55 protein-coding genes and 1 pseudogene (2 of these 56 only partly in view) are annotated in these 115,343 nt (G+C 73.6%); 19 read left to right on the top strand and 37 right to left on the bottom strand.

Features of this window, described 5'->3' with window-relative positions:
* From Q2K16_RS30335 to Q2K16_RS30325, 3 genes are all read right to left on the bottom strand, one after another.
* Positions 1 to 19,935: the 5' portion of an SDR family NAD(P)-dependent oxidoreductase gene (locus tag Q2K16_RS30335; protein WP_489671943.1), read on the bottom strand. Its footprint begins 1,161 nt before the window's first position; only the first 19,935 of its 21,096 coding nucleotides appear in the window; its start codon is at positions 19,933 to 19,935; the stop codon falls past the left edge of the window.
* Positions 19,936 to 20,217: 282 nt separating this feature from the next.
* Complete coding sequence (locus Q2K16_RS30330; protein WP_088642118.1) at positions 20,218 to 20,454, bottom strand: ferredoxin; 237 nt, start codon at positions 20,452 to 20,454, stop codon at positions 20,218 to 20,220.
* The gene (locus tag Q2K16_RS30325) at positions 20,451 to 21,638 is read right to left on the bottom strand and encodes a cytochrome P450 (RefSeq protein ID WP_302741829.1); all 1,188 of its coding nucleotides are present in this window, start codon (positions 21,636 to 21,638) and stop codon (positions 20,451 to 20,453) included. The genes Q2K16_RS30330 and Q2K16_RS30325 overlap by 4 nt, the downstream gene beginning before the upstream one ends.
* 357 nt (positions 21,639 to 21,995) lie before the next feature.
* On the opposite strand from Q2K16_RS30325, the gene Q2K16_RS30320 reads away from it, so the two are divergent.
* The 4 genes from Q2K16_RS30320 to Q2K16_RS30305 all read left to right on the top strand — a co-directional run bounded on the left by Q2K16_RS30320 (position 21,996) and on the right by Q2K16_RS30305 (position 27,191).
* Complete coding sequence (locus Q2K16_RS30320; protein WP_302741828.1) at positions 21,996 to 23,342, top strand: KamA family radical SAM protein; 1,347 nt, start codon at positions 21,996 to 21,998, stop codon at positions 23,340 to 23,342.
* Between the two features lie 28 nt (positions 23,343 to 23,370).
* Positions 23,371 to 24,627 (top strand): pyridoxal phosphate-dependent aminotransferase, encoded by a 1,257-nt coding sequence (locus Q2K16_RS30315; RefSeq protein ID WP_302741826.1) that lies wholly within the window; start codon positions 23,371 to 23,373, stop codon positions 24,625 to 24,627.
* A 64-nt stretch (positions 24,628 to 24,691) separates the two neighbouring features.
* A complete protein-coding gene (locus Q2K16_RS30310; protein WP_302741824.1) occupies positions 24,692 to 25,621 on the top strand; it encodes an ACP S-malonyltransferase in 930 nt (309 codons plus the stop codon).
* A gap of 25 nt (positions 25,622 to 25,646) precedes the next feature.
* On the top strand, positions 25,647 to 27,191 hold the full coding sequence (locus Q2K16_RS30305) for an AMP-binding protein (RefSeq protein WP_302741822.1): 1,545 nt from the start codon (positions 25,647 to 25,649) through the stop codon (positions 27,189 to 27,191).
* 144 nt (positions 27,192 to 27,335) lie between these two features.
* On the opposite strand, the gene Q2K16_RS30300 is transcribed toward Q2K16_RS30305, so the two are convergent.
* The gene (locus tag Q2K16_RS30300; protein WP_302741820.1) at positions 27,336 to 28,931 is read right to left on the bottom strand and encodes a D-alanine--poly(phosphoribitol) ligase; all 1,596 of its coding nucleotides are present in this window, start codon (positions 28,929 to 28,931) and stop codon (positions 27,336 to 27,338) included.
* A 158-nt stretch (positions 28,932 to 29,089) separates the two neighbouring features.
* Here Q2K16_RS30300 and Q2K16_RS30295 point away from each other — a divergent pair, with 158 nt between their 5' ends.
* Positions 29,090 to 29,344, top strand: a complete 255-nt coding sequence (locus Q2K16_RS30295) for a phosphopantetheine-binding protein (RefSeq protein ID WP_302741818.1) — start codon at positions 29,090 to 29,092, stop codon at positions 29,342 to 29,344.
* Between the two features lie 65 nt (positions 29,345 to 29,409).
* Here the strand turns inward: Q2K16_RS30295 and Q2K16_RS30290 are convergent, their stop codons facing one another.
* Entirely contained in the window at positions 29,410 to 30,276 is an 867-nt protein-coding gene (locus Q2K16_RS30290; protein ID WP_302741817.1) for an oxidoreductase, read from the bottom strand.
* Between Q2K16_RS30290 and Q2K16_RS30285 the strand changes: the two genes are divergently transcribed.
* Complete coding sequence (locus tag Q2K16_RS30285; protein ID WP_302746667.1) at positions 30,275 to 30,547, top strand: winged helix-turn-helix transcriptional regulator; 273 nt, start codon at positions 30,275 to 30,277, stop codon at positions 30,545 to 30,547. The two genes, Q2K16_RS30290 and Q2K16_RS30285, sit on opposite strands and share 2 nt — an antisense overlap.
* 23 nt (positions 30,548 to 30,570) lie before the next feature.
* On the opposite strand, the gene Q2K16_RS30280 is transcribed toward Q2K16_RS30285, so the two are convergent.
* The 11 genes and pseudogenes from Q2K16_RS30280 to Q2K16_RS30230 form a co-directional block, all read right to left on the bottom strand.
* Positions 30,571 to 31,476: a proline iminopeptidase-family hydrolase gene (locus tag Q2K16_RS30280; RefSeq protein ID WP_302746666.1), complete on the bottom strand. Its 906-nt coding sequence runs from the start codon at positions 31,474 to 31,476 to the stop codon at positions 30,571 to 30,573.
* A gap of 11 nt (positions 31,477 to 31,487) precedes the next feature.
* Complete coding sequence (locus Q2K16_RS30275; RefSeq protein ID WP_302741816.1) at positions 31,488 to 47,504, bottom strand: type I polyketide synthase; 16,017 nt, start codon at positions 47,502 to 47,504, stop codon at positions 31,488 to 31,490.
* 59 nt (positions 47,505 to 47,563) lie between these two features.
* The gene (locus Q2K16_RS30270) at positions 47,564 to 52,324 is read right to left on the bottom strand and encodes a type I polyketide synthase (protein WP_302741814.1); all 4,761 of its coding nucleotides are present in this window, start codon (positions 52,322 to 52,324) and stop codon (positions 47,564 to 47,566) included.
* A gap of 40 nt (positions 52,325 to 52,364) precedes the next feature.
* Entirely contained in the window at positions 52,365 to 61,391 is a 9,027-nt protein-coding gene (locus Q2K16_RS30265; RefSeq protein WP_302741812.1) for a type I polyketide synthase, read from the bottom strand.
* 47 nt (positions 61,392 to 61,438) lie between these two features.
* A pseudogene (locus tag Q2K16_RS30260) lies at positions 61,439 to 66,862 on the bottom strand (type I polyketide synthase); the annotation flags it as partial.
* 336 nt (positions 66,863 to 67,198) lie between these two features.
* The gene (locus Q2K16_RS30255; RefSeq protein WP_302741810.1) at positions 67,199 to 68,464 is read right to left on the bottom strand and encodes a family 16 glycosylhydrolase; all 1,266 of its coding nucleotides are present in this window, start codon (positions 68,462 to 68,464) and stop codon (positions 67,199 to 67,201) included.
* Positions 68,465 to 68,744: 280 nt separating this feature from the next.
* Positions 68,745 to 68,963 (bottom strand): hypothetical protein, encoded by a 219-nt coding sequence (locus tag Q2K16_RS30250; RefSeq protein WP_088642133.1) that lies wholly within the window; start codon positions 68,961 to 68,963, stop codon positions 68,745 to 68,747.
* A gap of 75 nt (positions 68,964 to 69,038) precedes the next feature.
* A complete protein-coding gene (locus Q2K16_RS30245) occupies positions 69,039 to 70,133 on the bottom strand; it encodes an NYN domain-containing protein (protein ID WP_302741808.1) in 1,095 nt (364 codons plus the stop codon).
* Between the two features lie 201 nt (positions 70,134 to 70,334).
* Complete coding sequence (locus Q2K16_RS30240; RefSeq protein WP_302741807.1) at positions 70,335 to 70,856, bottom strand: SRPBCC family protein; 522 nt, start codon at positions 70,854 to 70,856, stop codon at positions 70,335 to 70,337.
* A gap of 119 nt (positions 70,857 to 70,975) precedes the next feature.
* Positions 70,976 to 71,989, bottom strand: coding sequence for a cupin-like domain-containing protein (locus Q2K16_RS30235; protein WP_302741805.1), 1,014 nt, complete (start codon positions 71,987 to 71,989; stop codon positions 70,976 to 70,978).
* Entirely contained in the window at positions 71,986 to 72,264 is a 279-nt protein-coding gene (locus tag Q2K16_RS30230) for a hypothetical protein (RefSeq protein WP_302741803.1), read from the bottom strand. Before Q2K16_RS30230 ends, Q2K16_RS30235 begins: the two co-directional genes overlap by 4 nt.
* Positions 72,265 to 72,380: 116 nt before the next feature.
* Between Q2K16_RS30230 and Q2K16_RS30225 the strand changes: the two genes are divergently transcribed.
* Positions 72,381 to 73,079 carry a YoaK family protein gene (locus Q2K16_RS30225; RefSeq protein WP_302741801.1) on the top strand — a complete coding sequence of 233 codons (699 nt, stop codon included), beginning with the start codon at positions 72,381 to 72,383 and terminating at the stop codon, positions 73,077 to 73,079.
* A gap of 130 nt (positions 73,080 to 73,209) precedes the next feature.
* Here Q2K16_RS30225 and Q2K16_RS30220 read toward each other — a convergent pair whose 3' ends face one another.
* Positions 73,210 to 73,776, bottom strand: coding sequence for a TetR/AcrR family transcriptional regulator (locus Q2K16_RS30220; protein ID WP_302741799.1), 567 nt, complete (start codon positions 73,774 to 73,776; stop codon positions 73,210 to 73,212).
* Between the two features lie 91 nt (positions 73,777 to 73,867).
* On the opposite strand from Q2K16_RS30220, the gene Q2K16_RS30215 reads away from it, so the two are divergent.
* The gene (locus Q2K16_RS30215; protein ID WP_302741798.1) at positions 73,868 to 74,791 is read left to right on the top strand and encodes an NmrA/HSCARG family protein; all 924 of its coding nucleotides are present in this window, start codon (positions 73,868 to 73,870) and stop codon (positions 74,789 to 74,791) included.
* Between the two features lie 203 nt (positions 74,792 to 74,994).
* Positions 74,995 to 80,460, top strand: a complete 5,466-nt coding sequence (locus tag Q2K16_RS30210; protein ID WP_302741796.1) for an ATP-binding protein — start codon at positions 74,995 to 74,997, stop codon at positions 80,458 to 80,460.
* A gap of 61 nt (positions 80,461 to 80,521) precedes the next feature.
* On the opposite strand, the gene Q2K16_RS30205 is transcribed toward Q2K16_RS30210, so the two are convergent.
* The 4 genes from Q2K16_RS30205 to Q2K16_RS30190 form a co-directional block, all read right to left on the bottom strand.
* The gene (locus tag Q2K16_RS30205) at positions 80,522 to 82,174 is read right to left on the bottom strand and encodes a class I adenylate-forming enzyme family protein (protein ID WP_489671830.1); all 1,653 of its coding nucleotides are present in this window, start codon (positions 82,172 to 82,174) and stop codon (positions 80,522 to 80,524) included.
* 150 nt (positions 82,175 to 82,324) lie between these two features.
* Positions 82,325 to 83,089, bottom strand: a complete 765-nt coding sequence (locus Q2K16_RS30200) for an ABC transporter permease (protein ID WP_302741794.1) — start codon at positions 83,087 to 83,089, stop codon at positions 82,325 to 82,327.
* A 25-nt stretch (positions 83,090 to 83,114) separates the two neighbouring features.
* On the bottom strand, positions 83,115 to 84,095 hold the full coding sequence (locus Q2K16_RS30195) for an ATP-binding cassette domain-containing protein (RefSeq protein WP_302741792.1): 981 nt from the start codon (positions 84,093 to 84,095) through the stop codon (positions 83,115 to 83,117).
* 79 nt (positions 84,096 to 84,174) lie between these two features.
* On the bottom strand, positions 84,175 to 85,356 hold the full coding sequence (locus tag Q2K16_RS30190) for a glycosyltransferase (RefSeq protein ID WP_302741791.1): 1,182 nt from the start codon (positions 85,354 to 85,356) through the stop codon (positions 84,175 to 84,177).
* Between the two features lie 168 nt (positions 85,357 to 85,524).
* Between Q2K16_RS30190 and Q2K16_RS30185 the strand changes: the two genes are divergently transcribed.
* Positions 85,525 to 86,469, top strand: a complete 945-nt coding sequence (locus tag Q2K16_RS30185) for a 3-oxoacyl-[acyl-carrier-protein] synthase III C-terminal domain-containing protein (RefSeq protein ID WP_302741790.1) — start codon at positions 85,525 to 85,527, stop codon at positions 86,467 to 86,469.
* Between the two features lie 39 nt (positions 86,470 to 86,508).
* The gene (locus Q2K16_RS30180; RefSeq protein WP_302741789.1) at positions 86,509 to 87,426 is read left to right on the top strand and encodes a 2-hydroxy-acid oxidase; all 918 of its coding nucleotides are present in this window, start codon (positions 86,509 to 86,511) and stop codon (positions 87,424 to 87,426) included.
* Positions 87,427 to 87,497: 71 nt separating this feature from the next.
* On the opposite strand, the gene Q2K16_RS30175 is transcribed toward Q2K16_RS30180, so the two are convergent.
* The 6 genes from Q2K16_RS30175 to Q2K16_RS30150 form a co-directional block, all read right to left on the bottom strand.
* On the bottom strand, positions 87,498 to 88,523 hold the full coding sequence (locus tag Q2K16_RS30175; protein ID WP_302741788.1) for a histidinol-phosphate transaminase: 1,026 nt from the start codon (positions 88,521 to 88,523) through the stop codon (positions 87,498 to 87,500).
* 6 nt (positions 88,524 to 88,529) lie between these two features.
* Complete coding sequence (locus tag Q2K16_RS30170) at positions 88,530 to 89,804, bottom strand: FAD-dependent oxidoreductase (protein WP_302741787.1); 1,275 nt, start codon at positions 89,802 to 89,804, stop codon at positions 88,530 to 88,532.
* Entirely contained in the window at positions 89,801 to 91,501 is a 1,701-nt protein-coding gene (locus Q2K16_RS30165; protein WP_302741785.1) for a prenyltransferase/squalene oxidase repeat-containing protein, read from the bottom strand. The genes Q2K16_RS30170 and Q2K16_RS30165 overlap by 4 nt, the downstream gene beginning before the upstream one ends.
* Positions 91,498 to 92,535: a UbiA family prenyltransferase gene (locus tag Q2K16_RS30160; RefSeq protein ID WP_302741783.1), complete on the bottom strand. Its 1,038-nt coding sequence runs from the start codon at positions 92,533 to 92,535 to the stop codon at positions 91,498 to 91,500. The genes Q2K16_RS30165 and Q2K16_RS30160 overlap by 4 nt, the downstream gene beginning before the upstream one ends.
* Positions 92,532 to 93,551 carry a polyprenyl synthetase family protein gene (locus tag Q2K16_RS30155; protein ID WP_302741782.1) on the bottom strand — a complete coding sequence of 340 codons (1,020 nt, stop codon included), beginning with the start codon at positions 93,549 to 93,551 and terminating at the stop codon, positions 92,532 to 92,534. The genes Q2K16_RS30160 and Q2K16_RS30155 overlap by 4 nt, the downstream gene beginning before the upstream one ends.
* Positions 93,552 to 93,781: 230 nt before the next feature.
* Entirely contained in the window at positions 93,782 to 94,807 is a 1,026-nt protein-coding gene (locus Q2K16_RS30150) for a methyltransferase (RefSeq protein ID WP_302741780.1), read from the bottom strand.
* Positions 94,808 to 94,974: 167 nt separating this feature from the next.
* Between Q2K16_RS30150 and Q2K16_RS30145 the strand changes: the two genes are divergently transcribed.
* Entirely contained in the window at positions 94,975 to 95,838 is an 864-nt protein-coding gene (locus Q2K16_RS30145) for a TauD/TfdA dioxygenase family protein (protein ID WP_302741778.1), read from the top strand.
* A 52-nt stretch (positions 95,839 to 95,890) separates the two neighbouring features.
* Here Q2K16_RS30145 and Q2K16_RS30140 read toward each other — a convergent pair whose 3' ends face one another.
* Entirely contained in the window at positions 95,891 to 97,063 is a 1,173-nt protein-coding gene (locus Q2K16_RS30140) for a cytochrome P450 (protein WP_302741776.1), read from the bottom strand.
* Positions 97,064 to 97,250: 187 nt separating this feature from the next.
* Here Q2K16_RS30140 and Q2K16_RS30135 point away from each other — a divergent pair, with 187 nt between their 5' ends.
* Together Q2K16_RS30135 and Q2K16_RS30130 are read left to right on the top strand one after the other, a co-directional pair.
* On the top strand, positions 97,251 to 98,438 hold the full coding sequence (locus Q2K16_RS30135) for a nucleotide disphospho-sugar-binding domain-containing protein (RefSeq protein ID WP_302741774.1): 1,188 nt from the start codon (positions 97,251 to 97,253) through the stop codon (positions 98,436 to 98,438).
* A gap of 31 nt (positions 98,439 to 98,469) precedes the next feature.
* Positions 98,470 to 99,675 carry a cytochrome P450 gene (locus Q2K16_RS30130; protein ID WP_302741773.1) on the top strand — a complete coding sequence of 402 codons (1,206 nt, stop codon included), beginning with the start codon at positions 98,470 to 98,472 and terminating at the stop codon, positions 99,673 to 99,675.
* Positions 99,676 to 99,752: 77 nt separating this feature from the next.
* Here Q2K16_RS30130 and Q2K16_RS30125 read toward each other — a convergent pair whose 3' ends face one another.
* Entirely contained in the window at positions 99,753 to 101,150 is a 1,398-nt protein-coding gene (locus Q2K16_RS30125) for a condensation domain-containing protein (protein ID WP_302741771.1), read from the bottom strand.
* Between the two features lie 97 nt (positions 101,151 to 101,247).
* Between Q2K16_RS30125 and Q2K16_RS30120 the strand changes: the two genes are divergently transcribed.
* The 3 genes from Q2K16_RS30120 (at position 101,248) to Q2K16_RS30110 (ending at position 103,663) form a co-directional block, all read left to right on the top strand.
* On the top strand, positions 101,248 to 101,952 hold the full coding sequence (locus tag Q2K16_RS30120; protein WP_302741769.1) for a 4'-phosphopantetheinyl transferase family protein: 705 nt from the start codon (positions 101,248 to 101,250) through the stop codon (positions 101,950 to 101,952).
* A 71-nt stretch (positions 101,953 to 102,023) separates the two neighbouring features.
* Entirely contained in the window at positions 102,024 to 102,305 is a 282-nt protein-coding gene (locus tag Q2K16_RS30115; protein ID WP_302741767.1) for a phosphopantetheine-binding protein, read from the top strand.
* Positions 102,306 to 102,349: 44 nt separating this feature from the next.
* Positions 102,350 to 103,663, top strand: a complete 1,314-nt coding sequence (locus Q2K16_RS30110; RefSeq protein ID WP_302741766.1) for a glycosyltransferase family 2 protein — start codon at positions 102,350 to 102,352, stop codon at positions 103,661 to 103,663.
* A 45-nt stretch (positions 103,664 to 103,708) separates the two neighbouring features.
* Here Q2K16_RS30110 and Q2K16_RS30105 read toward each other — a convergent pair whose 3' ends face one another.
* From Q2K16_RS30105 to Q2K16_RS30085, 5 genes are all read right to left on the bottom strand, one after another.
* On the bottom strand, positions 103,709 to 104,944 hold the full coding sequence (locus Q2K16_RS30105; protein WP_302741765.1) for a beta-ketoacyl-[acyl-carrier-protein] synthase family protein: 1,236 nt from the start codon (positions 104,942 to 104,944) through the stop codon (positions 103,709 to 103,711).
* Positions 104,945 to 105,014: 70 nt separating this feature from the next.
* On the bottom strand, positions 105,015 to 105,275 hold the full coding sequence (locus tag Q2K16_RS30100) for an acyl carrier protein (RefSeq protein ID WP_302741764.1): 261 nt from the start codon (positions 105,273 to 105,275) through the stop codon (positions 105,015 to 105,017).
* A gap of 168 nt (positions 105,276 to 105,443) precedes the next feature.
* Positions 105,444 to 106,727, bottom strand: a complete 1,284-nt coding sequence (locus Q2K16_RS30095) for a cytochrome P450 (RefSeq protein ID WP_302741763.1) — start codon at positions 106,725 to 106,727, stop codon at positions 105,444 to 105,446.
* A gap of 76 nt (positions 106,728 to 106,803) precedes the next feature.
* Entirely contained in the window at positions 106,804 to 107,046 is a 243-nt protein-coding gene (locus Q2K16_RS30090) for a hypothetical protein (RefSeq protein ID WP_302741762.1), read from the bottom strand.
* Between the two features lie 79 nt (positions 107,047 to 107,125).
* Positions 107,126 to 108,427: a glycosyltransferase family 4 protein gene (locus Q2K16_RS30085; RefSeq protein WP_302741761.1), complete on the bottom strand. Its 1,302-nt coding sequence runs from the start codon at positions 108,425 to 108,427 to the stop codon at positions 107,126 to 107,128.
* Between the two features lie 157 nt (positions 108,428 to 108,584).
* On the opposite strand from Q2K16_RS30085, the gene Q2K16_RS30080 reads away from it, so the two are divergent.
* Positions 108,585 to 110,948 (top strand): ATP-binding protein, encoded by a 2,364-nt coding sequence (locus Q2K16_RS30080; protein ID WP_302741760.1) that lies wholly within the window; start codon positions 108,585 to 108,587, stop codon positions 110,946 to 110,948.
* Here the strand turns inward: Q2K16_RS30080 and Q2K16_RS30075 are convergent.
* The 3 genes from Q2K16_RS30075 to Q2K16_RS30065 all read right to left on the bottom strand — a co-directional run bounded on the left by Q2K16_RS30075 (position 110,905) and on the right by Q2K16_RS30065 (position 114,932).
* Entirely contained in the window at positions 110,905 to 113,739 is a 2,835-nt protein-coding gene (locus Q2K16_RS30075) for a tetratricopeptide repeat protein (protein ID WP_302741758.1), read from the bottom strand. The genes Q2K16_RS30080 and Q2K16_RS30075 overlap by 44 nt on opposite strands.
* Entirely contained in the window at positions 113,736 to 114,482 is a 747-nt protein-coding gene (locus tag Q2K16_RS30070) for a helix-turn-helix domain-containing protein (protein WP_302741756.1), read from the bottom strand. The genes Q2K16_RS30075 and Q2K16_RS30070 overlap by 4 nt, the downstream gene beginning before the upstream one ends.
* Before the next feature lie 96 nt (positions 114,483 to 114,578).
* Positions 114,579 to 114,932 (bottom strand): hypothetical protein, encoded by a 354-nt coding sequence (locus Q2K16_RS30065; RefSeq protein ID WP_302741755.1) that lies wholly within the window; start codon positions 114,930 to 114,932, stop codon positions 114,579 to 114,581.
* Between the two features lie 384 nt (positions 114,933 to 115,316).
* On the opposite strand from Q2K16_RS30065, the gene Q2K16_RS30060 reads away from it, so the two are divergent.
* On the top strand, positions 115,317 to 115,343 hold the start of the coding sequence (locus Q2K16_RS30060) for an iron chaperone (RefSeq protein ID WP_302746664.1). It continues 363 nt past the right edge of the window; the window shows 27 of its 390 coding nt (coding positions 1–27); the start codon lies at positions 115,317 to 115,319; the stop codon falls past the right edge of the window.

The following is a 115,343-nucleotide window of genomic DNA, read 5'->3' as shown; positions in this document are numbered from 1 at the left end:
GGCCGCCGTCAGGCGGGACACCAGTTCGTCGACGCCGGGTGCGGCCGGGCCACGCCGGCTGGCCAGGAGCAGCCGCCGGACGCCGTGCCGGGTCACGAGGTGTTCGGCGACGAGCCGGCCCAGCCCACCGGTGCCGCCGGTGACCAGCACGGTGCCGTCCGGGTCCGGGCCGGCGGGCAGCTCACCGGCAGCCGCCGGCAGCGGCGCGAGCCGGGGCACGAACAGCCCGCCGGAACGTACCGCCAGTTGCGGCTCGGCAGCGGCGGCGAGGGCCGTCCGCAGCCCGGCCGGGTCAACCCCGTCGACGTCGACCAGGACGAACCGGCCCGGGTTCTCCTCCTGCGCGGCCCGGACCAGACCCCAGACCGTGGCGTCGGCGGGCCGGGGCACGTCCTCCCCGTCGCCGGTGGCGATCGCGCGGGTCGTCACCAGGGCCAGCCGGGCACCGCCGAACCGGTCGTCGGCGAGCCACCGCTGGACCAGATCCAGCGCCCCGGCGGCGGCCGGCACCGGCGAGTCCGACGTGGCCCGCCAGGGCAGCACGACGGTCTGCGGCACGATGCCGGTCCGCGCGACGTCGGCCGCGAGCGCGGCCAGGTCCGGGTGGTGGGGCACCCCGAGGCCGAGGTCACCGTCACCGACCACCACCGTCGCGTCGGCCGGCCCGGCGTCCCCGGCCGGTACCGGGACCCAGTCGAGCTGGTACAGCGCCGAACGGTGGGCGGCACCCGCCACACCCAGCTGGTCGGTCGCGAGCGGCCGGACCACCAGCGCGGCGACCGAGGCGACCGGGGCGCCACCGGCATCGGCAAGATCGAAGGCGACCTCCTCCGGGCCGGTGCGGGTCAGCCGGACCCGCAGCGCCGTGGCGCCGGTGGCGTGCAGGGCGACACCGCGCCAGGCGAACGGCACCTGGAGCCGCCCGTCGTCGGGCTGGTCCGCCTCGGCCAGATCGAGGGCGTGCAGCACCGCGTCGAAGAGCGCCGGGTGCAGACCGAACCGGGCCGCCGAGGACCAGGCGTCCTCGGGGAGCGCCACCTCGGCGTACACCTCGTCGCCGCGTTGCCAGGCGGCCCGCAGCCCCTGGAACAGCGGGCCGTAGTGGTAGCCGGCATCGGCGAGCCGGTCGTAGCGCCCGTCCAGGTCGACCGGTTTGGCGTCGGCCGGCGGCCAGGTGTCGCCGGCGGCCACGGCCGGGACGGTGGCCGCCGCCGGAGCCAGCACGCCTGTGGCGTGCCGGGTCCACCCGTCACCGCCGTCCGCCGGGCGGGAGTGAACGGTGACCGAGCAACGGCCGGTCCCGTCGGGCGCCCCGACCACCACCTGCAGATCCACCCCGCCGCGCGGGGGCACGGTCAGCGGGGCCTCCAGGGTCAGCTCCTCCACCAGGCCACAGCCGACCTGGTCGCCGGCGCGGACGGCCAGCTCCACGAAGGCCGTCCCGGGCAGCAGCACCGTTCCGGCGAGGGCGTGGTCGGCCAGCCACGGATGGGTCCGCAGGGAGAGCCGGCCGGTCAGCACGGTGCCGTCGACGCCGGCCAACCCGACCACCGCGCCGAGCAGCGGGTGGGCGGCCGGACGCTGGCCGAGGCCGGGCACGTCGCCGTCGACCTCCGCCGGGGCGTCCAACCAGAGCCGGCGACGCTGGAACGGGTACGTCGGCAGTTCGGTGACCCGGGCGCCGGTCGGCGCGAACCAGGCCCGCCAGTCCACAGGCACGCCCCGGGTGTGCAGGGTCGCCAGGGCGGTGAGCAGGGTCATCGCCTCGTCCCGGCCGCTGCGCAGCACCGGCACCAGGGCGACGCCGTCGGTGGTGGTGACACACTCCCGGGCCAGCGCGGTGAGCACCGCGTCCGGGCCGACCTCCAGGTACGTGGTGACGCCCTCGGCCTCCAGGGTGGTGATCCCGTCGCTGAACCGGACCGCCTCCCGGACGTGCCGCACCCAGTAGCCGGGGTCGCGGATCTCGTCGGGGTCGGCGAGCCGGCCGGTCAGGTTGGACACCACGGGCACCCGCGGCGGGCTGAAGGTCAGGCCGGCGAGAACCTCGTGGAACTCGGCCAGCATCGGTTCCATGTGCGGCGAGTGGAAGGCGTGACTGACCCGCAGCCGCTTGATCCGGCGGCCCCGGGCCCGCCAACCGTCGGCGATCGCGCCCACGGCGTCGTGGTCACCGGAGACCACCACCGCCTGCGGACCGTTGACCGCGGCGATGCCCAGTTCGGCCTCGCGGCCGGCCAGTTCCCCGCGTACCTCCGCCTCGGACGCCTCGACGGCCACCATCGCGCCGTCCTCGCGCATGCTCTGCATCAGCCGGCCCCGCGCGGTGACCAGGGTGGCCGCGTCGGGCAGCGACAGCACCCCGGCGACGTGCGCCGCGGTGACCTCTCCGATGGAGTGCCCGGCGACCAGATCGGGTCGGATCCCCCACGAGTCGAGCAACCGGAACAGGGCCACCTCGATGGCGAACAGCGCGCTCTGGCTGTAGACGGTCTGGTCGAGCAGGGCGGCGTCGGCCACGTCCGGCTCGGTGTAGAGCACCTCGCGCAGCGGCCGGTCGAGCTTCGCGTCCAGGTGGGCGCTGACCTCCGCGAGCGCCTCGGCGAAGGCCGGGTACGCGGCGGCCAGTTCGCGGCCCATGCCGAGTCGCTGGGCACCCTGACCGGTGAAGAGCATGGCGAGTTTGCCGCCGACGGGGGTACCCCGGACCACCTCGCTGCCCTCGCCGCCCCGGGCCGTCTCCCGCAGCGCGCGCACCGCGTCGTCCCCGGCGGCGGCGACCACGACGGCCCGACGTTCCAGCGCCGCCCGGGTGGTGGCCAGCGAGTACGCCACGTCGAGGCTGGCGCCGGTGGCGGCGACCAGGTCGGCCTGGGCGCGCAGCGCCTCGTCCGAGCGGGCCGCGAGCAGCCACGGCAGGACGGGCGGGTCGACCGTCACGGCGACCTCGACCGGCGCGTCCTGCTCCGGGGGTGCCTGTTCGATGATGACGTGGGCGTTGGTGCCGCTGATGCCGAACGACGACACCCCGGCCCGCCGCGGCCGGTCCACCGCCGGCCACCGCTGCGGCTCGGTCAGCAGCCGCACCGCCCCGGCCGACCAGTCCACCTGCGGGGACGGCTCGTCCACGTGCAGGGTGCGGGGCAGCAGACCGTTCCGCATGGCCAGCACCATCTTGATCACGCCAGCCACACCCGCCGCACCCTGGGTGTGCCCGATGTTCGACTTGATCGACCCCAGCCACAACGGCCGGTCACCGGGCCGGCCCTGCCCGTACGTGGCCAGCAGGGCCTGCGCCTCGATCGGGTCGCCCAGGGTGGTCCCCGTGCCGTGCGCCTCGACCAGGTCCACCTGGTCGGGGGCGACGTTCGCGACAGCCAGCGCCTGCCGGATCACCCGCTGCTGGGAGGGACCGTTCGGCGCGGTCAACCCGTTGGACGCGCCGTCCTGGTTGATCGCCGAACCCCGCACCACGGCGAGCACGTGGTGACCGTTGCGCTCGGCGTCGGACAACCGCTCCAACAACAGCATGCCGACACCCTCGGACATCGCCGTGCCGTCCGCGCCGGCCGCGAAGGACCGGCACCGGCCGCCCGCGGCCAGCCCGCGTTGGAGGCTGAACTCGACGAAGGTGCTCGGAGTGGACATCACGGTGACGCCGCCGGCCAGGGCGAGGGAGCACTCCCCGGCCCGCAACGCCTGCACCGCCAGGTGGATCGCCACCAACGACGACGAACAGGCCGTGTCGACACTGACCGCCGGACCCTCCAACCCCAACGTGTACGAGATCCGCCCCGACGCGACACTGGACATGCTGCCGTTGCTCAGGTAACCAGCCACCTCGTCCGGCACGGAGGGCAGCCGGCTGCCGTAGTCGTGGTACATCACGCCGGTGAAGACGCCGGTCGGGCTGCCCTTGAGCGACGTCGGGTCGATGCCCGCCCGCTCCAGCGCCTCCCAGGAGCTCTCCAACAGCAGCCGCTGCTGCGGGTCCATCGCGACCGCCTCACGCGGGCTGATCCCGAAGAAGTCGGGGTCGAAGTCGGCCGCGTCGTAGAGGAAACCGCCCTCCAACGAGTACGTCCGGCCGGGCTTGCCGGGCTCCGGGTCGTAGAGGCTGTCGAGGTCCCAGCCCCGGTCGGTGGGGAACGCCGAGATGGCGTCCCCGCCGTCGACGAGGAGCTGCCACAGCTCCTCCGGGCTGCGGACCCCGCCGGGGAACCGGCAGCTCATCGCGACGATCGCGACGGGTTCGTCGGCCACCGGGCGGGACGGCTCGTCCGTCCGGGCCTCGGCCGGACCGCCGACGATGGTGTGGTGCAGATGGTCGGCGAGCGCGGCCGGGTTCGGGTAGTCGAAGACGAGTGTGGCGGGCAGCCGCAACCCGGTGGCGGTGTTCAGCCTGTTCCGCAGCTCCACGGCGGCAAGCGAGTCGAAGCCGAGTTCCTTGAACGCCCGGGCCGGTTCGACGGCGGTGCCGCTGTCGTGCCCGAGGACCGCCGCGACGCTGGCCCGGACCAGATCGAGCAGCATCCGGCGCTGGTCGTCCACGCCGAGGGTGGCGAGTTGCCGCTGTAGTCCGGAGCCGGTGACCGGGGCGGCCCCGGCACCGGCCGCCCGACGGGCGGGCAACCGGACCAGACCCCGGAACAGCGCCGGCATCTGCTGCCCCTGGGCGCGCAGCGCGGCGGTGTCCAACCGGATCGGCACCAGCGCCGGCTCGCCCGCCGCGACCGCCACGTCGAGCAGGGCCAGGCCCTGCTCGGAGTCGATCGGCAGGACACCGGAGCGGGCCATCCGGGCCACGTCGGCGTCGCCGAGGTGGGACGTCATCCCGCTGCGCTGCTCCCAGAACCCCCAGGCCAACGACGTGGCGGGCAGGCCGAGGGCATGCCGGTGGGCGGCCAGGGCGTCCACGAAGACGTTCGCGGCGGCGTAGTTGCCCTGCCCGGCCCCGTCGACGGCCCCGGCGGCGGAGGAGAACAGCACGAACGCGTCGAGGTTCCGGTCGAGGGTCAGCTCGTGCAGGTGCCAGGCCGGTTCGGCCTTGGCCCGCCAGACCGAGTCGAGCTGCGCCGGGGTCAGGGTGGCCAGCAGCCCGTCGTCGAGGACACCTGTGGTGTGCACGACCGCGGTCAGCGTGGGGATGCCGTCGAGCAGGGCGGCGACGGCGTCCCGGTCCGCCATGTCACAGGCGACGATCCGGACGGTCGCACCCAGGGCGGTCAGCTCGTCGAGCAGCTCCGTCGCGCCGGGGGCGGCGAGCCCCCGCCGCGAGGTGAGCACCAGGTCACGGACGCCGTGGCCGGCGACCAGGTGACGGGCCACCAGCGCACCCAGCACACCGGTGCCACCGGTCACCAGCACGCTGCCGTCGGCCCGCCACACCTCGCCGGAGCCGGCGAACCGGGTCAGCCGTGGCACCCGTACCTGGCCGTCCCGCAGGGACAACTCCGGCTCGCCGGTGCCCACCGCCGCCAGGATGTCTTCCACAGGCGTCTCCGGGTCGGCGTCCACCAGCACGAACTGGCCCGGGTTCTCCGCCTGCGCGGCCCGCACCAGGCCCCACACCGGGGCGTGGGCGAGGTCGGCACCGCCGTCGACGGCACCGTGGGTGACCACCACCAGTCGGGCGGCAGCCTGCGCCGGGTCGGCCAGCCAGGACTGGAGCAGGGCGAGGGTCTCCCCCACCGCCGTCCGGGCGGCGGTGGCCGGGTCGGTGTCGTCGCCGACCGGGGTGAGCGGGGCGAGCACGACGTCGGGGACACCGAAGCCGATCCCCTCCAGGTAGCCCCACGACTCGGTGGGGGTGCCGGTGGGGACCGTCGTCCAGTCGATGCGGTAGAGGTCGCCGTCGGTCGGGGCGGCGGTGGTGAGCTGGACCGGACGGGAGACGAGGGCACCGACGACGGCCACCGGGACCCCGTCGGGGTCGGCGAGGTGCAGGGTGGCGGACTCCGGCCCGGTGGCGGTGATCCGCACCCGCAGGGCGGTCGCCCCGGTGGCGTACAGGGTGACGTCGGTCCACGCGAACGGCAGGTACGGCGGCCGACCGGCGGGCACCGGCTCACCGATCCCCACCGCCTGGAGCGCGGCGTCCCACAGCGCCGGGTGCAGCCCGAAGCGGGCCGCGTCCGCGTTCGCCTCCTCCGGCAGGGCCACCTCGGCGTACACCACGTCGCCGGCCCGCCACGCCGCCTGCACGCCCTGGAACATCGGCCCGTACTCGTAGCCCTGGGCCATCAGGTCGTCGTACAGGCCCGCCGTCGGCACCGGCACCGCACCCGGCGGCGGCCACGCGGTCAGCGTGAACGCGGGGTCGGGGGTGTCGGCCGAGAGGATGCCGGAGCCGTGCCGGACCCAGCTCTCGGTGTGCTCCGGGCGGGAGTGCACAGTGACCGCGCGTCGGCCGGCCTCGTCGGGGGCTGCCAGCAGGAGTTGCACCTGGACGGCGCCCTGCGCGGGCAGGACCAGCGGAGCGTGCAGGGTCAGCTCGTCGAGGTGACCGACGCCGGCGTGCTCACCGGCGTGCAGCACCAGCTCGACGAGGCCCGTACCGGGCAGCAGCACCGTGCCGTTGACGGCGTGGTCGGCCAACCACGGATGGGTGTCCAGGGAGATCCGCCCGGTGAAGAGCACCTCACCGGACTCGGCCATGCCTACCGCGGCACCCCACAGCGGGTGGCCGGCGGAACCGAGCCCGGCGGCGGCGAGGTCGGCGGTGCTGCCGGTGGCGTTGATCCAGTACCTGCGGCGCTGGAACGGGTAGGTCGGCAGCGGCACCTCGCCACGGGGACGCGCCGGCAGCACCGGCGTCCAGTCCACCGCGACGCCCCTGCTGAACGCCTCACCCAGCGAGGTCAGCCAGCGGCGCAGACCACCCTCGCCACGGCGCAGCGAGCCGACGGCGGCGACCTCGACGCCCCCGTCGGCGGCGGTCTCCTCGATGCCCATGGTCAGCACCGGGTGGGCGCTGCACTCCAGGAACACCCGCATGCCGGCGGCCAGCAGGACCCGGGTGGTCTCCTCGAACCGCACCGTCTGCCGCAGGTTGGTGTACCAGTACCGGGCGTCCAGGCCGGCGGTGTCGAGCACACCCGCGGTGACCGTCGAGTAGAACGGCACGCGGGAGGCGCGGGGGGTGATCCCGGCGAGGACGTCGAGCAGCCGCTGTTCGATCAGCTCGACCTGGGCGGAGTGCGAGGCGTAGTCCACGTTGACCCGCTTGGCCCGGTGGCCCTCGGCGGTGAGGGTGGCGACCAGGTCGTCGACCGCGTCGGGATCGCCGGAGACGACCACGGAGGAGGTGCCGTTGACGGTGGCGACGGAGATCCGCCCGGCGTAGCCGGTCAGCCGCTCGGCCGCCTCCCGCTGGGGCAGGCCGACGGAGGCCATCGCGCCCCGCCCCGCCAGCTCCTCCGCGATGGCCAGGCTGCGCAACGCCACCACGGCGGCGCCGTCGCGCAACGACAGGCCACCCGCCACGACGGCGGCGGCGATCTCACCCTGCGAGTGACCGATCACCGCGTCCGGCTCCACGCCGTACGCGCGCCACAGCCCGGCCAGCGACACCATGACCGCCCAGAGCACCGGCTGCACCACGTCCACCCGGTCCACCGGTGGACTGCCCTCCACCCCACGCAGCACGTCGGTCAACCGCCACGGCACGAACTCCGACAACGCCGCGCCGCACTCGTTGATCCGCTCGGCGAACACCGGCGACGAGTCGAGCAACTCCACCGCCATGCCCAGCCACTGCGCGCCCTGCCCGGGGAAGACGAAGACGGTGCCGCCCTGGAGCACCCCGGGGGCGGTGCCGCTCTCGGCGAAGGCCCGCGCCCCGGCGACGAACTCGGCCCGGTCGCCGACGATCACCGTCCGCCGGTCCAGCAGCGCCCGCCCGGTCGCCAGCGCGTACGCGAGGTCACCCGGCCGTGCGGTGTCGCTCCCGGCGACGGCGGCCACCCGTCCGGCCTGCTCCCGCAGGGCCTGGTCGGTACGGGCGGACAGCGCCCAGGGCAGGATCTCCGGCTCCGGGGCGTCGGCCGGTGGCTCCTCGACCGGGGGTGCCTGTTCGAGGATGACGTGGGCGTTGGTGCCGCTGATGCCGAACGACGACACCCCGGCCCGCCGCGGCCGGTCCACCGCCGGCCACCGCTGCGGCTCGGTCAGCAACTGCACGTCCCCGGCCGTCCAGTCGATCTGCGGGGACGGCTCGGTCACGTGCAGGGTGCGGGGCAGCAGACCGTTCCGCATGGCCAGCACCATCTTGATCACGCCGGCCACACCCGCCGCACCCTGGGTGTGCCCGATGTTCGACTTGATCGACCCCAGCCACAACGGCCGGTCACCGGGCCGGCCCTGCCCGTAGGTGGCCAGCAGGGCCTGGGCCTCGATGGGGTCGCCGAGGGAGGTGCCGGTGCCGTGCGCCTCCACCACGTCCACCTCGGTCGCCGGGATGCCCCCGGCGGCCGCGAGTGCCTGCCGGATGACCCGCTGCTGGGAGGGGCCGTTCGGCGCGGTCAACCCGTTGGACGCGCCGTCCTGGTTGATCGCCGAACCCCGCACCACGGCGAGCACGTGGTGACCGTTGCGCTCGGCGTCGGACAACCGCTCCAACAACAGCATGCCGACACCCTCGGACATCACGGTGCCGTCCGCGCCCGCCGAGAAGGACTTGACCCGGCTGTCGGCGGCCAGCCCGCGTTGGAGGCTGAACTCGACGAAGGTGTCCGGGGCGGACATCACGGTGACGCCGCCGGCCAGGGCGAGGGAGCACTCCCCGGCCCGCAACGCCTGCACCGCCAGGTGGATCGCCACCAACGACGACGAACAGGCCGTGTCGACACTGACCGCCGGACCCTCCAACCCCAACGTGTACGAGATCCGCCCCGAGGCCACGCTGGCCATGCTGCCGTTGCCCAGGTAACCCACCAGGTCCTCGGGGACCTCCGGCAGCCGGCTGGCGTAGTCGTGGTACATCACCCCGGCGAAGACGCCGGTGAGGCTGCCGCGCAGCGAGGTGGGGTTGATGCCGGCCCGCTCCAGCGCCTCCCACGAGGTCTCCAGCAGCAGCCGCTGCTGCGGGTCCATCGCGACCGCCTCGCGCGGGCTGATCCCGAAGAAGTCGGGGTCGAAGTCGGCCGCGTCGTAGAGGAAACCGGCTTCCATCGAGTACGTCTTGCCGGGCTTGCCGGGCTCCGGGTCGTAGAGGTTGTCGAGGTCCCAGCCCCGGTCGGTGGGGAACGGCGTGATCGCGTCCGTCCCGTCGACGAGGAGCTGCCACAGCTCCTCCGGGCTGCGGACCCCGCCGGGGAACCGGCAGCTCATCGCGACGATCGCGACGGGTTCGTCGTCGGCGATCGCGGTGGCGACGGTGGGGGCGGCCGGGGCGACCGCGCCGAGGAGCCGGGTGTGCAGGTAGTCGGCAAGCACCGTGGGGTTCGGGTAGTCGAAGACCAGGCTGGCCGGCAGCCGCAGCCCGGTGGCGGTGTTGAGCCGGTTGCGCAGTTCCACGGCGGCCAACGAGTCGAAGCCGATCTCCCGGAACGCGCGGGCCGGTTCCACGGTGGCCGGGCTGTCGTGGCCGAGGACCGCTGCCACGTCGGCCCGGACCAGGTCGAGCAGCAGACGCCGCTGTTCGGTGTCGGTCAGCCCGGTCAGTCGCCGTTGCAGCGCCGATCCGCCGACCGGCGTCCGACCCGCCTCGGCGGCCCGCCGGGCCGGGAGCCGGACCAGGCCCCGGAACAGGGCCGGCATCGACTGGCCCTGGGCGCGCAGCGCGGCGGTGTCCAACCGGATCGGCACGAACGCCGGCTCGCCGGTGGCCACCGTCGCGTCGAGCAGCGCGAGGCCCTGCGCGGAACTGATGGGCAGGATGCCGGAGCGGGCCATCCGGGCCAGGTCGGCCTCGCCGAGGTGCGCGGTCATCCCGCTGCGCTCCTCCCACAGACCCCAGGCCAGGGAGGTCGCCGCGAGGCCGAGCCCACGTCGGTGCGCGGCCAGGGCGTCGAGGAACACGTTCGCCGCCGCGTAGTTGCCCTGCCCGGAGCCGTCCACCACACCGGCGGCCGAGGAGAAGAGCACGAACGCCGACAGGTTCCGGTCCCGGGTCACCTCGTGCAGGTGCCAGGCGGGGGTGGCCTTCGCCCGCCACACCCCGTCGAACTGCGCCGCGGTCAGCGAGGTCACCAACCCGTCGTCGAGGACACCCGTGGTGTGCACCACCGCCGTCAACCCCGCAATCCCGGCCACCAGGGCGGCGACGGCCTCCCGGTCGGCCAGGTCACACGCGGTCACCTCGACGGTGGCGCCGAGACCTGTCAGTTCCTCGCGCAGCTCCACCGCACCCGGCGCCGCCGGCCCCCGCCGGGAGGCCAGGACCAGGTCACGGACGCCGTGCACGGCGACCAGGTGCCGGGCGACCAGCGCGCCCAGCACACCCGTGCCGCCGGTCACCAGGACGGTGCCCTCCGCCCGCCAGCCGGCGTCGTCGGTGGCGGCGCGGGCCAGCCGTGGCACCCGTACCCGCCCGTCGCGCAACGACAGCTCCGGCTCGCCGGTGCCCACCGCCGTGACGATCTCCTCGACCGGCGTCTGTGGGGCGGCGTCCACCAGCACGAACTGGCCGGGGTTCTCCGCCTGCGCGGCCCGTACCAGACCCCAGACCGGGGCCTGGACCAGGTCGGTGACCCCGTCGGCCGCCCCACTGGTCAGCACCACCAGCCGGGACTCCGCCGACCGGGGGTCGGCCAGCCAGCGTTGGAGCAGCCCGAGCGTCGTCGCGGCGACGGTCCTCGCCGCCGACTCGACGTCGTCGGCCTGCGGGGTGGTGAGGCGGGTCAGGACCAGTTCCGGACGTTCGTCGCCGAGGTCCTCGAGGTACGCCCAGGAGGTGATCGGCGCGGTGGGCGTCGGCAGGGTGGTCCAGTCGACGCGGTAGAGGTTGCCGTCGGTGGCGGTCCCGGCGGCGAGCTGCACCGGCCGGGACACCAACGCACCGACCTCGGCCACCGGTGCGCCCGTCGGATCGGCCAGGTGCAGGGCCACCGCATCGGTGCCCGCCGGGGTGATCCGCACCCGCAGGGCGGTGGCACCGGCGGCGTGCAGCGTCACGTCCGTCCACGCGAACGGCACCGACGGCGGCTGGTCCGCGGGCACCTGTTCGCCGATGCCCACGGCGTGCAGCGCCGCGTCGAGCAACGCCGGGTGCAGACCGAAGCGCGCCGCGTCGGCGTGGGCATCCGCCGGCAACGACACCTCCGCGTACACCGTCTCGCCGGCCCGCCACACGGCCTGCACGCCCTGGAACACCGGACCGTACTCGTACCCCTGGGCCACCAGGTCGTCGTAGAACCCGTCCACCGGCACGGACACCGCGCCCGGCGGCGGCCAGGCGGTCAGGTCGAAGCTGGCCACGGCCGGGGTGGCGGCGAGCACCGCGGTGGCGTGCCGGGTCCACGGCAGATCCGGGTCGGCGTGCTCGGGCCGCGAGTGCACGGTGACGGTACGCCGGTCCGCCTCGTCGGCGGCCGTCATCAGCAGTTGCACCTGCATCGCGCCGCCGTCGGGCAGCAGCAGCGGAGCGTGCAGGGTCAGCTCTTCGAGATGCCCGAGGCCCACGTGGCCCCCGGCGTGCAGGACGAGCTCGACGAAGCCGGTACCGGGCAGCAGCACCGCGCCGGAGACCGCGTGATCGGCCAACCACGGCTGGGCGTCCACGGAGAACCGGCCGGTGAACAGCACCTCGCCGGACTCGGCCATCGACACCGACGCCCCCCACAGCGGGTGGCCCGCCGTCCCGAGGCCCACCGACGCCACATCGGTCGCCGCCGTGGTGGCGTTGATCCAGTAGCGGCGACGCTGGAAGGGGTAGGTCGGCAGCGCCGTGGTGCGGGCGCCGGTGGGCGCGAACCAGGCCCGCCAGTCCACCGCCACGCCCCGGGTGTGCAGGGTCGCCAGGGCGGTCAGCAGGGTCGTCGGCTCGTCCCGGCCGGCGCGGAGCGCCGGCACCAGGGCCACCGCGTCCTCGTCGGTGACACAGTCCCGACCCATCGCCGTCAGCACCGCGTCCGGACCCACCTCCAGGAACGTGGTGACGCCCGCTGCCTGGAGAGCGGCCACGCCGTCACTGAAGCGCACCGACTCCCGCACGTGCCGCACCCAGTAGTCCGGGTCGCGCAGCTCCTCCGGGTCGGCCACCGCACCGGTCACGTTGGACACCACCGGCAGCTGGGGCCGCTCGAACGTCAGACCGGAGAGGACCTCGTGGAACTGCGCCAGCATCGGCTCCATGTGCGGCGAGTGGAAGGCGTGGCTGACCCGCAGCCGCTTCGTCCGCCGGCCCTGACCCCGCAGACCCGCCGCGACCGACTCCACCGCGTCGGCGTCACCGGAGACGACCACCGCCCGGGGACCGTTCACCGCCGCGATGCCCACCCGCGCCTCCAGGCCGGTCAGCGCGGCCCGCACCTCCGCCTCGGACGCCTCGACGGCGACCATCGCACCGTCCTCGCGCATCGACTGCATCAGCCGGCCCCGCGCCGCGACCAGGGTCGCCGCGTCAGCCAGCGACAACACCCCGGCCACGTGGGCGGCCGAAACCTCGCCGATCGAATGCCCGGCCACCATGTCGGGCCTGACCCCCCACGACTCCAGCAGGCGGAACAACGCCACCTCGACGGCGAACAACGCCGCCTGGCTGTACATCGTCTGATCCAGCGGCGCCGCGTCGGCCGCCTCCGGCCCGGTGTAGAGCACCTCCCGCAGCGGCCGGTCGAGCTTCGCGTCCAGGTGGGCGCTGACCTCATCGAACGCCTCGGCGAACGCCGGGTACGCCGCCGCCAGCTCACGGCCCATCCCCCACCGCTGCGCTCCCTGGCCGGTGAACAGCACCGCCAACTTCCCGACCGACGGCGACCCGTACACCACGTCGGACGAGTCGCTTCCCTCCGCCACGCACCGCAGGGCACGGGCCGCGTCCTCGCCCGCCGCGGCCACCACCACGGCCCGGCGTTCCAGCGCCGCCCGCGTCGTCGCCAACGAGTACGCCACGTCCAGGCCGGCACCCGTCGCGGCGACCCCGTCGGCCTGCGCCCGCAGCGCCTCGACCGACCGCGCGGACAGCAGCCACGGCAACACCGCCGGGGCCGTCACCTCGGCCGGTGCAGGCTCCTGCTCCGGGGGTGCCTGTTCGAGGATGACGTGGGCGTTGGTGCCACTGATGCCGAACGACGACACCCCGGCCCGCCGCGGCCGGTCCACCGCCGGCCACCGCTGCGGCTCGTTGAGCAGCCGTACCTCCCCGGCCGACCAGTCGATCTGCGGCGAGGGCTCGTCGGCGTGCAGGGTGCGCGGCAGCAGGTCGTTGCGCATCGCGAGCACCATCTTGATCACTCCGGCCACACCCGCCGCGCCCTGGGTGTGCCCGATGTTCGACTTGATCGACCCCAACCACAACGGCCGGTCCGCCGGTCGGTCCTGCCCGTACGTGGCCAGCAGGGCCTGCGCCTCGATCGGGTCGCCGAGCGCCGTGCCGGTGCCGTGCGCCTCCACCGCGTCCACCTCGGTCGCCGGGATGCCCCCGGCCGAGGCCAGGGCCTGCCGGATGACCCGCTGCTGGGAGGGGCCGTTCGGCGCGGTCAGACCGTTGGACGCGCCGTCCTGGTTGGTCGCCGAACCCCGGATGACAGCCAGCACCTGGTGCCCGTTGGCCCGGGCGTCGGAGAGGCGCTCCAGCAGCAGCATGCCCGCGCCCTCGCCCCAGCCGGTGCCGTCCGCACCGGCGGCGAAGGACTTCGACCGGCCGTCCCGGGCCAGGCCACGCTGGAGGCTGAAGTCGAGGAACGTGTCCGGGGTGGACATCACGGTGACACCACCGGCCAGCGCCAGGGAGCACTCCCCGGCCCGCAACGCCTGCACCGCCAGGTGGATGGCGACCAGGGACGACGAGCAGGCCGTGTCGATCGACACCGCAGGCCCCTCCAGCCCGAGGGTGTAGGCGACCCGGCCGGAGACGATGCTGGCGAGGCTGCCGTTACCCAGGTAGCCGGCCAGGTCCTCGGGCACCTGGTGCAGCCGCAGCGCGTAGTCGTGGTACATGACGCCGGCGAAGACGCCGGTCGGGCTGCCCTTGAGCGACGTCGGGTCGATCCCGGCCCGCTCCAGCACCTCCCACGAGGTCTCCAGCATCAACCGTTGCTGCGGGTCCATCGCGACCGCCTCGCGCGGGCTGATCCCGAAGAAGTCCGCGTCGAAGTCGGCCGCGTCGTAGAGGAAACCGCCCTCCATCGAGTACGTCTTGCCGGGCTTGCCGGGCTCCGGGTCGTACATGCCGGCCAGGTCCCAGCCCCGGTCGGCGGGGAACGGCGAGACCGCGTCGACGCCGCCGTCGAGCAGTTCCCACAGCTGCTCCGGGGTGGCCACCCCGCCGGGGAAGCGGCAGCTCATCGAGACGATCGCGATCGGCTCCTGGGTGAACGAGGCTGCGGCGGGTTCCGGCGTCGCCACGTCCGCGCCCGTGCCCAGCACGGTGGAGACCACGAACTCGGCCAGCGCCGCCGGGGTCGGGTAGTCGAACGCCAGGGTCGCCGGCAGTCGCAGCCCGGTGGCCGCCTTGAGCCGGTTGCGCAGCTCGACCGCGGCCAGCGAGTCGAAGCCCAACTCGTTGAAGGCCCGGCGCGGCTCGATCGCCTCCGCGCCGTCGTGGCCGAGCACGGCGGCGACGTGCTCGCGGACCAGGTCCAGGGTGAAGCGGTCCCGCTCGGCCTGGCTGAACGCGGCGAACTGCCGGGCCAGCCCCTGCGTGGCGTCGGCCGGGCCGGCGGCCTGGGCGCTGCGGCGCGCCGGCACTGGCACCAGGCCGCGCAGCAGCGCCGGCACCCCGTCCGGCCGGTTGCGCAGCGCGGTCAGGTCGACCCGGATCGGGGCGAGCACCGGCTCGTCGACGCCGAGCGCCGCGTCGAGCAGGGCCAGGTTCTCCGCCGGGCTGAGCCCGGGCATGCCGGAACGCTCGATGCGCTGCAACGCGGCGGCGTCCAGTTGGCCGCCCATGCCGCTGTCACCGGTCCACAGACCCCAGGTGAGGGCGACGGCGGGCCGGCCCTGCGCCCGGCGGGTGGCGGCCAACGCGTTGAGGGTGGCGTTCGCGGCGGCGTAGTTGCCCTGCCCGGCGCAGTCGAGCAGGCTCGCCAGGGAGGAGAAGAGCACGAACGCGGTCAGGTCGGCGTCGCGGGTCAACCGGTCGAGGTTGACCGCGCCGTCCAGCTTGGCCTTCAGCACCGCGTCGAGCCGCTGCGGGGTGAGCGAACCGATAGTCCCGTCGTCGACGATGCCGGCGGCGTGCACCACCGCCCGCAGCGGCCGGTCGGCCGGGACGGCGGCGAGCAGCGCGGCCAGGGCGTCGGCGTCGGCCGCGTCGCAGGCGGCCACGTCGACGGTCGCGCCTGCCGCTTCCAGCTCGGCGCGCAGCTCCGCCACGCCGGCCGCCGCCGGGCCGCTGCGGCTGGTCAACAGCAGGTGGCGTACGCCGTGCCGGCCGGCCAGGTGCCGGGCGACGTGCGCGCCGAGCCCACCGGTGCCGCCGGTGACCAGCACCGTGCCGTCGGTCGGCCAACCGGCCTCGCCGGTGCCGTCGGGGGTGGTGGCGACCCGGGCCAGCCGGGGCACACTGATCTCCCCGTCGCGTACCCGCAGCTCCGGTTCGCCGGTGGCCAGGGCGGCGGCCAGCAGCGGCGTGGGGGCGTCGGCGAGCCGGACGGTGACGAACCGGTCCGGGTTCTCCGTCTGCGCGGCCCGCAGCAGACCCCAGACCGCCTCGGTGGCGAGGTCGTCGGCGCGGCTGACGAAGACCAGCCGGGTGCCGGCCAGCCGCGCGTCGGCCAGCCACTGCTGCAGCAGCGTCAACGCCCCTGCGGTGGCGGCCCGGACGTCACCGGCCCCGACCCCGACGAACGCCCACTCGGGGGTGGTGGCGCCGGCGTCGATCGCGGCGCCCAGCGCGGCCGGGTCGGCGTGCCGGGCGGCCGTGCCGATCCGCTCGTCGCCGAGCACCACCCAGCGGGGGGTGCCCGCCGGGGCGGGCCGGTGACCGAGCTTCGTCCACTCCAGCCGGAACAGCCGCTCGTGGTAGCCGCCCCGGGCGGCGGTGAGCTGGGCGGTGGAGACCGGCCGGGAGACGAACGACCGCACCGAGGCCACCGGTGCGCCGGTGGCGTCGGCGAGGGTCACCGAGACGCTGTCCCCGGCGGCCGGGGCGATCCGCACCCGCACCTCGGCCGCACCGGCGGCGTGCAGGGTGACGTCGTTCCAGGCGAACGGGATGCGCACCTCGTCGTCGGTGGGCTCGCCCCGGCGGGCCGCGTCGATGGCGTGCAGGGCGGCGTCCAGCACCGCCGGGTGCAGGCCAAAGCGGGCCGCCTCGGCCCGGCTGTCGGCGGGGAGCGCGACCTCGGCGTACACCTCCTGGCCGCGTCGCCAGACGGCCTTGAGGCCCTGGAAGACCGGGCCGTAGCCGTAGCCCTGGTCGGCGAGTTCGGTGTAGATGCCGGTCAGGTCGACAGGCCGGGCGTCGCGCGGCGGCCACTGGGTGAGCGGCTGCCCGGCGTCGGCGGCCTCCGGGGTGAGGAAGCCGCTGACGTGCCGAGTCCAGAGCTGGTCGTCCGGGTCGGACCCGTCGGGGCGGGAGTAGACGGCCACCGGGCAGCGGCCGGCCGGGTCGGCGGCGCCGACGACCACCTGGAGGGCGACGCCGCGCTCGTCCAGCGCCAGCGGGGCCTGGAGGGTCAGCTCCTCGACGGTGGGACAGCCGACCTGGTCGCCGGCCCGCACGGCCAGTTCGACGAAGGCGGTGCCGGGCAGCAGCGCCACCCCGGAGATGGTGTGGTCGGCCAGCCACGGGTGGCTGCGCAGCGACACCCGACCGGTGAGCACCACGCCGTCGCCGCCGGCCAGGCCGACGACCGCGCCGACCAGCGGGTGCCCGGCGGCGAGCTGACCGAAGCCGGTCGCGTCGGCGCTGCCGCCACCGGACTCCATCCAGAACCGGCGACGCTGGAACGGGTACGTGGGCAGCGCGACCCGGCGGGCCCCGCGGGCGGCGAAGAACGCCGTCCAGTCCACCGGCACACCGCGTACGTGGGCGCGGGCGACGGCGGCGACGACGTCGGTCTCCTCGTCGTGGTCGGCGCGCAGCAGTGGGGCGAAGACCGCGTCGGCGTCGTCGTCGAGGCAGGCCGGACCCATCGCGGAGAGCACACCGGCCGGGCCGAGTTCGAGGAAGGTGGTGATCCCCTCGTCGGCCATCGCCCGGACGGCATCGGCGAACCGGACGCTGTCACGCACGTGCCGCACCCAGTAGTCGGGGTCGCACAGTTCACCGGAGAGCACCGGCCGGCCGGTGACCGTGGACACGACCGGGATGGTCGGCGGACGGTAGGTGAGCACGTGCGCCAGCCGGCCGAACTCGGCGAGCATCGGCGTCATCAGCGGCGAGTGGAAGGCGTGGCTGACCTTCAGCCGCTTCGTCTTGTGCCCGGCGGCGGCGAGGGCGGCGACCACCTCCAGCACGGCGTCCTCGTCACCGGAGACCACCACCGAGGCGGGGCCGTTCACCGCGGCCAGGCCCACCTGCGCCTCACGGCCGGCCAGCAGCGGGCGGACCTGCTCCTCGGTGGCCTGCACCGAGATCATCGCGCCCTCGGCAGGGAGCTGCTGCATGAGCCGGCCACGGGCGGCGACCAGCAGGGCGGCGTCCTCCAGGGAGAGCACCCCGGCGACGTGGGCGGCGGCCAGCTCACCGATCGAGTGCCCGGCGAGCAGGTCCGGCCGGACCCCCCACGACTCCAGCAGCCGGAACTGGGCGACCTCCACCGCGAACAGCGCGCACTGGGTGTAGGCGGTCTGGTCGAGCAGGGCCGCCTCGGCGGTGCCGGGCTCGGCGAACAGCACGTCGGCCAGCGGCACGTCCAGTTGCAGGTCGAGCCAGCCGCAGGCGTCGTCGAACGCGGCGGCGTAGACCGGGTAGCTGCGGTGCAGCTGCCGGCCGGCGTCCAGCCGCTGGCTGCCCTGCCCGGTGAACAGGAAGCCGAGCCCCCCACCGGTGGCCTGCCCCAGGTGCACGCCGGGCACGTCGCCACCGGCGGCGAGGGCGGCCAGGTCCCCGGCCGCCCCGGCCCGGTCCCGGGCCACCAGCACCGCCCGGTGCTCCAGCGCCGTCCGGGTGGTGGCCAGCGAGTACGCGACGTCGAGCAGTTCCGGGTTGTCCCCGTCGGTGCCGACGACGGCGAGCAGCGCGGCGGCCTGGTCGCGCAGCGCCGCCTCGCCGCGGGCGGAGAGCACCACCGGCAGCACCTCGCTGGGCAGTTGCGGCACGGCGGGCACGGCCTCGTCGTCGACGGCCGGTGGCTCCTCGACGATGACGTGCGCGTTGGTGCCGCTGACCCCGAACGAGGAGACCCCGGCCCGGCGCGGGTGGCCCGGGTCATCCCACGGGCGGGCCTCGGTGAGCAGCGCGACGGTGCCGGCGGACCAGTCCACGTTGGGGGTGGGCGCGTCGACGTGCAGGGTCTGCGGCAGCACCCGGTGCCGCATCGCCATCAGCACCTTGATCACACCGGCGACACCGGCGGCGGCCTGCGAGTGGCCGATGTTGGACTTCAGCGAACCGAGCCACAGCGGCCGGTCGGCGGGACGTTCCCGGCCGTAGGTGGCGATGATCGCCTGCGCCTCGATGGGGTCGCCGAGCCGGGTGCCGGTGCCGTGCGCCTCGACCAGGTCGACGTCGGTGGGGGCCAGGCCGGCCGAGGCCAGCGCGGACATGATCACCCGCTGCTGGGACGGGCCGTTCGGGGCGGTCAACCCGTTGGACGCGCCGTCCTGGTTGATCGCCGAACCCCGGATCACCCCGAGCACCCGGTGGCCGTTGCGGCGGGCGTCGGAGAGCCGCTCCAGCACCAGGATGCCGACCCCCTCGGCCCAGCCGGTGCCGTCGGCCGCCGCCGCGAACGGCTTGCACAGCCCGTCCGGGGCGAGGCCACGCTGCCGGCTGAACGCGGTGAACGCGCCCGGGTGCACCATCACCGCGACGCCGCCGGCCAACGCGGTGGTGCACTCGCCACGCTGCACCGCCTGGCAGGCCAGGTGCAGGGCGACCAGCGAACCCGAGCAGGCGGTGTCCACGGTCAGCGTCGGGCCCTCGAAGCCGAAGGTGTAGGCGAGCCGGCCGGACACCACGCTCGGCGCGTTGCCGGTGAGCAGGTAGCCGTCCAGCCCCTCCGGGGCCTCGTGCAGGCGGGGGCCGTACTCCTGCGGTTCGGCGCCGATGAAGACACCGGTCTGGCTGCCGCGCAGCGACGCCGAGTCGATGCCGGCGTCCTCCAGCGCCTCCCAGGCGGTCTCCAGCACCAGCCGCTGCTGCGGGTCCATCGTCATCGCCTCGCGCGGGCTGATGCCGAAGAAGTCCGCGTCGAACTCGGCCGCGCCCTCCAGGAAACCGCCCTGGCGCACGTAGGTCTTGCCCGGCTTGCCCGGGTCGGGGTCGTAGAGCCCGTCGGTGTCCCAGCCCCGGTCGGTCGGGAAGTCGCTGATCACGTGGCGGCCCTCGAAGACCAGCCGCCACAGGTCGTCGGCTGAGGTGCTGTGCCCCGGGTAGCGGCAGCCGATGCCGACCACGGCGATCGGCTCGTCGTCGGCGGGCCGCCGCAGCGGCGCGGCGGCCGGCGCGGAGGCGGCGTCCCCACCGAGCAGGGTGCGCAGCAGCCGCCCGACCGCCTGCGGCGTCGGGTGGTCGAAGACCAGGGTGACCGGCAGGTCCAGGCCGGTCGCGGCGGTGAGCCGACGGTGCAGCTCGACCGCGGCGAGCGAGTCGAAGCCCAGGTCGCGGAAGGGCCGGCCGGGCTCGACGGCGTCCGGGCCGTCCGGCAGTACGGTCCGCAGCACGTCGCGGGCCTGCTCCCGGACCAGCGCGGTGAGCGCCCGGTCCTGCTCGTCGGCCGTGCGGCCCTCCAGCCGCCGCCGCAGTGCCGACAGGGCGTCGGGCTCGGCACCGGTGGGGTTCACGGACTCGCTCATGGCACGCTCCACTAGGTCTCCGGGTTCGACGCCCGGCTCGGTGTGTCGGCTTTCGGCGCCCGATCACGGCAAGGCCGCCGCGACCGGTAGGGGGGACCGGTCGCGGCGGCCTCGCGGCGACCGGTGGGGTTCACCGGTCGGGGCGGTTGTTCACTCCTCGGGCGCGAGCAGCGCGCCGGAGGCGGCGTCGCGGACCGTGATCGCGGACATCGGGCACATGTCGGCGGCGTCGATGACCGCCTCGTCGGGTGCGGTCTCCGGGGCCAGGGCGGACGCCTTGCCGGCCCGGATCTCGATCTGGCGGGGGGCCGCGCCGGCGCAGACCCCGGTACCGATGCAGGCGTCCCGGTCGACGGTGACCGTCCACCTGGTGTCCACCGCGGTCACCAGGCCACCAGCAGCTTGTTCGGGCCCCGGACCAGCAGGCCGGACTTCCACGACACACCCGCGTCACCGTCGGCCAGGCGCAGCTCGGGGAACCGGTCCAGGATGGTGTGCAGGGCCACCTGCAGCTCCATCCGGGCGAGCTGCGCGCCCAGGCAGTGGTGCGGGCCGTGGCCGAACGCGACGTGCGGGTTCTGCTCGCGGGTGAAGTCGAAGGTCTCCGGGTTGTCGAAGATCTCCGGGTCGCGGTTCGCGCCGGGCAGGGAGACCAGCACCGGCTCCCCGGCGCGGACGATGCCGCTGCTGAGCTCGACGTCCTCCACGGCGTAGCGGGGGAACATGGCGGCCGGGTTGAGGGGGATCATCCGCAGCAGCTCCTCCACGGCGGCCGGCACCAGGCTCCGGTCGGCGCGCAGCTGCGCCATCAGCTCCGGCTTGGTCAGCAGCGCGTAGACGAAGTTGGGGATGTGGGTGGAGACCGTCTCGACGCCGGTGAGCAGCAGCCCGACCCCGGCGATCGAGAGCAGCTCCTGCTCGGTCAGCCGGTCGCCCTCGTCGCGGGCCTTGACCAGCGCGCCGAGCAGGTCGTCGGTGGGCTGCTCGCGGCGCTGGGCGACGAGGTTGCCCATGTAGCCGAACAGCTGCTCCACATAGGTCATGAGCTGCTCGCTGGTGCTGGTCAGCCCCTCGGTCCAGATCCGGAACTGGGCGCGGTCCTCGAACGGGACGCCGAGCAGCTCGCAGATCACGGTGATCGGGAAGGGCAGCGCGAACATCTCGACCAGGTCGCCGGGAGACCCCTTGGCGATCATGTCGTCGACGTACTCGTTGGCGATCCGCTGCGCGTCCTCGCGGATGCCGTTGACCCGGCGGGCGGTCAGCGCCTTGCCGGCCAGCTTGCGCAGCCGGGTGTGGTCCGGCGGGTCGAGGCCGATGATGCCCTCGTAGGTCATCTCCTCGCGGAGGCGGGGCTGGTCCTTGCCCTGCGCGGCGGCCCGGCTGAAGCGCGGGTCGGTGAGCACGGTCTTGACGTCCTCGTACCGGGTGGCCAGCCAGCACACCTCGCCGTACGGCAACTGCACCCGGGCCAGCGGCTCGGTGCTGCGCAGCAGCCCGTACGCCGGGTCGATGTCGATCCCGGGCGCCTCGCTGAACGGATACTTGCGGATCTCCTGATCGATCGTCACGGAGCACTCCCTCGGTTCGCACCGGGCGCACGGATCGGCGCTGGCATCGATGTCTGCACGGCCGCTCGGTGCGGTACGGCGTATCCGGGCGACACGCCGGGCACCGGCCGGACCAGGCGCGAGGGATACGTAATCAGGAAAGGAAATCCACCTACACCCCCGCGACGCCCCTAGCCTCCCCCTACCGGCCGCGCTAAGGGGCGGCTCTGGGGTGCCGCTAGGGGTCCGGGCGGACGGGCCGCCACTAGCGTGTGGGCGAGGCAACGCGCTGTTGACCGTCGAGCGATTCTCGCGGGCGCGCACCGGTGATTGAGTCACGCCACGTCGGTGGGCGCAACCCCCCATGGAGGATGGTTGATGTCCCTGCTCGTTTCCACGACCGCCGATCCGGGGCGGTTCCACTCCTTCGGGCCGCACCACATCGATGAGCTGGGCGCCCGGTACGGATTGTCGGCCGACAATCTGCACGCGATCCGCACCATTTCCCAGGTGCTGCCCTTCCGGGTCAACGAGTACGTCCTGTCGCACCTGATCGACTGGGACCGTATCCCGGACGACCCGATCTTCCGGCTGGTGTTCCCGCAGCGCGGCATGCTCGCCGCCGCCGACGAGCAGCTCCTCGGTGACCTGCTGCGCGCCGGTGACCGCAAGGGGCTGCGCGGCGAGGTGGCCCGGATCAGGGCGGGGCTCAACCCGCACCCGTCCGGGCAGCAGCAGCACAACGTGCCCAGGCTGGACGGTCAGGAACTGCCCGGCATGCAGCACAAGTACCGGGAGACGGTGCTGTACTTCCCGCAGCAGGGGCAGACCTGCCACGCGTACTGCACCTACTGCTTCCGGTGGGCGCAGTTCGTCGGCGACGCCGACCTGCGGTTCGCCGCGCCCGGCCCGGAGCAGTTGGTGAGCTACCTGCACCGGCACCCGGCGGTGACCGACGTGCTGGTCACCGGCGGCGACCCGATGATCATGTCGACGGAGCGGCTGCGCAGCCACGTGGAGCCGCTGCTGGCCGTCGACACGGTACGCACGATCCGGTTCGGCACCAAGGCGGTCGCCTACTGGCCGTACCGGTTCGTCTCCGACAGCGACGCCGACGACCTGCTGCGGCTGTTCGAGCAGGTGGTCGCGTCGGGGCGCAGCGTCGCGGTGATGGCGCACTTCAGCCACCCCCGCGAGCTGGCCACCGAGGTCGCCACCCGGGCCATCGCCCGGATCAGGTCGACCGGGGCGGTGGTCTACTGCCAGGCCCCGCTGATCCGCTACGTCAACGACGACGCCCGCGCCTGGAGCGAGATGTGGCGGGCGGAGTTGGCCGTCGGCGCGGTGCCCTACTACATGTTCGTCGAACGGGACACCGGTCCCCGGGACTACTTCCAGGTGCCGCTGACCCGGGCCGCCGACATCTTCCGCACCGCGTACCAGGATCTGCCCGGCCTGGCCCGGACGGTACGCGGACCGGTCATGTCGGCCACCCCCGGCAAGGTCCTCGTCGACGGCGTCGAGCGGACCCCGGACGGCGACTTCTTCCAGCTCCGGCTGATCCAGGCCCGCGACCGGCGGCTGGTCGGCCGGCCGTTCCGGGCACGCTGGTCGGCCGACGCAGCCTGGCTGAGCGACCTGGAACTCGACCCGACCGCCCCGGCGGACATCCTCGCCGCGGTCAGCCCCAGCGCGGCCCGCCCCGGCGCGGCCGTCACCGCCTGAACACCCACCGACCCGAAGGGAGCTGGCGATGGCCGGCCGGAAGATATCGCCCAACCTCGCGCTCGACCAGCTGGTCGAGCAGCGCATCGCCGCGGGCGAGTCCATCGTGCACCTGGGCTTCGGCGAGTCCCGCCTGCCGGTGTTCCCGCCGCTGCTGCGGGCGCTGACCGAGGGCGGCGACCGCAACGCCTACGGGCCGGTGGTCGGCGACCCCGCCACCCGGGACGCGGTGGCCGGGTACTTCTCCCGCCGCCGGCTGCCCACCGAGGCCGACCAGGTGATCATCGCGCCGGGCAGCAAGCCGCTGCTGATGGCCCTGCAGCTGGTCGTCGGCGGGGACACCCTGCTCGCCGCGCCGAGCTGGGTCACCTACGCCCCGCAGGCCCGGCTCGCCGGCAAAACCGCGCTGGGGGTGCCGATCCCCGAGTCGTGCGGCGGGGTGCCCGACCCGGCGGCGCTGCGGGAGACGATCCGTGCCGCCCGGGTGCTCGGCCACGACCCGCGCATCCTGGTGCTCACCTCGCCTGACAACCCGACCGGCACGCACGCCCCGGACGACCTGGTCCGCGAGCTGTGCGCGATCGCCGAGGAGGAGGACCTGCTGATCGTCTCGGACGAGATCTACCGGGACATCCTGCACACCCCGGGCACGGACCTGCTCTCCCCCGCCGAGATCGCACCCCGGCGGACCGTGGTGCTCACCGGGCTCAGCAAGAACCTGGCGCTCGGCGGCTGGCGGATCGGCGCGGCCCGGTTCCCGGCCGGTGGGTGGGGCGAGCGCATCCGCGCCGACGTCGCCTCGGTCGCCAGCGAGATCTGGTCCACCCTGGCCGGGCCGATGCAGTCGGTCGCCCGGTACGCCTTCGCCGAGCCGCCGGAGATCCGCGAGCGGCTCACCGAGGACGCCGCGCTGCACGGCGCGGTGGCCGGCGCGGTCCACCGGATCATGGTGGACGCGGGCGCCACCTGCCGGCCGCCTACCGGCGCGTTCTACGTCTACCCGGACTTCGCGCCGCTGCGCGAGCCGCTGGCCGAGCAGGGCATCACCGACGGCGCCACCCTGCAGCACCACCTGCTGGAGGAGCTGGGCGTGGCGGTGCTCTCCGGCCACCACTTCGGCGACCGGCCGGAGGCGCTGCGGTTCCGGGCCGCCACCAGCATGCTCTACGGCGACACCCCGCAGCAGCAGCGGCAGACCCAGACCGCCGCCGACCCGCTGACGGTGCCGCACGTCGCCGACGCGTTGGTCCGCATCGAGCAGGCCCTGGCCAAGCTCCCCCGGTGACCCGCCCCGACTCCCCCGCCGACCGCGCCGGTGCCGGTCTGCCCCGACGACAAGGACGCCCCAGATGACCAGCGCCATCGTCTTCCCCGGGATGGGTCCGTGCGACTTCGCCGACGTCGCGAAGTTCATGCTGATCGACCGGGACGCCCGCGAGCTGCTCGCCACCGCCAGCGACGCCCTCGACTACGACCTGTTCGCCAGGTACCGCGACAGCGACAGCGACTATTCCGAGTACGCCCAGGTGGCCTTCCTGGTGAACTGCGTGGCGCTGGCCCGGTGGGCGGAACGGACCATGGACCTGCGGCCGGACCTGGTCGCCGGGCCCAGCTTCGGCGGCAAGGCCGCCGCCGTGTTCAGCGGCGCGCTGGACTTCGCCGAGGCGGTCCGGATGACCGCGCGGCTGTCCCGGATCGAGACGGAGTACTTCACCGCCGAGCAGCGGGGCGTGGTGACGATGTCGTTCGTCCGGACCCCGGCCGAGCGGCTGCGGGAGATCCTGGCCGAGTTGGACGAGGCAGGCGAGTGGTACGAGATCTCCTGCTACGTGGACACCGACTTCTGGATGGTGACCCTGCACGAGGGACGCACCGACTGGCTGGCGCAGCGGCTGCGGGCCGGCGGCGGGCTGCCGCTGTACGTGATGGACCCGCCGCTGCACGCCGCCGCGTTCGGGCCGCTGCGGGACCGGGTGGAGGCGGAGCTGTTCGGGTCGCTGCGCTTCACCGACCCGCAGATCCCGGTCGTCGCCGACCAGGACGGCACGGTACGCACCACCGCCGACGGCGTACGGGCGATGTTACTCGACGGGATCGTCACCCCGGTGCGCTGGCCGGAGGTGGTCGCCACGTTCCAGCGGTCCGGGGTGCAGACGGTGCACGTCTGCGGCCCGGACCGGTTGTGGGGCCGGGTCGGCGCCACCGTCCGCAACTTCCGGACCACCATCGTGGACCCGCGACGGGCGATGCGGCCGATCCGTCGCACCGTGGCCGCCTGAGCGCCGGTAGAGCACGGAGGACGAGATGACCCAGCACACCGACTACGCCCTGCACGGCCGGTTCCTCCAGGGGCTGGCCGCAGCACCCCGGGCCACCGCCCTGCACCTGCCGTCCGGGCCGGTCAGCTACGAGGAGCTGCACGCCATCGCGCTGCGCTGGGCGGGGGCGTTGGCCGCCGGCCCGGACGGTCCGCCCCGGGTGGTGGGCATCCTGGCCGGCAAGACCCTGGAGTCGTACGCGGGGCTGCTGGCCACCCTGTACGTCGGCGCGACCGCCGTACCGCTGCACCCGGAGTTCCCGGCGGCCCGGACGGCGGGGATGCTCACCGCGTGCGGGGTGTCCACCCTGCTGCTCGACGAGGCCGGGCTGGCGGTCCGGGCGGAGATGGGCGACGCGGTCGCCGGGGTGCCGGTGTTCGCGCCGGTGGTGGACCCGCGGGGCAGCGGCACCGGCCCGCGGCTGCCGGTGGTCTCGGCGACGCCACTGGCCGCGCCCCGCCCCGCCGCCCCCGACGACCTGGCCTACGTGCTGTTCACCTCCGGCTCGACGGGACGCCCCAAGGGGGTGCCGATCACCCACGGGAACCTGCGGCACTACTTCTCGGTGCTGGACGACAGGTACGACTTCGGCCCGGACGACCGGTTCTCCCAGTCGTTCGACCTGAACTTCGACTGCGCGATGTTCGACCTGTTCTGCGCCTGGGGTGCGGGGGCGAGCGTGCACCCGGTGCCGCCGGCGGCGTACCGGGACGTGCCGGCGTTCGTGGCCGAGCGGGGACTGACCGTGTGGTTCTCCACCCCGAGCGCGATCACCCTGGTCCGGCGGACCGGCCGGCTGGCTGCGGCGGCGATGCCGTCGCTGCGGTGGAGCTTCTTCGCCGGGGAGGCGCTGCACGCGACCGACGCGGTGGACTGGCAGGCCGCGGCCCCCGGGTCGACGCTGGAGAACATCTACGGCCCGACCGAGCTGACCGTGACCATCACCGGGCACCGCTGGTCGCCGCAGACCTCGCCGGGGCTGTGCGTCAACGGTCTGGTCCCGATCGGGACGCTGCACGACGGGCACGACGGGGTGCTGCTCGACGCCGACGGCGCGGCCAGCGAGGTGGAGGGGGAACTCTGCATCACCGGCCCGCAGCTCACCCCCGGCTACCTCGACCCGGCCGACGACGAGGGCCGGTTCCTGGTCCGCGACGGCCGGCGCTGGTACCGCACCGGGGACCGGGTCCGGCGGCTGGACAACAAGGAACTGATCTACCTGGGCCGGCTCGACTCGCAGGTGCAGGTGCACGGCTGGCGGGTGGAGCTGGCCGAGATCGAGCACGCTCTGCGGGGCTGCCCCGGCATCGAGGACGCGGTGACGGTGGCCCGCTCCGGCGCGGGCGGCACCGAACTGGTGGTCTTCTACACGGGTGCGCCGACCGCCCCGGCGGAACTGTCCCGGCAGTTGCGGCAGATCCTGCCCAAGGGGATGCTGCCGCGTTCGTACCGGCACGTGCCGGAGTTCCCGTTGAACTCCAACCGCAAGGTGGACCGGGCCCGGCTGGCCCGGGAAGCCGCCGAGGGCTGACCCGGTCGATCCACGCTGTTACGCCGAATTGGCGGCATCCGACTCATCGGATGCCGCCAATTCGGCGTCGTAGCGGCGACGTAGCGAAAACCCCTGGCCGGTCCCCCTCCTGAAGGGACCGGCCAGGGGCCGTCAGGGGCCGGATCAGCGGCGCGCGGACTGCCCGGCGCGCTCGGCGAGGGCCCGCCGGTCGATCTTGCCGTTGGCGTTGACCGGCAGCTCGTCGACGACCCGGACCTGCTGCGGCACCATGTAGTCGGGCAGCGCCTCCAGGCAGAACGCGCCCAGCTCCATCTCCTCGACGCCGGTGACGCCCTCGTCGAGCACCACGAACGCGGCCAGCACCGGGTCCTTACCCTCCTGGGGCAGCATCAGCGCGGCAGCCCCGGCGACGCCCGGGAACTCCCGGACCCGGCGCTCCACCTCGCCCAGCTCGACCCGGTTGCCGCGCACCTTGACCAGTGAGTCGGCCCGGCCGGTGAAGTACAGCTCCCCGCCCTCGCCCCGGTAGGCCAGGTCGCCGGTGCGGAAGACGACCTGCCCGGTGGCCGGGTTGAGCGGGTCGGGGACCAGCGCGGCGGCGGTGGCCTCCGGGTCGTTCCAGTAGCCGTGGAACAGGGCGGCGCTGCGCAGGTGGATCTGCCCGACGACGCCCGGGGAGTCGACCGGCCGGCCGTCCTCGTCGATCAGCAGCATCTCCGCGCCCGGGTGGGCGTGGCCGATGGAGATCCGGTCGACGTCGTCGGGCAGCGGGTTGGGCACGTCGGTGAAGGACGCGGCGATGGACTCGCTGCTGCCGAAGCAGTTGACCACCCGGGCGTGCGGCAGGGCGCGTTGCAGCTCGCGCATCTCGGGCAGGGGGAAGTTCTCGCCGGAGTAGAGCACCCCGCGGATCTGCTCGCCGAGCGCGGCCAGCCCGGCGAACTCGTGCCGCAGCACCCCCCGCCAGATCGACGGCACGCCGTTGACCTGGGTGGCGCCGCTGTCGGCGAGGAACTGCACGAAGCGGCGCGGCCAGCGCAGCAGCGACCGGGGCACCGGCACCACGGCTGCGCCGCTGCCCAGCGCCAGGCCGATGTCGAGCAGCGAGAAGTCGAACTGCAACGGCGAGGTGGTGGCGACCCGGTCCTCGGCGGAGACGATGCCGTGCCGCAGCATCCCCCGGAAGAAGGCGAGCACGCCCCGGTGGCTCATCACCACGCCCTTGGGCCGGCCGGTGGTGCCCGACGTGAAGATCATGTAGGCCGGGTCGGTGGGCACCAGTTCCCGGCGGTGCCGGGTGCGCGGCGCGGGCGCCCGCTCGACCTGGATGCCGTCCGGGCCGAACCGGGCGGTGCCCAGCGGTGCGGGCACGCCCTCGCGGCGGCCGTCGACGGGTTGCAGGTGCAGTGCGGCGGCGGTGCTCTCGGCGATCAGCGCGAGCCGCTGGGCCGGGGTCTCCGGGCTGACCGGGATGAAGGTCAGGCCCAGCGACGAGCAGGCCAGGAAGACCGCGATGGCGGTCGGGGAGGTGTCCGACTCCAGGATCACCCGGTCACCGATGTCGAGGCCGAGTTCGTCGAGGGCGGCGGCGTAGCCGTCGACCCGCTGGGCGAGCTGACGGTACGAGATGGAGCCGACCTCGCCGCCGACGGCCTGGATGACGGCCGGCTTGTCGGGCGTCAGCCGGGCACCCGCCAACAGGAACTCGTGCAGCGTCTCCACGGAGGCGTGCGTGCGCGCGAAGTTCTCTCGACTCATGGCCGGAGCGTATCGGCGGCCCCGCCGGCCCCCACCCGCATCGACCCCCCTAACGACCCCTTACCCGGGCCGGGCGGCGGCCGGGAAATTGTCGGGTCGTCAGCCCCCGTGGGGCGTTGTTAGCGTCTTCTCACCCTGCACCGGAAGGAATCGCGGACATGTGGGATCAACGGTTCGAGGCCATCCTGCGCCAGCACCTGCCCTTCCTCGACCCCGAGGAGACGCTGCTGGCCGGCACCAGCCTGCGCGACTCCGGCCTGGACTCCCTCGCCATGGTCGAACTGCTGGCCACCCTGGAGAGCGAGTACGACGTGCGCTTCGTCGACGAGGCGATGTCGATGGAGACGTTCGCCACCCCGCAGACGTTGTGGAGCGTGCTGACCGACATGCGTGGCGTGCCCGCTCGCGTGTGAGCGGCACCCGTTCCGGAAGTGCCCGTGACCGCATCTGGTCACGGGCACTTTTCGTGGTCCTCCGGTCAGCGTCCGATCGCGTCCAGCGCGGCGAGGTCGTCGGCGGTGAGCGTCAGCCCCGCCCCGGCGACGTTCTCCCGCAGGTGCGCCACCGACGAGGTGCCGGGGATGAGCAGGATGTTGGGTGAGCGCTGCAACAGCCAGGCCAGGGCGACGGCCGTCGGTGTGGCGTCCCGGCGGGCGGCCACGGCCGACAGCGCCGCGGACTGCACCGGGCTGAACCCGCCCAGCGGGAAGTACGGCACGTAGGCCACCCCCTGCCCGGCGAGCCTGTCGATCAGCGGGTCGTCCTGGCGGTACGCCAGGTTGTAGAGGTTCTGCACGCACCCGACCGGGGCGATCGACTGCGCCTCGGCGACCTGCTCAGCCGTCACGTTGCTCACCCCCAGGTGCCGGATCAGGCCCTCCTGCTGAAGTGCGGCGAGCGCCTCGAACGGCCCGGCGAGAGAGCCGGCCCGGGTGCCCGTGGCGTCGCCGAGCCGGAGGTTGACCAGGTCCAGCGTCTCGACGCCGAGGTGCTCCAGGTTCTCCTCGACGGCCCGGCGCAGTTGCGCCGGGTCCCGCGCCGGGGGCCAGCCGCCCTGCCGGTCCCGGGTCGCGCCGACCTTGGTCACCAGGTGCAGCCCCTCCGGGTACGGGTGCAGGGCCTCGCGGATCAGCCGGTTGGTGACGTGCGGCCCGTAGGCGTCGCTGGTGTCGATGTGCGTGATGCCGAGGGCGACGACCTCGCGGAGGACGGCCAGCGCGGCGTCCGGGTCGGCGGGCGGTCCCATCACCCCGGGGCCGGCGAGTTGCATGGCGCCGTAGCCGAACCGGCTGACGGTCAGGTCGCCGAGCGTCCAGGTGCCGCCGGGCAGAGAGCGGGTGAGCATGTGGCTTACCTCGGCCTTTCATGGTGGACGGAGCGGTACCGGACCACTATCGGCGAGGCTGCGCAGCCTGGAACGCGACGGCCTGGTCAGCCGCACCGCGACGGCGACCGTGCCGGTCACGGTCACCTACGAGCTGACCGACCTCGATTTCTCCCTGCACGAGACGATGCATGCCCTCAAGAGCTGGGCCGAAACGCACCTGGACGACGTGCACGCCCACCGGGCGGCCTACGACGCCCGCCACCCCGCCCCGGCGGCCCGCCCCGCCTGAGCGGGCCGTCCGGGGCCGTCGGTTCAGAGCTTGTCGAGGAACTGGGTGAGGATCTCGGTGAACCGCTCCGGAGTCTCCAGGTGGGGCAGGTGGCTGGCCCCCTCGATGATCTCCCAGCGGGCACCGGGCACGAGATCGTGGTACGGGCGGACGGCCGCCGGGGTGACCTCGTCGTACTCGCCGCTGATCACCAGGGTCGGGGTGTCGATCTGCGGCAGCTGGTCGAGCAGCGAGTAGTCGCGCAGCGTGCCGATGATGTGGAACTCGCTCGGCCCGTTCATCGCGTGGTAGACGGTCGGATCGCTGTTGATCTCCATGAAGGAGGCCATCAGCTCCGGCGGCAACGGCTTACACCGGCACACGTGCCGCTGGTAGAAGACCATCATCGCGGCCGTGTACGCCGGGCTGCCGGTGGTGCCCGCGGCCTCGTGCCGGCGCAGCGTCGCATCCACCCCGGGGGGCAGCGCGGCCCGCAGCACGTCCAGCTCCGGCAGCCACAGCGGGTACGACGCGGGCGCGTTGGCGACGACCAGCCCGCGCAGCCCGGCCGGCCGGCGCACCGCGTGGGCCGCCGCCAGCACCCCGCCCCACGACTGCCCCAGCAGCACGTACCCGTCGGCGATGCCGAGCCGACGCAGCAGGTTGTCCAGTTCGTCGAGGAACAGCTCCACCGTCCAGAAGTCGGCGCCCCGACCCCGCAGGTGGGTGGAGCCGCCGTTGCCGAGCTGGTCGTAGTGCACCACCGGCCGGCCGGTACGGCTCAGCTCGGCGAGGTTGAGCAGGTAGTCGTGGGTGCTGCCCGGGCCGCCGTGCAGCACCACCAGTGGCGGCCGGTCGCCGGGCAGCTCCCCCGTCACCCGGTACCACGTCCGGTGGTCGCCGAACTCGACGGCGCCCTTGGCGGTCGGTGCCAGTGTCATGTCGTCCACTCCAGCTGTCGTCACTGCGCGATCCAGTCCCGTACCACCCCGGCGGTCGTGCCGGCCCGGCCCTCCATCATGGTGAAGTGGTCGCCGGGCACCTCCCGGAGCGCGTGCGGGGTCTCCCAGGTGGCCCGCCACCCGTCGTCGTCACCACCGGCCACGATGGACTCCTGGGGCCGGACGAAGAGCACCGGTGCGTCGATCGTCTCGACCGGGCAGCTCTCCAGCAACCGGATGTAGCGGCCCATCGCCGAGAGTCGGGCGCTGCTGAACTCGCCGAAGGTGGTCTCCTTGTCCAGCAGCGATTCGAGCATGTGGGTGAAGAACGTCGCCGTGGTGCTGCCGGTGGTCAGGTAGGTGTCCAGCAGCACCACCCCGGTCGGGCCGTGCCCCTGCCGTGCCAGCAGGCCGGCGGTGGCGTGGGCGAACAGGCCGCCGGAGGAGTAGCCGACGATGACGTACGGCCCCTGCTCGGCGATCGGGCGGACCATCTCGGCGAACACCCGCACCGCCGCGTCGGCGGAGGCGGGCAGGCTGTCGTCGCGGCCGAAGCCGGGCACCGGCAGGGTCCACACGTCCCGGGTGCCGCCGAACTCGGCGGTGAACCGGGCGTACTGCTGGTCGCCGCCGAGGGCCATCGGCGACGGGAAGCAGACGATCGCCGGCCCCTGGTCGCCGCGGGCGAGCCGCCGGGGGGCGGGGATCTGCGGCAGGTCGGCCGGCCCGTCGAAGCTGGGCCTGATGTCGGCCACCGCGTGGAGCAACGCCAGGCCCTGCTGTACCCGACCGCCCCGAACGGCGGTGCCGAACAGCGCGCTCATCGAGTCGGCGGTGGCGTCGGGCGTACCGGCCCGGTCCTCGGCCGGCGGCGCGGCCAGTTCGGTGCGCAGCAGCGCGGCCAGTTCGTCGACGCTGCCGTGGTCGAAGACCACCCCGGTGGCCAGCCGCAGGCCGGTCGCCTCGTTGAGCGCGGTACGCAGCTCCATCGCGGTGAGCGAGTCGAAGCCCAGCTCGACGAAGCGCAGCTCCGGGTCGAGGTCGTCGGCTCCGCCGTGGCCGAGCACGGCCGCGGCGCGCGCCCGGACCAGGTCGGCCAGCAGCGCCTGCTGTCCGTCGGCGTCGAGCCCGCCGAGCGTACGCCGCAGCGCCGCCGGGTCGGGCCGGTTCGTCCCCGACGCGGCCCGCCTGGTCGGGGTGACCAGGGCCCGCAGGATCGGCGGCACCTCGCCGCCCGCCGAGGTGCCCAGGTCGGCCTTGAGTGGGACGAGCACCGCCTCGGTGCGGGCCAGCGCCGCGTCCAGCAGCGCCAGCCCCTCCCCGGCGGACATCGGCAGCACCCCGCCCCGGGACATCCGGGCCCGGTCGGTGCCACCGAGGTCGTCGGCCATCCCGCCGCCGGCCCACGGCCCCCAGGCCAGGGACTGGGCGGGCAGCCCGGCCACCCGTCGCGCGCTCGCCAGCGCGTCGAGGAAGGCGTTCGCCGCCGCGTAGTTGCCCTGCCCCGGGCCGCCGAGCACGCCGGCCGCCGAGGAGAACAGCACGAACGCGGTGAGCCCCGCGTCGCGGGTCAGCTCGTGCAGGTGGGTGGCGGCGTCGACCTTGGGGCGCAGGACCGCGTCGAGGCGCTCCCGGGTCAGCGACGGGATGATCCCGTCGTCGAGCACCCCGGCGGCGTGCACCACCCCGGTCAGCGGATGCTCGGCGGGCACCCCGGCGAGCAGCGCGGCGACCGCCTCCCGGTCGGCCAGGTCGCAGGCGGCCACGGTGACCTGCGCCCCGCGGGCGGTGAGGTCGTCGCGCAGCGCGGCCATCCCGTCGGCGTCCGGCCCGCGCCGGCTGGCCAGCAGCAGGTGCCGCACCCCGTACGCGTCGACCAGGTGTCGGGCGACGAGCCGGCCGAGGGTGCCGCCGGCCCCGGTGACCAGGACGGTTCCGCCCTCGGTGAAGGCGCTGCCGGGGGTGCCGTCGGGCGCGGTGGCGGACACCAGCCGGGCGGCGTGGGCGACACCCTCGCGGACGACCAGTTGCGGTTCGCCGCCGGCCAGCACCGCCGGGAGCGCCTGGGCCGACCCGTCGTGGTCGTCGAGGTCGACCAGGACGATCCGACCCGGGTTCTCCGACTGGGCGGACCGGACCAGACCCCAGGCCGCCGCCGCGGCGGGTTCGGTGACCCGGTCGCCCTGCGCGCCGTGGGTGAGCACCAGCAGTCGGGACGACGCCAACCGGTCGTCGGCGAGCCACCCCTGGAGCAGGGTGAGCAGCTGCCCGGTGGTGTGCCGGGCACCGACCGCGAGATCCCGGGAGTCGGGCTGCACGCTGGCGACCAGCACCACGTCCGGGGCGGCCCCGCCCGCGTCCAGGGCGGCGGTGAGGGAGGGCAGGTCGGGGTGGGTCTCGGTGAGCTGGCCGACGGTGTCGAGCGCGGCGGCCACCTTGAACTCGTCGACGCCGACCAGCGCCCAGCGGCCGGTGGCCGGGGTGGCGGTCAGCGGCACCGGGGTCCAGTCGACCCGGTAGAGGTGCTCCTGCCGACTGGTGCGGGCGGCGGCGAGCTGACCCGCGTCGATCTCCCGCAGCACCAGCGAGTCGACCCGGGCGACGGGCGCGCCGGTCTGGTCGGTGAGGGTGAGGGCGACCTCGTCGGGGCCGGCGGGGGTGACGGTGACCCGCAGGGCGTCCGCCCCGGTAGCGTGGACGGTGACCCCGGTCCAGGAGAAGGGGACGGCGGGCCTTCCCTCGCCCCGGCTCAGCCCGATGGCGTGCAGGGCCGCGTCGAACAGGGCCGGGTGCAGGTGGAACCGGTCGGCGTCGAGCACGTCGCCGGGGAGCGCGATCTCCGCGTACACCTCGTCGCCGTGTCGCCAGGCGGTCCGCAGGCCCTGGAAGACCGGGCCGTAGACCAGTCCGGCGTCGGCCATCCGCTCGTAGATCCCGTCGACGTCGACGGGGGTGGCGGCGGCCGGCGGCCAGGCGGCAGCCGGATCGGCCGGTCGGTCGGCCGGCGCCGGGGTGAGCAGGCCGGTGGCGTGCCGGGTCCACGGCGCGTCCCGGTGCCGGGAGTAGACGGTGACCGGCCGGCCGCCGTCCTCGCCGGGTGCGCCGACGGCTACCTGCACCTGTACGCCGTCGTCGGGGACGACCAGCGGCGCCTGGAGGGTGAGTTCGGCCAGCCGGCCGCAGCCGACCTGGTCCCCGGCCCGGACGGCGAGTTCGACGAGTCCGGTGCCGGGCAGCACGATCGTGTCGCCCAGCGCGTGCTCGGCCAGCCACGGGTGGGTACGCCGGGACAGCAGCCCGGTGGCGATCAGCCCGTCGGTGTCGGGCAGGGTGGTGACGGCCGACAGCAGCGGGTGCCCGGCGTCGAGCAGCCCGGCGGCGGTGACGTCGCGGTCCGCCCCGGTGTCCTGCATCCAGTAGTGCTGGTGCTGGAAGGCGTAGGTGGGCAGGTTGACGGTCCGGCCGCCGGGGTTGACGGCCGTCCAGTCGAGGTCGACGCCGCTGATCCACGCCTGCGCCATCCCGGTCGCGTACGCGGCGACCTGCTCCCGGTCCCGCCGCTGCAACGCGACGGCCACCGCGTCGTCGACGCAGTCGGCGACCATGGCGGTGAGCACACTGTCCGGCCCGATCTCGATGAACCGGGTGACACCCCGCGCGGCGAGAGCAGCCACCGCCTCGGCGAACCGCACCGTCCCCCGCACCTGACCCCGCCAGTACCCGACCGAACCCAACTCGTCGTCGGTAGCGAGATCACCGGTCGCAGTCGACACCAGCGGAATGCCCGCCGAATTCGCGGTCACGCCGTCCACGACCCGCCCGTACTCGGTGAGCATCGGATCCATCAGGTGCGAGTGGAACGCATGCGACACCCGCAACCGACGCGTCTTCACCTCAAGACGAGACTCCAACCCCGCAATCTGCTCCTCCGTGCCCGACACCACCACCGCACGAGGGCCATTCACCGCCGCCACATCCACGTCACCCAGATCCAACTCATCCAGCGGAGCGGCGATCGCCAACATCGCCCCACCCGCCGGAAGCGCCTGCATCAGACCACCACGCGCCGCCACCACCCGGCAGGCATCCCCCAACGACCACACCCCCGCCACGTGGGCGGCAGCCAACTCACCGATCGAATGACCCGCCACGAAATCCGGCTTCAACCCCCACGACTCCGCCAACCGGAACAGGGCCACCTCGACCGCGAACAACGCCGGCTGCGTCCACCCCGTCCGATCGAGAACACCATCCGGATCCGCGAACATCACCTCCCGCAGATCACCACCCAGCAACGACCCGAACGCCGCACACACCTCGTCCAACGCCTGCGCGAACACCGGGAACGCTTCCGCCAACTCACGACCCATCCCGACCCGCTGCGCACCCTGACCCGTGAACAACACCGCCGTACGACCGCTGGTGATCCGACCCGACAGGCCGGTGCCCGTGGCCAGGGCCTCCAAACCGGCGGACAGGTCGGCGGCCGTACCGCCGACGGCCACGGCCCGGTGGTCCAGGGCCGCGCGACCGACGGCCAGCGAGTGCCCGACGTCGACCGGCCGCTCGTCGGTGACGAAGTCACGCAGGCGGCCGGCCTGGGCGGTGAGGCCGGCGGTGGAGCGGCTGGCCAGCGGCCAGAGCACCACGGCCGGTGCCGGCGTCGGCTCGGGTGCCACGACGGGCTGCGGGTATTCCTCGACGATGACGTGGGCGTTGGTGCCGCTGATGCCGAACGACGACACCGCCGCCCGGCGGGGGTGTCCGTTCACCGGCCAGTCGACCGCCTCGGTGGCGAGCCGCACCTCGCCGGACGACCAGTCCACGTGCGGGCTCGGCGCGTCCACATGCAACGTCCGCGGCACCACCCCATGCCGCATCGCCAACACCATCTTCATCACACCCGCCACACCAGCAGCCGCCTGCGTGTGACCCAGGTTCGACTTCACCGACCCCAACCACAACGGCCGCTCCCGATCCCGACCGTACGTCGCCAGAATCGCCTGCGCCTCGATCGGATCACCCAACGTCGTACCAGTGCCATGCGCCTCCACCACGTCCACCTCGGCCGCCGACACCCCGGCATTGGCGAGGGCCTGCCGGATCACCCGCTGCTGGGAGGGACCGTTCGGGGCGGTCAGCCCGTTCGACGCACCGTCCTGGTTCACCGCCGAGCCCCGGACGAGACCGAGGATCGTGTGCCCGTGCCGCCGGGCGTCGGAGAGGCGTTCGAGCACCAGCACGCCGACGCCCTCGGACCAACCCGTCCCGTCCGCAGCCGCCGCGAACGGCTTGCACCGACCATCCGGCGCCAACCCCCGCTGCCGCGAAAACTCCACGAACGTCTCAGGCGTCGCCATCACCGTCACCCCACCGGCCAACGCCAGATCACACTCACCCGACCGCAACGCCTGACCCGCCAGATGCATCGCCACCAACGACGACGAGCACGCCGTGTCCACGGTGACGGCGGGGCCTTCGAGGCCGAGGGTGTAGGCGATCCGCCCGGAGACGACGCTGCCGGCGCTGTGCCCGGTCACGTAGTCGTGGTACATCAGGCCGGCGAAGACGCCGGTGGCGGAGCCGCGTACCGAGGAGGGGTCGATGCCGGCCCGCTCGAACGCCTCCCAGGAGACCTCCAGCAGTTGCCGCTGCTGCGGGTCCATCAGCACGGCCTCCCGGGGTGAGATGCCGAAGAACGCCGGGTCGAAGCCGGCCGCGCCGGGCAGGAACCCGCCCTGGTCGGCGTAGCTGGTGTCGGGGCGGACGCCGGTCGGGTCGTAGAGCCGGGCCAGGTCCCAGCCCCGGTCGGTGGGGAAGCCGTCGATGGCGTCGACGCCGTCGGCGACGAGCCGCCACAGGTCCTCCGGGGAGGACACCCCGCCGGGGTAGCGGCAGGCCATGCCGACGATCGCCACCGGCTCGTCACCGGAAGCCGTGGTGGCGCTGCGCCGCTCCTGCGGTACGTCGAGCGCGCCGCTCAGCTCGCCGTACAGGAACTCGGCGAGGGCCACCGGCGTCGGGTAGTCGAAGATCAGGGTGGCCGGGAGCCGCAGGCCGGCCGCTGTGGAGAGCGCGTTGCGCAGTTCGACGGCGGTGAGCGAGTCGAAGCCGAGGCTCTGGAAGGTGCGGTCCGCCTCGACCGCCTCCGGGCCGGCGAGGCCGAGCACGGCGGCGACGTGGGTGTGCACCAGGTGCCGGACGGCACCGGCCCGCTCCTGCTCCGGCAGGCCGGCGAGCCAGTCGCCGCCCGCCCGGTCGACGGTGCTGGCGGCGGTGGCCGTGCGCCGGGTCGGCCCGGTCAGGGCGCGGAACACCGGGGGCAGCCGGTCACCGAGGGTACGCAGCGTCGGCACGTCGAGCCGGGCCGGGACGAGGGTGGCCGGTCCGCCGGCGACGGCGGTGTCGAGCAGGGCCAGCCCGTCGGCGGTGGCCAGCGGCAGCACCCCGCCCCGGGACATCCGCTCCCGGTCGGCATCGGCAAGCCGGTCCGTCATCGCCGAACCCTCGCCCCACAACCCCCACGCCAACGACACCGCCGGCAACCCGGCAGCGCGGCGGGTGGCGGCGAGCGCGTCGAGGTAGGCGTTCGCCGCAGCGTAGTTGCTCTGCCCCGGCGCGCCCAGCACCCCAGACAGCGACGAGAACAGCACGAACGCCGACAGCTCCCGGTCCCGGGTCAGCTCGTCGAGCAGCGTCGCGGCGTCCACCTTGGGCCGCAGCACCGCCGAGACCCGCTCCGGGGTCAACGCCGACACCACGCCGTCGTCGAGCACGCCTGCGGTGTGCACCACCGCTGACAGGTCCGGCACGTCGGCCAGGACGGCGGTCAGCTGGTCCCGGTCGGCCACGTCGGCGGCGACCAGGTCGACCTGCGCGCCGGCCGCGGTCAGCTCGGCGACGAGGTCGTCGGCGCCGGCGGCGGCCGTGCCGCTGCGCGACAGGAGCAGCAGCCTCGGCACCGCGTGCGCCGTCACCAGGTGCCGGGCCACGGCCGTGCCGAGCGCACCCGTCGCGCCGGTGACCAGCACCGTGCCACTGCCGTAGAGCGGGGCACCCGGCGGGGTGGCCGGGAGCGTCCGGCGGACGATCCGGGGCACCCGGACGACGCCGTCGCGGATCGACACCTGCGGGTCGCCGGCCGCCAGGGCCGCCGGGAGGACGTCGTCGGGCTGGTCGGTGTCGGCGTCGACGAGCAGGATGCGGTCGGGGTTCTCCGCCTGTGCGGAGCGCAGCAGCCCCCAGACCGCCGCGCCGGCCAGGTCGGTCACGTCGTCGCCGACGGCGTGGCGGGTGAGGACGACAAGCGGGGCGGGGTCGTCCCCGGCCAGCCAGCGCTGGGTGACGGCCAGCACCCGGTGCACCTCGGCGTGCACGTCGCCGGTGCCGCCGGCCCGCAGCACCACCGCGTCGGCGGGGCCGCCGTCGGTCGGGCCGGTCGCGGTGCCGTCGACGGTGCCGGGGTGCCAGGTCCAGGTGGTGGCCGTGGGGGTGACGGTGACCGGCTGCCAGTCCAGGCCGAACAGCGCGTCGGCGACGCCGGTGCCGGCGGTGACCTGCACCGGGCGGAGCACCAGCGACCGTACGGTGGCGACGGGTGCGCCGACCGCGTCGGCGACCGCGATCCGGACGCCGCTGCCGGCCGGGGTGAGCCGGACCCGCAGGCTGGTCGCGCCGGTGGCGTGCAGGGTCACCCCCGACCAGGCGAACGGCAGGCCCCGGGAGGTGTCGCCGTCGGCGCGGGTGAGGGCGTGCAGGCCGGCGTCGAACAGGGCCGGGTGCAGGCCGTAGCCGTCGGTCTCCGTACCGTCGGGGAGGTCGACCTCGGCGAAGAGTTCGTCACCGGCCCGCCAGGCGCGGCGTAGGCCCTGGAAGGCCGGGCCGTAGTCGAGGCCGCCGGCGGCGAGGTCGTCGTAGAGGCCGGCCAGCGGCAGCGGCTCGGCGTCGGCGGGGGGCCACGCGGTGAGGGCGACGCCGGGGGTGTCCCCGGCGGTGAGGACGCCTGTGGCGTGCCGGGTCCACGGGACGTCGTCGCGTTCCCGGGAGTGCACCAGGACGGCCCGGCGGCCGGTGGGGTCGGGCGTCTCCACGGCGACCTGCACCTCGACGCTGCCGGCGGCGGGGACGACGAGCGGCGCGTGCAGGGTCAGCTCGTCGAGCAGGCCGACGCCGACCTGGTCACCGGCGTGGATGGCGAGTTCGACGAGGCCGGTGCCGGGAAACACGACGGTCCCGCCGACGGCGTGGTCGGCGAGCCACGGGTGGGTGTGCAGCGACCACCGGCCGGTGAAGACGACGCCGTCGGTGTTGGCCAGCGGCACGGCGGCGTCGAGCAGCGGGTGGGTGGCGGCGAGCAGGCCGGCACCGACGAGGGCCGGGTCGTAGAGCCAGTAGTGCTGGCGTTGGAAGGCGTAGGTGGGCAGGTCGGCCTGCCGGGCGGCGGGGTGGATGGCGGCCCAGTCGAGGTCGACGCCGGTGGTCCACGCCTGCGCCATCCCGGTGGCGTACGCCTCGACCTGCTCCCGGTCGCGGCGCTGCAACGGGATGGTCACCGCGTCGTCGACGCTGTCGGCGACCATGGCGGTGAGGACACTGTCCGGCCCGATCTCGATGAACCGCGTCACCCCACGGGCCGCCAGGGCGGCGACGGCGTCGGCGAACCGGACGGTCCCCCGCACCTGACCCTGCCAGTAGCCGGCGCTACCCAACTCGGTATCGGTGGCGAGATCACCGGTGGCGGTCGACACCAGCGGGATACCCGCCGGGCTCGCCGTCACGCCGTCCACGACCTGCCCGTACTCGGCCAGCATCGGGTCCATCAAATGCGAGTGGAACGCGTGCGACACCCGCAACCGGCGGGTCTTCACCTCAAGGGAGGCTTCCAGCGCCGCGATCTGCTCCTCTGTACCGGACACCACCACCGCCCGGGGACCATTCACCGCCGCCACGTCGATGTCGCCGAGATCCAGCTCAGCCAGCGGGGCGGCGATGGCCAGCATCGCCCCACCAGCCGGAAGCGCCTGCATCAGACCACCACGCGCCGCCACCACCCGGCACGCGTCCTCCAGGGACCACACCCCAGCGACGTGCGCGGCAGCCAGCTCACCGATCGAGTGACCGGCCACGAAATCCGGCTTCAACCCCCACGACTCCGCCAACCGGAACAACGCCACCTCGACCGCGAACAACGCCGGCTGCGTCCACCCGGTCTGATCGAGGACACCGTCCGGATCGGCGAACATCACCTCGCGCAGGTCACCGTCGAGCAACGACCCGAACGCGGCACACACCTCGTCCAACGCCTGCGCGAACACCGGGAAGGCTTCCGCCAACTCACGACCCATCCCGACCCGCTGCGCACCCTGACCCGTGAACAGCACGGCGGTACGGCCGGTGGCCAGGTGGCCGTGCACACCCTGGCCGGCGGCGAGGGCGCGGAGACCGGCGACGCCGTCCCCGACGGCCACCCCCCGGTGCTCCAGGGCCGCCCGGCCGGTGCCGAGGGTCAGCGCCACGTCGGCGGGGTTCAGGTCGGCGTCGGCGAGGAAGTCGGCGAGGCGGGCGGCCTGGGCGGCGAGGCCGCTGGCCGACCGGCCGGAGACCGGCCACAGCGACACCGGCGTCGGGGCCGGCGGGGTCGGCTGCGCGGTTTCGGGGGCCTGTTCCAGGATCAGGTGGGCGTTGGTGCCGCTGATGCCGAACGACGACACCGCCGCCCGACGGGGCCGGTCCACCGCCGGCCACCGCACCTCGTCGGTGGCGAGCCGAACGGCACCTGACGACCAGTCCACGTGCGGGCTCGGCGCGTCCACATGCAACGTCCGCGGCACCACCCCATGCCGCATCGCCAACACCATCTTCATCACACCCGCCACACCAGCAGCCGCCTGCGTGTGACCCAGGTTCGACTTCACCGACCCCAACCACAACGGCCGCTCCCGATCCCGACCGTACGTCGCCAGAATCGCCTGCGCCTCGATCGGATCACCCAACGTCGTACCAGTGCCATGCGCCTCCACCACGTCCACCTCGGCCGCCGACACCCCGGCATTGGCGAGGGCCTGCCGGATCACCCGCTGCTGGGAGGGACCGTTCGGGGCGGTCAGCCCGTTCGACGCACCGTCCTGGTTCACCGCCGAACCGCGAACCACACCCAGCACCCGGTGCCCGTTGCGCACCGCGTCGGACAACCGCTCCAACACCAGCACGCCGACGCCCTCGGACCAACCCGTCCCGTCCGCAGCCGCCGCGAACGGCTTGCACCGACCATCCGGCGCCAACCCCCGCTGACGCGAAAACTCCACGAACGTCTCAGGCGTCGCCATCACCGTCACCCCACCGGCCAACGCCAGATCACACTCACCCGACCGCAACGCCTGACCCGCCAGATGCATCGCCACCAACGACGACGAGCACGCCGTGTCGACCGACACCGCCGGCCCCTCCAGCCCGAGCGTGTACGCCACCCGGCCGGTGACGACGCTGCCGGCGCTGTGCCCGGAGACGTAGTCGTGGTACATCACCCCGGCGAACACGCCGGTGGACGAGCCGCGCAGGGTGCCCGGGTCGATGCCGGCCCGCTCGAACGCCTCCCACGACACCTCCAGCAGCAACCGCTGCTGCGGGTCCATGATCACCGCTTCGCGGGGGGAGATGCCGAAGAAGACCGGGTCGAACTCGGCGGCGTCGGTGAGGAATCCGCCCCTGTCCACGTACGTGGTATCCGGGCGGGTGCTGGTCGGGTCGTACAGCCGGGCCAGGTCCCAGCCCCGGTCCGTGGGGAATCCGTCGATGGCGTCCGCGCCGTCGGCGACGAGCCGCCACAGGTCCTCGGGCGAGGTGACGCCGCCGGGGTAGCGGCAGGCCATCCCGACGATCGCCAGCGGCTCGTCGTCGGCGACGGTCGTGGCGACCTTCCGTACGACGTCGACGCCGTCCGGGCCGGCGATCTCGCTGAGCAGGTGCCGGGCCAGGTCACGCGGTGACGGGTAGTCGAAGATCAGGGTAGCGGGCAGCCGCAGGCCGGTGGTGGCGGAGAGCCCGTTGCGCAGTTCGACGGCGGTGAGCGAGTCGAAGCCCAGTTCCTGGAACGCCCGGCCGGCGTCGATCCGTTCGGCGGAGGCGTGCCCGAGCACCGCCGCCACCTGGCTGAGGACCAGGGCGGTCGCGGCGCGTTCGCGTTCCTCGGTGGACAGCGCGGCGAGGTCCGCCGCCCATCCGGTGGCGACGCCCGCGACGGCGCGGGCGGCCGTCCGCCGGGCCGGGCGGACCAGGCCGTGGAACGGCAGCGGCAGGTCCTCACCGAGGGTACGCAGGGCGGCCAGGTCGAGCCGGGCCGGCACCGCGGTCGGGTACGGGTTGGCGACGGCGGTGTCGAGCAGGGCCAGCCCGTCGGCGGTGGCCAGCGGCAGCACCCCGCCCCGGGACATCCGCTCCCGGTCGGCATCGGCAAGCCGGTCCGTCATCGCCGAACCCTCGCCCCACAACCCCCACGCCAACGACACCGCCGGCAACCCGGCAGCACGACGGACGGTGGCGAGTGCATCAAGGAACGCATTCGCCGCCGCATAGTTGCCCTGCCCCGGCGCACCCAACACCCCAGACAACGACGAGAACAACACAAACGCCGACAACTCCCGACCCCGGGTCAACTCGTCAAGCAACCACGCCGCATCCACCTTCGGCCGCAACACCGCCGAAACCCGATCCGGAGTCAACGCCGACACCACACCGTCATCGAGCACACCAGCGATGTGCACCACCGCCGACAGGTCCGACACGTCGGCCAGAACGGCGGTCAACTGGTCCCGGTCGGCCACGTCGACGGCGACCAGCTCGACCTGCGCGCCAGCCGCGGTCAGCTCGGCGACCAGGTCGCCGGCGCCGGCGGCGGCCGTGCCGCTGCGCGACAACAGCAGCAGCCTGGTGACCCCGTGCGCCGTCACCAGGTGCCGGGCCACCGCCACACCGAGGGCACCCGTCGCACCGGTGACCAGCACCGTGCCACTGCCATAGAGCGGGGCGTCCGCCGGGGTGGCCGGTTCGACGACCTGACGGGTGAGCCGGGGCACCGAGACCACGCCGTCGCGGACCCGTACCTGCGGCTCGCCGGTGGCCAGGGCGACGGCGAGCGTCGCGGCCACGTCGGCGTCCGGGTCGGTGTCGACAAGCAGCAGCCGATCGGGGTTCTCCGCCTGCGCCGAGCGGAGCAGACCCCAGACCGCCGCCCCCGTCAGGTCGGTGCCGTCGCCGCCGACGGCGTGACGGGTGAGCACCACCAGCCGGTGGGTGTCGGGGCCGGCCAGCGACTCCTGCACCAGACCGAGGACCCGGTTCACCTCGTCGTGCACCGCTTGCGGGCCGGCGGCGTCCCCGGCGCTGCCGGTGGTCAGCACCAGCAGGTCCGCGTCGGGGGCGGCCGGCCCGGTGCCGCTGGCCGGGTGGTGGGCCCAGGTCGGGGTGACCGTGCCGGTGGGGGTGCCGATCTCCTGCCAGGTCAGGTCGAACAGCGCGTCGGCGACCCCGCCGGGGCGGGTCACCTGGACGGGGCGCAGTACCAGCGAGTCGACCGTGGCGACGGGTGCGCCGACCGCGTCGGCGACCGCCACCCGTACCCCGGAGCCGACCGGGGTGAGCCGGACCCGGATGCCGGTCGCACCGGTGGCGTGCAGCGTGAGACCGGTCCAGGCGAACGGCAGTCCCCGGAAGGTGTCCCCGTCGGCGAGGCCGAGGGCGTGCAGGCCGGCGTCGAGCACGGCGGGGTGCAGGCCGAACCCGTCGGCGTCCACCCCCTCCGGCAGGGTGACCTCGGCGTAGAACTCGTCGCCGCGCCGCCAGACCCGGCGCAGTCCCCGGAACACCGGGCCGTAGACGAGGCCGCCGCTGGCCAGGTGGTGGTAGAGGTCGTCGGTGGGCACCGGTTCGGCGTCGGCCGGCGGCCACTGGGTGAGGGCGGCCCCGGTGGTACGGGGGCCGGGGGCGAGCACACCGCTGGCGTGCCGGGTCCACGGGGCATCGGTGTCGGCGCTGCGGGCGTACACCTGGAGGGAGCGGGTGTGGTCGGTGTCGGCGGGGCCGACGACGACCTGGAGTTGGACGCCGCCGTGTTCGGGCAGGACCAGCGGGGCCTCGATGGTCAGTTCGTCGACGGTCTCGACGCCGACCTGCGCCCCGGCGTGCAGGGCGAGGTCGACGTAGCCGGTGCCGGGGAAGACCACCGCGCCGTCGACGGCGTGGTCGGCGAGCCACGGGTGCCGGTCGAGGGAGAGCCGGCCGGTGAGGACGGCCCCGTCGGCGTTGGCGAGGGTGACGGCCGCGCCGAGCAGCGGATGGTCGGCGGAGTCCAGACCCATCGCGGTGGCGTCACCGGGGTCGGCGGGGGCGTCCAGCCAGAACCGCTGGTGCTGGAAGGCGTAGGTGGGCAGGTCGACGGTCCGGCCGCCGGGGTTGACGGCCGTCCAGTCCAGGTCGACGCCGCTGATCCACGCCTGCGCCATCCCGGCCGCGTACGCCTCGACCTGCTCGCGCTTGCGCCGCTGGAGGGCGATGGCGGTGGCGTCCTCCACACAGTCGGCCACCATCGCGGTCAGCACACTGTCCGGCCCGATCTCCACGAACCGCGTCACACCCCGCGCCGCGAGAGCAGCCACCGCCTCGGCGAACCGCACCGTCCCCCGCACCTGACCCCGCCAGTACCCGACCGAACCCAACTCGTCGTCGGTAGCGAGATCACCTGTCGCAGTCGACACCAGCGGAATGCCCGCCGAATTCGCGGTCACGCCGTCCACGACCCGCCCGTACTCGGTGAGCATCGGATCCATCAGGTGCGAGTGGAACGCATGCGACACCCGCAACCGACGCGTCTTCACCTCAAGACGAGACTCCAACCCCGCAATCTGCTCCTCCGTGCCCGACACCACCACCGCACGAGGGCCATTCACCGCCGCCACATCCACGTCACCCAGATCCAACTCATCCAGCGGAGCGGCGATCGCCAACATCGCCCCACCCGCCGGAAGCGCCTGCATCAGACCACCACGCGCCGCCACCACCCGGCAGGCATCCCCCAACGACCACACCCCCGCCACGTGGGCGGCAGCCAACTCACCGATCGAATGACCCGCCACGAAATCCGGCTTCAACCCCCACGACTCCGCCAACCGGAACAACGCCACCTCGACCGCGAACAACGCCGGCTGCGTCCACCCCGTCCGATCCAACACACCATCCGGATCGGCGAACATCACCTCCCGCAGGTCACCACCCAGCAACGGGGCGAACGCCGCACACACCTCGTCCAACGCCTGCGCGAACACCGGGAACGCTTCCGCCAGCTCACGACCCATCCCGACCCGCTGCGCACCCTGACCCGTGAACAACACCGCCGTACGACCCACGACGGTCCGACCGGACAGGCCGCCACCGGCGGCCAGGGTCTCCAGGCCGGCCACGTCGTCACCGAGCACCACGCCCCGGTACGCGCCGGCGGCCCGGGTGGTGCCCAGCGAGAACCCGACGTCGACCGGACGCTCGTCGGTGAGGAACTCCCGCAACCGCTCGGCCTGACCGGCGAGCGCCGCCGCCGACCGGCCGGACAGCGGCCAGAGCACCACCGGCGGATCGGCCGCCCCGGCCGGCTCGACGGCCTCCACCGGTGGGGCCTGCTCCAGGATCACGTGCCCGTTGGTGCCGCTCACCCCGAACGACGACACCCCGCCCCGACGCGGCTGGCCGTGGTCGGGCCACTGCCGCGCCTCGGTCAGCAGCTGCACGGTGCCGGCGGACCAGTCGACATGGGTCGACGGCTCCCCCACGTGCAGGCTCTTGGGCAGCACGCCGTGCCGCAGCGCCATCACCATCTTGATCACGCCGCTGACGGCGGCGGCGGCCTGGGCGTGACCGATGTTCGACTTGACCGAGCCGAGCCACAGCGGCCGGTCGGCCGGCCGGTCGTGCCCGTACGTGGCGATCAGCGCCTCCGCCTCGATCGGGTCACCGAGGGTGGTGCCGGTGCCGTGCGCCTCGATCAGGTCGACGTCGGTGGAGGTGAGCCCGGCGTTGGCGAGCGCCTGGAGGATGACCCGCTGCTGGGCCACCCCGTTGGGGGCGGTGAGCCCGTTGGACGCGCCGTCCTGGTTGATCGCGGAGCCCCGGATGACGGCGAGCACCCGGTGGCCGTTGCGCTGGGCGTCGGAGAGCCGTTCCAGCAGCAGCATGCCGACGCCCTCACCCCAGCCGGTGCCGTCGGCGTCCTCGGAGAACGGCTTGCAGCGGCCGTCGGAGGCGAGCCCCCGCTGTCTGCTGAACGCGACGAACGCGCCGGGCGTCGACATCACGGTGACGCCGCCGGCCAGGGCCAGCCCGCACTCGCGTTGCCGCAGCGCGTGCGCGGCCAGGTGCAGCGCGACGAGCGACGACGAGCAGGCGGTGTTGACGGTGACCGCCGGCCCCTCCAACCCCAGGCTGTACGCGACCCGACCGGAGACCACCGCCCCGGAGCTGCCGGTGCTCATGTACGCCTCGACCGGCTCGGGCAGCACGGTGAGCCGGTCCCAGTAGTCCTGCCCGCCGCAGCCGACGAAGACACCGACCGGGCCACCGCGCAACGTGTCGGGGTTGATGCCGGCCCGCTCGCACGCCTCCCAGCTCGCCTCCAGCACCAGCCGCTGCTGCGGGTCCATCGCCAACGCCTCGCGGGGCGAGATGCCGAAGAACTCGGCGTCGAACTCGTCGGCGTCGTGGACGAACCCGCCCTGCCGCACGTAGCTGCTGCCGGCGGCGTCCGGGTCGGCGTCGTAGAGGGCGCCGGTGTCCCAGCCCCGGTCGGTGGGGAAGTCGCCGATGGCGTCGACACCGTCGGCGACCAGCCGCCACAGGTCCTCGGGCGAGTTGACCCCGCCTGGGTAGCGGCAGGCCATGCCGACGATCGCGATCGGGTCCTGCTCCTGCGACTCGACCTCGCGCAGCCGCTCCCGGGTGCGGTGCAGATCGGCGGTGACCCGCTTCAGGTACTCGAGGAGCTTCTCTTCGTTCGCCATCCGAACCTCACCAAACTCGTTGCCAGCGGGACACGTTGCTCCGGGAGCGCGGTGGCGGCTCAGGTCATGCCGAGTTCCTTGTCGATCAGGTCGAACACGTCGTCGGCGGAGGCCGTTTCGAGCCGGTCGACGAGGGTGACGCCGGTGGTCGTGCTGAGCGTCTCGTTGAGCTTCGCCAGCAGCGACTGGAGCCGGGCGGTGACCCGGTTGCGTTCGATCTCCTCCGGCGTCAGGCCGGCCACGGTGACCTCCAGCCGGTCCAGCTCGGCGAGCAGGCCGCCGGCGGTGTCACCGGTGTAGCCGAGTTCGGCCCGGAGCTGGTCGGCCAGGGCGGTCGGGTTGGGGTGGTCGAAGACCAGGGTGGCGGAGAGTCGTACGCCGGTGGCGGCGCTGAGCCGGTTGCGCAGCTCGACGGCGGTCACCGAGTCCATGCCGAGTTCCTTGAAGGCGCGTTGCGGCTCGACCAGTTCGGCGTCGCCGTAGCCGAGCACGGCGGCCACGTTGGTGCGGACGGTCTCCAGCAGCAGGGCGCGCTGTTCGGCCTCGGGCAGCGTGCCGAGCCGGTCGGCGAGCGCCGACGACGACCCCGCGTCGGTGGCCTCGGCGGCCTCCGGCGCGGCGTCGGGCAGTTCGGCCAGCAGCGGCCGGGGCCGGGACAGGGTGTAGATGGGGGTGAACCGGGCCCAGTCGACGTCGGCGACGACGAGGTGACTCTCGTCGTGGTCGAGGGCCTGCCCGAGGGCGGCGACGGCGAGCCGGGGGTCCATCACGCCGACGCCGAGCCGGTCGAGGTGCGCGCCGACCTCGCCGCCGGCCATGCCACCGCCGCCGCCCCAACTGCCCCAGGCGACCGAGGTGGCGACCGCGCCCCGGCTGCGCCGGCGGTGCGCCAACGCGTCGAGGTACGCGTTCGCGGTCGCGTACCCCGCCTGACCGGCGCTGCCCCACACCGCCGCACCGGAGGAGAACACCACGAACGCGTCCAACGACCGGTCGGCCAGCAGTTCGTCCAGGTGCACCGCACCGAGCACCTTCGCCCGGCACACGTCGGCGAAGTCGTCGAGGCCGGTCTGCCCCAACGGCACCTCGGGGTGCAGCACCCCGGCGGCATGGAAGACGGCGGTCAGCTCGTCACCGAGGTCGGCCAGCAGCGCGGCCACCGCGTCCCGGTCCGCCACGTCACACGCCACCACCTCGACACCCGGATGCCGGGCCATCAACTCCGCCGCACCCGACGCCGCCGGACCACGCCGGCTCGCCAACACCACCCGCCGCGCGCCGTTGCCGACCAGCCATTCGGTGACGTGCCCGCCGACCCCGCCGGTGCCGCCGGTGACCAGGACGGCGCCGGTGGGCGCGTAGCGCCGTTCGGGTGCCCCGGTCACCGGATGGCGGACCATCCGGCGGGCCAGCGTGCCGGCCGCCCGCAGCGCCACCTGGTCCTCGTCGCCGCCGGCCAGCACGTCGGCCAGCCGGTCGACGGTCTGCGACGTCCACTCGGCGGGCAGGTCGACCAGGCCGCCCCACCAGCCGGGGTAGTCGAGGGAGAGCACGGTGCCCAGACCCCACAGGGCACCCTGGGCGGGGTCGGCGACCGGCTCGAACCGGTCCACGCCGACCCCGCCGGCGGTGACGCACCAGAGCCGACCGCTGAAGTCGGACGCGGCCAGCGCGTGCACCAGCGACACGGTGGCGGTGACCCCGGCGGACAGGCCGACGCCCAGCGGGTCGGGGCCGCCGTCGAGGGCGAGCAGGGAGAGCACCCCGGCGGGGGCCTCCCGGCCGGCGTGGTCGGTGCCGGTGACGGTGACCACCTCGGCGCCCCGGGCGGCCAACCCGTCGGCGAGCGTACGCAGCCGCTCGTCGTCGGCCAGCGCCGCCGGGGCGACCACCCACCACACGCCGGTGAGCTGCCCGCCGGTGGGCACCTCGGCAGGCCGCCACACCACCCGGTAGCGCCAGCCGTCCACGGTGGCGACGTCGCGCTGCCGGGACCGCCACGACGTCAGGCCGGGCAGCACCTCGCCGACGAGTGCGGTGTCCACGCCGAGGCCGTCGGCGAGCAGGTCGACGTCGGCGCGTTCCACGGCGTCCCAGAACCCGGCGTCGGTGCCGCCGCCGGCCGGGACGGCGGTGGTCGGCGCGATCCAGTAACGCTGGTGTTGGAAGGCGTAGGTGGGCAGGTCCGCCCGACGGGTGCCGGGCAGGGCGGCGGTCCAGTCCACGTCGACGCCCCGGACGTACAGCTCGGCCAGGGAGGTGAGCAGCCGGTCCAGGCCACCGTCGTCACGGCGCAGGGTGCCGGTGACGACGGTGGGACGGTCCGCCGACTCCAGCGTCTCCTGCATCCCCATGCCGAGCACCGGGTGCGGGCTGACCTCCACGAACCCGGTCCAGCCCTGCCCGGCGAGAGAGCGGATCGCCGGGTCGAACCGGACGGTGTTGCGGAGGTTGTCGTACCAGTAGCGGGCGTCGAGGGTGGCGGTGTCCACCCAGTCGCCGGTGACGGTGGAGAGCATCCGGATCGTCCCGGTGCGCGGGTTGATCGGGGCCAGGTCCTCCAGCAGCCGGTGTTCCAGCAGCTCCACCTGGGCGGAGTGCGAGGCGTAGTCGACGGCGACCTGCTTGACCCGTACCCCCTCCTCAGTGAGGGCGGCGACGAGTTCACGCAGCGCCTCCGGCGTGCCGGAGACCACCACCGACCCGGCACCGTTGACCACGGCGAGGGAGATGTCGCCCGCCCACTGGGCGATCCGCTCCTGCGCCCGGTCGGCGGGCAGCCCGACCGAGACCATGCCACCCCGGCCGGCCAGCTTCTCGCCGATGGCCCGGCTGCGCAGGGTCACCACCCGCGCCCCGTCGGCCAGGGAGAGTCCGCCGGCCACGCAGGCGGCGGCGATCTCACCCTGCGAGTGGCCGACCACCGCGTCGGGTTCCACGCCGTAGCTGCGCCAGGTGGCGGCGAGGGAGACCATCATCGCCCACAGGGCGGGCTGGACGACGTCCACCCACTCCAGGGAGGGCGCGCCGGGCACCCCACGGACCACGTCGAGCAGGTCCCAGTCGACGTAGGCGCGCAGCTCGGTGGCGCAGCGGGCCATCTGCTCGGCGAAGACCGGCGAGGAGTCCAGCAACGCGGCGGCCATGCCGACCCACTGGGCGCCCTGGCCGGGGAAGACGAAGACGATCCGGCCGGTGGCGTCGGCGGTGCCGGTGACCGCGTTCGGCGCGGGCTGACCGGCGGCGACCGGGGCGAGCCCGGCCCGCAACTGCGGCAGGTCCGCACCGAGCACCACGGCCCGGTGCGCGAGCCGGGCCCGGCCGGCCAGCGTACGACCCACCGCGGCGGGCTCGGCCGGCGCGGCGTCCAGGTGGGACAGCAGCCGCTCGGCCTGGGCGCGCAGCGCCTGGTCGGTGTACCCGGAGACCACCCACGGCAGCACGGGCGGGGTGGCCGGCTCTGCTTCCTCGTCGGCCGGGGGCACCTCTTCCAGCACGACGTGCGCGTTGGTGCCGCTGATACCGAAGGAGGAGACCGCGCAGCGGCGGGCCCCGCCGGTCTGCGGCCAGTCCATCGGCTCGGTGAGCAGCCGTACCGTGCCGGGTGACCAGTCGATCTCGCTGCTGGGCTCGTCGACGTGCAGGGTGCGGGGCAGCAGCCCGTGCCGCATCGCCTGCACCATCTTGATCACCCCGCCGACCCCGGCGGCGGCCTGCGAGTGGCCGATGTTGGACTTCAGCGAGCCGAGCCAGAGCGGCCGGTCGGCGGGCCGGTCCCGGCCGTACGTGGCGAACAGCGCCTGCGCCTCGATCGGGTCGCCGAGCCGGGTGCCGGTGCCGTGCGCCTCGACCGCGTCGATCTCCTGGGCGGCGAGGCGGGCGTTGGCCAGCGCGGCCCGGATGACCCGGCGCTGGGAGGGCCCGTTGGGGGCGGTCAGGCCGTTGGACGCGCCGTCCTGGTTGATCGCGGAGCCGCGCACGACGGCGAGCACCGGGTGCCCGTTGCGGCGGGCGTCGGAGAGCCGTTCCAGCACCAGCACGCCCGCGCCCTCGGCCCAGCCGGTGCCGTCGGCGGTGTCGGCGAACGCCTTGCACCGGCCGTCGAAGGACAGTGCCCGCTGCCGAGAGAACTCGACGAACGCGTCGGGGGTGCCGATCACGGTGACCCCACCGGCGATGGCGAGCGACGACTCCCCGGCGCGCAGCGACTGACACGCCCAGTGCAGGGCGACCAGCGACGACGAGCAGCCGGTGTCGACGGTGACCGCCGGCCCCTCCATCCCGAGGGTGTAGGACAGCCGGCCGGAGACGATGCTGCCGGCGCCCCAGCTGTTCGGGTAGTCGTGGTAGACGACGCCGGTGAACACGGCGGTGGGGCTGCCCTTGAGCGACAGCGGGTCGATACCGGCCCGCTCCAACGCCTCCCAGGACGTCTCCAGGAACAGCCGCTGCTGCGGGTCCATCTCGGCGGCCTCGCGGGGCGAGATGCCGAAGAAGGTGGGGTCGAAGTCGGCGGCGTCGTAGAGGAAGCCGCCCTCGCGGGTGTAGCTGGTGCCGGGGTGGTCCGGGTCCGGGTCGTAGAGCCGGTCGAGGTCCCAGCCCCGGTCGGTGGGCATGCCGGAGATGGCGTCGGTGCCGGCCACGACGAGGTCCCACAGGGCCTCGGGCGAGTCGATCCCGCCGGGGTAGCGGCAGCCCATGCCGACGATGGCGATCGGCTCGGCGGCGCGCTCCTCGATGTCGCGGAGCCGCTCGCTGGTCTCGTGCAGGTCGGCCGTGACCCGCCGCAGGTAGTCACGAAGCTTCTGTTCGTTGGACATCAGGAACCCATTCCCGGACGGCGCCGACGGAGCGGACGGATCATGAGGTGCCGAACTTGCTGTCGATGAAGTCGAAGAGGTCGTCGTCGGAGGCCGTGTCGAGCTCCTCGGTGACGCTGGCGACCTCGGCCGGACGTTGACCGGCGGTCCACGCCGCGAGCATGGTGCGCAGTCGCTCCCCCACCCCGGCCCGGGTGCTCTCGTCGAGAGCGGCCACCGCGTCGGCGTCCAGGGTGGACAGCGCGGCCTGGAGCCGGTCGAGGTCGTCGAGCAGGGTGACGCCCCCGGCGTCGGCGGGCACCAGCTCGGTGAGCAGTTGCTGGGCCAGCTCGGTCGGGGTCGGGTAGTCGAAGACCAGGGTGGCGGGCAGCCGCAGCGCCGTCTCGGTGGTGAGCCGGTTGCGCAGCTCGACGGCGGTCAGCGAGTCGAAGCCGGTCTCCTTGAACGCCCGCTCCGGGTCGACGTCCGCGCCGGAGGCGTACCCGAGGACGGCGGCGACCTGGTCGCGGACCAGTGCCAGGACGGTGCCCAGGCGGTCCGGTGCGGGCATGGCGACCAGCCGGCCGGCGAGGTCGGCGGTCACCGCGGCCGGGGCGGCCGTCTCGGTCTCGGGTTGGGCGTCGGGCAGCGCGGCCAGCAGCGGCCGGGGCCGGGACAGGGTGTAGACGGGGGTGAACCGGGCCCAGTCGATGTCGGCGACGACGAGGTGGCTCTCGTCGTGGTCGAGGGCCTCCCGCAGCGCCCGGACGGCGAGCCTGGGTTCCATCGGCGGGGTGCCCTGCCGGCGCAGGTGCGCGGTGGCCTCCCCGTCGGCCATCCCGCCGCCGGCCCAGCTGCCCCAGGCGACCGAGGTGGCGACCGCGCCCCGGCTGCGCCGGCGGTGCGCCAACGCGTCGAGGTACGCGTTCGCCGTCGCGTAGCCCGCCTGCCCGGCGCTGCCCCACACCGCGGCACCGGAGGAGAACACCACGAACGCGTCCAACGACCGGTCGGCCAGCAGTTCGTCCAGGTGCACCGCACCGAGCACCTTCGCCCGGCACACCTCGGCGAACTCGGCCACGCTGGTCTCCGGCAGTGACTTCTCCTGGTGCAGCACCCCGGCGGCGTGGAACACGGCGGTCAGCTCGTCACCGAGGTCGGCCAGCAGCGCGACCACCGCGTCCCGGTCCGCCACGTCACACGCCACCACCTCGACACCCGGATGCCGGGCCATCAACTCCGCCGCACCCGACGCCGCCGGACCACGCCGGCTCGCCAACACCACCCGCCGCGCACCCTGACCGACCAGCCACTCGGTCAGGTGCCCGCCGATACCACCGGTGCCACCGGTGACCAGCACCGTGCCGGTGGGGGTGTAGTGCCGCTCGGGGCTGCCGGCGGCCGGCCAGCGGACCAGCCGCCGGGCCAGCACCCCGGCGGTACGGACGGCCACCTGGTCCTCCGCACCGGCGGCGAGGACGTCGACGAGCCGCGCGACGTGCTCCTCGGTCCAGTCGGTGGGCAGGTCGACCAGACCACCCCAGGAGTGCGGGTATTCCAGGGAGAGCACGGTGCCGAGCCCCCACAGCGCGCCCTGCACGGGGTGCGGCAGCTCCTCGAACCGGTCGACGGCGACCCCACCGGCGGTGAGGCACCAGACCCGGCCGGCGAAGTCGGTGGCGGTGAGCGCCTGGATCAGCGCGACGGTGTCGGTGACGCCGACGGAGAGCCCGGCGTCGGTGGCGTCCGGGGTGTCGTCGAGGGCGAGCAGGGACACCACCCCGGCGGGGGTGTCCCCGGCGGGCAGGTCGGTGCCGGTGACGGTGACGACGTCGGCACCCCGGTTGGCCAGGCCGGCGGCGAGGGCGGACACCCGGGCGTCGCCTGTCGACGCGGCCGGTACGACGAGCCACCAGGTGCCGGTCAGGTCGCCGCCGTCGGGCAGTTCGGTGGAGCGCCACACCACCCGGTACCGCCAGTCGTCCACGGTGGCGGCGTCCCGTTGCCGGGCCCGCCAGGCGGCGAGGCCGGGCAGCACCTCGGTGACGACGCCTGGGGCGACGCCGAGCCCGTCGGCGAGCACGTCGGTGTCGCCCCGGTCGACGGCGTCCCAGAACCCGCCGTCGGCGTCGCCGGTGCCGGTTCCGGTGGTGGTCTCGGGCTCGATCCAGTACCGCTGGTGCTGGAAGGCGTAGGTGGGCAGGTCGACGGTCCGGCCGCCGGGGTTGACGGCCGTCCAGTCCAGGTCGACGCCGCTGATCCACGCCTGCGCCATCCCGGTCGCGTACGCGGCGACCTGCTCCCGGTCCCGCCGCTGCAACGCGACGGCCACCGCGTCGTCGACGCAGTCGGCGACCATCGCGGTCAGCACACTGTCCGGCCCGATCTCCACGAACCGCGTCACACCCCGCGCCGCGAGAGCAGCCACCGCGTCGGCGAACCGCACCGTCCCCCGCACCTGACCCCGCCAGTAACCGGCGCTGCCCAACTCGTCGTCGGTAGCGAGATCACCGGTCGCGGTCGACACCAACGCAATGCCCGCCGGGCTCGCGGTCACCCCGTCGACCACCTGCCCATACTCGGCCAGCATCGGATCCATCAGGTGCGAGTGGAACGCATGCGACACCCGCAACCGACGCGTCTTCACCTCAAGACGAGACTCCAACCCCGCAATCTGCTCCTCCGTGCCCGACACCACCACCGCACGAGGGCCATTCACCGCCGCCACATCCACGTCACCCAGATCCAACTCATCCAGCGGAGCGGCGATCGCCAACATCGCCCCACCCGCCGGAAGCGCCTGCATCAGACCACCACGCGCCGCCACCACCCGGCAGGCATCCCCCAACGACCACACCCCCGCCACGTGGGCGGCAGCCAACTCACCGATCGAGTGCCCCGCCACGAAATCCGGCTTCAACCCCCACGACTCCGCGAGACGGAACAGGGCCACCTCGACCGCGAACAACGCCGGCTGCGTCCACCCCGTCCGATCGAGAACACCATCCGGATCGGCGAACATCACCTCCCGCAGATCACCACCCAGCAACGACCCGAACGCCGCACACACCTCGTCCAACGCCTGCGCGAACACCGGAAAGGCTTCCGCCAGCTCACGACCCATCCCGACCCGCTGCGCACCCTGACCCGTGAACAACACCGCCGTACGACCGCTGGTGGCCCGACCCGACACGCCGGTGCCGGACACCAGGGCATCCAAACCGGCGGACAACTCAGCCGCCGTGCCACCCACGACGACGGCCCGGTGGTCCAGGGCCGCGCGACCGACGGCCAGCGAGTGCCCGACGTCGACCGGCCGCTCGTCGGTGACGAAGTCACGCAGGCGGCCGGCCTGCTCGGCCAGCGCACCGGCCGACCGGGCGGACAGCGGCCAGAGCGCCACCGGCGGCTCGGGGGTCCCGGCCGGTCCGGCGGGCTCGGCCGGCGGGGCCTCCTCCACGATCACGTGGGCGTTGGTGCCGCTGATGCCGAACGATGACACCCCGGCCCGGCGCGGGCGGTCGCCGGCCGGCCAGTCGACCGGCTCGGTCAGCAGCCGGACGTCCCCGGCGGCCCAGTCGACCTGCCGTGACGGCGTCTCGGCGTGCAGGGTGCGGGGCAGCGTGCCGTGCCGCAGCGCCATCACCATCTTGATCACACCGGCCATGCCGGCGGCGGCCTGGGCGTGGCCCATGTTCGACTTGATCGAGCCGAGCCACAGTGGCCGGTCCCGGTCCCGGCCGTACGTGGCGAGCAGCGCCTGCGCCTCGATCGGGTCACCGAGGGTGGTGCCGGTGCCGTGCGCCTCGACGGCGTCGACCTCGTCGGGGGTGATCCGGGCGTTGGCCAGCGCCGCCCGGATCACCCGCTGCTGGGCCGGCCCGTTCGGTGCGGTCAGCCCGTTCGACGCGCCGTCCTGGTTGACGGCCGAACCCCGGATCAGCCCGTAGACGCGGTGTCCGTTGCGCTGCGCGTCGGAGAGCCGCTCCAGCATCAGCACCCCGACGCCCTCGGACCAGCCGGTGCCGTCGGCGTCGTCGGAGAACGACTTGCACCGGCCGTCGGGGGCGAGCCCCCGCTGCCGGCTGAACGCCACGAACGGGGTGGGGTTCGACATCACCAGCACGCCGCCGGCGATGGCGGTGGCGCACTCCCCGGCCCGTAGCGCCTGGCTGGCGAGGTGCAGCGCGACCAGCGACGAGGAACACGCCGTGTCGACGGTCATCGACGGCCCCTCGAACCCGAAGGCGTACGACACCCGGCCGGAGATCACCGACGCGGAACTGCCGGTGCTCAGGTACGCCTCCGACTCGGCGGGGGCGAGGCCGAGCAGGTCACCGTAGTCCTGGGCGCCGGAGCCGACGAACACGCCGACGGGGCTGCCGCGCAGCGCCTCCGGGTCCATCCCGGCCCGCTCGCACGCCTCCCAGGTGACCTCCAGCATCAGCCGCTGCTGCGGGTCCATGGCGATCGCCTCGCGGGGCGAGATGCCGAAGAACTCGGCGTCGAACGCGCCCGCCTCGTAGACGAAGCCGCCGGAGCGTACGTAGCTGGTGCCCGGCTGGTCCGGGTCGGCGTCGAAGAGCGCGTCGGTGTCCCAGCCCCGGTCGACCGGGAACGGGCTGATCGCGTCGGTGCCGCTGTCGACGAGCCGCCACAGGTCCTCCGGGGACCGGACGCCACCGGGGTAGCGGCAGCTCATTCCGATGATCGCGATCGGCTCGTCGGGGTCGGACCCGCCGACGCCGGTCGCGACGGTGGCCGGGGAGGTGGTGCCGACGAGTTCGTCGTAGAGGTGGCGGGCCAGCACGGCCGGGGTCGGGTGGTCGTAGACCATGGTGGCCGGCAGGCGCAGCCCGACGGCCGCGCCGAGGGCGTTGCGCAGCTCCACGGCGGTCAGCGAGTCGAAGCCGAGTTCCCGGAACGGCCGCTGGACGTCCACGCTGGTCGTCGCGTCGTACCCGAGGACGGCGGCGACCTGGGTACGCACGGTGTCCAACAGGTACGGCAGCCGCTCGGCGTCGGGCAGCCCGGCCAGCACTGAGGTGTCGGGGGACGCGGCCGGGGCGGCGACGGCCGGGCCCGGCTGGGCCTCGGGGAGCGCGGCGAGCAGCGGCCGGGGCCGGGCCAGGGTGTAGATCGGGGTGAACCGGGCCCAGTCGATGTCGGTGACCACGAGGTGGCTCTCGTCGTGGTCGAGAACCTGCTGCAACGCGCCGAGGGCGAGGCGCGGTTCCATCGGCGGGGTGCCCTGCCGCAGGAGGTGTTCGGTGGCTTCTTCGTCGACCATGCCACCGCCGCCCCAGGTGCCCCAGGCGACCGAGGTGGCGGTACGGCCCCGACGGCGGCGCTGGTGGGCCAGCGCGTCCAGCCAGGCGTTGCCGGTGCCGTAGGCGGCCTGCCCGGCGCTGCCCCAGACGGCCGCGCCGGAGGCGAACAGCACGAACGCGTCCAGCGGCCGGTCGCCGAGCAGCGCGTCGAGGTGGGTCGCGCCGAGCACCTTGGCCCGGCACACGGCGGCGAAGTCGTCGAGGCTGGTTTCGCCGAGCGGGGCCGGATCGTAGAGCACCCCGGCGGCGTGGAAGACGGCGGTCAGCTCGTCGCCGATCCCGTCGAGCAGCGCGGCGACCGCGTCCCGGTCGGCGACGTCGCAGGCGACGACCTCGACGCCGGGCAGCCTGGCGGCCAGGGCGGCGGCCCCGGGGGCGGCGGGTCCGCGCCGGCTGGCCAGCACCACCCGCTCGGCCCCCTGGTCGAGGAGCCATTCGGTGAGGTGCGCGCCGATGCCGCCGGTGCCGCCGGTGACCAGCACCGTGCCGGTGGGCCGGAAGCGTCGTTCGGGGCTGCCGGCGACGGGCCAGCGCACCATCCGGCGGGCCAGCACCCCGGCGTCACGCAGGGCCACCTGGTCCTCGCCGCCGTCGGCGAGCACGTCGACGAGCCGGTCGGGGGTGTCGGGTGTCCAGTCGGCGGGCAGGTCGACCAGGCCACCCCACCAGCCGGGGTAGTCGAGGGAGAGCACCGTGCCGAGGCCCCAGAGGCCGGCCTGCGCGGCGTGCGGCAGGTCCTCGTACCTGTCGACGGCGACGCCGCCGGTGGTGAGGCACCAGAGCCGGCCGGTGACGTCGGCGGCGGCGAGGGCCTGCACCAGTCGTACGGTGCCGGTGACCCCGGCGGACAGCCCGGCATCGTACGGGTCAGGGGTGTCGTCGAGGCCGAGCAGGGACACGATCCCGGTGGGGGTGCCGCGGCCGGCGAGCGGGTCGGTGCCGGTGAGCCGGGTGACGGTGGCGCCCCGGGTGGCGAGCGCGTCGGCCACGGCGGTGACCCGGGGGTCGTCGGTGAGCGTCTCCGGGGTGACGAGCCACCAGTCGCCGATGAGTTCCGGCCCGGTGGGCAGGTCGGTGGCCCGCCACACGACCCGGTAGCGCCAGTCGTCGGTGACGGTGGTCGGTGCGGCGGTGGGGGCGGCCAGCCAGTACCGCTGACGGGCGAAGGCGTAGCTGGGCAGCTCGACCTGCCGCGCCCCCGGGTGCACGGCCGTCCAGTCGAGGTCGACGCCGCTGATCCACGCCTGCGCCATCCCGGTGGCGTACGCGGCGACCTGTTCCCGGTCCCGCCGCTGCAACGCGATCGCCGCAACGTCCTGCACGCACTCGGCCACCATCGCGGTGAGCACACTGTCCGGCCCGATCTCCACGAACCGGGTCACCCCACGGGCCGCCAGGGCAGCGACGGCGTCGGCGAACCGGACGGTGCCCCGCACCTGGCCCTGCCAGTAGCCGACCGAACCCAACTCGTCGTCGGTGGCGAGGTCGCCGGTCGCGGTCGACACCAGCGGGATGCCCGCCGGATTCGCGGTCACCCCGTCGACCACCTGCCCGTACTCGGTGAGCATCGGGTCCATCAGGTGCGAGTGGAAGGCGTGCGACACCCGCAGGCGGCGGGTCTTCACCTCAAGACGAGACTCCAACCCCGCGACCTGCTCCTCGGTACCGGACACGACGACCGCCCGGGGACCGTTCACCGCCGCCACGTCGATGTCACCGAGGTCCAGCTCGTCCAGGGGCGCGGCGATGGCCAGCATCGCCCCACCCGCCGGAAGCGCCTGCATCAGACCACCACGCGCCGCCACCACCCGGCAGGCATCCCCCAACGACCACACCCCCGCCACGTGCGCGGCGGCCAACTCACCGATCGAATGACCCGCCACGAAATCCGGCTTCAACCCCCACGACTCCGCCAACCGGAACAACGCCACCTCGACCGCGAACAACGCCGGCTGCGTCCACCCCGTCTGATCCAACACACCATCCGGATCGGCGAACATCACCTCCCGCAGGTCACCACCCAGCAACGGGGCGAACGCCGCACACACCTCGTCCAACGCCTGCGCGAACACCGGGAACGCTTCCGCCAGCTCACGACCCATCCCGACCCGCTGCGCACCCTGACCCGTGAACAACACCGCCGTACGACCGGTGGTGATCCGACCCGACGGGCCACCACCGGCGGACAGGGCGTCGAGGCCGGCGGACAGCTCGGCGGCCTCCCGGCCGACCGCCACCCCACGGAACTCCAACCCGGCCCGACCGACACCCAGCGAGAACCCGACGTCCACCTGACGCTCGTCGGTGTCGGCGGCGAACCCGGCGATCCGGGCGGCCTGGCGAGCCATCCCCTCGCGGGAACGCCCCGACACCGGCCAGAGGACGACCGGCGGGGTCGGCCCCGGCGGGGCGGCCTCGACGGGCGGGGCCTGCTCGACGATGAGGTGCACGTTGGTGCCGCTGATGCCGAACGACGACACGCCCGCCCGGCGGGGCCGGTCCACCGCCGGCCAGTCGACCGCCTCGGTCAGCAGCCGGACGTCCCCGGCAGTCCAGTCGACCTGCCGCGACGGCGTCTCGGCGTGCAGCGTGCGCGGCAGCGTGCCGTGCCGCATCGCCATCACCATCTTGATCACGCTGGCGACGCCGGCGGCGGCCTGGGCGTGCCCGATGTTGGACTTGATCGAGCCGAGGAAGAGCGGCGTCTCCCGGTCCCGGCCGTAGGTGGCGAGGACCGCCTGCGCCTCGATCGGGTCACCGAGGGTGGTGCCGGTGCCGTGCGCCTCGACGGCGTCCACGTCGGCGACGGAGAGCCGGGCGTTGGCCAGCGCCGCCCGGATCACCCGCTGCTGGGCCGGCCCGTTCGGCGCGGTCAACCCGTTGCTGGCACCGTCCTGGTTCACCGCCGAACCCCGGATCAGCCCGTAGACGCGGTGCCCGTTGCGCTGCGCGTCGGAGAGCCGCTCCAGCACCAGCACCCCGACCCCCTCGGACCAGGCCGCGCCGTCCGCGCCGTCACCGAAGGAGCGGCACCTGCCGTCCGGGGACAGCGCGCGTTGCTTGCTGAACTCGACGAAGAGCTGCGGGGTGGCCATCACGGCGACCCCGCCGGCCAGGGCCAGCCCGCACTCCTCCTTGCGCAGCGACTGGCAGGCCAGGTGCATCGCCACCGACGACGACGAGCAGGCGGTGTCGACGGTGATCGCCGGCCCCTCCAGGCCGAGGTTGTAGGCGACCCGCCCGGAGACGAGGCTGCCGGAGGTGGTGCTGTCGACGTAGTCGTGGTGCATCACGCCGACGAACACCCCGGTGGCGGTGCCCTTGAGGGCGGCCGGGTCGATGCCGCCGTGCTCGAACGCCTCCCAGGACGCCTCCAGCAGCAGCCGCTGCTGCGGGTCCGTCTCCACCGCCTCCCGGGGGCTCATCCCGAAGAACCCCGGGTCGAAGTCGGCGGCGTCGTAGAGGAAACCACCGTGCCGGGTGTAGCTCTTGCCGGGCTTGCCGGGTTCCGGGTCGTAGATGCCGTCGACGTCCCAGCCCCGGTCGGTGGGGAAGCCGGAGATGGCGTCGGTGCCGTCGGCGACGAGTCGCCACAGGTCCTCCGGCGACCGGACCCCGCCGGGGTAGCGGCAGCCCATGCCGACGATCGCGATCGGCTCCTGGTCCCGGCTCTCCACCTCACGCAGCCGCCGGTTGGCCTGTTGCAGTTCAGCGGTAGCGCGCTTGAGGAAGGTCCGGAGCTTGTCGTCGTTCGCCATCGTTCACACCAATCTTTCCCGCGCCGGAGGTTCGTCGGAGACTGCCGTCAGGAGAGGCCGAGCTCGTTCTCCAGCACGTCGAACAGTTCCTCGTCGGTGGCGGACTCGTAGTCGTGCGGGGTGTCGTCGTCGGGGCGGCCGGTGCGGTCCTGCCAGCCGCGCAGCACCGCCTCCAGCCGGGCGGTGAGCCGGGCGTGTTCCGTGCCGGGCACCTCGGTCAGGGCCTTCTCCAGCCGGTCGAGGTCGGCGAGCACCGCACCGGCCGGATCGGCGTCGGGCACCACCAGGTCGGCCTTGAGCGCGCGGGCCAGGGCGGTGGGTTCCGGGTGGTCGAAGACGAGGGTGGCGGGCAGTCGCAGCCCGGTGACGGTGCTGAGCACGTTGCGGAACTCGACGGCGGCGAGGGAGTCGAAGCCGAGGTCCTTGAACGCGCGGCCGGGTTCCACCGAGGCCGGGCCGGGGAAGCCGAGCACGGCGGCGGCGTGCGTGCGGACCAGGTCGAGCAGCAGGGTGTCCCGGTCGACGTCGGAGAGGCCGGCGAGCCGCTGGGCCAGCGGCGGGCCGCCGGCCGCGGTGCCCGCGCCGACGGCGGTCGGCCGGGCCGGGGTGCGGACCAGGCCGCGCAGCACGGCGGGCAGCGCGTCGGTGCGCCGCCGCAACGCGTCCAGGTCGAGCCGCACCGGTACGGTCGTGGCCCGCCCGGCGGCGACGGCCGCGTCGAACAACGCCAGCCCCTCGTCGGTGCTCATCGCGGGCATTCCGAGCCGGCGCATCCGGTGCAGGTCGGCGTCGTCGAGGTGACCGCCCATCCCGGTGCCGGTGGCCCAGAGGCCGTAGGCCAGCGAGGTGGCGGGCAGCCCGTCGGCGCGGCGGCGTTGGGCGAGCGCGTCGAGGAAGAGGTTCGCGGCCGCGTAGTTGCCCTGCCCGGCCCCGGCCACCCAGCCCGCCGACGAGGAGACCAGCACGAAGGCGGTCAGGTCGTGGTCGCGGGTGAGGTCGTGCAGGTGCCAGGCGGCGTCCACCTTGGGCCGCAGCACCCGGTGCAGTTGCTCGGGGGTGAGGGCGTCGACCAGCGCGTTCTCGGCGGTGCCGGCGGCGTGCACCACCGCGCCGACCCGATGGTCGGCGAGCAGGGCGGCAACCGCGTCCCGGTCGGCGACGTCGCAGGCGGCGACCGTCACGTCCGCGCCGGCGGCGGTGAGGTCCGCGACCAGTTCCGTCGCGCCGGGGGTGGCCGCGCCACCGCGCCCGGTCAGCAGCAGCCGGCGTACGCCGTGCCGGGTGACCAGGTGTCGGGCGACGAGGCTGCCCAGCCCGCCGAGTCCACCGGTGATCAGGACGGTGCGGTCGGTGGGCCACCCGCTGCTGTCGGCGGGCACGTCGGTGCCCACCCGGGTCAGCCGGGGCACCAGCAGCTGACCGTCGCGGACGGCCACCTCGGGTTCGCCGGTGGCCAGTGCCGCCGTCAGGTGGTCGGTGCCGCCGTCGTCGGTGTCGACCAGGACGAACCGGCCGGGGTGTTCGGCCTCGGCCGCCCGGACCAGCCCCCACAGGGCCGCCGCGGCGGGGTCGACCGGGGTGTCACCCGCACCCGTCGCGTCCCGGGTGAGCAGGGCCAGCGTGCTGTGGGCGTACCCCGGGTGGGTGAGCCAGCGGCGCAGCAGCCCCAGCAGGCGGGCGGTCGCCTCGTGCACGGCGGCCGGCGGGGTGCCGGACGGGTCGAGGGTGACCACGACGGTGTCGGGCGCCTCCTCGGGCAGTTCCGCGTCGACGTCGAGCAGGGTCCAGTTGTCGGTGGGGGCGTCCGGGGCGGGGACCGCCTGCCAGTCGACTTCGTACAGGTGGCGGTGCTGGCTGCGGGCGGCGGCGTCGAGCGCGTCGGCGGCGACCGGGCGGACGACCAACTGGTCGATGGTCGCGACCGGGTTGCCGTGGCCGTCGGCGACGGTGACGGCCAGCTTGTCACCGGTGGCCGGGGAGATCCGGATGCGCAGGGTGGCGGCGTGCGCGGCGTGCAGGGTGACCCCGCGCCAGGAGAACGGCAGCGGGGTGTCGCCCGCGCCCTCGTCGACCAGGTTGGCGTGCAGGGCTGCGTCGAGCAGCGCCGGGTGCAGCAGGAACCGGGACGCGTCGGCGGCGGCCACCTCGGGCAGTGCGGCCTCGGCCCAGACCTCCGCGGCGTCGCCGTCACCGCGCCGCCACACCGCGCGCAACCCCTGGAACACCGGCCCGTAGCCGTAGCCGTGGTCGCGCAGCCGGTCGTAGAGGCCGTCGAGGTCGACGGGTTCGGCGGCGGCGGGCGGCCACTCGGTGAGGTCGGCGGCGGCCGGGTCGGCCCCCGCCTGCCGGACCAGGACCCCTTCGGCGTGCGGGGTCCAGTCGGTGTCGTCGGCCGCGTCGTCGGCCCGGCTCCAAATGCCGAGCGTACGCGCGCCGCTCTCGTCGGCGGCGTCGACGGTCACCCGCAGGGCCAGGCCGCCGTCGGCCGGCAGCACCAGCGGCGCGCTGATGGTCAACTCGTCGAGCACGGGACAGCCGACCTCGTCGCCCGCACGCAGGGCGAGTTCGACCAGTCCGGTGCCGGGGACGAGGACGGTGTCGAAGACCGCGTGGTCGGCGAGCCACGGCTGGACGGTGCGGGAGAGCCGGCCGGTGAGCACCACGCCACCGTTGCCGGGCAGGTCGACTACCGCTCCGAGCATCGGGTGTCCGGCGGGTAGCTGGCCGAGTCCGGTGGTGTCACCGACGCCGGGGGGCAGGTCGAGCCAGTACCGCCGGTGCTGGAAGGCGTAGGTGGGCAGGTCGACGGTCCGGCCACCCGGGTTCACGACAGCCCAGTCGAGGGTGATTCCGCTGATCCACGCCTGCGCCATCCCGGTGGCGTACGCCTCGACCTGACCGTCGTCGTGCGGCTGCGCCGCACCTGCCTGCTCGCGTTTGCGCCGCTGGAGGGCGATGGCGGTGGCGTCCTCCACACAGTCGGCCACCATCGCGGTCAGCACACTGTCCGGCCCGATCTCCACGAACCGCGTCACACCCCGCGCCGCGAGAGCAGCCACCGCCTCGGCGAACCGCACCGTCCCCCGCACCTGACCCCGCCAGTACCCGACCGAACCCAACTCGTCGTCGGTAGCGAGATCACCTGTCGCAGTCGACACCAGCGGAATGCCCGCCGAATTCGCGGTCACGCCGTCCACGACCCGCCCGTACTCGGTGAGCATCGGATCCATCAGGTGCGAGTGGAACGCATGCGACACCCGCAACCGACGCGTCTTCACCTCAAGACGAGACTCCAACCCCGCAATCTGCTCCTCCGTGCCCGACACCACCACCGCACGAGGGCCATTCACCGCCGCCACATCCACGTCACCCAGATCCAACTCAGCCAGCGGAGCGGCGATCGCCAACATCGCCCCACCCGCCGGAAGCGCCTGCATCAGACCACCACGCGCCGCCACCACCCGGCAGGCATCCCCCAACGACCACACCCCCGCCACGTGGGCGGCAGCCAACTCACCGATCGAATGACCCGCCACGAAATCCGGCTTCAACCCCCACGACTCCGCCAACCGGAACAACGCCACCTCGACCGCGAACAACGCCGGCTGCGTCCACCCCGTCCGATCCAACACACCATCCGGATCCGCGAACATCACCTCCCGCAGATCACCGTCGAGCAACGACCCGAACGCGGCACACACCTCGTCCAACGTTTGCGAAAACACCGGGAAGGCTTCCGCCAACTCACGACCCATCCCGACCCGCTGCGCACCCTGACCCGTGAACAACACCGCCGTACAACCGCTGGTGGCCCGACCCGACAGGCCGGTGCCCGTGGCCAGGGCCTCCAAACCGGCGGACAGGTCGGCGGCCTCCCGGCCGACCGCCACCCCACGGAACTCCAACCCGGCCCGACCGACGCCCAGCGAGAACCCGACGTCCACCGGACGCTCGTCGGTCAGGAAGGCGCCCAGCCGGGTGGCCTGTCCGGCCAGCGCGTCCGCCGACCGGGCCGACAGCGGCCAGAGCAGCACCGACGGCTCGGTGGCCGGCGTCGGTGCGGTGCCGTCGTCCGGCTCGACGGCCTCGGCCGGTGGGGCCTGTTCCAGCACCACGTGGGCATTGGTGCCGCTGAGCCCGAACGAGGACACCGCCGCCCGGCGGGGGCGCCCGGTCTCCGGCCAGGCGACCGGGTCGGTGAGCAACCGGACGTCGCCTGCCGTCCAGTCGACGTGGGGGGTGGGCCGGTCGATGTGCAGGGTGCGGGGCAGCATGCCGTGCTGCATCGCCAACACCATCTTGATCACTCCGGCGGCCCCGGCGGCAGCCTGGGTGTGCCCGATGTTCGACTTCACCGAGCCCAGCCAGAGCGGCTGCTCCCGGTCCCGTCCGTAGGTGGCGAGCAGTGCCTGCGCCTCGATCGGGTCGCCGAGCCGGGTGCCGGTGCCGTGCGCCTCGACGACGTCCACCTGGTCGGCGGTGAGCCGCGCATTGGCCAGGGCGTCGGCGATGACCCGGCGTTGCGACGGGCCGTTGGGGGCGGTGAGCCCGCTGCTCGCGCCGTCCTGGTTGACCGCGCTGCCACGGACCACGGCCAGTACCCGGTGCCCGAGACGCTGCGCGTCGCTGAGCCGCTCGACCAGCAGCACCCCGACGCCCTCGGCCCAGCCGGTGCCGTCGGCGGCGGCGGCGAACGGCTTGCACCGGCCGTCGGCGGCCAGCCCCCGCTGCCGGCTGAAGTCGACGAAGGTCTCCGGGGTGGCCATCACCGTCACCCCGCCGGCCAACGCCATGGTGCACTCCTCGCGGCGCAGCGCCTGGATCGCCAGGTGCAGCGCGACCAGCGACGACGAGCAGGCGGTGTCCACGGTGATCGCCGGGCCTTCGAGACCCAGCACGTAGGCGACCCGGCCGGTGAAGATGCTGCCGGTGTTGCCGTTGCCGATGAAGCCCTCCAACTCGGCGGGGATCACCGGCAGCCGGCTCGAATAGTCGAGGTACATCAGCCCGGCGAACACCCCGGTACGGCTGCCACGCGCCGACGTCGGGTCGATGCCGGCCGATTCGAACGCCTCCCAGGACGCCTCCAGCAACAGCCGCTGCTGCGGGTCCATGGCGAGGGCCTCGCGGGGGGAAATGCCGAAGAAATCGGCATCGAAAAGTGCGGCGTCGGAAAGGAACCCACCGGTCCGCGCGTACGTCTTGCCGGGCTTGGAATCGTCGGGGTCGTAGATTTCCTCGACGTTCCAGCCCCGGTCGTCGGGGAAGTCGGAGACGGCGTCGGTCCCGTCGGCGAGGAGTTGCCACAGCGCCGACGGACCATCCACACCACCCGGGAAGCGGCAGCTCATACCGACGATGGCGATCGGGTCGTACTCCCGCCGCTCGGCTTGGCGCAGCTGCCGGCGGGCCTCACGCAGATCGGTGGTGGCCCGCTTCAGATACCCGAGAAGCTTCTCCTCGTTCTCCATCTACGTCTCCCGCCACTAGCCCAGCCGGGCAGACCCGGGCCAATATCGACGCACGGGTCAGCACGGTGGCAATTGTCGAAACAGAGAGCTTCTTCAGGCATTGTTGGTTGTTCGCGATGACCCTACGGCGGCCCGGCGCACCACTAACCCCCTACCGCCCCCAGAGCGCCCCCTAGCCCGCGACCGTCCAACCTCGACCCCCGGTCACCGCCCACCGGGGCACCCCGGCTGCGGCTGGGGTCGCCGGTTGCGGCTGCGGCCACACGGCGGAACGACGGATGGCCCCTCAGCACACGCTGAGGGGCCATCCGTCGCGGGATCACCGCCGGGTCGCGGTCAGAAGCGGGACCACTTCTGGCTGCCGACGCCTAGGCAGTCCCACAGGTGCAGTTTGCCGCCGTTGTTGGGGTTCTGGTCGCGGACGTCGACGCACCGGTTGGCGCTGAGGTTGACCAGGTCCCCGGCGCCGTTGAGGGTGAACCGTTGGGCCGGGTTGCCGTTGCAGGTGACCAGGTTGACCTCGGTGCCGTTGGCGGTGCCGGCCCAGGCCGGGTCCATGCACTTGCCCATCGCGCGGACGGTGCCGTCGCTGGCGAAGGTCCACGCCTGGGCGGCGGTGGTGTTGCAGTCCCAGATCTGGAGTTTCGCGCCGTCGACCGGGTTGGCGCTCGGGATGTCGATGCACCTGCCGCTCTGCGTGCCGCGCAGCCTGGTGGTGCCGGGCTGCGGGTTACCGCCGCCGGGGACGTAGCTGGATACCCGGACGTAGTCCACGAGCATCTGCTGGGGGAACTGGGTGGAGCCGTCGGGGTATCCGGGCCAGTTGCCGCCCACCGCCACGTTGAGGATCATGAAGAACGGGTGGTCGTAGACCCAGCGGTTGCCGCCGAGCCGGGACGGGTCGACGCGGTGGTACTCGACGCCGTCGAGGTACCAGACGATCAGGTTGGGCTCCCAGTCCACCCGGTAGGTGTGGAAGCCGTCGGCGAGGGGTTGGCCGATGGTACGGCTGCCGGTGATGCCGCCCCCGCCGGAGTAGCCGGGGCCGTGCACGGTGCCGTAGACGGTGTTGGGCTCCCGGCCGATGTTCTCCATGATGTCGATCTCACCGGCGGCGGGCCAGCCGGCGCTGCCCATGTCGTTGCCGAGCATCCAGAACGCCGGCCAGATGCCCTGACCCCGGGGGATCTTGATCCGGGCCTCGAACCGGCCGTACGCCTGGGTGAAGGTGGCGGCGGTGAGCAGCCGCGCCGAGGTGTACTCGCACCTGCCGTAGTGGCACTGGTAGTTGGCCGGGTTCTCCTTGCGCGCGGTGATGACCAGGTTGCCCTGTCCGTCGTGGACGGCGTTGCTGGTGCTGTTGGTGTAGTACTGCCGTTCGTTGTTGCCCCAGCCACCGCCGCCGATGTCGAAGCGCCATCGGTTCTGGTCGACGGGGGTGCCGGCGGCGGCGTTGAACTCGTCCTGCCAGGTGATGCCGCCGATGGCGGCCGAGGCGGGCTGGGCCTGGGCGGGCAGGACGAGGGCGGCGGCGAGGGTGACGAGGGCGACCGCCGCGCGGGCGAGGGATCGGGGCCGGGGAACGGCTCGGGCTCCGGGCACGGGAGGCTCCTTGGGGCGACATCGGGGGGTGGGGAGCACGCCGGGGAGAGCGCTCTCCACGAAGGATGTCGATATCCGGCACTTCTGTCAAGAATGTTGCCAGTAAGCCCGCCCTGCTCAGGGCCCCGCCGACCGGACAGTGAGAGGAAAACTACGCTACGTGATCAGCATCGTTGCGTGCCAGCCGGCTCGGAGGTCTGCTGCGGGGTGCCCGGCCGAGACGGCCGAAGGGCGGGGCGGGCGGGACGCGGTGCGGACCGCCCGCCGGCGCCCGGACCGATCAGCGGTGCAGCCCGCGCCAGGAAGGATTGCTGCCGCGCCAGGCGTCGGCCAGGATGACCGCCGCCGCCCGACTCGGGCACTGCTGCACGCGGGAGCGACCCGACGCCCCGCCGATCTGCGCCTGGACCTCCCAGGCCTCCCCGTCGGTACGGATGTAGACGTCCCGCCGCCCGCGTGGGCTCGGGTCACCGTTCCACCAGTGCTCCTCGACCATCATTCACCGACCGTATAGCAAATCGGCCGCGGAACGTGAGTCACGAATTCGTCGAGGCCCGTCGCCGGCCCCGCCCGGTCACCCCTGCCGGGGCGTGAGCAGGTAGTCGTCGGCCTCCGGGCTCCAGGCCAACGTGACCTCACCGGCGGTGGCGGCGGCCTTAGCGAACTGGAGGAAACTGCGGTAGCCGAGCTTCTTCTCGCTGAACTCGGGGCGGGCCCGGCGGAGCTGGTTCTTGAGTCCGGAGAGCGCCACCGGGCCACCCGCCGCGGCCAGTTCCGCCACCACCGTACGCAGCAGCGCGAAGGCCACCTCCTGGTCGCCGTGCTCGGGCAGGGACACCTCCGGGTCGCCCTTGGCCGGCCCCTCGGCCAGCTCGACGACGTTGTGCCCGGCGAGGTGGCGCAGCAGCTCACCGAAGGTGCGGAACCCGTAGTCGGACTCGCTGAACGTGGGGTCCTTGCGCAGCAGGGTGCGCTTGAGCCGGGAGGCGGTCACCTCCCCCTCCGAGCTGCCCTGGAGGCCGGCGACGGTCTGCGCGACCAGCACCGCGAGCGCCTCGGCGTCGCGCACCGGCTCCTCGGCGGCCGGCGAAGGCTCGGGCTGCTCCGGCGTCGGCTCCACCGCCGTCGGCTCCGGCTGCTGCGGTTCGGCCTGCTTGGCCGGGCGACCGCGCCGGCCCCGTACGGGTGGCAGGTCGACGCCCTCCAGCCGGTCGTAGTAGAGGAACTCGTCGCAGGCGGGTGGGAGCAGGGCCGAGGTGGACTTCTCCACCCCGACCCCGATCACCCGCTTGTTGAGTTCACGCAGCTTGTGCACCAGCGGGGTGAAGTCGCTGTCCCCGGTGCAGATGACGAAGGTGGAGATGTAGCCGCGCTCGAATGCCAGCTCGACCGCGTCGACGGCCATCTTGATGTCGGCGGCGTTCTTGCGGGACGCCCCCATCCGCTGCGGGATCTCGATCAGCTCGACGTGCGAGCGGGTGAGCATCCGGCGGTCCTCGTCGAAGTACGACCAGTCCGCGTACGCCCGGCGGACCACCACCCGCCCCCGTTCGGCGAGGGCGTCGGCGATCGGACGGAAGTCGAACGCCCGCCCGCCATGGTGTTCCCGGGCCCCCAGGGCCAGGTTCTCGTAGTCGAGAAAGAGCGCGATTCGGTCCTCGTGATCCACCGCAACACCCTAATCCCGCGCCCCTCCCCCACCACCCCGCCACGTCGCAACACCCCCACCGAACCCCGGCAGCCACCCCGCCGGCCCCCGGTGATCAAGAGAAATAGGTCAGCCGGTGGTCGGTTCCTGACGCATTCCTCTTGATCACCGGGGCGCTTGCGGCGGGGAGCGTGGGGACGGAGAGGGGGTTGGGGTTGGGGGTCAGGGGGTGCGGTTTTCGGCGAGGGCCTTGATGCCGTCGAGCACCGACTCGATGTGGGAGCGGAGTTGGCCGAGCCTCGACTCGACGATCTGCTCCTCGTGCTCGGGGGCCTGGTCGATCACGAGGCTGAGCCCGGAACGGCCCGGACCGACCCGGACCGTCTGCCGCAGCCGGGTGCCGGCCCCCTCCGGTTCCAGCTCGAACCGCCAGGTGGCCGCCGGAGACGACACGTCGGCCCGGCCGACGCCGTCCGGGCCGGCGAACGCGCCGTCCACGTCCGTGACGACCCACCCGAAGACGCGTTCCTGGTCCAGATCGGTGACGTAGGAGGCGGTGCGCCACTCCCCGATGCGCGGATGGCTGTTGTACCCGAGGAAGCTGGCCCCCTTGGCCAGCTCGTCGGCACCGTCGAACCACTCGACCCGCTGCAACTCGGGACTCAACCGGGCCGGGAGGTGAATGTCGGTCACCAGTTCCCAGACCCGGGATGGGATTGCCTCGACGTGGACCTCGTAGGTCACGCCCGGCCCATCGGCATAACGCAAAGTCGCCACCTTCATTCAGATCCGGCGCGCCGGATCACCCCACAGTGCGATCGACGATAATGCATGTCGGCAAGGGACGGCAGGGCTGCCGGTGGTCACCGGTCCGGTCCGGCCGCGGGCGGCGTGGCCATCTTGTGGTTCTGCCCCGGAACGCGGAAGTGGTGGAAGCTGACCGTGGCGCTGACCTCCAACGCCTGCACCCAGTGCCACCAGCCCACCGGCACGAACAGCAGCTGTCCCGGTTCCAGCACGACGTCGAGCACCGTCGCCTCGGCGTACCGGGGGTGCCGGGTGAGGTCCGGGTCCGCCGCGTCGACCGCGCTGAACGTGCCGCCGCGCGGATAGACCAGGTGCCGCTCGTACGAGGGGACCAGCCGGACGTGCTTGCGGCCGAGCACCTGACCGAGCAGCACCGAACTGTTGTCCACGTGCAGCGGGGTCACCGTGCCGGCCGGCCCGAGCAGCAGGTGACCGAGCCCGGACGGGTCCACGATCCCCTCCGGGGCGCGGATGTCGGCGGCGAGCGGGCGCAGCGCGCCTGACCAGTTCTCGTTGCGCGGCACCATGTAGTAGTCGTTGGTACGCCGGCCCGAGCCGAGCAGCGCCAGGTACTCGCGGAACGGCATGCTGGTGCGGTGCCTGTCGTACTGCCAGGCGTGGTCCGGGTTGGCGTCCCGGCCGGTCATCACCTCGACCACGGCGTCGCCGCAGGCCGCCGCCAGCCCGTCCAGCGTCCAGCCGAGGGCGGGCCAGTCGGCCATCAGGCCGTCCAGCACGACCGGCCGGTTGCCGAAGTAGTAGCGGGAGAAGAACTCCCCGGGGTCGAGGTCCGCGCGCCGCTCCAGCGTCCGCCCGCCGTCGCTGTCGCGCAGCGTCCGGTACGTGTCGAGCACCGACTCCAGCCAGTCGTAGCGCAGCGCGAGCCGCCGGCACACCGCGAAGTACGGATGGTCGGCCAGTTCCCGCAGCTCGGCGTCGACGGCCTGCGGGTCGGCGGACCCGGCGACGGCGGCGGCCCGGGCCTGCTCCACCGACGCGCCCATGGCGAGGTTCTCGACCAGCCACTCCCGCCAGGCGGGGTCGAGCCGGGGCGGGACGACGGTGGTCATGCCCCGGCCGCCGGCACGAGGGTGAGCCGGGGCGGGCGGACCGCCTCCTGGCAGGTCGGGTACGAGTTCTTCACGTGCTCGGGGAAGTGCTCGGCGGCCGGCGGCGGGGTGAGTCGGTTCTCCCGGGCGTACTCCTCGCAGTTGACGTAGGAGTTCTTCACGTGGGCCGGGATGTGGTCCGGGGGCGGGGTGAGCCGCGCCTCGCGGGCGTACTGGTCGCAGTTGACGTAGGAACCCTTGACGTGGGCGGGGAAGTGGTCCGGCAGCTCGGTCATGGGGTCAGTCAACGGGCCCCGGCGTCCCGGCCGCCAGGGGCCGGTGTCCCGCCCACCCGGGACGTTCCCGCAGGTCATGGGTAGACTGCCGGCCGGAAACGATCATCGGAAGGGCCATGACGAAGAGCTACGAGGTGCCGCTGCTGGTGCTGACCGCGGCGACCGGGGCGGTCGACGGGGTCAGCTATCTCGCCCTGGACCGGGTCTTCACCGGCAACATGACAGGCAACGTGCTCTTCATCGGGTTCGGGCTGGCCGGGGTGTCCGGCCTGCCGGTGCTCAACAACCTGGTGGCGTTGCTGACGTTCATGCTCGGCGCGGTGCTCGCCGCCCGGCTGACCCGGGGCGCGTCGGGGCCGGCGGCGCTGCCCGCCGCCGGGCTGGCCATCCTGGTCGGGGGAAGCGTGCTGTCGCTCGCCCTGGCCGGGTTCTGGCTCGTCACCGGCCCGCCGGCGCACGGCGCGATGCTCGTCGTCACCGGCCTGCTCGCCCTGGTGCTCGGCGCGCAGGCCGCGGCGGTCAAGCACATCGGCATCCGGGACCTGTCGACGGTGGTGGTGACCATGACCATGGTGAACCTCTCCACCGACAGCCGGGCCGCCGGTGGTCCGGGCACGGCCTGGCTCCGCCGGTTCGGGGCGATCACCACGATGGGCCTGGGCGCGTTCGTCTCGGCGGTGCTGACGTTGCGGGTGAACGGGGCGGTGGCGCTGGTCGTGGCCGGCGCGCTGTTGACCGTCGGCACGGCGCTGGTCGCGGTGGTCCGCCGCCGCGAGGTCGCCGCCGCGGCAGCCGCCGGACCGTCCGGTCACTGACGCGGCGGGTCACCGCGCGCCGCCGTACCACCACGCGCCGACCGGCCCGCCGTCGGTCACCCGGCCTGCTCCTCGGCCGGTGGCCTGCCGGCTCTCCGCGCGTGCCGGGTCGCCGGGTCGTCGACGGGGTTCAGCCCGGCGGGCTGAGTCCCGCCACGGCCATCCGGAACAGCCGGTCCGCCCGGGCGGCCGGGTCGGGATGGTGCTCGGTGGCGAGCACGATGCCGACGATCAGCGTGATCAGATCCCCGACGGTGACGTCCGTCGCGAAGGCTCCGTCCTGGACGGCGCGGCGCAGCAGCGGGGCCGCCGCCGCCTCCAACGTCGCCGAGCAACTGTTCTCGTGCACCGGGTCGGCCGGCGCGCCGTCGTAGGCCAACGCGGCGGCCAGCCCCCGGGCGGCGACGGAGTAGACGACGACGTCACCTAGCCATTCCAGGAGTGCCGCCCGGCTGTCGCCCCGGCCGGTCAGTTCCTCGGCGCGGACCCGCAGGGCCTCGACCCGTTCCCGGGAGACCGCTTCCAGCAGTGCCCGGCGGGTGGGGAAGTGACGGCGCACGGTCGCCGAGCCGACTCCCGCGGTGCGGGCGATCTGTTCCAGGGACGCACCGGCACCGTGCACCGCCACCTCCCGCTCGGCCACGGCGAGGATGCGCGAGTAGTTGCGCCGGGCGTCGGCGCGCTGGCCGTCGGCCATGACGTCCTCTCCGACCTTGATAAGTGGCGGGGCCCGCCGTATCGTACCCGACGGAAAACGGCGGGCCCCGCCGTTTAATCGGAGGAGTGTCATGTCCACAGCCACCGCCCCCGTCCTGGTCACCGGTGCCACCGGTCGGCAGGGCGGGGCCACCGTCCGCGCCCTGCGCGCGGCCGGGGTCCCCGTCCGCGCACTGGTCCGCGACCCGGCGACCGACCGCGCCCGCGCCGTCGCCGCCCTCGGCGTCGAGCTGGTCACCGGCGATCTGCTCGACCGCGAGTCGGTGGTCCGGGCCGCCGAGGGGGCCCGCGCCGTCTTCTCCGTGCAGATGCCCCCGCTGGGCGCGGCGGGCTTCGACTTCGACGGCGAGGTGACCCAGGGCGTCAACCTGATCGAGGGCGCACGGGCGGCCGGGGTGCCGCAGTTCGTGCACACCTCCGTCACCGGTGCCGGTCAACACGTCGAGGCGGCCGGTTGGGCCGAGGGGCGCTGGGCCTCGATGGCGCCCACCCTGGACGCCAAGAGCGCGATCCAGGACCGGGTACGCACGGCCGGCTTCCGGCACTGGACGCTGCTCAAGCCGGGCTTCTTCATGGACAACTTCCTGCCGTCGATGGCCTTCCTGTTTCCGCGTGGCGTCGAGGGCGGGCTGGTCAGCGTCCTGCGCCCGGAGACCCGGCTGGCGCTGGTCGCGACGGACGACATCGGGCGGGCGGCCGCCGCCGCCCTCACCGACCCGGAACGCTTCGACCGGATCGAACTGGAACTGGCCAGCGACCACCTGTCGATGACCGAGATCGCCGAGGTCCTGTCCCGGGCGCTGGACGTCCGGCTGGCCGCGCCGCAGATGACCGAGCGGGAGGCCCTCGCCGCCGGCATGCCCGCGATGGGCGCCACCCACGAGTGGATGAACGCGGTCCCCCAGCCGGCCCGCCCACGGTACGCGCGGGAACTCGGCCTCCCGCTCACCAGTTTCAGCGCCTGGGCGCAGGAGCACCTCCGCGCGGACGCCTGACCCCGCGACCTGCGGCGGGCGCTGCGGCACCCGCCGACACGGTCGGGAAGACCAAAAACTTTTGTGGGGTTCCTACAACGGTCACCGCTCAGGGTTCGGTGATTACGACATGGCGCTACCGGCCGGCACCCGGAAGGGTGATCGCTGTCGGGGGTCGATGCCTTGCGGCGCGTACTCGTGGATCTACCGGAGGAGTCGGTCGGGTGTTCAGCCGTGTCGCCATCGTCAACCGGGGTGAGGCCGCGATGCGCCTCATTCACGCGGTCCGAGAGCTGGCCGCGCAGACCGACACTCCCATCGAGACGGTGGCCCTCTATACCGACGTCGACCGCACCGCGACCTTCGTCCGCGAGGCCGACATCGCCTACGACCTGGGTCCGGCGTCCGCCCGGCCGTATCTCGACCTGAAGAAGCTGGAACATGCCCTGGTCGAGACCGGGGCCGACGCGGCGTGGGTCGGGTGGGGTTTCGTCGCCGAGGACCCGGCCTTCGCGGAGCTGTGCGAGAAGATCGGCATCACCTTCGTCGGGCCGAGCCCGGACGCGATGCGCAAGCTCGGCGACAAGATCGGCGCGAAGCTGATCGCCGAGGAGGTAGGCGTGCCGGTCGCGCCGTGGAGCCGGGGCGCGGTGGAGACCCTGGAGGCCGCGATCGCCGCCGCCGCCGAGATCGGCTACCCGCTGATGCTCAAGGCGACCGCGGGCGGTGGCGGGCGGGGCATTCGCGTGGTCACCAGCGACGCCGAGTTGGCCGACGCCTACCAGCGCACCAGCCAGGAGGCGGCCCGCGCCTTCGGCAGCGGGATCGTGTTCCTGGAGCGCCTGGTCACCGGTGCCCGGCACGTCGAGGTGCAGGTGATCGCGGACGGTCAGGGCACCGCCTGGGCGCTCGGCGTACGGGACTGCTCGGTGCAGCGGCGCAACCAGAAGGTCATCGAGGAGTCGGCCTCGCCGGTGCTCGGCCCGGAGCAGACGGCCGAACTCAAGTCCTCGGCCGAGCGGCTGGCCGTCGCGGTCGGCTACCGGGGCGCGGCGACCGTCGAGTTCCTCTACCACCCGGGTGACCGGCTGTTCGCCTTCCTGGAGGTCAACACCCGGCTCCAGGTGGAGCACCCGATCACCGAGCTGACCACCGGGTTCGACCTGGTCAAGGCGCAGTTGCACGTCGCGGCGGGCGGCCGGCTCGACGGTGTGCCGCCGGTGGAGCGCGGGCACGCCATCGAGGCCCGGCTCAACGCCGAGGACCCGGACCGTGACTTCGCCCCCGCCCCGGGCCGGATCGCCCGGCTGGACCTGCCCGCCGGTCCCGGCATCCGGGTCGACACCGGGGTCAGCGAGGGCGACACCATCCCGGCCGACTTCGACTCGATGATCGCGAAGATCATCGCGTACGGGCGGGACCGGGACGAGGCGCTCGGCCGGCTGCGCCGGGCGATGGCCGAGACCACGGTGATCATCGAGGGTGGCGCGACGAACAAGAGCTTCGTGCTCGACCTGCTCGACCAGCCCGAGGTCATCGACGCCAGCGCCGACACCGGCTGGATCGACCGGGTACGCGCCGAGGGTCGGCTCGTGTCGCACCGGCACTCCGCCGTCGCGCTCGCCGCCGCCGCGATCGAGGCGTACGAGGAACAGGAGCAGGCCGAGCAGCAGCGGCTGCTGTCGACGGCGTTCGGCGGACGGCCCCAGGTGCAGCACGCCAGCGGCCGGCCGCTGGACCTCAAGCTGCGCGGCGTCGGCTACCGGATGCGGGTGGCCCGGGTCGGCGCGCACCGGTTCCGGGTCGGCATCGAGGCCGGCGGCGACGTGCACACCGCCGACGTCGAGCTGGACCGGTTCGACAGGCACACCGGGCAGATCGCCGTCAACGGTGCCCGGTACCGGCTGCTCACCGGCACCCACGGCGCGATCCACCTGGTCGAGGTGGACGGCGTGACCCACCGGGTCGGCCGCGACGAGGGCGGCGTGGTCCGTTCGCCGATGCCCGCGCTGGTCGTCGCCACCCCGGTGGAGGTGGGTGCCGAGGTCGAGGCGGGCGCACCGGTGCTGGTGCTGGAGGCGATGAAGATGGAGACGGTGCTGCGGGCACCGTTCCGGGCCCGACTCAGGGAGTGCGGCGTCTCCGTCGGCAGCCAGGTGGAGGCCGGCGCGGCGCTGCTGCGGTTGGAGCCGCTCGGCGACGACGCCGACGACGCCCCGGGTGCCGAGGCCGCCGCACCGGTCGCCCTGGACCTGCCCGCCGCGCCCGACCAGGCCCCGGCGATCGAGCGGTCCCGGCGCGGCCAGGAGGACCTCCGTGGCCTGCTGCTGGGCTTCGACGTGGACCCGCACGACGACGGCCGGGTGCTCGACGAGTACCTCGCCGCGCGGCGGGCCGCCATCGAGGACGGCCACCGCCTGCTGGCCGAGGAGATCGATCTCGTCGACGTCTTCGCCGACCTCGCCGAACTCAGCCGCAACCGGCTGACCGGGGAGGACGTCAGCGGCGACAGCCACGTCCCCAGCGCCCGCGAGTACTTCCACACCTACCTGCAGAGCCTCGACGTCGAGCGGGCCGGTCTGCCGGCGCACTTCCAGGCCAGGCTGGCCAAGGCGCTCGGCCACTACGGCGTCACCGAGCTGGACCGCTCCCCCGCCCTTGAGGCCGCCGTGTTCCGGATCTTCCTGGCCCAGCAGCGGGCGTCCGCCGACGCCACGGTCATCGCGACCCTGCTGCGCGCCTGGCTGCGCGAGCCGCCGCCGGACGCGGTGCTGCGCGAGCCCGCCGGCCTCGCGTTGGAGCGGCTGGTGGCGGCGACGCAGGTGCGTTTCCCGGTCGTCGCCGACCTGGCGCGCGGGGTGGTGTTCGCCTGGTTCGCCCAGCCGCTGCTGCTGCGCAACCGCGCCCGGCTGTACGCCTCCGTCCGCCGGCACCTGCGTCACCTGGACGCGCACCCGGACGCGGCGGACCGCGCCGAGCGGGTCGCGGAGATGGTCCGCAGCACCGAACCCCTGGTTCGGGTGCTCGGCCAGCGGCTCGTGCGGGACCACCTCGACAACGCGGTGATGCTTGAGGTGCTGACCCGGCGGTACTACGGCAACAAGGGCCTGGCCGACGTCCGGACCCGCCGGGTGGCGGACTGCACGTTCGTGGTGGCCGAACGGGCCGACTCCAGCCTGCTCTCCGCCGCCGTCCGGTTCGACGCGCTGGGCGACGCGCTGCGCGGGCTCGCCGAGCTGGCCGGGGACGGCTCCGCCGTCGACGCCGACATCTACCTCGGCTGGGAGAACCAGCCGGAGGACTTCGACGCGATGGCCGCCGCGCTGCTGGAGGTCGTCAACGCGCACCCGCTGCCGGCGCAGGTCCGCCGGCTCACCACCACCGTCGCCGGGCGCGGCGGCGCGGTGATGCACCACCACTTCACGTTCCGCCCGTCGAGCACGGGGATGAGCGAGGAGCGGCTGATCCGGGGCCTGCACCCGTACATCGCGCAGCGGATGCAGTTGGAGCGGCTGCGCAAGTTCGACCTGACCCGGCTGCCGTCGTCGGACGAGGAGGTCTACCTCTTCCAGGCCGTCGCGCGGGAGAACCCGTCCGACGAGCGGCTCGTCGCGTTCGCGCAGGTGCGTGACCTGACCGCGCTGCGGGAGCACGACGGCCGGTTGGTCGCCCTGCCCACGGCCGAGGACATCGTCGCCACCTGTCTGGACTCGATCCGCCGGGCGCAGACCCGTCGCCCGTCCAAGACCCGTTTCAACACCAACCGGATCGTCATCTACGTCTGGCCGCCGAGCGACCTGACCCGGGAGGAGATGGAGATGATCGCCGGGCGGGTCCGCCCGACGACGGTCGGCGCGGGGCTGGAGGAGATCCTGTTCATCGCGCGGCAGCGCGACCGCCGTACCGGCGAACTGAACAAGATCGCGGTACGGATCGCATTCGACGCCACCGGCGGGGCCGAGCTGACCATGGGTGAGCCGCCGGTGGACCCAGTCGAGCCGCTCGACGACTACCGGCTGAAGGTGCTGCGGGCCAGCAGCCGCAACACGGTCTACCCGTACGAGCTGACCGGGCTGCTCGGCCAGTTCGTCGAGCACGACCTCGACGAGAATCACGCGCTGGTGCCGGTGGATCGGCCCCGGGGGCGCAACACGGCGGCGATCGTCGCGGGTGTGGTCACCACGCCGACCCCGAGGCATCCGCAGGGTGTCACCCGGGTGGTGCTGCTGGGCGACCCGACCAAGTCGCTCGGCGCGCTCTCCGAGGCCGAGTGCCGTCGGGTGATCGCCGCGCTGGACCTCGCCGAGCGGCTCCGGGTGCCGCTGGAGTGGTACGCCCTGTCGGCCGGCGCGCGGATCTCGATGACGTCGGGCACCGAGAACATGGACTGGGTGGCGGCGGCGCTCAAGCGGATCGTCGAGTTCACCCAGGACGGCGGCGAGATCAACATCGTGGTCGCGGGTATCAACGTGGGCGCCCAGCCGTACTGGAACGCCGAGGCGACGATGCTCATGCACACCCGGGGCATCCTGGTGATGACGCCGGAGGCCGCGATGGTGCTCACCGGCAAGCAGTCGCTGGACTTCTCCGGTGGGGTGTCGGCCGAGGACAATTTCGGCATCGGCGGCTACGACCGGGTGATGGGCCCGAACGGGCAGGCGCAGTACTGGGCGCCGAACCTGACGGCGGCCAGGGACGTGCTGATGGCGTACTACGACCACACGTACGTCGCGCCCGGGGAGAGCGAGCCGCGCCGGGCGACCACCGCCGACCCGGTCGACCGGGACGTCACCACCTTCCCGCACACCGTGGCGGGCAGCGACTTCACCACCGTCGGCGAGATCTTCTCCGCGACCGCCAACCCGGACCGCAAGAAGCCGTTCGACATCCGTACGGTGATGCGGGCGCTGTCCGACCAGGACCACCCGGTGCTGGAGCGGTGGGCGGGCATGGCCGACGCGGAGACCGCGGTGGTGCAGGACGTGCACCTCGGCGGCATCCCGGTCTGCCTGCTCGGTATCGAGTCGCGCTCGGTGCCCCGGCGGGGCTTCCCGCCCACCGACGGCCCGGACACCTACACCGCGGGCACCCTGTTCCCGCGTTCGTCCAAGAAGGCCGCGCGGGCGATCAACGCGGCCAGCGGCAACCGGCCGCTGGTGGTGCTGGCCAACCTGTCGGGCTTCGACGGCTCGCCCGAGTCGATGCGCAAGCTGCAACTGGAGTACGGGGCCGAGATCGGCCGGGCGATCGTCAACTTCCGGGGCCCTATCGTGTTCTGCGTGATCTCCCGGTACCACGGCGGGGCGTTCGTGGTCTTCTCCAAGGCGCTGAACCCGAACATGACCGTGCTGGCGCTGGAGGGCTCGTTCGCCTCGGTGCTCGGCGGCGCCCCGGCGGCGGCGGTGGTGTTCTCCGGCGACGTCAACGCCCGTACCGCAGCCGACCTGCGGGTACGCGACCTGGAGGCGCGGGTCGCGGCGGCCGGCGGCACCGAGCGGGCCGCGCTCACCGCCGAACTCGACGAGACCCGCGCGGCGGTCCGCGCGGAGAAGCTCGGCGAGGTGGCGGCGGAGTTCGACCGGGTGCACAACATCGGGCGGGCGGTGGAGGTCGGCTCGGTCGACGCGGTGATCCGGGCCGCCGAGCTGCGCCCCCGCATCATCGAGGCGATCGAGTCCCGGCTGGGCTGACGTCCACGCGGAACGTCCCCGCCCCGGTCGCCGTGAGCGGCCGGGGCGGGGACGGCACCGGTCAGGGTGTGGTGGCCGCGCCGGCGTCGGCCAGCAGCCGCTGACGCATCAGGAACTTGCGGACCTTGCCCGTCGGCCCCATCACCACGCCGTCGGCGGGCACCGTGACCACCCGCCGCAACGTCGCGGCGACCACCGGTCCGAGCGCGGCCCGGACCTGGTCGGAGCGGTCGCGCGCCGGGTCGGCGTCCTCGGCGAGCACGAGCAGCACCTCGGTGACGGGCCGGTCGTCGGCCTCCCGGGCCGCGATGACCGTGCAGTCCCGTACGTCGGGGCAGTGCTTGAGGATGCGTTCCTCGGACAGCGCCGTGTAGAGCCAGTTGCCGTCGCCGAGGTCGACAGCGTCGCTGGCCCGGTCGACGTGGTGGTAGTTGCCGTCCGGGTCGCGGTACATCAGGTCACCGGTGAGGTAGTAGCCGCCCAGCCGGGTGCGGAACGTGTTTACCGAGTCGTTCCAGTACCCGAGCGCCAGCGTCGGCGACTTGAGCCCGACGTGCCCCACCTGCCCCTCGGGGACCTCCTCGCCGGTGGTCACGTCGAGCAGGGCGATCTGCGCGAACGGGTACGGCTTGCCGACGCAGCGGTCGTAGTGGTCGCTGCCGAGGCGGTGGCTGATCCGGAACGCGCCGTGGCCCATCTCGGTGGAGCCGAGCATGTCGACGAACTTGGAGCCGGGCACGTCGACCATGCCCTGCCTGGTGTACGCCGGGTGGCTGCCCACGGCGACCAGCCGGCGCACGTGCGACTCGTGGGCGCAGTCCCCGGTGTTGAACCAGTTGCGCACGGAACTCAGGTCGCGGGTGGTCAGGTCGTGGCGGGCCAACTCGGACCAGGTCACCGCGAAGCCGAAGACGCCTGTCGGCCGCCAGCGCTCGATGGCGTCGAGGATCGTCTCGGCGCTGCTGGCGAACGGGCCGCCCTGCGCCGACAGGTAGAGCAGCTGGTAGCTGTTGCAGAGCGCCTGGTTGACCGTGATGATGCCGGCGGCGTGCGCGGCCGGCAGGACGGACAGCTCGCGCACCTCGCCGTACGGGCGGGACTCGGTGAGCCGCACGGCCCGGATGGCGGCGAACAGCCCGTGGTGCGAGTGGACGATCGCGGCCGGCACCCGGGTGGTGCCCGACGAGTGGGTGATGGCGACCGGGTCCTCGGGGTGGTGGCGGTAGTGCGGTGGGGCCTGCCCGGGGTCGCCGGTGCCGGTCTCGGCGGCGTCGCCGAGGATCGGCACCCCGAGGTCGTGCCCGCGCAGCGCGGCGTGGTCGGCGTCGACGACGACCCCGACGCCGCGCAGCCGCCTGATGAACTCGACCGCCAACTCGATAGGCATGTTGCCGTTCATCAGGGCCGGGATCGCGCCGAGCCGGTTGAGGGCGAAGAAGTTGAGGAACACGTCGGGTGCGGACGTGACGTAGACCGCGACCGGGTCACGCCAGCCGACACCCCGCCGCCGGAACCAGTCGGCGCGGGCGGCGACCCGCTCGGTCAGGGTGGCCAGCGACAGCGGCGTCCAGGCGGGGATGCCGTCCACGTCGACGTCGAAGGTCACCCGGGGCAGGTCCGGGTCGGCACCGTGTTCGGCGAGCCGCAGCAGCACGTTGCCGGCCCCCAGCTCCATGTCGGCCGCGAGCGTCGCCCGGAAGTTGTCGGCACCCAACGAGTTGTCTCCTCACCTGACACGCTCACGGTCACCGCACCCCGGCGCAGCGGCCGATCTGGGACACGCTCAGGCTAGAGCGCCGATCAGCGGCAGACAATGGCCAACATCAATCCTGGTCACGCCGGCCCGGCCGGCGGCCGGCCGGGCTCAGGAGACCTCGCGGTTGAACAGGTGCGACGACCAGACCAGGCTGACCGCGGCGAGCACGATCATGATGAGGGCGCCCTGCCAGACCACCGGCTCGGTGAGCTGCCCGTTGAACAACGCCCGCATGCCGTTGGTCGCCCACGAGAACGGGTTCCAGAACGCGACCCGCTGGATCCACAGCGGCGCCAGGACGAGCGGGATGAGCACTCCGGCGAGCAGCGAGATCGGCTGGCCGACGGTGTTGACCAGCACGCCGAGGCTGTTCTCGTTGCGTACCAGCAGCGCGATGTCGTACGAGATCGAGGTGCTCAGCAGCACCATCACCGACAGCAACGCGTACGAGACGAGCAGGTTGCCCAGGTGCACCCGTAACCCGAACGGCAACGCCACGATCGTGATGATCACCGCCTGCACCACGTTCAGGCAGACGTGCATCAGGGCCCGGCCCAGCAGCAGGCCGGTCCGGCTCACCGGGGTCACCCGGCACCTGTCGATGATGCCCGCGCGCAACGCGCTGAGCAGCCCGTACCCGGCGAACAGGCCACCGAACAGGCCCATCGCCACGAACAGGCCGGGCACGTAGATGCGGTAGGCGTCGGCGTACGAGGAGGCGCCCCGGTCGACCATGACCACCTTGAGGAACGGGGCGAACAGGATGAGGTAGGTGACCGGCTGGGCCAGGCTGAACGCCACCATCACCGGGTTGCGCACCATCAGACCGACCTCCTGCTGGAAGATCAGCCAGGTGTCGCGGACCAGTTTCACTGCGGCTCCTCTCGTACCGGCCGGGTCACTCCTCCAGGGAGCGGCCGGTCTTGGCCAGGAAGACGTCGTCGAGGCTGGGCCGGCGGGCCTCGATCGCCCCGGGCTCGATCCCCCGCGTGAGCAGGGTGCGCATGATCTGCGGAATCGCCGTCGCGGCACTGTCCACGTAGAGCCGCAGGGTGCCGTCGACCGCCTCCGACGAGTGCACGTACGGCTGCTCGGCCAGCAGTTTCGTGGCGATCGGCAGGTCGGCGTCGGCCGGACCGTCCGTCACGTCGGCGCGGGTCAGGTCGATGGCGACCACGTCACCGGAGATCTCCCGCTTGAGATCCGACGGGGTGCCCTCCGCGACGATCCGGCCGCCGTCGATGATGGACAGTCTGTCGCACAGGGTGTCGGCCTCGTCGAGGTAGTGGGTGGTGAGGAAGACCGTCATGCCCTCCGCCCGCAGCCGCCGGACCTCCTGCCACATCCGTACCCGGCTGGGCGGGTCCAGCCCGGCGGTCGGCTCGTCGAGGAAGATGACCTGCGGCGAGTGGATCACCCCGAGCGCCACGTCGAGCCGCCGACGCTGCCCCCCGGAGTACGTCCTGATCCGCCGGTCGGCGAAGTCGTCGAGCTGGAACGCCCCGATCGCCGCCTCGGCCCGGCGCTGCGCCTCGGCCTTGCCGAAGCCGTACAGCCGGGCCTGGAGCACCAGGTCCCGGCGGGCGGTCGAGTCGTCGTAGGTGCCGCTGGCCTGGGCCACGAAGCCGATCTGCCGGCGCACCTGGGCCGGGGCCCGCAGCAGGTCGACGCCCGCGATCGTCGCCCGGCCACCGTCCGGGCGGATCAGCGTCGCCAGCATCCGCATGGTGGTGGACTTGCCCGCGCCGTTGGGGCCGAGGAACCCCACGATCTCGCCCCGCTCCACGGCGAAGTCCACCCCCCGGACTGCCTCGACGGTGGTGGCGTTGCGGCGACGGCCGACCCGGTAGGACTTGCGCAGGCCGGTGGCCTCGATCATCGAGCCTCCTCGGACGGGGACGACGCCGGGCCACGGGGGTGTCGACCGTGGACGGCGACACCCGTGCGGGTGCGTCAGGTCAGGCTAGTGTGGCCGTACCCGAAGGACAATGGTCGATGGGCCGGGCGGCCAGGGCGGCGAGGTGCCGGGCGGCGGCGGCCGCGCCACCGGCGGCGGCGAACGACTCGCCCACCCGGCGGGCCCCCTCCCGGTAGCCCGGCTCGTCGAGGACGGCGGTCAGCGCGGCGGTGAGGTCCGCCGGGGTGGCCGAGGCGAACGCGACCTCGATGCCGGCGTCCGCGTCGGTCACCTGGCGGGCCACCGTCGGATGGTCGTGCCGGATCGGCGCGACGACCACCGGCACGCCGTGCGCCAACGCCTCGGTGACGGTGCCCAGGCCGCCGTGCGACACCACCGCGTCCAGCCGGGGCATCAGCTCCAGCACCGGCACCCGGGGGGCGGCCAGCACGTGCGCGGGCGGGTCGGGCAGCACGTCGGGCGAGGCGGTGACCACCACCTGCACCCGGTCGGCGAGGGCCGCCGTCGCCGCCATCATCCGCCGGTAGAAGTCCCGGGCCAGGTGCTCGGCCATCGTCCCGACGGTGACCAGCACGTGCCGGCGGGCCGGGTCCCAGGCGTCCCAGTCGAAGGCCGGCGCGTCGGGGCGGTGGCCCAGGGCCGGGCCGGTCAGCACGCACCGCGCCGGCAGCGGTGTCGCGCCGGTCAGCGCCGTGCTGGTCAGCCCCAGCACCAGGTACGGCGAGAAGCGCAGGTCGATCGCGTCGTCGACCGGCAGGTCGGTCATCGCCCAGACCGTGGCCAGTTGCGCGCGTACGTACTCGGTGAACCCGGGCAGGTCCGGCGGGGTGAGTTCCAGCGCGCCCACGCAGAAGGTCGCCCACGGCACCCCGTGCCGGTGCGCGGCCAGCGCGCCGGCCAGCGCGTACTGGTCGACGACGACGACGTCCGGCCGGTGGTCGGCGACCGCCCGGTCGACGGCGTCCCGGATGAACCTGTTGACCGGCAGCACGTGCCCCTCCCAGAGGCTGCGCACCGACGCCATGCCGGTCTCCCCGTCGAGGCGGAAGTACCGCTTGCCGGTCGGGTAGAGCGTCGCGTCGGGGCCGATCAGCGGGCGCAGGTCGGTGCGGGGGCCGCACCACGCCACCTCGTGCCCGGCGGCCCGGAGCGCCTGGCCGATGGCGAGCGGGGCGTTCAGATGCGACGCCACCGGCAGGACGACGAACAGGAAGCGGGCCACGTCGATATTCTGGCACGCGTTGACAGCGACGGACGCCGCTGATGGGATTCCTGCCGTGGTGGTCGACGAGCAACGTTCCCGAGTACGACCGTCCACTGTGCCCTCCGCCGGTGGGAGGGGTTCCGGTCCGGCCGCCGGCCACCTCCGGTCGACTCCGGCACCGGCGGCATGACGGCGCTCGACGCGGTCGCGGTCCACCTGCCGCCGCACCGCGTCCCGATCGAGAGCCTGGCCGGCCCGCTGGAGCTGACCGAGATGCAGGTCCGGTTGTTCCGCCGGTTCCACGGCCTCGACCAGGTACGCCGCGATCCCGACCGGTCCCTGGCCGACCTGCTCCGGCAGGCCGCGACCGGGCTCACCGCCCTGCGCGGACGGGAACACCGGGTCCGGTTCGTCCTGTACGGACGGGCGTTCCCCGTCGTCGTGCCGTACCCGGTCAACCCGCTGCACGACGTGTGCCGCGCGCTGGGGCTCGGCCACGCGGTCGCCTTCACCCTGACCCAGCAGTCCTGCGCCAGCGCACTGCTCGCCGTCGAGATGGCCGGTCGGCTGCTGGCCGCCGAACCGGGGCCGCACCCGCCTGGCGACGGGCCGCTCGCGCTGGTGCTCACCGCCGAGAAGGCGTTCACCCGGGACGCCCAGTTCATCCCGGAAACCTCGGTGTTCAGCGAGGGGGCGTCGGCGTGCCTGGTCAGCCTCGACGGCCCCCGGGACCGGCTGCTCGGCTACGCGTGCCGGCAGCGGGGCGAGTTCGACGTCGCCGGTGGCGCGTCCGGCGCGCAGTTCCAGCGCGAGTACCGGCCGGCGCTGGCGGACGTGATCGGCCGGGCCCTCGCGGTGGCCCGGGTGGACCTCGACGACATCCAGCTGATCCTGCCGCACAACGTCAACGTGGTGACCTGGCAACGGTTGAGCCGGCTGATCGGGTTCCCCCGCGACCGGGTGCTGCTGGACAACGTCCGGGAGACCGGCCACGTGTTCTGCGCGGACGCGTTCACCAACTACCTGACCGCCCGCGACCGGGGCCTGCTGAACCCGGGTGACCGTTACCTGGTCGCGGCGGTCGGCGCCGGCGAGGGCGCGACCTTCGCCGCGATGGTCTTCGCCCACTGACCCCGCGCCCCGGCCGGGCACCGAGGAAGGAGCACCGCGATGGCGGCCCCGTCGACCGACCTGCACCTGATCCGGGCCGCCCGGCGGGTCTTCACCGGGCCGGCCGCGCTGCTGCACGACCCGGACCAGCGGGCCCGCTCCGCCCGCTACCTGGCCGACCTGACCCACCCGTACGGGCTGGAACTGCCGGACGGCCCGGCGCAGGAGGCGCTGGGCCGGTCCCACGCGGAGATGGCCGAGACGCTGATCGGGGCGCTCGTGCCGCCGCAGGAACCGGTTGACCTGCTCGTGCTGGCGTTCACCCGGCACGACGTGCTGCCCGGCCGGGCCACCGCCACCTACCTGAGCCACCTCTGCCCGGGGACGCCGCTCTCCTTCGCCGTCTGCGACCAGGGCCCGGCGGCGGTCGTCAGCGCTCTCCGGCTCGCCCACGCGTACGCGTCCCCGGGCGGCGGAACGACGGCCCTGCTGATCGCCGTCGACCAGGCCGTGCTGCCGTACCGCACGCCGACGCCCGCCCCGGCCCGGCAGCAGGCGGTCGCCATGCTCTGCCGCACCACCCCGGCGGCAGGCGCGGTGCGGGGGCCGGACCCCGCCGACGACGTGGTGCACGCCCCGGCCCGGATGACGGTGCTCCGCCAGCATGCCGACGTGGCGGCCGACGAGGTCGCCGCGCTGGCCGGGTCCGAACTGGCCGCGCTGTCGGCGGGCCGGCCCGACGCCCGGATGGTGATCGGCGTCGACCTCGCGGCGGCCTGGCCGGCGCACCCGACCGGTCCGGTGACCGTCGCCCCGCCGGCGCAACCGGTCACCGGACCGTGGTGGACCCTGCTCGACGTCCTCGCCGCCGGCCCGGACCGGACCGGGCCGGTGCTGACCGCCGACTACGACCCGGACCTGCGCTACCTCTGCCTGACCGGCTGGGAGACCACCCCCGCCGGCACCGGATCCCGCTGACCGGGCCCCGCCGGCCGTGAGGCACCGGCGACCCGTCGATCGCCGCCGGCCCGTCAGGCACCGCCGGCCCGTCAGGCACCGGAGGCCAGGATGGTCCGGGCGACGGCGCACAGCCGTTCGTTCGCCTCGTCGGTGCCGACGGTGATCCGGACTCCCGCGCCGGGGATGGCCATCACCAGGATGCCGGCGTCGCGGGCCTGCTCGGCGAACGGCACCGCCCGCTCCCCCAGCGGCAGCCAGACGAAGTTCGCCTCGCTGGGGGCCACGGTGAGGCCGGTCCCGCGCAGCCCGTCGATCAGCCGGGCCCGCGAGGACACCAGGTCGGCGCAGCGTCGGGTCAGCTCGGGGGTGACCGCCTCGTCGAGGCTCGCCACCGCCGCCGCCTGGGCCAGGCTGTTCGGGAAGAACACCGCGCCCACCATGCCGGCCAGCGGCGTCACCCGGGGTGGCACCACCGCGTAGCCGACGCGCAGCGCGGCCAGCCCGTACGCCTTGGAGAAGGTCCGCAGGACGCACACGTTGTCGTGGGCGCGGTACAGGTCCATCCCGTCGGGCACCTGCGGGTCGGTGACGAACTCCCGGTACGCCTCGTCGATGATCACCGGCACGTCGGCCGGAATCCGGGCCAGGAACGCCTCGATCTCGTCGCGGTGCAGCACCGCCCCGGTCGGGTTGTTGGGGTTGCACAGCAGCACGCAGCGGGTCTGATCGGTCACGGCGGCGGCCATCGCCGGCAGGTCGTGCCGGTAGCCGTCCATCGGCACCGGCACGCCCCGCGCCCCGACGTTGCCGATGATCAACGGGTAGCCCTCGAAGGACAGCGCCGGGTGCACCACCTCCGGGCGCGGCCCGAGCGCCTGGACGAGGTGCTGGCACAGGCCGGCCGAACCGGGCCCGACGAGGATCGACTCCGGTCCCACGCCCAACCGTGCGGCAAGCGCGCCCCGCAGCGCGGCGGCGGTCCGGTCCGGGTACCGCTGGAGGGCGGCGGCACCGTCCTCGACGATCCGCCGGATGCTCGGCAGCGGCGGGTACGGCGTCTCGTTCATCGACAGGTCGGCCGGCGGCTGGGTGCCGACGGTGGTGGCAGTGGTCATCGTCGCTCACTTCGTTGCGGGGCCGGCGGGAACGGGTGGCTGGGCGTGCCGGTCGGTGAGCAGCCCGAGCTGGTACATCCGGTCGACCAGGGACAGCGGTCGAACGTTCGTGCCGGACAGGTTGCCGGCGGTGAGCCCGAGCAGCCGGGGGTTGGCGGCGGTGCGCCGCATCATCCGCGCGCCGAGCAGCCGGGGCAGCCCCGACACGCTGGTGATCATGCGGGCGGCGTTGTGGCTGACCGTGGCGACGTGGTCGAGTTGCGGCCGGCGGGCGGCGTCGTAGTCGCGCAGCGCCCGGTCCACGGCGGCGTCGTCCGGGTGGCCCCCACCGGCGGCGAGGCCGGCCGCGAGGGTCTCGGCGTCGGCGAGGGAGCTGTTCACGCCCTGCGCCGCCATCGGGTGCACCGCGTGGGCGGCCTCCCCGAGCAGGGCGAGCCCGGGCACGGTCAACCGCGCCGCCCGCAGCCGGTAGACGGCGAGGAGCTGCCGCCGGTGCAGGCTGGCCCGCAGCGCCGCACCCAGCGGCCGGACGGCCGGCACCCCGGCGAGCAGCCGGTCGCACCAGTCGGCCAGGTCGGCGGTGCTGCGGCCCCGGAACTCGTTCGGGGTCACCTGGACGTAGACCCGGCACCGCCCACCGGGCAGCGGATAGACCAGGCACAGGCCCCGCTCGGTGCGGTAGGCCGACACCTCGTCGGCCACCTCCACGCCGGGCACGTCGAAGGCGACCAGCCCGTGCGGGTACTCCCGCCGCTCGACGTCGATGCCGACGGCCTTACGCAGCGGCGAGGACATTCCGTCGGCGGCGACCACCAGCGCCGCCCGGATCTCCTGCTCGCCGTCGCCGCCGACGACCCGGACCCCGGTGACCCGGCCGTCGGCGGCGCGCAGCGGGCCGGTGACCCGCTGCCCCCAGCGGATCTCGACGGTGCCTGGCAACCCGTCGGCGAGCACGGCACGCAGGTCGCCGTAGTCGGCGCAGAGGATCTGCCGGTACCCGCCGGGCAGGGTGCCGTAGTCGAGGGCGAGCAGCGGACGGCCCTGCGGGTCGCGGATGGCCAGCCGGTCGACCGGGCACGCGCCGGTGGCCCGCAGGGCGTCGAGCACGCCCCAGCCGTCCAGGATGCGTACCGTCTCGGGTTGCAGGATCTCGCCCTTGGCGATCGACGCGGGGGTGCGTTGCCGGTCGAGCACCAGCACCCGCAGCCCCCGCGCGCCGAGCGCGCGGGCGGCGGCCAGGCCGCCGGCCCCGGCACCGACCACGACGACGTCGGCACTCATCGGGCGACCGCGCCGGGTGTGACGCCCGCCCGCCCGGCGACGGTACGCCGGTACTCACCGAGCGCCCGCAGCGCGACCGCCTGGGTGATCACCGCGTTGGGGTAGCGCAGGTGGTGGCGGATGTAGTTGCAGACCCGGGCGGCCGGCCAGCCGCCGTCCGGTCCGGCGGCGGCGAGCAGCCAGGCGACCCCACGGTCGACCGCGTCGGCGGCCTCCGGATCCCCGCCGGCCAGCAGCCCCTGCACGGCCCAGCCGGTCTCCTCGACCGACCCGGCGGTGCCGTCGCCCGGCCCCCACGAGCCGTCGGGCAGTTGGGTGTCGCGCAGCCAGCGCACCGCCCGCCGGACCACGTCGTGCCGGGCGTGGCCGACCCGGGACAGCGCCGTCACCACCACGGCCGTGCCGGAGGTGTGGTCGCGGTACCACAGGTTCTCGTAGCTGCCGTCGGGACGCGCGGCGGTCAGCAGCCAGGCCGCACCGGCGGCGATCGCCGGGTGGTCGTCGGGGTGCCCGGCGTCGTGCAGGGCGAGCACCGCCTGGCTGGTGATGGCGGGGCAGGGACCGTCGTTGGCGAGCTTGGTGTCGCGCACCCACAGGCTCCACGAGCCGCGGCTGTCCTGCCGGCCGACGAGCCAGTCCAGGCCACCGCGCAGCACCGGGTCGGTGTCGGCGTCGGGGTAGCCGGCGAGCGCCGAGAGGATCTCGGCGGACTCCAGCGTCACCGGCCAGCCGCCCACGTTGGAGTAGCTCCACCCGCCGGGCGGCACGTCCAGCACCGTGAACGCGGTCGGCTTCTGCGTGGCGTGGAAGAACTCGCGGGTGGGGCGCAGCCGGGGGTCGGCGGCGTACCCGGCGGCGATCAGCCCGGTCACCGCGTACCCGGAGCGCGTCAGGTCGAGGTTGGCCACCGCGTCCCAGGCGCCGTCGGGGCGCACGGCGCGGCGCAGCCAGCCCACCACGGCGGTGGCGATGTCGGGGGCCTCGCCGGAGCGGGCCAGGCCGAGCAGCACCAGGGCGGCGGGCCACGGGTCCTCGCTCAACGCGCCGGTACGGCCCTCGTGGTCGTAGATCGCGCGCAGCAGCCGCAGCGCCGCCGGGCGGGCCCGACGCAGGGTGGCCCGGCGTAGCCGGCCGGTGGGCAGCAGGTCGGCCTGCATCAGGGCCAACCCGATGAACGGCGCGGTACGGAACGACAGGCGCTGGCGGCGGACCCGGTCGAACAGGACGATCTCCAACGGCAGCCGGCGCAGCGGACCCGCCTCGGCGGTCAGCCCGGCCATGGTCAGCAGTTGCCGGCAGAGCAGCGAGATGGCCGGGTCGGTCACCGTGTCGACGCCACCCATCGCGGCCAGCCGGGCCCGCCCGGCGGCGATCGCCTCGGCGCTGTCGGCGGGTGCGGTCAGGGCCAGCGCGGCGACCGCGACGGCGGTGGCGACGACCTCGCTGTCGGCCCCCACCACGCCGCCCCAGCCGCCGTCGTCGTGCTGCTGCCGGCGCAGCCATCCGGTGCCGGCGTCGACGAGGTCGGCGCTGCCCACCGGGTCGGCGGCGTGCAGGGCGGCGACCGTGCCGGCGGTGCCCAGCACCGAGGCCGGCGGGTCGTCGCCGAAGACCCCGTCGGGGCGCTGCCGGCGCAGCAGCGCCTCCGCGCCACTGGTGATGGCCCGGTCGAGGGCCTCGGTGGGCACAGCGGTCATGACACGTCCTCCATGGCGGCTCGACGGGGGGTGGCCAGCGCCAGCGCGGGGCGTCCGGTGCCGAGTTCGTGCCCGGCGCGCATCCTCCGCTGGGCCCACCAGGTCAGGACGACCATCGGCAGCGCCAGCAGCAGTTGCAGGCCGACCCCGAGCCCCAACCCGACCAGGGCCGAGGCCAGCACCACCCGCTCGACCACCAGGACGGCGTGCGCCCGCAACGCCACCAGCACGGGCATGTCGGCGCGGTGCGCGACGAGCGGGGCCAGGGCGGCGACGCCCAGCACCACGACGACGGCCAGCGTGGCCAGGTAACCGGCCCGTCGGTCCGGCCCGGCCAGCAGCCCGGCGGCCAGCGCGGCGGCGACGGTGCCGGCGTAGAGGGCCAGCACCGTACGGACCGCGAACGGCGCTCCCCGGCGTACCGGCAGGGTGCGGTAGCCGCCGGCCCGGTCACCGTCCATGTCGCGCAGCGCACCGACCAGGTTGGACATCGTGTCGTGCGCCCAGAACGCGAGCATCGAGGCGAGCAACACCGGCACCGCCGACGGCTGCTGCGGGGACAGCCCGACGGTCAGCGTGCCGTAGAGCAGCGCGATCGCGCCGAGCGCGCCCCGGACCAGGTTGCCGGCGATGCCGCGCGCCTTGCACCAGCGGCTGTAGGCGACGATGCCGAACGCGGCGAGCACCGCCGCGGAGGTGGTGCCCCAGCCGCCGAGCACCGCCAGCAGCGCCAGCAGGGCGAAGCAGGCGCAGCCGCACCACAGCGCCGTACGGGCGGCCAGCCGGCCGGACGGGATCGGCCGGTGCGGCTTGCTGCCGGCGTCGAGGTCCCTGTCGAAGTAGTCGCCGAGGTAGTGGCCGCCGAGCCAGCCGGCGGTCGGTGCGGCCCAGGCCGACAGCAGCAGCCACGGGTGGTGCGGCCCGTCGGCCAGGGCCGCACCGGCGAGGCCGACCAGCCCGACGTACCACAGGGTGTACGGCCGCCAGGTCTCGACGTGTGCCCGCAGCGCCCGTACGGGGCCGGCCGCGTTCACGCCGTCTCGCTCGTCATCCAGTGCGCGATGCCGGCGAGCACGGTGGCGCTGGGGGACGGGGCGAGCCCGGTCAGCTCGGCCAGTGCCCGCTCGGCGTGCCCCACCATCTGCCGGCGGGCGCTGCGCACCGCGTCGACCTCGGCGAGCAGGCCGGCGACCCACTCGACGTCCCCCGGGCCGGCGCCGCGCCGGTGCAGCACCGCCATGAGTTCCACCCGGGCGGCGTCGGTGGCGGCGTCGTAGGCGAGCAGCAACGGCAGCGTGGGCCGGCCGTTGTTGAGGTCGCTGGTGGCCGGTTTGCCTGTCTGTTCCGGGGTGGCCACGTAGGACAGCAGGTCGTCGCGGATCTGGAAGGCGATGCCGAGGTGTTCGCCGTAGCGGGCCAGTGCGGCGGCGACCTGCGGTTCGGCCCCGCCGAGCAGCGCGCCGACGTGACACACGGCGCGGAACAGCGCGCCGGTCTTGAGCCGGATCATCTCGGGGTAGCAGCGGGCGCCCGCGTCGAGGTCGCCGACGAGCTGCGTTTCGAGCATCTGTCCCCGGCACAGGTCCCGACCGGCCTCGGCCAGGGCCTCGACGGCGGCGGCGACGTGTCCGGCCGGCGCGGTCGCTCCTGACTCCACAATGGACTGGAAGGCCGTGAAGATGAGATGGTCGCCGACCACGATGGCGTTGGGGATGCCGAAGGCGACAGGCACCGCGGGACGGCCCCGGCGCAGCGTGTCGGCGTCGATGATGTCGTCGTGCACGAGCGTCGCGACGTGCAGGTACTCCATCCCCAGCGCGGCCGGCAGGACGTCGGCCGGCGAACCGCCCACCGCCTCCGCCGCGTGCAGCGTCATCATCGGACGGAGCAGTTTGCCAGCCGGGAGCAGGGCGTAGCGGGCGATACCGACCAACGGGTCGGTCGACTCCGGCCACCGGCGTCCGAGTTCCGCGTGCAGCAGCCGCCCCGATTCGCTACGGGCAAGGTCGTCGATGAAGGGCGGATATCGCGTGAAGCCAGTAACCGTCATAGCGTGTCGACCCTTTCGCAAAGGCTCGGCCCAGCCGGCACGCGAGACGTTACCTGCCGGTCCGTCCATGAACAACCTTCGGAAAAGTGCGCCAGCAATGGAGAAACACGAATGTCACGAACCCATTCACCGGCAAATCGGTCGATGCCAGAGAAATCCGCTGAACTGCTCACCGTGCGTCACGCGGGCCCGGGAAAACAGGTACGAACGTCGGATCACCGGTCGGCGGATCAGGCGTCCGCAGCGAACTCCAACAGGGTCAGGCCCCCGGTGCCGCGATAGGTCCCCACCTGCTTCAGACCCGCCGCCGCGGCGAGCGCCACGTGCTCGGGCACCCCCCGCTCGCGGCCACCCACCAGCACCAGCATCTGCAGGTCGTACGGCGAGCGGTGCGGCACGTACGGGTCGGTCGGCAGCACCTCCACCACCAGCACCCGACCGGTGCGCCCGGCCGCCTCGGCGCACCGGCGCAGGATCGCCGTCGCGTGCCTGTCGCTCCAGTCGGTCAACGCCCGGGACACCACGTACACGTCGGCACCGGCCGGCAGTTCGGCGAAGAAGTCCCCGACCACGGTCTCGACCCGGTCGGTCAGCCCGTGCGCGGCGAACGTCGCCGTCGCCGTCGCCACCGGCTCGTCGCGGTCGACCAGGGTGCCCCGCAGGTGCGGGTGGGTCGTCAGCAGCTCCCGCAGCAGCCCGCCGGCCCCTCCGGCGACGTCGGCCACGTGACCCACCCGCTGCCACGGATAGAGCGCCGCCACCTGCGGCGCGGTGAACCGCTGCTGGCTGAGCATCAGCGCGTCGAAGTAGGCCCGGTAGGACGGGTGCGCGTCGAGGTCGGCCCAGAAGTCCCGCCCGTGCACCGCCTGGTAGCCCGGCCCGCCGGTACGCACCGCGTGCGGCAGCCCGGTGTAGGCGAGGTCCATCCGCGCCCCGAGACCGTCGAGGTCGAGGTAGCCGCCGTGGCCGCCGCCGTCCCGCTCGCAGAGCAGCTCGCCGACGTCGGTCAGCGCGAACACGTCCGGCGCGGTCTCCACGAACACGCCCCGGTGGACCAGGTAGCGCAGCAGCCGGCCCAGCGCGTCCGGGTCGGCGTCGCAGGCAGCGGCCAGCTTGTCCAGGCCGGTCACGCCGGCCGCGATCCGCTCCGGCACCCGCAGGGTGACCGCCGTGCGTACGGCGAACGGGGTGGCCAGGTCGGTCAGCCGGCCGAGCCGGGCCGCCGGATCGTCATCGGTCGAGGTCTCGATCGTCACCGGGACAGCCCCCCGTCGCGCCGCGCGTCCACGATGGCCGTGGCCGCCGCCGGCCCGAATGCTCCCAGGGACAGCGTGACGGCGTCAATATCGACGGTGGAGATCCCATTCACCCTCGTGGAACAATGCGCCGACGGGCCCGGGTGCCCAGACCGGAGGAAGCACCGATGACCACGTCCCTCGTGCCGCAGGTACGGCTCGTCGCGGGTGCCCTGGGCGCCGAGGTCCACGGCATCGACCTGAACACCCTGACCGACGAGGGTTTCGCCCACCTGCACCGGCTGCTGCTCGCGCACCAGGTGGTCTTCGTCGCCGGGCAGACCGGGCTGACGCCGCAGGCGCACATCGCCCTCGGCCGGCGCTTCGGCGAGGTCGAGCTGCACCCGTACCTGCCCCGGCTGGAGGGGCACCCGGAGATCGTCCTGATCGACTCCGAGGACGGCGGCAAGGTGGACGTCTGGCACACCGACATGACCTTCCACCAGAGCCCACCCATCGCCTCGATCCTGCACCTGGTGCAGCTGCCCGAAACCGGCGGCGACACCATGTGGACCAACCAGTGCCGGGTGTACGAGGCGCTCTCCGCGCCGATGCGGGACCTGCTCGACGGGTTGACCGCGATCCACGTCATCCGGATCGGCACCGAGTTCACCAGCCGGGCCGAACACCCGGTGGTCCGGGTGCACCCCGAGACCGGCCGCCGCTCGCTGTACGTCAACCGGCTGTTCACCTCGCACATCCCGCAGTTGAGCCGCAACGAGAGCGACGCGCTGCTGGAGTACCTGTTCGCCTTCTCCGAGGGCCCCCAGTTCACCTGCCGGTACCGCTGGCGGGTGGGTGACGTCGCGATCTGGGACAACCGGGTCACCCAGCACTACGCGATCAACGACTACGCGGGCGTCCGGCGCGGGCAGCGGATCACCGTGCTCGGCGACCACCCGACCGGCGACGCGCCCCGGTGGGACCACTACGTCGCCGCGCCCGGCCAGCGGTACTGGCCGGACCGGGTCAACGCGGTGGAGAGCTACTGACCGCCCGCGCAGGTGGGGTGACGGCCGCCCGCCGGTGACCGGCGCGGCGGCCTCACCAGGTGACCGGGAACGACGCGATGCCGCCGTTCATCCGGTCGTGCCGCCAGGGGATCTCGTGCAGCGGCACCGCGGGGGCCAGCCCCGGCATCCGCCGCAGCAGCTCGCCGATGGACAGCTCCACCTGCATCCGGCCCAGCGCGGTGCCCAGGCAGAAGTGCGGCCCGAAGCCGAAGGTGAGGTGCGGTGCGGTCGGCACCCGGTCGATGTCGAAGACGTTCGGGTCCGGGAAGACGCGCGGGTCGCGGTTGCCTACCCACGGGATCGCCATCACACAGTCCCCGGCACGCATCGCCACCCCGCCGAGGGTGAGGTCCTCGCGCACCACCTGGACCCGGAACATGCTGCTCACCGAGGTGTAGCGGAGGATCTCGTCGGTCGCCGAGGAGAGCTTGCCCGGGTCGGCCCGCAGTTTCGCCAACTGCTCGGGGTGCTGGAACAACGCGCGCAGCCCGGCGCTCGTGGAGTTGATCTCCAGCCCGCCGAGCAGCACCCCCATCGCCAGCTCGACCAGTTCCGCGTCGTCGAGTTCGTGCGCGTCCCGGCCCAGCACCCAGGCCGAGAGCAGGTCGTCGCCGGGGTTCGCCCGCTTGCCGGCCAACTGCCCGGCCAGGTACGCCCGCAGCTCCGCCTGCGCGGCGGCGGCGTCGGCCGAGCCGTACGCGGTGACCGAGTTGAGGCCCTCGATCCAGCCGTAGAACCGGGGCCGGTCGGCCACCGGCACCCCCAGCACGTCGCAGACCACGTGGACCGGCAGCGGCGCCACCAGCGCGGCGACCAGGTCGGCGGGACGCGGCCCGGCCAGCAGGTCGTCGATCAGCGCGTCGACCAGCCGGCGTACCCGGGGGCGGAAGGTGTCGATCCGACGGGCGGTGAACGCCCGGCTGGCCACCCGGCGGACGACCGCGTGCGCCGGACCGTCCATGTTCAACTCGCGGGGGCCGCCACCGTCGGGGGTTCCGGTCGCGCCGGGCGGCAGCCGGGAGAACCGGGGGTCGGCCAGCACCGTGCAGCAGTCCTGGTAGGCGAGCACCAGCCAGGCCGGCCGGCCGTCGGGCAACCGCACCCGGCTGACCGGATCGGACACCACCATGTCGAGCAGTTCGGTGGGCAGGTCGCCGGTGAACGGCGCGAAGGGGTAGTCCCGCAGCTCCGAGACGACGGTCATGGCGAGCTACCCACCTGTCGGTCGGCGGTCCACATCGGGCACCGGTAAGACTCGGTCATCGGTACGGTCGGCGTCAATATCCATTGGTCCGGGCAGCGATCTTCCGGGTACGGACACCCATCGCCTAGCATCGGTGCACCGGGACTGCCGGGTGGTACGCGCGGATGGGTCGGACTTGACTGCGGCTTTGCGGATTCTGTTGACGACGTGGGGCTGGCGGTCGCATTTCTACGGCCTCGTGCCGCTCGGCTGGGCCCTCCAGGCCGCCGGCCACGAGGTGCGGGTGGCCAGCCATCCGGCGCTGGTGCCGGCGATCACCTCGGCCGGGCTGGCGGCGGTGCCGCTCGGTGCGGACGTCGACTTCGCCGAGGCGTTCGCGGGACGGATCGGCGCGGTGGGCGCCCTGGACCGGGCCACGGACGACGCCACCCCGGACGACACGGTCGAGCCGGCGATCACCGCCGACGGCGGCGTGGTCCGGTTCGCCGACGCCCTCCTCGACGACCTGGTCGGTTTCGGCCGTTCCTGGCGGCCGGACCTGATGGTCTGGGAGCCGTTCAACCTCGCCGCCGCGGTGGCCGCCGCCGCGCTGGGCGTGCCCGGGGTGCGGCACCTGTGGGGGCCTGACTCCTCGGTCACCCTCCGGCTCGACCCGGAGCCGGTGCTCGGCCCGCTGGCCGGCCGCTTCGGGCTGGCCGCCGCCGACGTGGACCTCGCCGGGATGCTGACCCTCGACCCGGTGCCGCCGCCGATGCAGGTGCCGACGGCCGGCCCGACCCGGCCGGTCCGGTACGTGCCGTACAACGGTCCGGCCGTGCTGCCGGCCTGGCTGCACGGGCCGGCGGACCGGCCCCGGGTGTGCGTCACGGGGGGCACCATGATGGCCGGGGCCGGGCTGGACGACCGGCTGGACCTCCCCCGGGTGGTGCGGGCGGTGGCCGGGCTGGACGTGGAGGTCGTCGTACTGGTCGAGCCGGCCCAGCAGGCGGCGCTCGGCCCGCTGCCGGGCAACGTCCGGCTGGTCGACAGCCCGCTGGCCCTGCGGCTGGTGCTGCCGACCTGCGCCGCGCTGGTGCAGCAGGGCGGTGCGGGCACCACGATGACGGCGCTCGGCCTCGGGGTGCCGCAGCTCGTCCTGCCGCAGGTCAGCGACCAGCATTTCAACGCCGAGCGGCTGGCCGCCACCGGGGCCGGCACCTGGCTGACCGGCGGCCGGGCCGACGACGACACCCTCCGCGGGCTGGTCGGCGAGCTGATCGCCGACGGCCCCTGGCGTGCCGCCGCCGCGCTGATGCGGGACCGGGTCCACGCGATGCCCTCCCCCGCCGAGGTGGTGCCGGCGCTGGTGGCCCTCGCCGCAGGCACCCGGAGCTGATCCACCGTCAGACCCACCCTAGGAGTCGCAGATGACGCAAGAGCCCATTCCGTACCCGCTCGCTCCGGCTCCCACCATCTACCACCCGTCACCGGACTACACCCGGCTGCGGGAGACCTGCCCGGTGGCCCCCATCGCGCTGCCCGACGGCGGGAAGGCCTACCTCGCCACCCGGCACGCGGACGTCCGCCGGGTCTTCACCGACCAGCGGTTCAGCCGGGCCGCCGCGGCCGGGCCGGACCGGCCGACCCGGGAGTTGGGGTCGCTGGCCGAGGACTCGCTGATCGGGATGGACCCGCCCCGGCACACGACGATGCGCCGGGCGGTGTCGCACGCGTTCACCGTCCGCCGGGTGGAGGCGCTGCGCCCGACGGTGGCCGCGCTCGTCGACCGGATGATCGACGACCTGGTGGCGGCGGGCTCTCCGGCGGACCTGATCCCCCACCTGTCCGCGCCGCTGCCGATCTACGTGATCAGCAAGCTGTTCGGCATCGCGGAGCAGGACCAGGACCGGGTACGCGAGTGGTCCGACGCGCTCGTCGGCGACTGGGACGCCGACCCGGCGGCCCCGCAGGCCGCCCTCGACGCGTTCGGCGAGATGATCGTCGAACGTCGCCGCGAGCCGGGCGACGACCTGATGAGCGCCCTGATCAAGGCCTGGGACGAGCACGACGACCTCACCGAACGGGAACTCGTCTCGGTGACCGCCGGCATCTTCGTCGGCGGCCACGAGACCACCACCAACCAGCTCAACCTGTTCCTGCTCGTGCTGGCCCGGCACCCCGAGCAGCTCGCCGGCCTGCGCGGTGACGATCCGGTCGCGGTGGCCCGCGCGGTGGAGGAGCTGTCCCGGTTCATCCAGCTCGGCGACAACGGGGTGCTGCTGCCCCGGGTCACCACCGAGGAGGTGGAACTGGGCGGGGTGTGCCTGCCGGCGGGTACCCCGGTGCTCCCGGCGATCGCCTCGGCCAACCGGGACGCGTCGGTGTTCGCCGGGGCGGACACCCTCGACCTGGCCCGGGCCGACAATCCGCACCTGGCCTTCGGGGCCGGCCCGCACCACTGCCTCGGCGCGGCGCTGGCCCGGATGGAGTTGCAGGAGGCGCTGGGTGCGCTGCTGCGCCGGCTGCCCGGCCTGCGGCTGGCCGTGCCCGAGGAGGAGCTGCGGTTCAGGCCCGGCCTGGTGGTACGCAGCCTGGAGGCGCTGCCGGTGACCTGGGACCGGGTCGAGCGGTGACCCTCCCCCGGGACCGTCGACCCGGCGCGGCGGCGGTCACCGGGTCGTCCGGCGGCCGGTGACCGTCGTCCGGGCGGTCAACCGGTGACCCGGGTCGGTGCCGCCGGGTCGAACGCCGCCTCGACGGCCACCTCCTCCACCCCGCGCAGCAGCGCCTCGGCCTGGGCCTCGGTGAAGCAGCCCAGATCGAAGATCACCTGGAGGAAGATGGTGTCCGGCTGGTCCTCGACGGTGATGAACGCCTGCTCGGGCAGGTGGTCGAGGGTGCCGTCCCAGACCAGGAACGTCTCGCCCGCCCGGCTGCGGATCTGTTCCGGGGTCACCTCGGCGGCGCGGGCCGCGTCCTCCGCCGCCCGCCTGGTCACCACCCGCCGGTCGTTGATCCGGAGGGTCACCCGGGCCGGGTAGCCGCGCTCCTCGTCGAGCCGGGCGGCGGCCTCGGCGAGCTGCACCGGGTCGTAGTAGGCGTACATGCCGGCAGCGACGGAGGCGCGACGGGCCCGGGTCACCACCTCGTCCACCGTGGTGTCGGTGGCGTCCACGGTGAGCACCCCGTTCTGGCTCAGCGGGGCGATCGCCTCGGCGAACCCCGGCCGGAACCGGTTGCCGACGATGAGCTTGGCGGTCAACGGGCTGACCCCGGTGGCCCGGCCCACCGCCACCGCGATCACCGCGAGCAGCACCCGGGAGGTGTCCGTCCGGGTGCGTCGGGCGATGGCCTGCACCGCCAGGTAGGTCGCCGGCGAGCTGAACCGGCCGTGCCAGAACCGTCGGCCGTGCCGCCCGGCCGGGTTGGTGACCTCGCCGAAGGTCGAGGGCGGGAGGTCGCGCAGGTGCGCCTCCCAGTGGCGGACCGCCCGGTCGCTGACCCGGCGCAGCGGCGGGGTGCGCTCCCGCCGGCCGAGGTCGAGCAGCTGCACCGTACGCGGGTCGGGAGCCCGCCGGGCCGCCAGGTCGACCAGCCCGAGGTCGGCCATCACCAGGGCGGTCGCGGTGCCGTCGACGACCAGGTGGTCGAGGGTCAGCACCCGGTGCACCAGCGCGCCCCGGTGCCGGATCACCGCCATCCGCACCGACCAGTCCCGGTAGAGGTCGTAGGGGGCCAGCAGCCGGGCGTGGCCCAGCTCGTAGGCGAACTTCGCCACGTCGGCCGGGTCGGCGTCGTCGGGGACGTCCAGCACGTCCAGGGCGATCTCCCCGTCGGCGGAGACCACCTGGCAGGGTTCGCCCCGCTCGTCGGTGCCCAGCCGCATCCGCAGCGCCGGATGCCGGCTCATCAGGTCACCGAGCTGCGCCGCGACCTGCTCCGCGGTGACCCCGGCCGGCACCGGGTGCGCGCCGCTGACGTTGTGCGTCCACCCGGTCTCCCGCATGTCCTGCATGATCGCCAGTTGACCCCAGGTCAGCGGCGCGGTCCCGGCCCCCGGGCCGGCGAACGGGACGAGCACCTGCGCCTCGGCGGTCTGCGCGAACATCGGTCCATCAGAGCAACGGAGATCGGCACGTGTCAACGTCGCAAATCGCCGCCGACGGCCGGGCCGCACGGCGGACGACGACGCTAGGGTACGGCCCATGCGGGACACCGTCCGGATCTGGATCCTGTCGGCCCGGCCCGGCCCGGACGAGCTGGCCCGGTACGACGCGGTGCTCACCGCCGACGAACGCCACCGGGCGGCGGCGCTCGGCCCGGCCGCCGCCCGGGACCGGTTCACCGTGGCGCACGGGGCGCTGCGCCTGCTGGTGGGCGCGGCCCTGGGCGTCGCACCCGGACGGCTCGCCTGGCAGCGGGGCCGGTACGGCAAGCCGACGTTGACCGAGCCCCGGGGCGGGCCGCAGACCAGCCTGTCGTACTCCGACGGCCTGGTCGCGGTGGCGGTGGGCGGTGACCGGCCGGTAGGGGTCGACATCCAGCACGTGACACCGGGCCGGGACCCGCTGGCGCTGGCCGTCCGGTTCTTCGCCGCCGGGGAGGCCCGGCACGTCGCCTCGGGGCCGGACGTCGCCGGCCGGGCCGACCGGTTCGCCAGGCTGTGGGCCCGCAAGGAGGCGGTGGTCAAGGCGGCCGGGGAACGGCTCTGGCCGCACCTGGCGCTGCCGGTGCACCGGTGCGACGTGGTGGCGTGCGGCGACCCGCCGGACGTACACCTGGTCACCGACGTCGCTGCCCCGGCCGGCTACCGGGTCGCGGTGGCCCTGACCGGTGACGCGCCCTACGCCACGGCGTCGTTCCACGGTCTCGACGGGCCGTCCGGACCGGTCCCGCGACCGGCCGGCTGAAGATCGCGACAGCCGTTGACACCCGCCGATCACGTTTGCTCTGATGGCTCCATGTTGGAGCGTGCGGTCCAGTGACAGAGCCCGACACGACCACCGCGCCGCAGCTGCGCGCGCAGGTCGTCGACACGATGGTCGCGCTGCTGACCCGGATGCTCCGACCGGAGGCCCCGGTCACCGTCGGCACGCAGCTCATGGACGAGCTGGGACTCAGCTCCTCCCTCGCGCTGGAGCTGCTGCTCGAGATCGAGGACGAGCTGGAGATCCAGATCGACGTCGAGGACCTCGACGAGGACCGGATGACCACGGTCGGCGACCTGGCCGACTACATCACCCGGCACTGCACCCCCCGCTGACGGCCCGCGACGGGGGCCCGGCCGGTATCTTCCGAAGGAGTTCCATGGACCGGCCCCGCCTGAGCGTGGTGATCCCCGCCCACAACAACGCCGTCGCGCTCGACACGACTGTCGCGTCGCTGACCCGGCAGACCCTCCCGGCGGACGAGTTCGAGGTCATCGTCGGCGACGACGGTTCGGCCGTCCCGCTGACCCCGGTCGCCGAACGCTACGCCGACCGGCTGCGGATCGCCTGTGTGCGCAGCGAGACCAACCGGGGCCGCAGCGCCAACCGCAACGCGGCGGCGGCCCGCGCCCAGGCCGACACCCTGCTGTTCCTGGACGCCGACACGGTCGCCCACCCCACCCTGCTCGCCAGGCACCGCGACCACCACGCCGCACGCGGCGGCCGGCCCGGGGTCCTGCTCGGCCAGCGGTACGACCTCGACTGGGCCGGTGCGGACGCGCTGCGTCGGGGCGAACCCGTCGGCCCGGAGCTGCTGGACGCCGAGCGGGGCGACCCACGGCTGGAGGACATCGCCCACCCGCAGCGCATCCGCGACTTCCCCAGCGCGCCCTGGGTGCTGGGCCTGACCCACAACGCCTCGGTCGACCGGGAGTCGTTCCTGCGGGTGGCCGGCTTCGACGAGGCGATGGTCAAGTGGGGGTTCGAGGACCTGGAGTTCTTCTACCGGATCTTCCACCTGCACGGGGGCCGGCCCGACGTGTTCGAGCTGGACGTCGAGGCGACGTCCTACCACCTGCCGCACTTCCGCAAGACGTCCAACGGGCTCGCCTCGATGGACAACATGAAGTACCTGCTGCGCAAGCACCTGCGCTACGACGTCGAGGTGCTGTACGCGATCAACACGTTCGGCCGGCACCTGGGCCGCATCCGCCTCTACGGCCAGGCCATCGAGGCGTACCGGCGGGCGGGCCTGGGGCGGCCGGAGGCGCTGCCCGACGCGCTGCGCAAGGAGCTGGCCACCCGTACGGCGCTGGTGATCGGCAATGGGGTGTCCACCCTGGAGCTGGGCCCCGACTCGCAGACCTTCGACCACGACGCCCCGGCCGGGCCGACCAACGCACACCTGCTCGGCACGGTGCTCCAGCAGTTCAAGGCAGGCGCGCTCGACGTGATCGTCAACGTCGACCTGTGGCGCTTCCTGCTGCCCGAGGACCTGCCGGCCTTCCTGACCCGGGGGCTGCTCAAGGCCGACCGGATCGAGCTGGTCTGCACCCACGCCCCGGTCGACCAGCGGGCGATGCTGCCGGTGCCGCTCGTGGCCGACCTCGACTACGTGACCGACATGCTCGACCAGCACTTCGCCGTCACCGTCGCCCGGCACGACGGGGCGACCCTGCTCACCGTCCGCTGAGGCCGCCCCGACGCGGCATCCGGGATCGCCCCGGCACGCGGCGGGTCAGGCCCCGGGCGGGCCGAACACCAGGCTGACGTTGTGGCCGCCGAAGCCGAACGAGTTGGACATCACCGTGGTCACCGCGACGTCGCGCGGCTGCTTGCGGATGTGGTCGAGGTCGTCGCCCGGGTCGGGGTCGTCGAGGTTGTGGGTCGGCGGGAGCAGACCGCGGCGCAGCGCCTCGACGCCGATCGCCGCCTCGATCACCCCGGAGACGCCGAGCACGTGCCCGGTGACCCCCTTGGTGGAGCTGACCGGCGGGCCCACCGTGCCGAAGACGTCCCGCAGGGCGACCACCTCGGCCGCGTCACCGGCCTTGGTGCTGGTGCCGTGGGCGTTGAGGTAGCCGATGTCGGCGGGGCCCAGCCCGGCGTCGCGCAACGCCGTGCGCATGCAGTGCGCCGCGCCCGACCCGTCGGGGCGCGGGGTGGTCGGGTGGTAGGCGTCGTTGTTCGCGCCCCACCCGAGCAGGTCGGCGTGCCGTCGGGCGCCGCGCGCCACCGCGTGCGCGGTGCGTTCCAGCACGAACACCCCGGCCCCCTCGCCGAGGACGAGACCGTTGCGCCGCCTGTCGAACGGACGGCTCGCGGCCGCCGGGTCCGACCAGCCGTGGGCGAGCGCGCGGGCGTTGCCGAACGCGTCGGCGAAGGTCGGGAAGAGCGGGGCCTCGCTGCACCCGCAGAGCACCAGGTCGGCCTCGTCGGCGCGCAGGATGCGCAGCGCCTCGCCGATCGACTGGGCCCCGGCCGCGCAGGCGGTGCCGATCGACGAGGTGTAGCCCCGGATGCCGTGCCGGATGGCGATCCGCGCCGCGCCCATGTTGGGCAGGGTGCCGGGCAGCATGTACGGGCTGACCCCGAACCGGCCCCGCTCGGCCCGCGCGAGGACCTGGGCCGCCAGGGTGGACAGGCCGCCGACGCCGGAGACGATCACGGCCACCCGGTACGGGTCGACGTCCCGACCCACCTCGACCCCGGCGTCGGCCAACGCGTCCCCGGCCGCCCGCAGCGCCATCACGACCGCGCGGTCCACCACCCGGGACTCGGGGCCGGGCAGCACGCTGGCCGGGTCGATGTCCGGGCTGAACGCGGCGACGTCGACGACCCCGTGCACCGGGTGCCCCTCCGGCGGCCGGGTCAGACCGGACCGTCCCGCGCAGACCGCGTCGAACACCTCGGCGGCGGTGCTGCCGACCGGGCTGACCAGGCCGATCCCGGTCACCGTCACGCCGGCACGCATGCGCGTCCTACCTCGCCCCGCTGCACCTGACGCTGCACAGACCGCCTCCGGGGCGGCTCGGCGGGCACGGTCAGTGTGCCGAGGCGGGCTGGACCCGGGCGGCCACCGTGCGGCAGAACTCGCCGACGGTCATCATCGCCAGCGCCTCGGCCTCGTCGTCGTCGAAGGTCACCCCGAACCGGTCCTCCACGCGTACGGCCAGTTCGGCGAGGCCGAGCGAGTCGACGTCGAGACCGGCCGGACCGAACACCGTGTCGTCGTCGGCGCCCTCGACGTCGTACTTCATCTCGGTCAACGCGGCGAAGAGGAACGCGCGGATCTCGTCGGTCATGGTCGGGGTTTCCTTTCCGGAGGTCGGCGTCGGCGGACCCGGCCGCCGGTGGGACACGGGAGGCGTGGCAGTGGCCGGGGACGCGGCCGGGACCAGGTGCGACGTCGGCGTGGCCATCGCCGTTCTGGTCACCGGAGCAGCCGCTCCGTTTTGATCGACCTTACTCAATCAAGCCGGTTGCGCAAGGTCCACCCGGGCGGTGCCGTCCGGCCGATCGGCCGCCTGATCGACGACCCGTACCGCGAGTTGGTCGTGCCCCCGCAACATGAGCTGCCGTGGCTCGCCGGGGGTCGCGGCGAGTGCCAGCGCCGGGAACCGGTCGAGCAGCCGGGGCAGGGCGAGCCGGCCCTCCGTTCGGCCGAGCGCCGCACCGACGCAGTAGTGTGGCCCGGCGCTGAACGCCAGGTGCCTGTTGTCGGCCCGGGACGGGTCGAACACGTCCGGATCGGGGAACCGTCGCGGGTCCCGGTTGGCCGCACCGGTGAGCACCAGCGCCGTTCGTCCACGCGGGACGTCGACCCCGGCGACCTCGGTGTCCTCGGCGGCGTAGCGCACGGCGAAGTGCACAGGCGGCTCGTACCGCAGGATCTCCTCGACGTAGGCCGGGGCAAGGGACGCATCGGCGCGCAACGCGGCCAGCGCGGCGGGCCGCGCCAGGAGCAGGGTCAGCCCGCTGCCGAACAGGTTGGCGGTGGTCCGGAACCCCGCGTTGTACGTGACGATCAGGTTGGCCAGCAGCTCCGCCTCGGAGAGCTGGTCGGGGCGTTCGGCACGGAGGCGGGCCAGCGCCGAGACGAGGTCGTCGCGGGGTTCCGCCCGACGGGCGGCGAGCAGCGTGGTGAAGTACCCGGTCAGCTCCTCGGCAGCGCGGTTGGCGGCCCGGATCTCCCGGAACGAGCGCGGCCCGATCTCCAGCACCGCGTCGAACGCCCGCACCCGGGACGGGAACCAGGCCCGGTCGGAGTGCGGCACCCCGAGCAGTTCGCCGACGACGGCGCTGGGCAGCGGCAGGGCGAACGCCGCCATGAAGTCCACCGGCCGGCCGTCCGCGCCCGCCTCGGCGAGCCCGTCGAGCAGCCCGTCGGTGATCCGCGCGATCGCCGGTTCCAGGGCGGCGACCCGGCGGGCGGTCAGCGCCTGCCCGAACAGGTGACGCACCCGGGCGTGGTCCTCGGCCGGGGCGTTGAACATGCTGGCCTGGAGGGTCCGCAGCACCGGGTGGTCACGCCAGCGGACGCCGGCGCGGTCCAGGTACTGCGCGTCGAGCACCCGGAAGACCGGGTCACGCAGCACCCGCTGGGCCGCCTCGTACCCGTGGACCACCACGGCGTGCGGTGCCGTCGGGGCGAGCGCGACCGCCTCCCCCAGCTCGTGCAGCCGGGCGTAGTACGGGTACGGATCGCGTCGGACCTCGTCGCCGAGTAGTTCGTCGAGGGATACCGGGAACCCCATGGCGCTCCTCGTCGGGGGTGCACGGGCGGAGGATGCCGTGACCTTAAACGCATCGACGGCAGCCTGTCCACGGCCGTCATATCCGACGCTTGTCCCCCACCGGATCAGATCGGTGACCGACGACCAAGGAAAGCTGACTACCGTCACCGCCCTGTTCGTAGAACCGACTTCCCGCCGGGAGCCCGGCGACAACGACCAGCCGATGTCGCCGCTCCCGGTCGCGACGATCGCGATGCTTCAACCGCAGCCAGAGCGCCATCAACGAGGTGGCGGGGGCCACCAGAACCATGACGACGGACACCACGATCTCGGTCGGCACTGGGATGAACTCCTCTTCTCTGCAACCACTGCCCGGCCCTTGACCCGCCCGCCGACGCACCGCCGGCGGGCGGACACCGTCAGCCCGGACTGACCCGCTCCGCCCGGCGGGTCTCGACTGTCGCCCTGTGCGCCACTTCCCCACCGAGCCTTGTCGAGCCGTCCCCTACAGCGTCGAGTAGCCCTCGCGCCGCGCCGCGCCACGTCCGGAGAGCGGCGACCGAACGACGAAGATGCGCTGCGTCAAGAAAAGCTGAGTCACGATCAACCAGCACTGCGGCGATGCGATGCGCCCAACGGACGACGTCATCCTCCGGCCGGAGCCCCACCGGCACCACCGCCCGAGCCAGGCGTGACCCCGGCAGGAGTTCCCGAAGCATCATGCCGAGGCCGCTGCGGTCGCTGACGAGGGCTGGCGTTCCGGCGGCGATCGCCTCGGTGCCGGCCAGCCCGAAACTCTCAGCCCGCGACGGCATGATGACGACGGTGGCGCGCCGCAGGTCCTGCCGCAGATGTTCAGCATCCGTCGTGAACGGCCGGACGGTGACCCGGAGTCCCCCGTCACCCGCCCAGGCGAGAATCCGGTCGCGCAAAGGCCCGCTCTCCCCTGGTGGGGCCCCACGAACGAGCAGCTCGACGTCCGGAGCATCCGCAGGAAGCAGGGTACGAGCATGCGCCACCGCTTGAGCGGCAAGGTCAACGCCCTTGATCCGATAGTCGGCCATCCTTCCGTACAGCAACAGCTGCACCGGCTCACCCGGAGGAGGTGTACGGGGCCCGTCGTCGAAGGGGTCGAGACCCGGATCAACTCTCAGCGGCTCGGGCTTGCCAGGAAGGACGGACAGGTCCCGACGCCACAGCGCATGCAGCCGGGGACCGACTGCGACGACATGAGTGGCGGAGCATGCCAGCTCCCACTCGATTCGGGCGCGGCTGTCAGCGCGTTCGCCGGCGTCCTCGACCTGCCCGTCGCGCCACCACTCCAGTTCGTCCGGGTCCATGTGCACCAGATGCAGCCGTGCAGCGGTCGGGAAGTGGTCTTCGACAAGGATTCGCGCCTGCGCCCCGGTGATCCGACCGTGCCCGATGACGATGTCCGGGGTGAGGCCTGCTGGAAGGTTGGGTCGTCGTGACAGGACGTGACGGGTGCTCATCCCTGGAACACGACGGGCGGTGAGCAGCGTCACGCCGTGGGCGGTCGCGTGACGACGTTCCTCCTCAGAGGCGGCAGGCACCACGCAGAGAGCCGTCGCCCCACAGGCAGCGAGGCCGATACAGAGACCACGGTTGAAGGTGCTGAGGCCACCACAGGCCGAGAACCACTCGGTGGCGACTGCCAACACGACGGGCCCGGGGGTAGCGGGAGAGGTGTGAATGTCCATGCCGGCAAGACTGGAGGGTGGGCCTGGGACCGGCGACACTTGTCCGGCGGTGCATGCATGCCGGACGATCCACCGGGACGCGGTGAGCTGTGCAGGGGCGGATACCGCGTCCGGCTCAGATCGTCCGGCACCGGACACCACGGGCGGGAGGTCATCGATGAAACCCCTCGGCGGCACTGAGCGAACCGCTCGGCATCGGTTCCGGGCGGGACTCGCCAGGGCGGTCGCCGAGCTCGGCGGTGACCGCGCCGCAGAGCTCGCCAGTGGTGTCAACAAGAGCATCTGGTACGACGCGAAGACCGGACGGTCGATACCCGACGAGCGCACGAGCTGGCCTGCCATGCGGATCCTGCTCTCCTCTCTGGCACCGGCCCGAACGGGAGTACGGGATTGGGACGGGCTCTATGCCGCCGTGGGGGTCGAGGTGGGCCGACGGCGACGTCCGGCGACGGCGACACCACCGGTCGCACCGCAGGAACGGCGACCGGTACCCCGCCAGCTTCCGCTTGCCTCGACGGTCTTCACCGGACGGGACACCGAGCTTGCCACCCTCGATCGGTTACTGCTCAACGCCGGGCTGACGACGCCAGCGATGGCGGTGGTGGCGGGTGCGCCCGGGACCGGCAAGACCGGGTTGGCGCTGCACTGGGCACATCGGACGGCGTCCGCGTTTCCTGATGGTGTCCTCTACGTCGATCTGCGTGGCTGGGGAACGTCCGAACCACTGCCGCCAGAGATGGTCCTTCCCGGCTGGCTACGGGCCTTCGGGGTGGAACCCGGCGAGTCACCGGCAGACCACGGCGCGATGCTACGAACCGTGCTGGATGGCCTCCGGGTGCTGATCCTGCTTGACAACGCCCGTTCGGAGGAGCAGATCCGCCCGTTGCTACCAGGTTCTCCGTCGTGTGCGGTGCTGGTCACCAGCCGACACGAGTTGCCCGGCCTGGCGGTGCAGCACGGTGCCGAAGTTCTCGCACTGGGTCTGCTACCCCCTGCCGAGTCACTACTGCTGCTGCAGACCGTGTTGGGCGAGCGGGTGGAACAAGAGCCAGCCGCCGCACGGGACATGACCCGCCTCAGCGGTCGCCTTCCGCTGGCCTTGCGAATTGTCGCCGAGCATGCGCGACGACGGCCGACCCGGACACTGACGAGCCTCGTCGACACCCTCGCGGGAGAGGCGAACCCGCTCGACTCTCTGGACAGCGAGGACCCCCGGTCCGACCCACGCACCGTCTTCTCGTGGTCATACCGCCAGCTCACCGACGAGGTGGCACGAACGTTCCGCATGTTCAGCCAGCATCCCGGTGACCTCATCGGGCCCCACGCGGTGGCGGCGCTGACCGGTTCGACGACCCGCCAGGCGGCTCGTCGACTCCAGGTTCTCACTCGCGCCCACCTCGTCGTGGAGTCCGGGCCCGCGCGTTACAGCATGCACGACCTGCTCCGCAGATACGCGGAGGAACTGGTTTACCAGCACGACGATCCGGCGTCGGTCGACTCGGCTCGGCTGGCGCTGATGCGGTACTACCTGCACGCCGTTCGTCGGGCGGAAACGGTTATCGAGCCGCACCGCTACCGACCTGTCCTACCGCCGGGGCCCGACATTGGCGATCCCGCCCATGTCGCAGACCGCGCTGCCGCCCTGGCCTGGCTCGACGCCGAATGCGCCAACGTGGTGGCGCTCTGCCAGCAGGACCTTCCTGTCCTCGATTCTCTGCGCTGGCGTCTGGCGTTCGAGATCAGGGCGTACTTCTTCCTGACCAAGCGCACCTCCGAATGGGTGGCGAGTCACGAGGCTGCCCTCGCTGCCACAATCCGCGCCGAAGACCGACATGGGGAGGCTATGACCCGCAGCAACCTGGGGTTGGCCCGGCACGAGCAGGGCGACGACGACGGGGCGCTGCGTGAGTACCAGCACGCCCACCGGTGCTTCCTCGCGGTCGATGATCTGCACGGCGTGAGCAACACACTCGCGCACCAAGCGGCGATCTACCGTCGACGGTCCGATTTCGAGACGTCACTCGAGCTCGGCGGGCGGGCTCTGGCCTTCTACCGCCGCGCCAACCAGCGCCGCAACGTGGCAATCACCCTACGGGGCCTCGCGGTGGCCGAGGTGGAGACCGGCCGCCACGACGACGCCGAGCGGCACCTCGCCGAGTGTCTGGTGATCTGCGCTCAACTCGGCATGGTGATGGATGCCGCCCGCGCCCAGCACACTCTCGGGCGACTGCTGCTGCTGGACGGCCGTCTTGCCGAAAGTGCTGCGGCGTTCAGGGCGGCAGCCAGATACAGCGAGCAGTGTGGCAGCAGATTCGAGCGGGCTCTCGCACTGCGCGGACTGGGCCAGGTCGCTGCCCTGAGCGGCGATGTCGGGCAGGCACGGGCGTGGTGGCAGGAGTCGCTGAGCGCGCTACGGATCCTCGGCTCGGCCAAGGCGGACGAGGTGGCGTCGGAGCTGGCGGCCCTGCCGCAGCAGCTCACGCCGATCCAGCCAGAAGACCACCGATCCACTCGTGGATGAGCCGGGCTGCCTCCACGTCTCGTGGGTCGGCGGTGTCAGCCGCTTCCGCGAGGCCCTCCGACGCGTCCTCAGCCAGAACCGCCGCAGTCTCCACCTGGCCGTCAAGGTGGTCGGCGAGCGCCATCGCGTACGCTAGATATGCGGTCGCCACCATGGTACGGGGATCGTCACACCCGAGGGCGTCCACCCGATACTGCTGGCAGGCCATAGCGGCCTGTTGGAGGGCTAGCTCCGCATCGACGTGGTCGCCGTCGAGGCGCACCTGATAGGGAGTCATTCCGGTCGGTGACAGTGCCGGCGGGTGGACGGTGGAACGGACGACGCGGAGTTCCGGCTCGCCGCGAAGCAGATTGGCCATGGTGATCCGCGTCGAGGGGTGGCCGGGTCGCGTGGCAAGCCGCCGAACCAGCAGGTCCGCGAAGGAAGCCGCGCCGGGTCGGTCCAGCTCGCTCCTGATGACGAGCTCGTTCTCCCACGCGTCGAGAGTGTCGGGATGGTCCGGGCCGAGCAGCGCTGCCCGTTGCTCGCGCAGCCCGGTGGCAACGCGGAGGGCATCTTCCAGCCGACCGAGCGCACGTAGGTTGAGCGCCAATCCGTTGCGGGCGTCCAACGCGCCGGGCTCGTCGGGGCGGGCCACCTTCCGCCAGCGGGCGTCCGCTGCGGTCCAGAGATGATGCGCCACCCGGTGATGCCGGGTCCGCTCGGCCGGAGTCCGTCCCAGCCGGTCCCGGACGATGGCCAGGTTGCCCAGCGCAAACAGAGTGTCACGATGCAACGGCCCCAGTTCAGGGTGGGCCCGACGCGCCCGGTAGACCTCCGTCAGAATCCGGTGGGCCCTGTCGACCTCCCCGGACAACAGATACCCGACGGCGACGTTGTTGTGGGCGGTCACGGTGTCGACGGCGGTCGGCCCCAACGCACGGACCAGCCCTTGGTGAGCCTCGGTTTTCAACCGTAGAGCGGTTGAGTAGTCGCCTTCGGCCTCGTACGCGATCGCCAGGCCGATCCGGACCACCTGTTCAGTGATCGCATCCACTGACGGGAAGAGGCAGACCTGGTGAAGAGCCCGGAACGTCGCCAGGCCGGCGCTACTCTCTCCCGCCTCGATCTGCACCCGGCCGGCTTCGTTCACCAGATACCGTCCGACCGCGTCGACGTTCCACCGGTCACCGCCGGGCAGCAGGCCTGCGACCGCCCGGACGTGAGGCAGGAACGGCAACACTACGCCGTGACGGTACCCGTCCCGGGTCTGCTCGACGGCGTCGGTGAGTTCGGCGAGCGCGGCATCGCGCAGACGTGTCCGGCGGCTGGCCGGATGAACCCAGATCCGGATCGTCCGGGCCACCATGGCGTGCATCAGGTAGCCGTCGGTACCGTCATGGTCGAGTAACCCCCGTTGCACCGCCTGGCCAAGTCCGTCGTGCACGGGCCCGGGCACGCTGCTGCGCGTCCGCCGGACCATCCCCACGAGGAGGTCCACCGGTATGACGGCCGGTGCCAGCACGCTTGCCGCGCACAGCAACTCCCGGGTGGCGGGATCGAATGCGTCGAAGCTCCGCAACAGGGTGTTCGCGAACGGCTGCGCGCAGCCGGGCGGCAACTCCTCGCGCAGCTGCGAGGCGGCGGATTCCAAGTGGTCGGGCTCGACCTCGGTCAACTCGATAAGCAGCCCCTGGTAATTGGAGAAACCTGGAAGAGTGGTCAGGCCGGCCGCCAGCGTCAGCCCGAGCGCATGGCCGTCGAGCAGCCGCACCACGGCGCGGGCGGCCCGGCGGTCCACGTTGTCGGTCGGGCCACGGTAGGAGGTGAGCAGCGCCTCCCCGTCGTCGACACCGAGTGGAGCGAGAGCCAGTTCCGCATGGGCGACCCGGCCACGGGAGGTGAGCAGTGTCCGTCCGAGTCGGGTCGGGGCACACAGCTCTGCGAGGAAGCCACGACCGGTGGTCGCCGGAACATCGTCGATGATCCACAGATACGGCTTGGCGAGCCGGTCCAGTGCAGCCGCCAGGTCGTCGGGGCCAGCGGCACCCAACCGGGAGGCGATCGCCGCGAGCTGTTCGGCGTAACTCTGGCGCAACAGGGCCTCGCTGGCCCGGCCGGCGCGGCTGCCATCGAGCCGGAGGACGAACACTCCCCCGGGATGGTCCCGGTAGAACCAGCGGGCGTACTGGAGGCAGAGTGCGGTCTTGCCGATCCCGCCCGGTCCCCGGACCGCGACGACGGGGTGTTCCAGAGTGGCGTTCTTCTCTCTGGCCCGCAGCTTCTCGTGCAACTCCCAGACGTCGGCGGCGCGGCCACGAAACCGGACGCCGCTCGGCACCTCGGCCGGGAGCCACTGGGGGTTCAAGCGGGGTGGGGCCGCACCGAAGGGCCGGTCGGTGGCGTCGACGTGCCGACCGATAGCGGCGGCGAGATCCGCCAGGGGCCGGGCCGCTGCGGGTAGCCGCATCGTCGTGAGTTGTCGTGGCCGTACCTCTTCGGCGCTCACGCCGCGGGTGACCGCCATCACCCGCGACGTATCACCGTCGTCGAGGTCGTAGGCGGCGGTCAATGCGGTGTGAAGTTCGGCCCGGCAATGCGGGCTCATGGGGAAGCGTGGGGTGATCAGTGCCACGAGGGTACGAGAGGCGAGCAACGCTGCCTCCACCGAAGGCGTCAGCGGTGCGAAGTCCTCTCCGGTGAGCACATCGAGAAAAACCGACCGGCCCGCCGCTTCCAACGCTTCTCTCAAGGATGACGCGGCCTCAAAGTCCTCGGACTTGTAGCAGAGGAAGACGTCCCAGCTGGTCACCCGTCCTCGCCGCAGTCAGCACAGCGCTCCAGATCCAACCAGTTGGCCCTGTCGAGGGTGTCCGGAGTGAGTGGTTCGTGGCCGAACTCGACGCGCAACGCCATCCGGAACGACCACAGCGCCAGGGCATAGGAGTGGTAGGCCCGGTGGTATTCCCGCGATTTCAGACGTGCCCCACGACGGACCTCGTCGCGGACAGCGATCAATCGTAGGAAGACCATCTCACCGGAGGTAACCAGCGGCTTCGACGCCGTCACAAGCAACTGCTCGCGAGCCCGGTAGAGGCCGGCATCGTGTACGGCACGGTTTGCTTCGGCGAGGAGCTTCCCGGCCGGCATGTCCCGCTCGGCTACCTGCCGCAGTCCGTCGTGGGCCGCATCGAGGGCGAGCATGTAGGTGACGCCACTGGCCAGGTTCGGGGGTAGCGGGACCGACGTGGTGAGCGGCGGCGGTAGATCCCGGAGCCGCGACGGTTCGCCGGTGGTCCGGGTCGGGCGCATAAGCACGAGCCGGGCCAGCGCGCCGCCGGTAGCGAGAATCGCGTCGCAGCGTCGGGCCAGTGTGACATTGCCCGGGGCCCGGCCGGTCTCCACCTTGCTCAGGTAGCCCCGACTGTAGTTGACCTTCAGGGCCAGGTCGGCAAGGGAGAGCCCCGCCGCCAACCGGAACCGTCGCAACTGGTAGCCCAATGTTTCCTCCGTCTGACCGGCCGACTCCTCGCGGCCGTCTGAGTCAGTGCTCAACGCGCACCGTCACGAAGGAAACGCACCGAGCAAGTATATCAATGTCCGGTTCGGCGGCCCCTGACTCGGAGCCGCCGGACCATGTCTCCCGCCTGCTCAGCAGGCCGGCGTCGACACCTGATTGGCCACCAGCGACGAGTGGATGTAGCCGGAGGTGGGGCTGTTCACCCGGAACCAACGGTTTGACGCGTAGTTGGAGCTCGGCGGGTAGACCCACTGCGAGTCGATCCAGCAGACCATGGTCACGCCGGTGCCGTTGCCGTAGTAGCCGTTCGACGAGCAGCCGGTGTTGGCACAACTGCGGATGTTCGCGCCTCCGGAGTTGGAACTGATGGAAGGTCCGGCGGCGTGAGCAGGCGAGGCGGCCAACGCTCCGACGGCAGCAGCCACACTGACGATCGCCGCCACCCGGCCGAGACGGTGAGCGACAGTGGTTCGGGTGTTCGGCATGCTTTTCTCCTCAAGTTTGGGAAATGCGAGCGGTATGCCCTGCACTCACCAGAGTCAGGTCGAAGCCCTCAATGCCGGTAGACGTTTCCTGTCGCACGCCCCTCCAGGAGACAAGGCAACACCTCACTCGTGGCCCGCGCCCGAGCCACCCGCTCGGAACCGGAACCGGGAGTCCCTCGACCGCTGCTTTCACCAGCCCGGTCAGGAATCGAGAAGCCGTCGGTCGGGCTGGACCATAACCTTTACCCAGGTGGCCGGCAGGGTGCCGCGCCCCGCACGGCGACAGAGGGAGCCCGCGTGTCCACGAAGAAACCGACCACCGCGTCCGACGGCGGCACCACCGGGGAGGCCGGCGACGGGTTCACCGCCGAGGAGCGGGCCGCGATGCGGGAGCGTGCCGCCGAGTTGCGG

The sequence above is a fragment of the Micromonospora cynarisoli genome (assembly GCF_030518815.1).
Lineage (GTDB): Bacteria > Actinomycetota > Actinomycetes > Mycobacteriales > Micromonosporaceae > Micromonospora > Micromonospora wenchangensis.
Note: the sequence above shows the minus strand (reverse complement) of the source record. Positions and strands in the feature narration are given on the sequence as shown.

Coding starts and splice junctions, on each gene's coding strand:
- Q2K16_RS30110 (WP_302741766.1), top strand. CDS start 102,350: ATGGACCGGCCCCGCCTGAGCGTGGTGATCCCCGCCCACAACAACGCC.
- Q2K16_RS30300 (WP_302741820.1), bottom strand. CDS start 28,931: ATGAGTCGAGAGAACTTCGCGCGCACGCACGCCTCCGTGGAGACGCTG.
- Q2K16_RS30305 (WP_302741822.1), top strand. CDS start 25,647: ATGACCCAGCACACCGACTACGCCCTGCACGGCCGGTTCCTCCAGGGG.
- Q2K16_RS30140 (WP_302741776.1), bottom strand. CDS start 97,063: ATGACCGTCGTCTCGGAGCTGCGGGACTACCCCTTCGCGCCGTTCACC.
- Q2K16_RS30165 (WP_302741785.1), bottom strand. CDS start 91,501: ATGACCGCTGTGCCCACCGAGGCCCTCGACCGGGCCATCACCAGTGGC.
- Q2K16_RS30155 (WP_302741782.1), bottom strand. CDS start 93,551: ATGACGGTTACTGGCTTCACGCGATATCCGCCCTTCATCGACGACCTT.
- Q2K16_RS30285 (WP_302746667.1), top strand. CDS start 30,275: ATGTGGCTTACCTCGGCCTTTCATGGTGGACGGAGCGGTACCGGACCA.
- Q2K16_RS30310 (WP_302741824.1), top strand. CDS start 24,692: ATGACCAGCGCCATCGTCTTCCCCGGGATGGGTCCGTGCGACTTCGCC.
- Q2K16_RS30095 (WP_302741763.1), bottom strand. CDS start 106,727: ATGGGGTTCCCGGTATCCCTCGACGAACTACTCGGCGACGAGGTCCGA.
- Q2K16_RS30120 (WP_302741769.1), top strand. CDS start 101,248: ATGCGGGACACCGTCCGGATCTGGATCCTGTCGGCCCGGCCCGGCCCG.
- Q2K16_RS30315 (WP_302741826.1), top strand. CDS start 23,371: ATGGCCGGCCGGAAGATATCGCCCAACCTCGCGCTCGACCAGCTGGTC.
- Q2K16_RS30100 (WP_302741764.1), bottom strand. CDS start 105,275: ATGACCGACGAGATCCGCGCGTTCCTCTTCGCCGCGTTGACCGAGATG.
- Q2K16_RS30235 (WP_302741805.1), bottom strand. CDS start 71,989: ATGACCACCGTCGTCCCGCCCCGGCTCGACCCCGCCTGGCGGGAGTGG.
- Q2K16_RS30250 (WP_088642133.1), bottom strand. CDS start 68,963: ATGATGGTCGAGGAGCACTGGTGGAACGGTGACCCGAGCCCACGCGGG.
- Q2K16_RS30085 (WP_302741761.1), bottom strand. CDS start 108,427: ATGGACATTCACACCTCTCCCGCTACCCCCGGGCCCGTCGTGTTGGCA.
- Q2K16_RS30105 (WP_302741765.1), bottom strand. CDS start 104,944: ATGCGTGCCGGCGTGACGGTGACCGGGATCGGCCTGGTCAGCCCGGTC.
- Q2K16_RS30170 (WP_302741787.1), bottom strand. CDS start 89,804: ATGAGTGCCGACGTCGTCGTGGTCGGTGCCGGGGCCGGCGGCCTGGCC.
- Q2K16_RS30175 (WP_302741788.1), bottom strand. CDS start 88,523: ATGACCACTGCCACCACCGTCGGCACCCAGCCGCCGGCCGACCTGTCG.
- Q2K16_RS30080 (WP_302741760.1), top strand. CDS start 108,585: ATGAAACCCCTCGGCGGCACTGAGCGAACCGCTCGGCATCGGTTCCGG.
- Q2K16_RS30320 (WP_302741828.1), top strand. CDS start 21,996: ATGTCCCTGCTCGTTTCCACGACCGCCGATCCGGGGCGGTTCCACTCC.
- Q2K16_RS30130 (WP_302741773.1), top strand. CDS start 98,470: ATGACGCAAGAGCCCATTCCGTACCCGCTCGCTCCGGCTCCCACCATC.
- Q2K16_RS30270 (WP_302741814.1), bottom strand. CDS start 52,324: ATGTCCAACGAACAGAAGCTTCGTGACTACCTGCGGCGGGTCACGGCC.
- Q2K16_RS30125 (WP_302741771.1), bottom strand. CDS start 101,150: ATGTTCGCGCAGACCGCCGAGGCGCAGGTGCTCGTCCCGTTCGCCGGC.
- Q2K16_RS30295 (WP_302741818.1), top strand. CDS start 29,090: ATGTGGGATCAACGGTTCGAGGCCATCCTGCGCCAGCACCTGCCCTTC.
- Q2K16_RS30290 (WP_302741817.1), bottom strand. CDS start 30,276: ATGCTCACCCGCTCTCTGCCCGGCGGCACCTGGACGCTCGGCGACCTG.
- Q2K16_RS30265 (WP_302741812.1), bottom strand. CDS start 61,391: ATGGCGAACGACGACAAGCTCCGGACCTTCCTCAAGCGCGCTACCGCT.
- Q2K16_RS30230 (WP_302741803.1), bottom strand. CDS start 72,264: ATGACCGAGCTGCCGGACCACTTCCCCGCCCACGTCAAGGGTTCCTAC.
- Q2K16_RS30275 (WP_302741816.1), bottom strand. CDS start 47,504: ATGGCGAACGAAGAGAAGCTCCTCGAGTACCTGAAGCGGGTCACCGCC.
- Q2K16_RS30220 (WP_302741799.1), bottom strand. CDS start 73,776: ATGGCCGACGGCCAGCGCGCCGACGCCCGGCGCAACTACTCGCGCATC.
- Q2K16_RS30225 (WP_302741801.1), top strand. CDS start 72,381: ATGACGAAGAGCTACGAGGTGCCGCTGCTGGTGCTGACCGCGGCGACC.
- Q2K16_RS30065 (WP_302741755.1), bottom strand. CDS start 114,932: ATGCCGAACACCCGAACCACTGTCGCTCACCGTCTCGGCCGGGTGGCG.
- Q2K16_RS30145 (WP_302741778.1), top strand. CDS start 94,975: ATGACCACGTCCCTCGTGCCGCAGGTACGGCTCGTCGCGGGTGCCCTG.
- Q2K16_RS30180 (WP_302741789.1), top strand. CDS start 86,509: ATGGCGGCCCCGTCGACCGACCTGCACCTGATCCGGGCCGCCCGGCGG.
- Q2K16_RS30215 (WP_302741798.1), top strand. CDS start 73,868: ATGTCCACAGCCACCGCCCCCGTCCTGGTCACCGGTGCCACCGGTCGG.
- Q2K16_RS30185 (WP_302741790.1), top strand. CDS start 85,525: ATGACGGCGCTCGACGCGGTCGCGGTCCACCTGCCGCCGCACCGCGTC.
- Q2K16_RS30195 (WP_302741792.1), bottom strand. CDS start 84,095: ATGATCGAGGCCACCGGCCTGCGCAAGTCCTACCGGGTCGGCCGTCGC.